Here is a 115,343-nt window from a genome sequence, read left to right on the forward strand (position 1 = left end):
CGATGTCCTGGCGGCCGGACAGGAGGGCGGTGAGCCCGGCCCGTACGACCGGGTTGTCGTCCGCAACCACGACGCGGAGCGGAGCCTGCTGAGGAGCCGTGGCAGCCGCGAAGAGGTTCCGGGGATCCTGCGGTGCTGCGGGGGCCGCAGGAGGAGACGGCTGCTGCTGCGGAAGTGACGGCGGGACGTGGGGATACGGCGGCTGCGCCGGACTGTGCGACTGCCGGTTCTGCACCGTGTGCCCTCCTCTCGGTGAGGGGCGGAAATCGACGGGGGACTAGCGGGCTGCCGACCGGTCGGTGCGGCCGGGCACCGGAGGGCCCACTGCAACAGGCGTTGGGCCCAGAGCCGCGAGTGGGAACTCCAGGCGCACCTCCGTGCCCTCCTCCGCGCTCCCCTTGCCGATGCGGATCCGGGCACCGATCCGTGCCGCCCGCTCCACCATCCCGACCAGACCGAAGTGCCCGCTCCGCTTGAGCTCCTCCAAGGTCGTGCCGGGAGGCAGGCCGCGGCCGTCGTCGCGGATACTGATCCGCAGGGCTCCTTTGACCACCCCCACGGATACGTCCACCTTCGAGGGGCCGGCATGACGGTGGGCGTTCTCCATCGCCTCGGACACGATGGTCAGAAGGTGCCGCGCAACGGCGTGGGGAACCACGGGGACGGCCGCGTTACCGACCGGGCGGCACGAGGCGCTCAGCCCGGACCGGTGTGCGAAGTCGGCGACGCGGGCGGAGAGCTCGACGGTGACATCCACGCCGCCGTCCAGGCCCGATTCGCGCCTCAGGTCCGACAGCAGTTCCCGGGACTCCGCCGCCGCTCGCCGCGCCGAGCGGCTCACCAGCTCGGCCTGCTCCTTGAGCCGCTTCGGGTCCATGCGGTCGGCGGAGTGGGCCAGTCCGTCGGCCGCGAGCGCGAGCCCGTGCAGGGTCTTGGCGACCGAGTCGTGCATCTCCCGGGCCAGGCGGGCGCGTTCGCTCTGCACGGCCTCGGTGACGGCGAGCCGGGATCGGGTGTCGGTCAGGGCTTTACTGGCTGCGCCGAAGCGCAGGACCAAGCGCCGCAACGTTACGCCGACCGCGCCCGCGAGGATGCACACCCCGGGCAGCAGTGCGGCTCCGTCCATGCTCAGCTCGACGCGGCGGTCTCCCACGTAGGCGAGACCGACGATCAGCAGCGTGAGCGACGCGAAGATGCCCGCCCCTCGCCAGCCGTATACGAGCCCGGCGAGCAGAGGGGTGCAGATGGTCACGTAGGCCAGCGGGCTCTCCGGCGTCGCGGTGAAGAGCATGAGTGCGCCGAAGACGGTGTCCAGGCCGAGCAGCGCCGGGTGCTTGAGCAGCAGCGGGCCGAAGCGCTCCCAGTCGCGGATCAGGATGTACGAGCCCATGAAGGTGAAGAGGATCGCGGAGCCGACCAGCCAGGTAGGCCAGCCGCGTCGCACTCCGTACAAGGAGAAAGGGGCTGCCAGCGCAATCATTGCCAACCGGAAGCCGAAGACCTGTCTGCACAGCGCCTGCAGTGCGGACAGCTGAATCCTGAGTGCCGGCTCGTTGGACGCGAGCTCCTCGGGCTCGGAGGCGCCGCCGGAGACGATCGCGGCCGATGGTCGCGGGCGCGAGTGGTACGCCGTGGTCACTTTCCCCCTACCCCAGCAAGCCCGAGCCGAAGAACATGCCCGTGCCGATGAGGATCATCGTGGCAGGGACCATGATCATCGTGACGATGGTGGTGGCCTTGGGCACGGCCTTGGCAGCCTTGCGCCGTGCGTTCTGTGCGTCCGCGCGCCGCATGTCGTTGGCGATGGCCATCAGCGTGTCGACGATCGGCGAGCCGAGCTCCTCGCCCTGCTGCAGCGCGGTGACGAACATCGCGACCTGCTCGGAGTCGTTGCGCTTGCGCAGCTCGTCGAAGGCCTGGCGGCGGCTGACGCCCATGTCCATCTGGCGCAGGGTGATACGGAGCTCGTCGGACCACGGGCCCTCGTACTTCTCGGCCGTACGGTCGAGGGCCTGCCGGAAGCCGAGGCCCGCAGAGACGACGACGGCGAGGACGTCGAGGAAGTCCGGAAGCGTGCGCTCGATGGCCTCCTTGCGGGCGCGGACGGCCGACCAGAGGCCGACCTCCACCCACACGGCACCGAAGGCGAACATCACGATCGCCAGCAACACCTTCCCCCCGGCCAGCATGACCAGTCCGCCGATCCCGCCCGTGACGCCGTAGACGAACCGCCGTGCGGCGTACCGGTCGATGGTGAGGCCGCCGGGGTTGCCCGCCATGTCGATGCGGCGGCGGGTCTTGTTCACCCGCTCGGGCCCCATCATGCGCAGCACCATGGGCGCGTAGCGCATGCCCAGGCGGTCGATGAGGGAGCCGGCGGCGTTGGTCCGGGTGGCGCCGACCTCCAGGGCTACGGCGAGGTCCGCGGGCAGCTTGGCGTCGGCGCGGTAGAGCCGGAGGCCGTAGAAGATCCCGACGATGGAGAGGGCGAAGACGAGTGCGAGCAGGAGTCCCATGGTGCAGCTTCTCTCAGATCTCTCAGGTCTCTCAGACGTCGATCTTGCCGAGGCGGCGGACGAGGAAGAACCCCAGCCCGTAGAGGCCGATGGACACGATCATGGCGCCCTGCCCGATCACCGAACCAGTGATTTTGTCCAGGGCGCCCGGCCAGATGCGGTCCATTATGAGCAGGGCGCCGAGCCCCATGCCGGGGACGATGTACGCCGTCGCGGTGACCTGCGAGAGCTGGGTGCGCACCTCGCGGCGGGTCTCCTTCCGCTCCTCCAGGGTGACGGTGAGGCTGCGCAGCGAGCTGACGACCGTACCGCCCGCCTTGTTGGAGAGGACGAGGGTCGTGACGAGGACGACCAGTTCCCGGGACGGCAGCCGCTTGGCGAGTTCGTCCAGCGCGTCGTCGAGGGTGTGGCCGACGGCCAGCTGATCGGCGACCCTGGCCAGCTCGTCGCCGGCCGGGCTTTCGAGCTCTTCGGCGGCCATGGCGAGGGCGGTGCGCAGGGCGAGTCCGGCCTGGGTGGCGTTGGCGACGACGCGGGAGAGCTCGGGCAGCTGGTTGATGAACCTCTCGTTGCGCTTCTGCCGCTGCCAGTTGAGGTAGGCGAACGCTCCCCAGAGTCCGGCGATCGCCGCGATGGGGCCGAAGAACGGGGCCAGAAGCATGCCGGCGATCACCCACATGCCGACGGTGGCGCCGATCATGCCGACGAAGAACTGCCCGGGCGTGATGCGCAGCCCCGTGGCGGCGAGCCGCAGCTCGATCTTCTTGCCGAACGAGGTCTTGCGGATCCGGCGGTCGATGCCGCGGAAGGCCGGGCGCCGGCCGCCGGTCCGTACCTCCGGGCCCTGCTGGGTGAGCCGGTCGACCAGCGCCTCGCGCTGGGCCCTGCCCGTCGCGTACACGTGCACGCCTACGATCGCGAGCACGCAGCACAGCAGCGTGGCGCCGATCGCCAAGAGCACAAACTTGTCCATGTCCGTTGGCAGACTTCCTACTTGGCTTCTCGCGCGGCGAGCTGATCGTCGGACTCGGCCACCCCGAAGGCGGGCGGGACGGGCTCGTTCTTGAGGTAGAGCCGGTCGGCCACCCGGCGCGGCAGCGGGAAGTAGGCGAAATCGCCGTACACGACGCCGTCCGCGGACATCGGCCGGGCGGTGAACCGGCTCACCGTGACGAGCTTGTAGTCCTCCCGGCCGCGGGAGTCGAGGATGGCCACCTCGCTGATCTTCCTCGAACCGTCGGCATTGCGGCTCAGCTGGACGATGACGTCCACGGCACTGTTGATCTGGTCCTTCAGCGCCGCGAACGGAATCTCGACCTCGGACATCGAGGCCAGCGTCTGCAGACGCATCAGGGCGTCCTCGGCGTTGTTGGCGTGGACGGTGGCCAGGGAGCCGTCGTGGCCGGTGGACATCGCCTGGAGCATGTCCAGCGTCTCGCCGCCGCGGACCTCACCGACGATGATGCGGTCGGGCCGCATGCGGAGTGAGTTGCGGACCAGGTCGCGAATGGTGATCTGGCCCTTGCCCTCGACGTTCGGAGGCCGGGACTCCAGAGTGATGACGTGGTTCTGCTGGAGCCTGAGCTCCGCCGAGTCCTCGATGGTGATGATGCGCTCGTTCTCCGGGATGAGCCCGGAGAGGGCGTTGAGCAGGGTCGTCTTCCCGGAACCGGTGGCCCCCGAGACGATGACGTTGAACTTGGCGCGGACCAGCGCGGAGAGCAGCGCCAGCATCTGCTCGTCCAGGGAGCCCAGACCGATCATCTCGCGCAGGGTGTAGGCGCGGGGGAACCGGCGGATGGTCAGCGTCGCGCCCGACAGGGCAAGCGGCGGGATGATCACGTTGACGCGTTCGCCGGAGGGCAGACGGGCGTCGACCATCGGGTTGGACTCGTCCACGCGGCGGTTGACCGTGGAGACGATGCGCTCGATGGTCTGCATCAGCTGCTCGCCCGAGGCGAAGCGGAGCGGCAGCTGCTCGACGCGGCCCGCGCGCTCCACGAAGATCTGGTCCGGCCCGTTCACCATGATCTCGGTGATGGAGGCGTCCTCGAGGAGCGGCTCCAGGATGCCCAGGCCCAGCGCCTCGTCCACCACGCGGCGGATGAGCTGCGAGCGCTCGTGCGTGGAGAGAACAGGTCCCTCCCGGCTGATGATGTGGCCGAGGACGCGCTCCAGCCGGGCCCTGCGCTCGGCGGTCGCGAGCGAGGACATCTCCGCGAGGTCGATCTCCTCGAGCAGCTTGGCGCGGTAGACCGCGACGAGATGGTTCTCCTCGTGCTGCGTGCCGCCTGCCTCGGGTGCGTTGATGCGCGCCCTCAGGCTCATATTCGGGGCTCCTTCTGTCTCGTGCCCGGCTGAGGGCGGATCATGGGCGGGTCGAGGCGGATCACGGGCGCGCCAAGTCGCGGGGCATCGTGACGGTCTTGGTGGTGCTGCCCAGGCCGAACCCGATGATCGACGGAATGGACACTTCGGCGGACACGGTGGCCTCGTCGACTCCGATCCGGCAACGGATCTCGGTCCTCTTCGCCACCCAGCCGCTGATCGCGGCCTCGCCCGCCCGCCGGCACCCGTTCTCCATGCCGGAGCGGCCGGCCGTACGCGCTGCGGCGCGCGCCGCCGTACCCGCCTGCTCCATCGCGTACATCGCGATGCCCGTCTGGATCACGGCCAGCCCGATCAGGATCAGCACCGGAAGCATGCCGATGAACTCGACCGCCGCCTGTCCCCGGTCACCGCGACCGGCGCGTTTCGCCATGCCTCATCCCTCCTTCGCCACGGCCGCCCTGCCCCTGATCGGGACGGGGAAGCTCGCGAGGCCCGGGAAGAGCACGGGTACCTCCAGCTCGACCTCGGCCTCGTAGAGGCTGTTGCCGTGGGCGTCGCCGCACCGGATGTCGGCCGAGTCCTGCCAGGAGGCACCGAGGCTGTTCCTCGCTCCGTTCCGGCAGGCCGCCTCGCGTGCCCCTTCGGCCGCCGTGGCTCCCTTGTGGGCCCCCTGGTCGGCCGCGTGCCCCGCCTGCGTGTACGTGTAGCCGGCCAGCACGCACTCCCAGAGCAGGAGCAGCACCAGGAGGATCAGCGGCAGGATGCCCAGGAACTCGACCGAGACCTGTCCCCGGTCACCGTGGTCACCGCTCGCGGGGTCGCGCAGCCGCGCCGGCCGGGTCCTCATCGTCCGGTCCCGTCCGGCTCGCCGGGCGGGGAGTCCGGAGATATGCCGCCGCCGTCGGCACCGTCCCCGGGGTGCCCGTCTCCGCGCCGCCGGCGGAAGCCCACGGCCCCCCGGTCGCTGCGGTACCTCGCGCGCCCCTTCCTGCCGGCCGCGTGCTGTGCGGCGCTGCGCACCAGACCCAGCTCGCCAGCCAGACCCCACATGGCCTGCTTGACCACGCTCCGGCTGTCGAGGTCCTGCATCCGGCCCGCGTCCACCACGGGCTGCAGGTCCTTGAAGTGGGCGGGGACGGCGGTACGGGCGATCCGGGTGCCGACGATGCGCTCGATCAGCGGCGGCTGGATCTCGGTGTTGCGTACGGCGCGGTTGACGACGGTGATGGTCTCCTCCGCCTTGCGGACCTGGAGCCGCTCCCACATCCGCACCATGCGCCTGGCCGCTCGTACGGCGACGACGTCCGGAGTGACGACGAGTGCGGCGACGTCCGCGACCTCGATGGCAGCGGTGTTCGCGCCGGTCATCTGGGAGCCGCAGTCGATGACGACGACCTGGTACCGGCCACGGAGCGCGCTGACGAGCTGACGGGCCGTCCGCTCGCTGACCTCCTCGGCGCGCTCCCCGTCACCCGGGGCGAGCAGCAGGCCCATGCCGGTCTCGTGGTTGAAGACGACGTCCTGGAGGACGCGCGGCGTGATGTCGTGGATGTCGGCGAGGTCGGCGACGGACCGCCGGAACTGCACGTCGAGGTACGAGGCGAGGTCCCCGTTCTGCAGGTCCAAGTCCACCAGGGCGACGCTCCGGCCGGCGGCCCTGGCGGCGAGCGCCATCTGGATGCTGATGACCGACGTCCCCACGCCGCCCTTGGCGCCGGAGACCGTGACGACCGTGCCGCCGGGGCCGCTGGGGGCGCCGACCTCGGCGGTCAGGTGCTTGCGCACGCCGACGGCCCAGTTGCCCGTCGCCCGGACCCGCGCCACGAGCTCGTCGTACGACAGGGGCAGGCCGACCAGGCCGCGCGCGCCCGCGTCCATGGCGGCGGAGATCAGCGCGGGGCTGGTGTCCGCCGTGATCAGGATGACCCCGACCGCCGGGAACCGCAGCGCCACCTCGCGCACGAGCTCCAGCGCGGGAACCGGACCGATCCGCTCGTGGACGAGGACGACCTCGGGAAGGTCGGCCATCGACTCGTGGGCGAGCTGCGTGAGGGTGTCGATGAGCTGGGTGGAGTTGGCCGCCGGCTGGGCGGGGTCGGTGTCCGGCAGCTGGTTCAGCAACGCCGTCACCGAGCGGGCGGCGTCCGCGTCACCGACGGCCGGGAGGATTCTTGTGGCCATCCGTTACCTCACTTGTCGCCGTTCAGGGTGTAGTCCCGCTGGTTCGGCGGGATGGTCGTGTCGCTGCCCGGCGCGACGAGCGCGAGGCGGACGTGGGAGGCGAAGGACTCGGCGTAGGCGATGCGCTGGGCGTCGAGGGTTTCCAGCGCGAAGGTGATCGGCACGGCCGAGCCGCCGGACTGCGACTCGCCCTGCTTCGGGGCCAGCGGGGTGAGCTTGCCGACGTCGATCACCTTGGCGTTGGTGACAATGACCTTGGAACGGGGCTGGGCGGCGCTTTCCGCACCGTCACCCTTGCCGGTCGCAGACGCGAACGTCGCGTAGATGTTCACGGTGGCACCGGGGGTGATCTTGCCGGCGACGCCCGTCACGGCGTCGATCATGATCGCGATCTCCTGCTGCCCAGGCTTGAGCGCGGGCCGGTCGGCGATCATGTCGGACTGCAGGAGAGAGCCCGCCTTGAGCGGATTGACCGCTATCTTGCCCGTGACCTCGTCCAGATTGGTCACCGCCGTGCTGGGCAGCCACCGCTTGGGGAGCGAGACCTGCTTGAAGTCTCCGGCCTCCAGTGCCCGGTACGCGGGGACGTCCGCCGCCAGCTCGTACGCCGTGACCTCGGGCCCCACCTTGGAGTCGACGTCGTTGATCACCGAGAGAACACCGATGAATGCGGCGAAGGCGCACACAACGGAAAGGAGGAGCAGCATGATGCCGCGGCGCTGGCGTGAGTTCATGGTTGCGGACTACCTCGTTCAAGGGTGGATTCGGTGAGCAGCGGTGCGGGACGCGCTGGGCCTTGCTCAGTACTCGCTTCGTGCTCGGGAGAAGTGCCGCGAGTGCGCGCCACCTCGGCCGCGCGGCGGCGTGCGGCCGGGAGGTGCCCTCTGCGGGTCACTCGGCGGACTGCCCCTGCAGTCCGGCTTCGGGACTAACGACGCCGCTGCGCGACTGTTGGTTCGCATGAGGCGAGAGGGACGCGGAGCAGAACACGCACCGCTCGCCGATGAGCTCCAGTCCGCACCAGGGGCAGGGCTGCCGCTTGACGGAGGCGACGAGCTGGGCGAGCACCGAAGTATCCCCGATCGCCGCGACGAACTCGACCAGTTTGCCCGTCCCCCACCAGCGGAGGGACTCCTGGGGCAACTCCGCCTGGTGGAGGCTCTGGACGGCCCAGGCGGGCGCGAGGGTCGAGGTGACCCAGTCCGAGGCGATCCGTCCCTGAGCCACGGTCAGGTAGGTGCCGAACTGGGGGCCGGCGAGGGCGGCGGCACCGTCGGTGCCGATTTTGATCAGCTGCGGCGTGGGGCTCGCCAGGACGCCGAACTGCGAACCCGGGAGCCAGGACTTCGCATGGGACTTGAGCCCGACAGGTACGTGGTCGAGCTTGGCCACGGAGTTCAGCAGGGCGCCGGCGTACAGGTAGTGGGAGAACAACAGCGCCGCCGAGCCGACGACGCCCGCACCGAAGTCGAAGACGGAGATCTGACGCAGCTGCCGCGCGAGCACGGCCAGCGCCAAGGGCGGCAGATCCACACGTACCAGTGCGATCCTGCCGTTCTCCAGAACCGAACGGACCGTCTGGAGCCTTCGCTCGTGCGGCACGGCGAGGGACGAAGGGTAGAGCACGACCACATGACCGCACTGCTCCACCAGCGCCTGCATGCCGGCGAGAGCGTCGTCCAGTGACTGCTCGCCCGGAGGCTGGAGCACCGCTGCGGACGGCGTCCGCCCGTCCAGCGGCGCCAGTACCAGGTCAGCGCTGGTAACTGCTATCGCGGTCGCCACGTCTGATTCCCTGTCCCCTCCGGACGCCCCGTGCTGCAGGCGACCGCAAATCATTCTCCCCCGTACAACTGCAGCAGCACTTTATCCGCGTCATGGGAGTCCGGAGAACACCATCCCGCTCCCGTGGCAGGGCACTTGGAGAGCCTCAATTAGGGGCAAAAGGGGGCATAGTTCCTCCGTTTTCGGGGGCGCGGCGCGGTCCGGCTGCGCCGCTGGAGCCGAAATCAGCTGAACGCCGCCGGGAGGAATGCAATCCAGAGGGAGCCTGTGACCAGCAGGCCAAAGGCGGGGAGGAGGATGGGCGCGAGGTCTTCCCTGCTTGCGATCGTGGCCGTGCGCTCCGGGTTGGCGGGGTGGTAGTGGGCGACCGTGCGGTAGCCGCGCTGGATGCCTTGCGACACGTCCTCGGAAAACCGGATGCGCCGACCGTCGGCGGCGTCGAACTCGAAGACGTGGTGATAGCTGGTGTCCTCCCGTCCCGAGGACACCTGCACCTCCACGCACTCCGCCTCGGCCTTGAGGCCGTACCGCATCACCTTGAAGACCGTCAGCAGCCGGTGCAGGAAGTACGCCGGCAGCGCCCCCAGGCCGATCAGCCCGGCCGCCGTGATCACCGTCAAGGTCTGCCCCCGTCGCCAAACGAACTTTGGGCCCGGCGTGGGTCCGTGGGCCCATGACCAGGCAGTCCGTGCAGGCTAGCGTGGGCTGGAAGTGATCAAGAATAGAGGGCGCGCGGGCATGGGCGGCACAGGTGGCAGATTTGACACAGGAGGGGTAAATCGCCCGTACGGCGCACCGGATCCACGGCGTACCGGCCCCTTTTTCCCTCTGATCCGTTCGTGGGCCGTGGGCTTTCTCATGCTCTACGGCGTCGGCTACGCACTCGAATTCACCCGACTCGGCGCGCTCCTGACGGATGAGCGGTTGTCCTCTCTGGCATGGCGGCTCATGCTCGTCTGGGCCCCCAACCTCCTCTGCAACACCCTGGCCGGGTGGGTAGCGGCCCGCATCCTTCCCGCAGTATGCAGGGGTTCTTTGCCGCTCACCCTGTTCGCCGCCCTGGGGGCACCCGTACTGGCCTGCGCCGAAATCCTCTTCTCCGGGTGGGGCTTCTGGAGCGCCGAAGCGGTCGGCGTGATTGCGGGAACGGCGATTGCCGGTGGTGGCATAGGAGCCGTCACGGTCTTCCTCGGCGGTGGACGTGGGAGCCACGTCCACTACAACTGGGGCGACTCCGGAGCAACAGCCGTGGAATACATCGGCATGCTTGCGGTGGTTGTGGCGATCATGGTTGCTCTGGCCGCTACGACTCTCGGGAAATCCATTGCGGACGAGATCAAGGCGAAGATCTGCCAGGCCTTCGGAGGATCCTGCTCTACGGGTGCGACGGGCGAAGTCGCTGCGAAGCAGCGCAATAATGATGCTGCCTGGGAGCCGGGTCTGTGCAACACCTTGAATGTCTCGGACGTCGGGGGGCACGAGGTGAAGCTCGGCTGGTTTAAGATCGGCAGTGAGTACGGATTCCAGAAGCAGGACTTCGCCAAGAAGGTGAAGGGCGAGGACGGGAAGTACAAGACTGTCCCGAGGTTCCGCATCACCTTTTCCGAGGCCGGTAAGGTCGGCGCGGGATGGAAGCCCAGATTCGGCATGGAAGCCGGGAAGTTCGACGAGCAGCCGGCCAAGCTGGAGCTCGAGGGCGGCATCAAAGTGACCAGCGGTGACACGTTTGAATTCGGCTCCGCCAAGGAGCGGGATGACTTCATGGGGAAGTTGAACGAGTACGCGGCCGCCAAGGGGCATGCCATGGGCGGGTCGGCGCACGAGTCTCCTGCCGCGAGCAGTGCCGCCCTCAAACGCTTTCTCAAGGTGAAGCGCGAGATCAGTGAGGTCGTTGACGGTAAGAAGATCTCCTACGGCACGGTCGCCGTGGAGGGTTCCGCGAGTGGAGCTCTTGAGTTTTCCCCTGACGAGGCCAAGAAGTTCTCGGGGAAGCTGGGCAAAAAACTGAAGGTTTCGCCTTCTGTGACCGTCACCCACGACAGCATCAACAACCTTGTGGGAAAGACCTACTCCTACGAGCTCGAGGATGCTGAAAGTGCCGAGCTGGGCGGTGTGGGGCTCGGCATGAAGGGCGAGAAGGGCGGCAAGAAGGCGGCAACGATAACGGTCAATCGGGCCCCTGACGGCACGCTCATGTCCATCATCATCACTCACACCAGCCAGACCAAGGGCAGCAGCAAGGCGAGCGGCGATGCCAGCAAGTCGGGTGAAGAGGATCCCGACACCAAGAAGAAGCCGAAGGGCAAGGGCGGCGCGAGCAAGTCGGACGAGGCTACCCAGGCCCATGTGGTCACAAATATGATCAAGTTTGATGATCACTCGACCGACCCGGTTCTGCAGGCGATCACGAAGAGGGATCGCAAAATCGCGAATGACTGGCTGAGTGGCAAGCGCGGCGGCAAGCTGCATCCCATCGATTCCATCTTTTCCAGCGAAGCGCCGACCAGTCAGCCGAAGGATGAGGGTACTTTCGAGTACCTGATATACAAAAAGGGCGTCTCGAGTAAAGCCGACTACGCCGGCGTGACCAATGCCGCCGAATTCGGTTTTGATGTGAACCTCGCCATAGGGGATTTCGGGTACAAGGCCACGTTCTCCAAGGAGGTCCAGCGGATCGGTGATGCCGAGTTCCTCGGCGCCCCGCGGGAGGACGGCACGCGCAACTATGTACCCTTCGGCCTCTGCGCCAAGTGAACGAGTGAGCCGGACGAGAGCGAGTTGCCATGGTCATCACCACGCCACCGAAGCCGTACACCCGTCGTGCGGTCGTCACGATGGGGGCGACCGCCCTCGCCGGCAGCATGCTCACCGGATGCAGCGGCGAGAGCAGCCCGAAGACGCCGGAAGGCTGGGGGACCTTGGACGCCCGGCAGGTGAAGGTGTCCTACCCGGAGGGGTGGAAGCCCGTTCCTCCGGGGCGGGAGGGAAAGAAGAACACCACCAGTGCGACGCTGAGCAAGGATGGCGCTGTCGTCGGTTGGATCGCCGTCCGGCCTTCGTTCATGGCGGCCGGTGACCTCGAACTGGCTGTGGGGGGTGCCACAGCCACCTACGTGCTGGGCGGCGAGTTCAAGAAGTCCAAGGACATCAGGCCGGGTGGCGTCGAGGCCCGCCGTATCGACTACAACCCCCAAGCCTCGAACGGCCTGGACCACTCCCCTCCCGAAGGAACCACCGTCGACGGTACCGATGTTGTCGGCATGGATGCTGAGGACAGGCCGTTCCTGGTGCGCATCATCAGGAAGCAAGGGGCCGTCTCTCCCTCTGACATCGACAAGATCGTCGAGTCCGTCAGGGTGACCGGCTGACCGGCTGACCGTCGGGGCCGGGGGTTCCGAATGGGCCCCAGGGCCCAAGACCCCGGCCCCGTAAGGGCATTAGCGTCCCTCGTGTCGTGATCACGCGAGGGAGGGGCGCGAGGCATGGACGGGGCTGGTGTCAACTGGGGGCGCAGGGCGGCGAATCGTTTCCACGGCGATCCGCCTGAGCCCCGGTTCGGGGTTCTCTTCTCGCTGATGCGGTCCTGGGCCGCCGGCCTCGTGGTGACGTTGGGCGCCGGATACCTGCTGGGCGTCCTCGCCCTGGACGCGCTCGCGACGCCGGAGCGGCTGGAGTCGTTCGGCTGGCGCATGGCGCTGCTCCACGTTCCGGGCGCGGTGGTCATCACCCTGGCCGGGCTGGCCGCGGCGCGGTTGCACAAGGAGCCGTACCGCCACTCGCTCCCGCTCCACCTCCTCGCCGCGCTCGCCGTTCCGGCTGCGGTCACGCTGAGGAACCTGTTCGGCAGCTGGGACATCGTCGTCGCCGAAGGCGTGTGGACGGCGGCGGCTTCCTTGGTCTTCGGCGCCGTGTGCGCCTTGCTCCTGGACCGGTTGTGGGAAGGACGAGGCGAAGGCCGGTCCCGTCACCCCTGGGACGACCTCGGGCAGACGGCCGTGGACTACATCGGCATGCTGGTGGTCGTCGTCGCGGTGATCGCCGGGCTGCTGGCCACCGGGGCCGGCCGGTCGATCGGCGGGCAGATCAAGGAGAAGCTCTGCCGGGCGTTCGGGGGCAGCTGCGGGGGAGACGGGCAGTCGCAGGCGGACGGCAAGAAGGACGCCGATTTCGAGCCTCCGCTGTGCAACATCACCACCGTGTCCGATACCGCGGGCAGCGAAGCCAAGATCGCCTGGTTCAAGTGGGGGAACGAGTACGGCTTCCAGCAGCAGGTCTTCCAGGCGAAGACCGACGTCAACGGGGACGGCAAGGTCGACGGCAAGGACCAGAAGGTCTATCTGACCTTCACCGACGCCGCCTCGGTCGGCGCCGCGGGGGAGTGGAAGCCGGGTCTCAAGGTCGGCAAGCTGGGCACCGACAAGGTCGAGCTGGGCGCCGGCGTCAAGGTCACCAACGGTGATACGTGGGCCTTCGACAGCCCCGAGCAGGCCGAGAAGTTCCGCAAGGACATCGAGGTGATGAAGACCTGGGAGACCACCACGAAGTACGGCGGAATGGGCGGCGGCAACCCGTACGCGGCGTACAAGTACGCCAAGGAGCGGGAGAAGATCGAGAAGAAGCTCGGGGACCGGCACATCGGCTACGGCAAGATCGGCCTGGAGGGCACGGCCGAAGCCGGCCTGAAGATCTCCGCTGCGGACGAGAAGAAGCTCTCCGCTCAGCTGGGCGGAAAGTTCAAGTTCTCGCCCGAGGTCACCTTCACGAACAACGACATCAACGGGACCAAGGCCTACACGTACTCCGCGGGCATGGAGTACGGCGGTAAGACGGGTGTCGAAGCCGGTGGCCTCAGCGGCTCGTCCGAAGGGACGGTCGCCCGCACCGGGACCATGACCGTCACCCGGGACAAGAAGACCGGGAAGCTCACCCGCATCGACATGACCCAGACGATCGACAGGAAGGGCAACGACGGCGGCAAGGCGAGCGGCTCCAAGGACAACGGGAAGGACGGGGACGACAAGAAGGGCGGCGGCGCCAAGGCCGGCGGCAGCTCCAAGACGAGCGACGTCGACCTCGTCACCAACTCGATCGTCTTCGCCGAGGGGGACAAGGGGGACGCCGACCGGGCCACCGCAGAGAAGTGGCTGGACGGATCCGGGGACAACACCGCGCCGTTCACCTACATGTTCGGCGACCACGCGCCGACGAGCCGGCCCGGCGACGACGACCGCTTCGGCCAGCTCCTCTTCGACAAGGGCATGTCCAGCAAGATGCACTACACCGGCGAATCGAGCGCCGCGGAGTACGGCTTCGACCTGACGCTCGGACTCAGCCTGGGCTTCAAGGTGTCCACGGAACACAGCGATCAGAAGCTGGACGAAGCCAAGTTCCTCGGTGCGCCTGCGGACGGGAAGCGTGGATACGTACCGTACAGCTACTGCGCGAAGTGACCAGTGGGGCGTGGCGTGGCCGATGGGGTTGGGAGATGGGAAGGGAATGGACGTGAAGCGTGTGCTGCGCACCCTCAAGGGCGTCGGGGCCGGGGCGTTGGCGGCGGTGCTGATCGCCGGCTGCGGGAGCGAGAAGGAGGCGGGCTCCTCCGCCGCCGAAGGGTGGAAGTCGCTGGACGCCCAGCGGCTCACCGTCTCCTACCCGCCGGGATTCACCGAGCTCAGCGCTGCCGACCGGGGGTCTCACACCGCGGCCGCGGCCACCCTCACGGAGGGGGCCAAGACGGTCGGAAAGGTCGGTGTGCAGATCAACTTCACCACGGCCACGTCGGCCGAGATGGCGGCCATCGGAGCCGAGGCCAGCGTTCAACTCGGGTCGACCCTCGGCGGACAGAAGAAGATCGACGTCCGGGGGACCGATGACGCCCGGCGCGTCGATTACGAATTCACGTCCACCGGCCAGCAGAACACGCCCTCCAAGGGGACCCGGATGACCGGTGTGGACATCGTCGGCATGGACAAGAAGGACGAGGCCTTCCTGGTGCGGATCAATGCCGTGAAGGGGAAGCTGTCCGAGGACGACATCGGCAAGATCGTCGAATCGGTTCGAGTGACCGGCTGACCGGCTGACCGGCTGACCGGGTTCCGTCACCCATGCTCCGTTGGGCCCCCGGGCCCATGACTCCGCCCCCACCCGGTCCGTAGGGTCGTGACGTGCATCTGTCTGTCATCCTTCTCGCTGCCGTCTTCGGTGCCCTGAGCGGATTCCTGGTCCCCCGTGCCGCCTACCGGTTCGCCGTGGAGCCCGAAGAGCCGTGGCGGGCGGCGTGCCCGGCCGGGCACGCGATCACCGGTGTGGCGGGAGGATGGCTCGGCCCCGCGCGCTGCGCTGCACCAGCCACTGCACCGGCCACTGCACCGGGCACCGGACCGGGCACAGAACCGGAGGCGCCCGAGCGTTGCCCCGCCTACGGGCCCGCAGCCGTCGCGGCGCCCCTGATCTGCGCGCTGGTGTGCGCTGCCCTCGCGGCGGCGGTCGGGCCGCGGCCGGAGCTGGTGGTGTGGCTGCTGCTCGCGCCGTTCGCGGCCGTCCTGACCGTGGTCGACGCCACCGTGCACCGCTTGCCGGACATCCTGACGCTCCCCTTGGCGGGCGCAGCCTTGGTGCTGCTCGGTGCGGCGAGCCTCGCCCCCGGCCACGGCGGCTCGTGGACCGGGGCCGTCACCGGTGCGCTCGCCCTCGCCGGCGTGTACTTCGTCCTCTTCCTGATCCACCCCAACGGCATGGGCTTCGGAGACGTGAAGCTGGCGCTAGTCGTGGGCGCCACCTTGGGCTGGTACGGCTGGGCCGTGCTGTTCGTCGGGTTCTTCCTGGGCATCTCGCTGGGAGCGGCCTACGGCATCGGGCTGATGGTGCTGAGGCGCGCCGGCCGGAAGTCGGCCATGCCCTTCGGGCCGTTCATGCTGATCGGCGCCTTCCTCGGGATGCTCCTGGGGGCTGCGAGCGTTTCTGCCTGAGGCCGGGGAACGCAGCCATGCGGAATGCCTGCGCGGATGACACCGGCACGTGCAGGATGGGGCCGGGCCGAATTCGCGATGCCGGGGAGGCGTGTGATGCGGTACCGGCGCAGGCACAGGACTGCCCTCGCGACCGCGGCGGCGCTCTGTGTGCTTCCGCTCGGGCAGGGAAGGCCGGCAGGAGCTGCTGAGGCCGGCAGTTGGTCGGCCTACAGACCGGCAGCGAGCGCGAAGGAGGTCAGCGGCTCCGCGTCCGCCGCGCAAGGGCCGCTGCTGCGACCGGGTACGTACACGGACGTGATCGGCCCCGGCGAGAAGAAGTTCTACGCCGTGGACCTGGACGCGAGATCGGATGCCTACGTCTCGGTGGTCGGGGCGCCCGCACCCGGCGCTGCCGTCAGTCCCGAGGACGGCATCCACGTGGCGCTGCGGCAGGAGGACGGGCGGGAATGCGACTTCGGCGAAGCGAAGTTCCGCGACGCGGACAGCGGCCGTCCCCTGGCCGACTACGCGGTCCGCAGAGCCGGGCCGGATTCGGGCGGGTGCGGGCACGCGGGCCGGTACCAGGTGGTCGTGGAGCGGACCGGGCGGACCGGTGACACCTATCCGACCGAGATCAAGTACATGACGGAACCGGGGCTCAAGGAAGGGACCCTGGCCGTCACGTCCGGGACCGGCAAGTGGAGCCCGACCTCGTTGTCGGTCACGGGCAGGAGCCCGGGACGGGTCGCCGGCGGCACGGGCTTCAACGACGCCCCGGGCGTGGGCAACGGCGTCTGGAAGGACGACCTGCTCCCGGGGCAGACCCGCTTCTACCGGATCCCCGTCTCCTGGGGCCAGCGGCTCTCCGTGGTCGCGGACGTTCCCAAGGCCTTCGCGCCCCCGGGCTTCCACGCCCCCGGCGGCGTACGGGTCGGGCTCAACAATCCGGCGCGAGGTTACGTGGGGGAGTCCGTCGAGGACTACCGGGGCATGCCGAAGTCGGTGTCGCTGAGCACCGCTCCGGTCGCGTACGAAAACCGCCTCCGCGGGCGGTCGGACGCGGCGAACGCGATGCGCGTCGCCGGCTGGTACTACCTGCAGGTGGGGTTGCACCCGAAGGTCGGCGAAGTCGTGAGCCACCCGGTGCCGGTCACCTTGCGCATCGCGGTCGACGGGACGCCCAGGGCCGCACCTGCCTACGACGGCGACGCCGTGGCAGCAGGCTTCGGCGTCACCGCCGACCCCGAAGCCGTGGCCGATGACGGCAGCACGGGACGGGGCGCCCTGCGCGTCATCGGTTATGCAGGCGTTTCCACCGGGAGCGCATTGCTGTGCTGGCTCGGCGGGTGGTGGCTGATCGCACGGCAGCCGGTCCGGCGGTCCCCCGCCCGGTTCCGCGTCCGGACCGGCGGCCTCATGCCTCGACGGTGACCCGCCCCCCGGCCCGCAGGCCCCACCGCTCCATCGCCCCCGCCTCCGCCTCCAGCACGTGCCTGGAGCGCAGGCGGGGGGCGCCGAGACGGCCGGGTTTCATCGTGCGGACCGCCAGGATCCGGAAGTGGCGGTCCAGGTATGCGACGTCGATGGCGAACCGCATGCGGAAGGTGTGGACGCTGCCGGCCGGCGTCAGCAGGACGGCGCCGTCGATGCCGTCCCGGCCGAGGAGTCCGCGGGTGCGTGCCCGGTACGAGGCGGCGATCTCCAGGGGGATCGGTTCGGCGGCGGTCGTGCTGTCGGCGATGCGCAGTGTCGCCCGGCCGTCCTGCCAGCGGCCCATGTGCTGTCCTTCCGTCGGCTTCGTGTTCGAGCGTTGTATCACTCCGCCGGTTGCGGCGTCCGCTCCGCGTTGTCCACAGGGGTCGCCGGACGGGCGGAGATGCGCTGTTCTTGGTGGGTGAAGGCAGATCACCTGCGCCTGCGCGAACTTGCCGTCGCGCAAGGCGGATTCGTGCTGACCTCCCAGGCCGTGGCCGCCGGGCTGTCCCGTGGCGCAGCGGCCCGGTCGCTGCGCCGTGCGGGCTGGACGCGGTTGCACGCCGGGGCCTGGGCGGAGCCCGGCCGGGAGGCCGATCTGAGGCTGCGGTTACGGGCCCTGCAGCTGAACCGCCCGGAGCTGGTCGTGAGCCACAGCTCGGCCGCCGCCGCGCACGGCCTTGTGCTCATACGGCCGTGCAGGCCCGAGTTCACCTCCCGCGTGGGGCGCAGGCGCGCGGTGGACGCCGTCGTCCACCGCCTCCCGCTGGCGGAGACCGAGGTGACGGTGGTCTCCGGCGTCCGGGTCACCACGGCCGTACGGACCCTGTCCGATCTGCTGCGGGCACTGCCCGCCGACGAGGCCGTCATCGCCGCCGACTCGGCACTCGCCAACGGCCTGGTGCGCCGTGACGACGTCGCGCGGGCCCTCGAAGCGGCGCCGCGCCGCCCGCGCACCCGGGCGGCGCGGCAGGCGCTGGCGCTCACCGACCCGGCCAGCGGCTCCCCGGCCGAGTCCAAGGCCCGCCTGGAGATGGGCCGGGCGGGGCTGCACCCGGAGTCGCAGGCCGGGATCACGACGGCGCGCGGGCGTACGGTCCGGCTGGACTTCCTCTTCCGGGCGGCAGGGCTCGGCATCGAGATCGAGGGGTTCGCCTGGCACGGCACGAGAGCCGCCCACCAGAACGACACCATGCGCTTCAACGAGCTCGCCGGCTGTCCGGAGGTCCGCCGCGTCCTCCGTTTCACGCGGGACGACGTCTTCTACCGGCCCCGGCTCATGATCCGCACCATCAGGCGGGCCCTCGACGACCTCCGCTCCTGAGCAACTATTGGAACGGGTGATCCAAAACTGCTACGGTTCCCGTCATGGCCCGACCGAGGAAGTTCGACGAGGAGCGGGCGGTCGACGCCGCGCTGGAGGCGTTCTGGACCGCCGGGTACGAGGCGACCTCGACCCAGGATCTGTGCGATGCCACCGGCCTGGGCCGGAGCAGCATCTACAACACCTTCAAGAGCAAGCACGACCTCTTCCGGCGGGCCCTGCTCCGTTATATGGAGCGCAAGAACGGGAACATCGACGCGGTGCTGGAGAGTGCGATGCCCGCGCGGGAGAAGATCCGGGCGCTCCTCGGCGTCATCGTCGAGGAGGAGGGGCTCCATGCGGAGGACCGGCGCGGCTGTCTGGTCGTCAACACCTGTATCGAGCTGGGGTCCAGGGATCCCGAGGTGGCCGGCGTGCTGGAGCGTGACTACCGGCGGCGGTTCGAGGCACTGAAGGCCGCCATCGAGGCCGGGCAGCGGGACGGAGACATCGACCGTGCCAAGGACGCCGGCGCCCTCGCGCACTTCGTGATCGCGGCCATCGGCGGCATGCGCGTCTCCGCCCGGGCCGGTGTCGGGCGGCAGGCGCTCGAAGGGATCATGCGGACCACGGTCGACGCCCTTTGACGGGGTGTCCGCCTCCTGGGGTGCGGCTCGGTCCCTGCTGCTTTCTTCTCTCCTCTTCTCTCCCTACCTTCCTCTCGTCTTCTCTCTTCTCTTCGCGTGCCTTGATTTTGTACTGATCAATCCAAAACCTTCGCCCCACCAAGAACCAAGGAGCACCCCACCATGCCCCGCGCCGTCTACCTGCTAGCCCTGGGCATCTTCGCGATGGTGACCAGCGAATTCGTCGTCGCCGGACTGATGCCGCAGATGGCCGACGGGCTGGGAGTCACCGTTCCGGAGATCGGCTACCTCATCACCGCCTTCGCGGTCGCCATGGCCGCCGGCGGGCCGTTCCTGACCGTCGCCGTGATGCGGCTGCGGCCCAGGGCCGCCCTGCTGACGCTGTTCGCCGTCTTCCTCGCCGGCAACGTCCTGGCCGCCACCGCCACCACGTACGGCGCGATGCTGGCCGCGCGGATCGTCACGGGCGTCGCCGCGCAGGCCTTCTTCGGCGTCTCGCTGTCCCTGTGCGCCCGGCTCACCCGTCCGGAGGTACGCGGCCGCGCCATCGCCGTCGCCATGAACGGCCTGATGCTCGGCACCCTGCTGGGCCTGCCGCTGTCCACCCTCGTCGGCGAGCACTTCGGGTGGCGCGCCGCCTTCTGGGCCATCTCCGCCCTCGCCCTGTTCGCCGCGCTCTGCACCGCCCTCGGCATCCCCGACCTGGACCGCCCCGCCGAGGGCGGCGACCTCCGCCGGGAGCTGGCCGTCTTCAAGCGCCGCAAGCTCTGGCTCGCGCTGCTGACCAGCACCTTCGTCATCGGGGCGACGTTCTCGGCCTTCAGCTACTTCAACCCCGTCCTCACCGAGGTCACCGGCTTCTCCGCCGGCTCCGTCCCCCTGCTGCTCATCGCCTACGGCGCCGCCACCGTCGTCGGCAACTGGGTCGTCGGGCGCCTCGCGGACCGGTACCCCGTCCGCGTCCTGCTCTGCGGCCTCGTCCTCAACGCGGTCTTCCTCGCCGGCTTCGCCCTGACCGCGCACCTGCCCGTCCCCACGGTGGCCTTCCTGCTGGGCGTCGGCCTCGTCGGCGTCACCATGAACCCGGCGATGGTCACCCGCGTCCAGCGCGCCGGCAACGCCGGCCCGCTGGTCAACTCCATCCACTCCTCGTTCATCACCCTCGGGATCATCATCGGCTCGTCGGTCGGCGGGCTGGCCATCGACGCCTACGGCCTGCGCTCCCCGCTGTGGCTCGGCGCCGCCATGGCCGTCGTCGGGGTCCTCACCCTCGTTCCCGATCTTCCGCGGCGGGGCCTCACCCGTCCGGCGGAAGGTGCCGCCGAACGGACCGCCGACGCGCCCGGCCCCGTCGCGGCGTCAAGGCGGCCGTGATTTTTCCGGACGTTATCGAAGTGTTCCCAAGCGCCGGCCGGAGCTGTCCGCCGAATGGCTGGTTCTACGCTGTAGGCCCAGTGCTGACAGGCCCCTCGGGCCCCCGAACGCACCGGCCCCAACTACTTGTTCAAGATCAAAAAGGTCACCCAGTGTCAGCATCCCGCGCGCCGTCACCCCTGTCGGTGCAACGAGCACGGCCTCAGACCGGTTAAGGTGGAAACCCCCCCTCGGGCCGGTCCGTATCCCCCCCACGGACCGGCCCGTTTTCTTTCCCTCTTGTCACCCACGGTGACGATGCGTGCGTCCCGGGCCGGTCCGCCCCGGGGTCAGCCGCGCCGGGCCCAGATGTTGACGCCTTCGGTGCTTACCGCGAGGGAATCGATCTCCGCCAGTTCCTCATCGGTCAGCTTCGGCGACCCTAGAGCGGCCACATTGGCCTCCAGCTGGCCGACGCTCGACGCGCCGATCAGCGCCGAGGTCATCCGCGGATCGCGCAGCACCCAGCTGAGCGCCAGCTGGGCGAGCGTCTGCCCGCGCCGCCCGGCGATCGCGTTCAGGCCGCGCAGCCGGCCCACCACGTCCTCGGTCAGCAGCCCCGGGTCCAGCGACTTGCCCTGCGACGCGCGCGAGCCCTCCGGGACGCCGTGCAGGTACTTGTCGGTGAGCAGGCCCTGCGCGAGCGGCGCGAAGGCGATGCAGCCCATGCCCTCCGCCTCCAGGGTGTCGAGCAGGCCGTCGTCCTCCGTCCACCGGTTGATCATCGAGTAGGACGGCTGGTGGATCAGCGCCGGCACGCCCATCGCGCGCAGCAGCCGGGCCGCCTCGGCGGTCTGCTCCGCGCTGTACGAGGACACGCCCGCGTAGAGCGCCTTGCCCTGCTGAACGGCGGACGCGAGCGCGCCCATCGTCTCCTCCAGCGGGGTTTCCGGGTCGAACCGGTGCGAATAGAAGATGTCGACATGGTCGACGCCCATCCGGCGCAGCGACGCGTCGAGCGAGGACAGCAGGTATTTCCGCGAGCCCCACTCGCCGTACGGCCCGGGGTGCATGAGATACCCGGCCTTCGTGGAGATCAGGATCTCGTCGCGGTACGGCCGGAAGTCCTGTGCGAAGATCTTGCCGAAGTTCAGCTCGGCGGAGCCGGGCGGCGGGCCGTAGTTGTTGGCCAGGTCGAAGTGCGTGACACCGAGGTCGAAGGCACGGCGCAGAATGGCGCGCTGCGACTCCAGGCTGCGGTCGTCACCGAAGTTGTGCCACAGTCCGAGGGAGATGGCGGGCAGCTTCAGCCCGCTGCGGCCCGTTCGCCGGTACTCCATGGCGTCGTAGCGGGAATCGGCCGCACGATAGTGAGCGGAATGTGTGGAATCGGTCATGTGCATCTGACTATCACGGTCTTGTGACAGACCGAGTTGGGTTCCCGTGACACGCGGGCAGTAATGTGGCGCCCTCGGGGCGACCGCCGTGGCTTGGAGGGGCTGGAAACGTGAAGTTGCGCGACCTGGTGTACAGGCTCTACGCACGCCGGGTGGAAGGCCGCCTCGACCATGCGCAGGTGCCCAAGCACATCGGCGTCATCCTCGACGGCAACCGCCGCTGGGCGCGGGCCGACGGCCGCACGACCGAGCAGGGTCACCAGGCGGGCGCCGACAAGATCTCCGAGCTGCTCGGCTGGTGCGCCGAGACGGACGTCGAGGTCGTCACCCTCTGGATGCTCTCCACCGACAACCTCGACCGCCCGGCCGTGGAGCTCAACCCGCTGCTCGGCATCATCGAGAACACGGTGCGCGGCCTCGCCGCGGACGGCCGCTGGCGCGTGCACCACGTCGGCACGATGGACCTGCTGCCCGCCCGGACGCAGTCGGTGCTGAAGGAGGCCGAGCAGGACACGCTCGGCACCAGCGGAATACTGGTCAACGTGGCCGTCGGCTACGGCGGCCGGCAGGAGATCGCGGACGCGGTGCGCTCGCTGGTCCTCGAAGCCGCGGAGAACGGCACGTCCTTCGAGGAACTGGCCGAGACGGTCGACGTCGAGCACATCACCAAGCACCTCTACACGCGCGGCCAGCCCGATCCGGATCTCATCATCCGCACCAGCGGTGAACAGCGGCTGTCCGGCTTCATGCTCTGGCAGAGCGCGCACTCGGAGTATTACTTCTGCGAAGTCTTCTGGCCGGCTTTCCGGAAGGTCGACTTCCTGCGCGCATTGCGGGATTATGCGGCGCGTCACCGGCGGTACGGTTCCTGAGGCGTTTGCGCTGCGAATGGATCCGGCTGGGGGTGCGGGGGTTATCCCCCGCAAGGCGCTGTGCGGCGCGCCACCGGCGGTACGGTTCCCTGAGGCCCCGCGGCCGTAACTCCCTCTGCCACCGGTACGGCTCCTGACGGACCGGTGGCTCACCACGCCACCGCATATGCCGTTGCATGGTCAAGCGGTCCAGCGGGAATATCCCCTGCAGGCCGACGGTCTGTCCTAAGACCGTCGCTCTGCCAGCGGGCGGCATGGGGCCGCCCGCCCGGGAGGCCCTTTGCACACGGACGACGACCGTGCGGACCGAGCGGCCCTGTCAGGCCGCGCGGCCGCCCGCGGAGGGCCGCAGCCGGGCCCTCGAAGGGCTCCGATCCCGGCCCATTCCCCGGCGACGCCGTCGCGCCCCGACCTCCCCGAGGGGGTTCGTCCACCCGTGGTGACCAGCAAGAAGCGCCGTGAGAACGACCGGCGCACCTACGTCCTCGACACCAGCGTCCTGCTGGCCGACCCAGGCGCCATGTCCCGCTTCGAGGAGCACGAGGTCGTGCTGCCCGTGGTGGTGGTCACGGAGTTGGAGGCCAAGAGGCACCACCCCGAGCTCGGTTACTTCGCGCGGCAGGCGCTGCGTCTGCTGGACGCGTACCGGGTGCAATTCGGCCGACTGGATTCCCCGATTCCGATCGGTGAACTGGGAGGGACGCTCAGGGTCGAGCTCAACCACTCGGATACGGGCATACTGCCCGCCGGTTTCCGCCTCGGTGACAACGACTCGCGCATCCTCGCGGTCGCCCGCAACCTCCAGGCCGAGGGGTACGACGTCACGGTCGTCTCCAAGGACCTGCCGCTGCGGATCAAGGCGTCGGCCGTCGGCCTGCTGGCCGAGGAGTACCGCGCGGAGCTCGCGATCACCGACTCCGGGTGGACCGGGATGGCGGAGCTCACCGTCACCGCCGAGCAGGTGGACGAGCTCTTCGCCGCCGAGGCCGTCCACATCCCGGAGGCCGTGGAACTGCCCGTGCACACCGGTCTGGTGCTGCAGTCCGAGCGGGGCAAGGCGCTCGGCCGGGTCGCGGCCGACGGCTCGGTGCGGCTGGTGCGCGGCGACCGCGAGGCGTTCGGCATCCACGGCCGCAGCGCCGAGCAGCGCGTCGCGCTCGACCTGCTGCTCGATCCCGAGATCGGGATCGTGTCGATGGGCGGCCGGGCCGGCACAGGCAAGTCCGCGCTGGCGCTGTGCGCGGGGCTGGAGGCCGTCCTGGAGCGGCAGCAGCACCGCAAGGTGATGGTCTTCCGGCCGCTGTACGCGGTCGGCGGGCAGGAGTTGGGGTATCTGCCGGGCAGCGAGGCGGAGAAGATGAGCCCCTGGGCCCAGGCCGTCTTCGACACCCTCTCGGCGGTGACGAGTTCCGAGGTGATCGAGGAGGTCACCGGGCGCGGCATGCTGGAGGTGCTGCCGCTCACCCACATCCGCGGCCGGTCACTGCACGACGCCTTCGTGATCGTGGACGAGGCACAGTCGCTCGAGCGGAACGTCCTGCTGACCGTCCTCTCCCGCATCGGCGCCAATTCGCGCGTCGTGCTCACGCACGACGTGGCGCAGCGCGACAACCTCCGTGTGGGGCGGTACGACGGCGTGGTCGCCGTGGTCGAGAAGCTGAAGGGGCATCCGCTCTTCTCGCACGTCACGCTCACGCGTTCGGAGCGTTCGCCGATTGCGGCGCTGGTGACCGAAATGCTGGAGGAAGGCCGGATCTGATGCGGCTCGCCGGATAGGGCTCGTCCGTTACGGAGAGGAGACGGCGGGCCCATCCCGTCCGGCCCATCCGGCGCTTCCCCGAAGGGCGTTACCCGAAGGCCTTCCCTGAAGGCCGTTGCTCGGTGGCGCGCGGCAAAGTCAAGGAGCTTAGCCGCGCGCCGCTGTTGTGCGTCGGGCTTTCCGGAAACGCCCAGGCATAAACGAGGTGTGACCTTTCCCACGTAACCCGGAATTGCCTCCGGGCAACCCGGTCGGGCAGAGTCTGGGTCCTGTCAGGCCCCGCATACGGCACTTCGTCCCCTCCTCGGGGCGGTGCAGAGCAGATCCAGAACTGAACAGCGTCGCCGTATGCCGCCCGAGCGTCACGCGGACCTCCCTTGCGGGAGGCCCCACGGGCCCGTGCCTTCTGTGACCGATTACGGAGGCCAGCGCCAGGGGCACGATCGCGCTCGCGAGGTCACCCATGCGGGCGTTGCTGGAAGGAAAACGTGTGAGCCGGATTTCGGTCCGGGGATTCGCCGTGGCATCCGCCACCGCGGTCACCACCGTCGGCGCCGTCGTGGGTGTCGCTGCAGGCCATGACCAGGGTACGAACGACCGGGTCGAGGCGACCGCAGCGGACACGACGCTCCTCGCGGACATCCCCGCAGGACAGAACGTCCGGGCACAGGCCGCTTCCCTGACCCAGCAGGCGGACACGCAGTCCGAGGCGGCCGAGAGCGCGGCCAAGAAGGACGCCGAGGAGGCCGCGCGCAAGCAGGCCGCCGAGGACGCCACCGCGAAGAAGGAAGCCGCGGACGAGGCCGCCAAGAAGAAGGAGGCCGAGGAGAAGGCCAAGGAGCGCGAGAAGGAGGAGAAGGAGCAGGTCAGCAGCCGCTCTGCGACTCGCGACGCCTCGTCCTTCCCCGCCAAGAGCTCCTACTCCGTCGCCGAGGTCAAGGCGATGGCCCGCTCCATGGTCCCCGGCGACCAGTTCCAGTGCTTCAGCAACATCGTGAACAACGAGAGCACCTGGGACTACACGGCGGAGAACCCCTCCTCCGGCGCGTACGGCCTGGTGCAGTCGCTCCCCGGCTCCAAGATGGCCTCCGCCGGCGCCGACTGGCGGACCAACCCCGCCACCCAGATCAAGTGGGGCCTCGGCTACATGAACGAGCGCTACGGCAGCCCCTGCGGCGCCTGGTCGTTCTGGCAGGCCAACCAGTGGTACTAGGGCGCACCGGCCGCGCCTAGCGCCGGTCACTTCCCCGCCCTCGCAAGCCCCCGGTCCTCACCAGGCCGGGGGCTTGGCTGTCTTCCCGCGTCACCCGTCAGGGGTAACGTTCACCCTGGCCACGGGGGAGTGGGGGTAGAGGAAGAGAAATGTCCAGATTGCCACGATGGGTCGGTGGCGTGGGAGCGGGTCTGACCCGTCTCGCCCGGCGACTCGAGGAGCGCACGGCCGAGGTGGAGGGCGCGGCACCGGCCGCCGACGCCACCGGTGCCGCCGGCGCGCCCGAGTCCGGCCGCGCCGCCGACCCTGCACGCGCCTCCTTGCCGATACGTTCCGGCTCCGCCGGTGACTCCACGGGCTCCACGGACTCCGCGGGCTCCGGCGCCTCTGCCGGTTCCGCCGGTTCCGCCCCGGAGCATCCGGGGTCCGCAGCCGGAGCCGCACCCGCGCCCGCCGCAGGCGACCCCGCACCCGAGCACGTACCGCCGCCGCCCGGGTACGCACCCGCGGTCCCGGCGCGCCCCGACCCCGTGGCCGCCGTGCCCTGGGGCGTGCGGGTCGCGGCCGAGGTCGCCTGGCGGCTGCTGATCCTGGCGGGCACCCTCTGGGTGCTGATGCGCGTGATCAGCTCGGTCCGCCTGGTGGTGCTGTCCTTCGTCGCCGGCCTGCTGATCACCGCGCTGCTGCAGCCCACCGTCGCCTGGCTCAAGCGCCGCGGCGTGCCGCGAGGGCTCGCCACGGCCATGACCTTCATCTCCGGCTTCGTCGTCATGGGCCTGGTCGGCTGGTTCGTGGTGTGGCAGGTGACGGACAACCTCGACGACCTGTCGGGACAGGTGCAGCAGGGCATCAAGGACCTGAAGCACTGGCTGCTCACCAGCCCGTTCCACGTCACCGAGAACCAGATCAACAACATCGCCGACAACCTCAGCACGGCCATCGGCGCCAACACCAAGGACATCACCACCGCCGGCATCGAGGGCGTCCAGGTGATCCTGGAGGTGCTGACCGGCATCCTGCTGGCGATGTTCAGCACGCTCTTCCTGCTCTACGACGGGCCGCGGATCTGGGAGTGGCTGCTGAAGCTGTTCCCGGCGGCGGCGCGCGAGGGCGTGGCGGGCGCGGGCCCGCGCGCGTGGGCGACGCTGACCGCCTATGTGCGGGGCACGGTGATAGTGGCCCTGATCGATGCGATCTTCATCGGCATAGGGCTGTTCTTCCTCAAGGTGCCGCTCGCGGTGCCGCTGGCCGTCTTCATCTTCCTGTTCGCCTTCATCCCGCTGGTCGGTGCCGTGGTCTCCGGCGCGCTCGCGGTGGTCGTGGCGCTGGTGACGAAGGACGTCTTCACGGCCCTGATGGTGCTGACCGTGGTGCTCGCGGTGCAGCAGATCGAGGGCCATGTGCTGCAGCCGTTCATCCTCGGCCGCGCCGTGCGCGTCCACCCGCTCGCGGTCGTGCTCTCGGTGGCCGCGGGCTCCCTGGTCGCCGGCATCGGCGGCGCGGTGGTCGCGGTTCCGCTGGCCGCGGTGACCAATACGGTCGTCGGCTATCTGCGGGCCTACGCCAAGGACAAGGCCCTGGCCACGGCGCCACCGGACGAACCCGTCCCCGGCGGACCCGTTCCGGACGGCCCCCGCCCGGACGGGGCCCCATCGGGACCGTCCAGCTGAACACATACGTGTGGGCCCCGGCCGTAACGGCCGGGGCCCACACGCATCTGAGGAGGAGAGCAGATCAGGCGTTGTCCGCCAGGACCTTCTCGGCGTCCAGGGTGGCGCCGACGGCCTGGAGGACCGCGGCGATCTTGAACGCTTCCTGGATCGTCTCGCGCGAGACGCCCGCCTTGCGGAGGACCTGCTCGTGCGAGTCGAGGCACAGGCCGCAGCCGTTGATGGCCGAGACGGCCAGCGACCACAGCTCGAAGTCGACCTTCTCCACGCCCGGGTTGCCGATGACGTTCATCCGCAGGCCCGCACGCAGGTTGCCGTACTCCGGGTCCGACAGCAGGTGCCGGGTGCGGTAGTAGACGTTGTTCATCGCCATGATGGCGGCGGCCGACTTGGCGGCCGTGTACGCCTCGGGCGACAGGTTGGCCTTGGCGACCGGCTCCAGCTCGCGCAGCACGATCGGCGAGCGGGTCGCGATCGCGCAGGAGAGGACGGTGCCCCACAGCTGCTGCTGCGGCAGGTCGGAGTTGCCGATGACCGAGCCGAGGTTCAGCTTCAGGTCCTTGGCGTAGTCCGGTATGGCGGACTTCAGCTCATCGAGCGCCATGGGAGATCAGCTCACTCGCCCGCGAGGAGCTTGACCGCGTCGAGGGTCTCCTCGCCCTTGGACCAGTTGCAGGGGCACAGCTCGTCCGTCTGCAGGGCGTCGAGGACCCGCAGGACCTCCTTGGGGTTACGGCCGACGGAGCCGGCGGTCACCATGACGAACTGGATCTCGTTGTTCGGGTCCACGATGAAGACGGCGCGCTGGGCGTAGCCGTCCTCGCCCTCGACGCCGCAGGCCTGCATCAGCTCGTGCTTGGCGTCGGCCAGCATCGGGAAGGGCAGGTCGCGGAGGTCCTTGTGGTCCTTGCGCCAGGCGTGGTGGACGAACTCGGAGTCGCCGGAGACGCCGAGGATCTGGGCGTCACGGTCGGCGAACTCGTCGTTCAGCTGGCCGAACGCGGCGATCTCGGTCGGGCAGACGAAGGTGAAGTCCTTGGGCCAGAAGAAGACGACCTTCCACTTGCCCTCGTGGGTCTTGTTGTCGATCTGCGCGAAAGCCTTGTCCGCGTCGAGGTCCACACAAGCGGTCAGGTCGAACTCGGGGAACTTGTCACCGACAGTGAGCACGCGCTCTCCTTGCAGCGAGCGGGAAGCTCCCGTGACAGGAGTTTCCCTCGGGGTTGGACATGAGCAACCCTGCCACAGGAGCCATTGATAACGGAAATAGCTAGACTGGGAGATGTTGATCGGAGGTACTTATCAGTCATGTCGTCTGCACCGCACGCACCACAGGCGCCGGCCGTGCCGGCCGTGTCGTCCATAGCCCCGGGGTCGCGCCCCCGCCAGCCCAGCCTCGCCCAGCTGCGGGCCTTCGTCGCCGTCGCGGAGCACCTGCACTTCCGTGATGCCGCCACCGCGCTCGGGATGAGCCAGCCCGCGCTCTCGGGCGCCGTCTCCGCGCTGGAGGACATCCTCGACGTCCAGCTCCTCGAGCGTACGACGAGAAAGGTGCTGCTCAGTCCCGCGGGGGAGCGGCTCGCCGCCCGGGCCCGCACGGTCCTCGACGCCGTCGCCGCCCTGATGGAGGAGGCCGACGCGGCCCGCGCGCCCTTCACCGGCGTCCTGCGCCTCGGGGTGATCCCGACCGTCGCGCCCTACCTCCTGCCCACGGTCCTGCGCCTGGTCCACGACTCCTACCCCGACCTGGACCTGCAGGTCCACGAGGAGCAGACGTCCTCGCTGCTCGACGGGCTCACCCAGGGACGGCTGGACCTGCTGCTGCTCGCCGTGCCGCTCGGCGCGCCCGGCGTCAGCGAAATCCCCCTCTTCGACGAGGACTTCGTCCTGGTCACCCCGCGCGACCACTGGCTGTCCGGGCGCGGCGACATCCCGCGGGAGGCCCTGCGCGAGCTGGAGCTGCTCCTCCTGGACGAGGGCCACTGCCTGCGCGACCAGGCGCTGGACATCTGCCGGGAGGCCGGCCGGACGACCGGCGCGGCGGTGACCACCAGCGCGGCCGGCCTGTCCACGCTCGTCCAGCTGGTGGGCGGCGGCATGGGCGTCACCCTGCTGCCGCGCACGGCCCTGCGCGTCGAGACCGAGCGCAACGAACAGCTCTCCACCGGGCACTTCGCCGACCCGGTGCCCTCGCGCAGGATCGCCCTGGCGATGCGCACCGGGGCGGCGCGGCAGGGGGAGTTCGAGCAGTTCGCGGCGGCCCTGCGGACCGCGATGCGGAAGCTGCCCGTACGGATCGTCAACGGGTGACCGGGTGCGGGCCGGACCGGGTGCGGGCCGGCCCCGTACGCCCCTGACCGACCGCCACAGTCCGTACGTCCCGGTCACCCGCCCCCGGTCACCGCTGATCACCCGCGCCCGTCACTCCGTCCGTATGCTCTCCGGCCGTGTCAGGCGCCACAGGGTGGGCAGTGCCAGCAGCGTCACCGCGACGATCACGGCTGCGCCGGCGCCGGCCAGCGGGACGAACGCGAACCAGTCCCGTACCCGCTCGTGGACCAGCGCCAGCATCAGCCGGCCCAGTCCCAGGCCGCCCGCCGTCGCCAGCACGAGGCCCACGGCGACGGGGATCGCCGTCTGCCACAGCACCGACCAGGCGAGCGTCGACCGGTCCGTCCCGCAGGCGACCAGCACGGACAGCGCCCGCCTCCGCTCGCGCAGCTGTTCCACCGTGGCGACGAGGAGGCTCAGCCCGACGAGGACGAGGACGCCGACCCCACCGGTCGTCAGTCCCGCCTCGACGGCCGCGAAGTGGTCCTCCTTCACGACGCCGCCCATGCGCCACACCCGCATGCCGGGGTCGATGGCGGCGGCGGTGTTGCGGAACCGCTCGATGGCGTCGTCGCGGTCGCCGGGGTCGACCCGTGCCAGCACGGTGGTGCGGGCGTCCGGGATCGCCCGGGCGTCGATGGCCGACGGCGTGGCCAGGATGCCGAAGGTGTCCGATCCGGCGGGGGCGGTCCGGGTCTCCACGACGCGCGCGGTCCGTGGCACCGTCCACCGGTAGGCGGGCGTGCCCTTGGCCCTCGCCTCCTCGAAACCGTCCATGTCCAGCACGGTGCCGGGAGGGAACCGCCCGGCCGTGTTGACGTCGCCGTCCTTCTCCTGCGCCACGAACACGTCGCCGTCGCGGCAGGAGTCCAGCTTCGCCATGCGGCTCAAGGTGGCGCAGTCGGCCACGTGCACCGTGGTGACGTTGCGCTCCGGGCCCGAGCCGCTGGAGGCGTACTGCTCCACGAAGGCGACGGTGTCGCGGACGCCCGGCGTGGCCCGGAACGCCTCGGTGTACGCGCGGAGTTCGTCCGGCGTGCCCGGGCGGTAGGCGGCCTGCACCTGGGAGTGGCTCGCGACCGTCCCCGGGGGGCCCTCGTAGTCGCCCCGCATGCCGGAGACCATCATCTGGACGGCGACGGCCCCGGCCACCGCCACGGTGATGCCCGCGACCGCCCGCGCGGCCGGACCGCTGTCCGCCTGCAGCCGCCGCGTGGCCAGCTGCCAGGCCGGAGGACCGCCTCGCAGCCGGGCCACGCACACCTCGACCAGCCACGGCAGGATCACGGCGACCCCGGTGAGCAGCAGCGCGGCACCGGCGGACGCCAGGACCGGCTGCCCGGAGCCGAGGACCAGGTCGCCGCGCGTCCCCAGCACGCCGGGCGCCAGCAGGGCCAGACCCGCGGCCGGGATCAGCAGCCGCCACCACAGCCGGCGGCGCCGGACCGGGGCGTCGCGGACGACCCCCAGCGGTTCGGCCGCGACGCCGCGCAGCGCGAACAGCGTCACGGCGACGGCCAGGGCGGGCACGGCGACGGCGATCAGCGCGGCCAGGACCGGGGCGGGGGTGACGTCCGCGGGGAAGACGCCGACCTCGCGGATCACGACGTGCGGGGCGAAGCCGCGCACGAAGAGGAAGATCCCCGCCCCTGCCAGCAGGCCGAGCAGGGCGCCGCACAACGCCTCGCCGGCCGCGATCCGCCGGGTGGACCCGATGCCGGCGCCGACGAGCCGCAGCGCCGCCAGCCGCCGCTCGCGCCCCTCGCCGCCGAAGCGGACGGCCGTGCCGATGAGGACCGCGACCGGGAGCAGCAGCACGACGCACACCATGGCCGCCAGGACGACGATGCGCGGGTCCACGGGGGCGTCCTGGCTGCTGCCGAAGGAGTCGATGTGGACGACGCCGCCGCCCTGCGCGATCCGGTCGCTGCCCAGGTAGTAGAAGAGCTCGTCGGGGCCTATGAGCCCCGCGTCGCCGATGGTGCCCACGGTCCGGTGGCGGAACCGCTCGCCCAGCAGCTTCCCCTCGTCGGAGGCGAGGAGCCGGCCGAGGGCGGGGGAGACGACCATCTCGCCGGGGCCGGGGAGCGCGGTGACGCCGGGCGGCACCGGGGCCCCGGGGCCCTCGGGGCGCAGGATCGCGCCGTCGACGAGCCGGTCGCGGAAGTCCGTGGACGCCCGCTGGTAGAGGAGCGTTCCCGTGCCCTTGCCCGGCTGGTCGTCCGGCGGGATGTCCGCCCCCGCCGGGAAGATGCTGCGGGCCGTGGTGCGCTGGTCGCGCTCGTCCAGCAGCTGCGGCACGGACGCGGCGATCGCCAGGACGGCCACGCCGAGGCCGACGGCCAGTGCGGTGAGGGCGGCGCGCAGCAGGCCCTCGCGGCCGCCGGTGACGGTGAAGCGCGCGCCCATGAGCAGGTCGCGGAGCCAGGCGGCGGGGCCGGACGGCCCGGCGGGGTGGTCCGCGGGGCCGTGGCCGGGGCGCGGGGCCCGGCCCCCGGGCCCGCTCTCGTCGTCGCGTGCGGTCATGACAGCCTCGCCCCCGCCATGTCACGCGCCCGTCCGTCGCGCACGACGACCTCGCGGTCGGAGTACGCGGCGACGCGCGCCTCGTGGGTGACCAGGACGACGGCGGCCCGGGTGTCCCGGGCGGCCTCGGTCAGCAGTTCCATCACACGCTCTCCGTTGAGGGAGTCCAGGGCGCCGGTCGGCTCGTCCGCGAAGATCACGCGCGGGGTCGTGACCAGCGCCCGGGCGACGGCGACGCGCTGGCCCTGGCCGCCGGAGACCTCGCCGGGCCGCTTGCCGCGCACGTCGGCGACCTCCAGCCGTTCCATCCACCGCATGGCCTGCTGCTCGGCCTCCTTGCGCCGGATGCCGCCCAGCCGCAGCGGCAGCGCCACGTTCTCCACGCACGTCAGCTCCGGCACCAGCTGGCCGAATTGGAAGACGAAGCCGAACTCGCCGCGCCGCAGGGTGCTGCGCTCGGCGTCGGAGAGCTCCGAGAGCTTGCGCGCGCCGTAGCGGACGGTGCCCGCGTCCGGGCGAATGATTCCGGCCAGGCAGTGCAGCAGAGTCGACTTTCCGGAGCCCGAGGGGCCCATGACGGCGACGATCTCGCCCGGGTGGACGGAGAAGTCCGCGCCGTCCAGTGCGGTCGTGGGCCCGTACGCCTTGCGCAGTCCGGTCGCGGCGAGCAGGGAGCCCGACGGCGTCATGAGCGCACCACCCCGGCGAGCTGGTCGAGCCGGGCAGCGGTCATTTCCAGCCAGCGCAGGTCGGCTTCCAGATGGAAGAGGGCGTGGTCGCAGATCAGCTGGTCGGCGAGGTCGCCGCCGGTCTTGCGCCGGGTGAGCTCGCGCATCAGCCGCAGGTGCTCGGCGCGCTGGGCGTCCAGCAGGTCGGCGGCGTCCCGTCCGGTCAGCAGGGCCACGACGACCTTGGTGTAGAGGACGGACTGGAGGTAGGGCTCGGGCTTCTCGGGCCGGGCGAGCCAGTGCGCCACGTCCGTGACGCCGGCGTCGGTGATCGCGTAGCGCTTGCGCTCGGGGCCGTCGCCTTGCTCGACCCCGTCGACCTCCACCAGGCCGTTCTTCAGCAGCCGCGACATGGTCGCGTAGACCTGGCCGTAGTGGAGCGGGCGGTCGTGGCCGAAGCGGGCGTCGAAGGCGCGCTTGAGGTCGTAGCCGTGGCGCGGGCCGGACTCCAGGAGCGCGAGCAGGGTGTGTCCGATTGACATGCTCCGGACTGTACATCGTGTGTATACACATGGCGTATAGGTGGCTGAAAATCGCCTACGACTGGCCGGTGAATGGTCCCTGCAGTTATTGCCTTCCCATCCCGACGGCCCCTCGTACGCCCGCTGTTCGGGCTGCCGGATCGGATCCGGAATCGGAGCCCTGTACGGTTTCCCGCACTGCGCCGCGCCCGGTTCCCGCCAGCCGGGGTGCTGTATGTCACGTGGTCCAAAGCCTTGATCAATGGGCGTTTGGTGACAGTTGCGGTGTTAGCTTCATGAGCTGGGTTGGGGGCGGAAAGACTGGAGCTACGGGAGAGATGGGCCGAGCGGAAGCGCGACGGGCGCAGAAGAGCACCCGCACAGCAAAGGGCAAGAAGCCCAAGAAGGCCGGGAAAACCGGTATACGCCGCTTCTTCACCTGGAAGAAGCTGCTCGCTTATTTCGTGGTGCTGGTCGCTCTCGGGGCGGGTGCCTGCGTGGCGCTCTACATGTATGTGGACGTCCCCAAGGGCAACAGTCAGGCCAAGCTGCAGAGCAACGTCTTCAAGGACGCCGACGGCAAGATCATCGCGCGTAGCGGTGACGTCAACCGCCAGGAAGTGTCCATCGACAAGATTCCGGTCGATGTCCGGCGTGCCGTCGTCGCCGCCGAGAACAAGAACTTCTACACGGACCCCGGCGTCGACATCAAGGGCACCGCGCGCGGCATCCTCAACACCGTGATGGGCCGCGGCAAGCAGGGCGGCTCCACCATCACCCAGCAGTACGTCAAGAACTACTACCTGGACCAGCGCCAGACCGTCACCCGCAAGGTGAAGGAACTGGTCATCTCCCTCAAGGTGCAGAAGGAGAAGTCCAAGGACGAGATCCTTGAGGGCTACCTGAACACCAGCTTCTACGGCCGCGGCGCCTACGGCATCCAGGCCGCCTCCCGCGCGTACTACAACAAGGACGTCGACAAGCTCAGCCTGGAGGAAGGCGCCTACCTCGCCGCGCTGCTCCAGGCCCCCAGCCAGTACGACTGGACGGTGGCCACCCCCGCGGGCAAGGAGAACGCCAAGGCCCGCTGGAACTACGTCCTGGACAAGATGGTCGAGCAGAAGTGGCTCGACAAGGACAAGCGCGCCACCATGCAGTTCAAGGAGCCCGGCAAGCCCCCGGCCGCCAAGGGCCTCACCGGCCAGAACGGCTACCTGATCGAGGCCGCCAAGGCCGAGATGCGCAAGAAGCTGGCCAAGGACGGCCGCCCCGAGAGCGACCTCGACGCCGGCGGCTGGACGATCACCCTCAGCGTCGACAACAAGAAGCAGAAGGCCCTGGAGAAGGCCGTCAAGGACAAGCTCCTCGACGACCTCGACCCCAAGGCCCGCGCGGTCGACAAGAACGTCCAGGTCGGCGCCGCCTCCGTCGACCCGAAGACCGGCAAGGTCGTCGCCCTCTACGGCGGCACCGACGCCCTCCAGCACTGGACGAACAACGCCACCCGCGAGGACTACCAGGTCGCCTCGACCTTCAAGCCGATGATCTTCGCCTCGGCGCTGGAGAACAAGTCCACCACCCAGGACAAGGTGCGCATCAACGCCGGCACCCTCTACGACTCCACCACCGAGCGCCCGGTCACCGGCACGACCGAGCACTTCGCCCCGGAGAACGAGGACGGCTACTCGCACGGCATGATCCCCGTGCAGAAGGCCATGAACGACTCGGTCAACTCCGTCTTCGCGCAGATGGCCATCGACGTCGGCCTGCCCGAGGTCAAGAAGACCGCCGTCGAGATGGGCATGAACGGCAAGGTCCGCGACTTCGTGGAGAAGCCCGCCATGTCGCTGGGCTCCATGGGCAACAGCCCGCTGCACATGGCCGGCGTCTACGCGACCCTCGCCCACCACGGCAAGAAGGTCACGCCCTCGATCATCAAGTCGGCCTCCCAGAACGGCAAGGAGCTGTCGCTCGACAACCCGATCGGCGGCGACGCCATCTCGCGGAACACCGCCGACGGCGTCACCACCGTCCTCAAGGGCGTGGTCGACGACGGTACGGCCTCCGTCGTGCAGAGCGTCGGCCGCCAGGTCGCGGGCAAGACCGGCACCTCCGACGACAACAAGTCCGCCTGGTTCACCGGCTACACCCCCGACCTGGTCACCGCCGTCGGCCTGTTCGGCGAGGGCGAGGGCGGCAAGCAGGTCACCCTCAAGGGCACCGGCGGCAACGGCCGCGTCAACGGTGGTACGTACCCGGCCCGCATCTGGGCCGCCTACACCGCCAACGCGCTGCAGGGCTCGGACGCCGAGGAGTTCGACCTTGAGACGAACATGAGCACGACGGTCCCGGTCATCCCCGGCCCGCCCGCCTCGTCCAGCCCCTCCGCGCCCGCGTCGCACAGCCCGTCGCCGTCGCCCTCGCGGCCCTCGCAGTCGCCGTCGGCCTCGTCCTCGCGGACCCCGTCCCACGGCACGTCCTCGCCGCCGCCGTCCTCGCGGCCGCCGGTCCCGCCGGTCTCGCCCAGCGGCAAGCCGTCGAGCGCGCCGCCCAGCAGCGGCACCGGCGGGCTCCAGCCCAACGGAAGCCGCGAACCGATCCGCGACTGACCCCCGGTCAGATCCCCGCCCCGGCCGTCGTCACCCTCTGTGTAGGGTGAGCGGCCGGGGTTTTCGCTGTCCCGGCTTCATCGGGATCGTTCGGGGGGACATCGGCGTGGCCGTGCTGCAACCGCTGCGGGAGACGACGCCACGGCGGATCGGTCCCTACGACCTCCTCGCCCGGCTCGGCTCCGGCGGCATGGGCGAGGTCCACCTCGCGCGCGGCCCCGAAGGCACCGTCGCGCTCAAGACCGTCCGCGCCGCGCTCGCCGGCGAACCCGGCTTCCGGGCCCGCTTCCGGCGCGAGATCGCCGTCGCGCGGTCCGTCGACAGCCCCTACGTCGCCCGGCTGACCGGCGGCGACGCCGACGCCGACCCGCCGTGGCTCGCCACCGAGTACGTGCCCGGGCCCACGCTCGCCGAGGCCGTCCGGCTCGCCGGGCCCCTCCCGCCCGCGACCGTACGGGCCCTGGGCGCCCACCTCGTCCGGGCGCTCCACGCCGTCCACGCCGCGCCCGCCCTCCACCGCGACCTCAAGCCCGGCAACGTCCTGCTCGGCGCCGACGGGCCCCGGCTCATCGACTTCGGCGTCGCCCGCGCGCCCGACGCCACCACCCTGACCGGCACCGGGCTGATGGTCGGCACGCCCGGCTTCATGTCCCCCGAGCACCTGGCGGGCGGCCGGCACGTCGTCGCCGCCTCCGACGTCTTCTGCCTCGCCTCCGTGCTCTGCTACGCCGCGACCGGCGAGGACCCCTTCGGCGACGGGCCGCTCGCCGCGGTCCTCCACCGCGTCTCCCAGGCGAAGACCGACCTGTCGGCCGTCCCCGCCCCCCTGCGGGACGTCCTCGCGGACTGCCTCCACGTGGACCCGGCGGCCCGCCCGGGCACCGAGACCCTGATGGAACGCTTCGGCGCCCCGCACACGGGCGCCTTCGGCTGGCCGGCCCCGGTACGGGAACGCATCGCCCGGGGCCGCTCGGAAGCGGACTCTGCGGCGCAGGGCTCGCCGGTGACTACCTTCCGCTGCGATGACGGGCAGCCGGCCGGGGACGGTTCGGCACCGCCGGGTGGCGTCGTGGGGGCTGAGCGCCGTGGCGGCGGACTCGGAGTGGCGGGGCCTGGCCCTGCCGGGTCGGGGGCCGATGGCGCTGCTGGTTCTGCCGTGCCCGGGGCGTCGGCGGCGGCTTTCCTCCGCCGCGACGGTGATCAGCTTGCTACGGCCTTTTCGGCGGTGCCGGGCCTGCCTGAGGGTGGTTCGGCACCGCCGGTCGCCGTCGTGGGGGCTGAGCGCCATGGCGGCGGACTTGGAGTGGCGGGGCCCGGGGGACCGGTTCCGGGCGTGTCTGCGTACGTGCATGAGCTGCCGACGATGGGCGCACCTCAGCCCGCCTCGTCGCCCGCCCCGAGCCGGGGCCGTTCGCCCCTCACGCTCGGGCTCGCCGCGTTCGCGGCCCTCGTCGTGGGGGCCGCGGGCGTCTTCGGAGTCCACCAACTCACCCGGCCCGGCGGGGACGACCGCCCCGCGGATGCCGCCGCCGCGAAGGACAAGCCTGCGCAGGGCGGCGGCCCCGACGGGGTCGACGAGGCGGGCGGGCCCGACGGCGCGGGCAGCCTTCCCGGGCGGGCCACCGCCCGCCCCGCGGGCTGGCACGCGTGGTCCGGCCGGTTGTCCAAGGGCCCGCTCGGCTGCGCCGCCGACGGCATCGCCCTCGTCTGTCAGCTCCTGGACGGCTCCTACGAGGCCGTCGGCGCCAAGGACGGCAAGCAGTTGTGGCGGTACGACCCCGTGGAGGGCCCCGAGGCCGGGACCTCCGCCTCGATCAGCCCGACCGGCCTGGTCATCGTCCCGGGCGGCGGCCTGCCGCCCGCCGTGCGGGCCGGGACGGCCGTCGTCGCGGCCGGGGGCCGGATCCAGGCCCGCGACGCGGCGAGCGGCAAGGTGCACTGGGAGAAACGATTCGACGCCGAGCCCGGCACCATGAGCTTCAAGGGCAAGCCCCTCGTCGTGGGCGGCCGCGCCTTCGTGGGCGTCTCCACCACCGGCCAGGGCTACGACCTCCTCGCCTATGACCTTTCCGACGGCCGTGAACTGTGGCGCAAGCGCCTCGCCAGCGCCCGGCTCGCCCGCGCCTTCCAGCAGGACTTCTCGCCGGTGGCCGCGAAGGACGGCGTCGTGTACGCGCGTTCCGAGCGGGACGTGAGCGCCTACGACGCCGCCACCGGTGCCGAGCGCGGCGAGACCGAGCCCGTCGGGCGCGGCTGCGAGGAGATCCTCGTCCAGGGCGGCTCGGTGCTGTGCGGCGAGCACACGAGTGACCGCGACGGCGGTCGCCTGACGCTGCACCGGTTCGACGCGTGGAGCCTCGCCGCGGGCGAGGACGTACCGTTGGCGGACGCCACCGCCCGGCGCGACCTGCGGATCACGTCCGCCGACGACAAGGTGGTCGTGGGGGTGGACCACAGAGCCTCGCGCGTGGTCGTCGTCGACCGTACCGGCCGCACGCCCGAGCTGGTCCGTACGGTCCCGAAGTCCGACGCCCCGTTCCCCCGGACCCTGGCGTCCGCGCCGCTGATCGTCGGTGACCGGCTGCTGTTCGCGACCAACACCGCCCTCGTCCGGGCACCGCTGGACGCAGGGCAGGGCCGGACGACGCCCGTCGAGGGCGCCCCCGGTGACCGCCCGGAGCCCGACTACGACAAGAAGAACGGCGTCGACCTCACCAAGTCCGTGCGGCCGCCCGTCGCCCTTCCCGCCGGCGGCGTCGTCCACATCGTCTACGACCAGGGCGTCGTCCGCTCGGTCGAGCTGCCGCACTAGGGGAACACGTGCCGGAACCACTCGCCGGGCCGCCGCGCACCGCCGGCCCGTACCGTCTGCTGGGCGCGCTCGGCTCGGGCGGCATGGGCGAGGTGTACCTCGCGCGCCGCACGGGCGCGGCGGCCGCCGGGCTCGTCGCGGTCAAGACGGTCCGTCAGGACCTCGACCTGACGCCCGAGTTCCGGACCCGCTTCCGCCGGGAGATCGACTCCGCGCGGGCCGTCCGCAGCCCGTACGCGGCCGCTCTCGTGGACGGCGACGCCGAGGCCGCCCTGCCATGGCTCGCGACCGAGTACGTGGCGGGCCCCTCGCTGGCTGAGGCGGTGGCCCGTACGGGCCCGCTGCCCGCCGAGGCCGTGCGCGCGCTGGGCGCCGCCCTCGCGCGGGCCCTGGCCGACGTGCACGCCGCCCGCGTCCTGCACCGCGACCTCAAGCCGGGCAACGTGCTGCTCGCGGCGGACGGGCCCCGGCTCATCGACTTCGGCATCGCCCAGGCCTTCGACGCCACCGCCCTGACGACGGCCGGTCTCGTCGTCGGCACGCCGGGCTTCATGGCGCCCGAGCACCTGGAGGGCAGCCGCGCGGTGGTCGCCGCGACCGACGTCTTCTGTCTCGGCGCCGTGCTGTGCTTCGCCGCGACGGGCCGCGGCCCGTTCGACGACCAGGAGCTCGCCGCCGTCGTCTACCGCATCTCGCGCGCCGACGCCGACCCGGCCACGCTCGCGGCCCTGCCCGGCGGCCTGCGCGAGACCGTCACCGCCTGCCTCGCCCTGGACCCGGCCGACCGCCCCGCTCCGCAGGACCTGGTCGCGCGGCTGGCCGGTCCGCCCTGCGTCTGGCCGGACGGGGTGCGGGCGCTGCTCGCCGAGCACGAGGAGGCCGCCCGCCGGTGCGAGGCGGCCGCGGAGGCGGCCGTACCCGCCGCACCGCAGCGGCCCGTGCGCCCGCCGCTCGTCCCGCACGCCCCCACGCAGCTGGGCAACGCATCCGGCGTGCCCATGCAGCCCGTGCAGCCCGCGCCGCCCGCCCCGCGCCGCTCGCGCCGTAAGGCCGTGCTCGCGGGCGCAGTGGCCTTCCTGGCCGCCGCGGCGATCGGCGTGGCCGTGGCCCTCCCGCAGTTCACCAAGGGGACGGACGGCAAGGACTCCGGGGCGGAGGCCGTCTCCGCCGCCTCTCCGGGCGCCGCGCCCGCCCGCGTGGTCCCGCCCTACGGCAACGGCGCGCACAACGGCGAGTTCGGCCGGGCCGCCCGGGAGCGGTCCACCCGGCCGGCCGGCTGGTCGCCGTGGAACGCCAAGCTGCCCGGGGGAGCGGGTGTGTGCGTGCTCGCCGGGGAGACGCTGGTGTGCGGCGGCCCGCAGGGCGGCGCGACGGCCCTGCGGGCGGCGACGGGCAGGACGCTGTGGTCGGTGCCCGCCCTGGGGAAGGTGCCGGGCGCCCGGGTGGACACGCCCGCAGTCGCCGGCGGCACCGTCTACGTACCCGGCAGCGGCGGCGTCACCGCCGTCGACCTCGCGACCGGCAAGGAACAGTGGGTGCTGAAGGCTCCCTCCGGCACGTTCCTCAACGGCATGGAGGTGTCCGGCGGCATCCTCTACGTGGTGTGGTTCGCGGCGGAGGACGAGAGCGGGGCCCGCATCGCGGCCCACCGCGCGGACACCGGCCACGAGCGGCTGTGGCAGACCACGGCCGGGGACGTGAACGGCCACCCGCTCGTGCACGACGGAAGGCTGTACCTGTCGTCCGCGTCCACCGTCCACGCCTTCGACATCCGCAGCGGCAAGGAGGCCGCACGCCGCCCCGGCCTCATGTGCGGGTTCCTCCTCGCCCACAAGGACGCGCTGTTCTGCGCCCTGGCCCTGCACCAAGGGGTGACGGTCCTGGACGCGCGCACGCTGGAGCAGCGCAAGGTCATCGCCCCGGGCACCACGGTGGCCGCCGCCCCCGTGGTCGGGGACCGGAACGTCCTGGTCGTCCAGGGCGAGCGCGAGCTCGCCGGTTACGACGCCGGTTCCGGCGAGCAGCTGTGGGCCGATCCCGTCCAGGACGGCCGGCCGCTGCTCACCGGAGACCGCGCGCTGATCGTCACGGTCGACAGGGTCTACGCCTACGGACTGGACCGAGGGGGACAGCAGGGCGACGGCAAGTCCTACAGCGGGCACCCGTGGTCCTCCAGCGGTGCGAGCATCCCGCCGCACGCCCTGGCCGCCGGGCAGGTCGTCTTCCTCGCCTACCGCGACGGCACCGTCCTCTCCGGCTACGCCCCGTAGGGGATCCCGCTCAGCCGCCGTTGACCTTGGTGGCGATGCGGTCGCCGACCTCCTTGTCGATGTTGCGCCAGTACTGCAGGGCCCGCTCCCGGACCGCCTTGCTCACGCCGTTGCCCACGTGACCGGCGACGTTGGAGACGAGGCGGTCGCGGGCGGCTTCGTCGAGGACCTGGCGGACCATCGTGCCCGCCTGGCCCCAGTCGTCGTCCTCGCGGTGCAGCTTGTACGCCTCGCGGACCATCTCGCCCGCCGCCCGCCAGCCGGCGACGTCCCCGAAGCGCCCGGTGTCGGCGGCCGGGCCGCCGTAGGAGTTGGGTGCGTAGGGGCGGGCCACGCGGCTGGGCTCGTAGCGCATGGGGCCGTCCTTGGCGTAGGAGCGGACGTCCGCGCGGGGGTGGTTGGGCGGCAGCTGGGCGTAGTTGGGGCCGATGCGGTAGCGGTGGGTGTCCGGGTAGGAGAAGAGCCGGCCCAGCAGCATCTTGTCGGGCGACGGGCCGATGCCGGGCACCAGGTTCGACGGCTCGAAGGCGGCCTGCTCGATGTGGACGAAGAAGTCGTCGGGGTTGCGGTCGAGCGTCATCCGGCCGACCTCGATCAGCGGGTGGTCGCCGTGGGGCCACACCTTGGTGAGGTCGAAGGGGTTGAAGCGGTAGTCCGGGGCGTCGTCGAACGGCATGACCTGCACGTACATCGTCCAGGACGGGGCGTCGCCGCCCTTGACGGCGTCGAAGAGGTCGCGCCGGTGGAAGTCGGTGTCCTCGCTCGCCATCCGGTCGGCTTCCGCCTGGGTGAACCACTCGATGCCCTGGTCGGTCTTGATGTGGTACTTGATCCAGAACTTCTCGCCGCCCCGGTTGACCCACATGTAGGTGTGCGAGCCGTAGCCGTTCATGTGGCGCCAGGTGCGCGGGACGCCGCGGTCGCCCATCAGCCACGTGACCATGTGGGCGGACTCGGGCGACAGGGTCCAGAAGTCCCACTGCATGTCGTTGTCGCGCAGGCCGTTGTCGGTGCGGCGCTTCTGGGAGCGGATGAAGTCCTGGAACTTGATCGGGTCGCGGACGAAGAAGACCGGGGTGTTGTTGCCGACGAGGTCGTAGTTGCCGTGGTCCGTGTAGAACTTCAGGGCGAAGCCGCGCGGGTCGCGCCAGGTGTCGGGGCTGCCCTGCTCGCCCGCCACCGTGGAGAAGCGGGCCAGCATCTCCGTGCTGCGACCGGGCTGGAAGAGATCCGCCTTGGTGAACTGGCTGACGTCGTTGGTCACGCGGAAGGTGCCGTACGCGCCACCGCCCTTGGCGTGGACCACCCGCTCGGGGACCCGCTCCCGGTTGAACTGGGCCATCTTCTCGATCAGATAGTGGTCCTGGAGAAGGATGGGTCCGGAGTCGCCGATGGTGAGCGAGTGTTCGTCGCTCTCGATGGGGATGCCGGCGTTGTTGGTGGTGTACGGGGTCTGCTGCGCCGAGTCGGTCATGGGACGCCTCCCGGTACGGGGATGGTGAGGGCGCGCGGCAGTGCCCGCCCTCCAACTCGCCAGTGAACTCCGCCGACGACGTGTCGGCAACCGGTGTCTGGACACTGTCCAGAATTTCACCGCGTACGGGCGTCCTCGTGTTCGAGCCCGGCCGGAGCGGGTACGGGAGGGCGCCGCCCGGCGCGGCTCACCGGGCGCGGGGCGGCAGCGCCAGCTCGAACCACACCACCTTCCCCGTGCTCAGCCGGGTCGCACCCCACCGCCTGGCCAGCCGGTTGACCAGGTACAGCCCGCGGCCGCCCTCGTCCGAGGGCCGGGCCTGGCGCAGCCGCGGCAGCTGGGGAACGTCGTCGCCCACCTCGCAGCGCAGCACGTCCGTGCGCAGCAGGCGCAGCGTGATCGGCCGCTCCGCGTACCGCACGGCATTGGTGATCACCTCGCTGACCAGCAGCTCCACGGAGTCCGTGAGCTCCTCCAGGCCCCAGCGGGTCAGGGCGCGGCGGGCCAGCCGGCGCGCCTGACGGGCCGTCTGCGGGCGCGGGTCGAGGAACCAGTAGGCCACGTCGCTGGGCGCGATGCCCTCGAAGCGGGCGGCGAGCAGGGCGATGTCGTCGTCCCGGTCGCCCGGGCCGAGCATGCCGAGCACCTCGTCGCACAGGGGCTCCAGCGGCGGCGGGTTCGGGCCGGTCAGCCGGGCGGTCTCGATCAGCCGCTCGCGCAGCTGTTCTATGCCCGTCCAGACGTCCCTGATCCGCGACTCCACCAGGCCGTCGGTGTACAGCAGCAGCGTCGCCCCGGCGGGCGCGTCCAGCTCCACCGCCTCGAAGTCGACCCCGCCCACGCCGATCGGCGCGCCCGGCGGGACGCGCAGGACCTCCGCGCGGCCGCCGCGGTGCAGCAGTATCGGCGGCGGATGGCCCGCGTTGGCGATCACGATGCGGTGCGCGACCGGGTCGTACACCGCGTACATGCACGTGGCCATGCGGTCCGAGCCGAGGCGCTGGGCCTGCTCGTCCAGATGGTGCAGCACCTCGGCCGGGGGCAGGTCCAGGCCCGCCAGGGTCTGCGCGGTCGTGCGCAGCTGGCCCATGATCGCGGCCGAGGTCATGGAGTGGCCCATGACGTCGCCGACGACCAGGGCCACCCGGTTGCCCGGCAGCGGGATCGCGTCGTACCAGTCGCCGCCCACCCGGGCGGTCTCGGCGGCCGGCAGGTAGCGGCTGGCGAGCCGGACGCCCGTCGGCTGGGGGAGGGAGTCGGGCAGCATCGTGCGCTGCAGCTCGTCCGCGATGTACACCTCGCGGCCGTAGAGCACGGCCTTGTCCACGCCCAGGGCGGTGTGCGTCGCCAGCTGCGCGGCCACGAGCAGGTCGTCGTTCTCGAACGCGGCCCGGTCCGGGCGGCGGACGAACACCGCGGCGCCGATCACCCGGCGCCGCCCCCGCAGCGGCGCCAGGATCGTCCGGTGCCGGTCCGGGACCGGACGGTCGTCGCCCAGCAGCTCGGGAAGGGCCGCCCGCGCGGCGGAGGAGTCCCCGAAGACCGGTCTGACACCCCGCAGCACCTCCGCGAGCGGCCCCCCTATGCGCACCTCGCAGCGCTCGGCGGCGCAGCCGGCGAGATCGGGGACGGGCTCGGGGCGCTCGGCCGCGAAGTCCGGGCCGTCGCCCTCGCCCATGCCGCGCACGTGCTCGGGCAGCTGGTCGGTGCGGCGCAGCCGCAGCACGACGGGGCCCACGGGCCGCTCGTCGCCGACCGGCAGCGGGTCGCGCAGGTAGACGAGGATGGCGTCGGCGAACGTCGGCACGGTGGCCCGGCACAGGCCGAGCACGATCTCGTCCAGGTCGATGCCCCGGGCGATCCGTCGCGTGGCGGCCCCCACGAACCGCAGCCGCTCGCCGCCGGTGGTGCCGGCCGCGGTGACCCCGGGCCCGGCCGGAGCAGGGTGGATGCCGGCCTCGGCGGCCGGGCCGCCTGCCGCGGTGGCCTGCGCATCGCCGGAGCCCTCCGGCCCGGCCGGGCGACCGGCGGGTGCGGTGGCCGGGGCACCGTCGCCGCCGTTCGCGGGCCCGGTCGTTCCTTCCGGCTGCGGGGCGTCTGCGGCGGGCTTCCGGGCATCGTTGTCAGCGGCCACGGAGGGAGCACGCTCGGCCGTGGCGGCGGCGGGCAGCGCGGCGGAGGCCGCGCCGGACGCACGGCTACGGGAGCGGCCGCCGCGAGGGCCCGCGGCCGGGACTCCACCGGCCTGGGACCGGGCGGACCGGGACCCGTCGGCCCGCCGCGATCGCGCGGTGCGGGACCCGTCGGCCCGGGATTCCTCGGCGGGGGACCCGTCGGCCCGCGACCGGGTGGAGCGGGACCCGGCGGCCCGGGGCTCCTCGGCCGGGGACCCGGTGGTCGGGGAGGCCGGGGCCGGGGACCGGGTGGCCCTGGGCTGTGCGGCCTCGGGCCCCGTGGGCGCAGGCGCCGGACCGGGTGCCGCCGGGGTGCCCCGGGCCGGGAGGCCCTCCGGCTCCGGGTGGGAGCTCGCGCGTTCCCGCGCGCGGGAAGGGGCGTCCGCCGCCGGGCGCGTCCCCGCGTGCGCGTCGTCGCGCCGCTGGGGCGGCACGCCCTGGGGCCCCGGCTCGGGGACCGGCCGGGGACGTCCCGGTTCCGGTTCCGGGGCAGAGGCAGCGGCGGGCGCGGCGGCCTGCCGCACCGCGGCGATCCGCTGGCTTCCGTGGGAGTCGGTGTGCTCCGTCACGCGTGGGGTTCCATCCGTCGGGGCCGTGCGCCCGCTCGCGCGGGTGCACCGTGGGTCAGGCGCGTCGCAGATTGAGGAAGAGCTGGATCTCGGGTGGTACGTCCGTACTCGCCGGGGCGTACGCCAGCGAGTTCTCCCCGGCGACTTCGAAACCCGCTTCGCGCACGACCTGGCGCAGTTCGTCCCGCAGGTATCCGGATACCCGGATCGTGTTGCCCAGGAACGGGATCGCGTAGTCGTCCACGTCGGCCTCGACCATCGACAGGGCGAGCAACCCCCCGGGTCTCAGCAGCCCGTGGAGCATCCGCAGGGCGTGCGGGATCTCCGTGCGGGGCAGCATCAGCAGCGAGAAGAACGCGGTGACGCCGTCGAAGGCGCCCAGCCGGCCGTCCCGCAGGTCCGCCAGGTCCGCCAGGTGGAAGTCGGCCTTGGGGACGCTCTCCCGGGCCAGCTCCAGCATGCCGGCGGAAAGGTCGACGCCCACGACGTGGTGGCCCGCGTCGGCCAGCTGCAGGGCGGTGGGCAGACCGGTGCCGCAGCCGACGTCGAGGACGCGGGAGCCGGGCGGCAGGGCGGCCGCGAGCCAGGCGCCCGCGCCGAGCTGGCCCTCCTTGTGCGGGAAGGCCTCGTCGTAGCGGTGGCCTATCGCGTCGAACGCCTCGGCCTGACCGCTGCGGTCCAGCCCCGAACGGGCGTAACCGTCGTAGTCCCGCTGGTTCTCGTCACCGCTCACGGCGCCCGCCCTCTCTGTGACCGTAATTCCGTGAACAAGCGTCACATGCCGTGCTCTGCTCGTGCCGTGCTGCTGTGCAGTATCGCGGAGGCCGATCCTACGATTGCCCGGAGGGCCGACGCCAAGCGGTTGCCGGTTCTCTCCGGGGTTCCGTCATGGCTCATGCCCGGATCCGGGCCGGAGAACGGTCCCAGTCGTCCGGAAGAGCGGGTACGGGCCACGCCGGATCCGGCCGCCAGGCCTCCCACCCGGCCGCGAACGGCGCGCCCCAGGACTCGATCCGCTCCACCGCGTCCCGCCCGGCCGCCCGCACCCGCTCGGCCTGCCCGGCGGACATCAGGCCCGCCTGCTGCGCCTGCGCGAACTCGTCCTCGTCCTTCCACTGCCAGCTGCGGTCCGGATAGACGGCGATGTCGAGGAAGTGGTCCTCGGAGTCCACGCCGCCCGCCCAGCGGGCCAGCGGCTCCTCGAGGTTCACGTACCAGTTCTTGAACCGCCAGTCACGGTCCCAGAACAGCCAGACCGACCACGGCTCGCCGGGCCGGGCGAGCTTCAGCACGCCCGTGCCGGACCACGGGGAGACGCCCGTGGTGCGGGGCTTGGTGTAGCGGGTGGCGAGCGGCTCCTGGTGGACCGGGGTGCCGTCGGCGAGCAGCGGGCGCACGCAGGCCGTACCCGGCGCGACCCAGACCGCGAGAAGGTCGGCCGTGTCCTGCACGACGGTGACGGGACGGCAGATGTGCACGCGGTCCGTGGCATTGCCGCGGTAGCGCCAGAGGATCTGGTCCCCGGGCGCCCAGGAAGGCGTGCCGGCCGTGTTCGTGGAGTCCACCGTGTCCGCGTCCGCTGTCATGCGGAGATCCTAGGCGCGGGGGGTGTCCGTGCGCCGTGATGTGTGACGCACGGAGCCGGTTGCCGGCGGGCGGGGACGCCCGTCCCCGCCCGCCGGCAACCGGCCAGGCCCCTACGGGCGCTGTCAGGAGGGGCGCGTCATGCGCAGGACGTCGAGGGCTTCGTCGAGCTGTTCCAGGGTGAGGAGCCCTCGTTCCACGTAGCCGCCGTCGAGAACGGTCTCACGGATCGTCTTCCGCTCCGCGAGCGACTTCTTCGCCACCTTTGCCGCCTCCTCGTACCCGATGTAGCGGTTGAGGGGCGTGACGACCGACGGGGAGGACTCGGCGTACTCGCGGGCGCGGTCCACGTTGGCCGTGATGCCGTCGACCGTGCGGTCGGCCAGCAGCCGGGAGGCGTTGGCGAGCAGCCGCACCGACTCCAGGACGTTCTTCGCCATCACCGGGAGCATCACGTTGAGCTCGAAGTTCCCGGCGGCGCCCGCGGCCGCGACCGTCGCGTCGTTGCCGGTGACCTGGGCGGTCACCATCAGGACGGCCTCGCAGATGACCGGGTTGACCTTGCCCGGCATGATCGAGGAGCCCGGCTGCAGGTCCGGCAGGTTGATCTCGGCCAGCCCGGCCCGCGGGCCGGAACCCATCCAGCGCAGGTCGTTCGCGATCTTGGTGAGGCCGACGGCGACGGTGCGCAGCTGGCCGCTGGTCTCCACCAGGCCGTCGCGCGCGCCCTGCGCCTCGAAGTGGTCGCGGGCCTCCGTCAGCGGCAGCCCCGTGGCGCGGGCGACCTCGGCGATGACGGCCGCCGAGAAGCCGGGCGGGGTGTTGATGCCGGTGCCCACGGCCGTGCCGCCCAGGGGAAGTTCGGCCAGGCGTGGCAGCGAGGCCCGCAGCCGCTCGACGCCGTAGCGGACCTGCGCCGCGTACCCGCCGAACTCCTGGCCGAGCGTCACCGGGGTGGCGTCCATCAGGTGCGTGCGGCCGGACTTGACGACCTCGGCGAACTCCCCGGCCTTGCGCTCCAGGGACGCCGCGAGGTGCTCGAGCGCGGGCACCAGGTCGCGGGTGACGGCGGCCGTCGCCGCGATGTGGATGCTGGACGGGAAGACGTCGTTGGAGCTCTGCGACGCGTTCACATGGTCGTTGGGGTGCACCGGGCGGCCCAGGCGCTCGCTCGCCAGGGTGGCGACGACCTCGTTCGTGTTCATGTTGGAGGACGTGCCGGAGCCCGTCTGGAAGACGTCCACGGGGAAGTGGTCGTCCCAGCGGCCCTCGGCGACCTCCCCGGCCGCCGCCTCGATCGCCTCCGCGACGTCCTTGTCCACCACGCCCAGCTCGGCGTTGACCTTGGCCGCGGCGGCCTTGATCCGGGCCAGCGCCTCGATGTGCGCCCGCTCCAGCCGCTGCCCGCTGATGGGGAAGTTCTCCACCGCGCGCTGGGTCTGCGCCCGCCACTTGGCATCCGCCGGGACCCGGACCTCACCCATCGAGTCGTGCTCGATCCGGTACTGCTCACCATCGGTCATCGTCACTACCTCCTGACACACCAAGCGTTTGTCCGGTTCACGGTGTTCCCAAAAAGCACTACCGCCTAGTAAATACCGCGGGTAACAACTGAAATCGGGGAGGCACCATGACACGCAGACCCACCCTGCGCTGTTCACTCGCCGCCGTCGCCGCGTTCGCCGCGGCGCTCGGCGGCCTCGCTGTCACCGCACCCGCCGCCCACGCGGCCCCCGCGCCGCACGCACCCGCCGCCGCGACGCCCCTGTCGCCCGAACTGGAGAAGATCCGCGCCGCCGAAGCGGTCAAGCTCTACGGGGACGCCGCCCAGCGCCCCATGGAGCAGCGCAAGAGCTCGCTCCTCTCGCTCGGCGACAGCGAGATCTCCGGCGAAGGCGTCGGCACCTACGAACCGGGCACCAACGGCCCCGCCAACTGGTGCCACCGCTCGCCCGACGCCGCCATCCACCGCACCACGATCCCCGCCGACGTCACCTACAACGTCGCCTGCTCCGGTGCCTCCACCGCCAACATCCGCATCGGCGGCAGCAAGCAGTACGCCGACGAGCTCGTCCAGAGCGACAGCCTCGCCGTCAAGGCCCGCAACACCCGCGTGAAGATGGTCCTGCTCGTCGCCGGCGCCAACGACGACCTGCAGTTCGGGCCCGTCATGACCGACTGCGTCACCCGCTACCTGACCCTCCAGGGCACCTGCGAGCCCAAGTACGCCCCCGGCTGGCAGGCCCGCGTCGACGGACTCGTCCCCAAGGTCGAGCAGACCGTGCGGGACCTGCGCACCGTGATGAAGGACGCCGGCTACGCCGACGGCGACTACAAGCTCGTCCTCATGGGCTACCCGAGCCCCATCGGCCCCGACTTCGAGGACAACCCCTCCTTCCCCGGCAAGCTCCCCGGTGGCTGCGTCGGCCACACCTCCGACGCCGCCTGGGGCCGCAATCACGCCGTGCCGGCCTTCGAGCGCGGCATGCGGAAGGCCGCGCGCGACACGGGCGCGGTCTACCTCGACAACTCGCGCCTCTTCCACGGGCACGAGGTGTGCATGGAGGACGCCTGGGCGCGCGGCCTCTACGTCGACCTGGCCAACCCCTTCCCGCCCAACGAGAACTCCGTGCGGCAGTCCTTCCACCCCAACGCCCGGGGCCACGGCGCGTTCGCGTCCTGCCTGAGCCAGGCCTACCAGGCCGGCTACCGCGAGGCCGGCTGCGCCGACCCGGCGAGCACGGGGAAGCCCGTACTGCGCGAGGGCGCCTGGGACGACGTCTTCCGGCCGCTGAAGAACGGGGCCACCGGCACCTGCGTCGACGCGTACGGGGCGAGCAGCCGCAACGGGACCACGGTCGGCGGATGGGACTGCTCGGGCAGCCGCAACCAGGAGTGGGGCTACGACGCCGCGACCAAGGCGCTGCGGACGGCTCTTTCGCACGACCGGTGCGTGGACGTTCCCGGGGGGAAGTACGCGGCGGGCACGGCCGTGGTGCTGTGGAACTGCCATGGCGGGGCGAACCAGCAGTTCGTACGGGACGGGGCGACGCTGCGGCCTGCGGCGGCGGGCGGGCTCTGCCTGACGCTGGGGGCGGCCAAGGACCCCGTGCGGCTGCAGGCGTGTGACGGGTCGAGGTCACAGCGGTTCGCTTAGCCCCTGACCCGCCCTTTCACCGTTTCCTTCAGGGGCTCCGCCCCCGAACCCCCGGCCCTCAAACGCCGGGCGGGCTGAAATCAGTCCGCCCGGCGTACGGGTCTACTGCTGACGGACCGGGATGCTCGTGAACGTCGGTGCCGGCGCCGGGTCCACGAAGAAGTCGTTGCCCTTGTCGTCCACGACGATGAACGCCGGGAAGTCCTCGACCTCGATCTTCCAGACGGCCTCCATGCCCAGCTCCTCGTACTCCAGGACCTCCACCTTCTTGATGCAGTCCTGTGCGAGGCGGGCCGCCGGGCCGCCGATCGAGCCGAGGTAGAAGCCGCCGTGGCTGCCGCACGCGTCGGTGACCTGCTTGCTGCGGTTGCCCTTGGCGAGCATCACCTTGGAGCCGCCGGCGGCCTGGAACTGCTCGACGTAGGAATCCATGCGGCCGGCCGTCGTCGGGCCGAAGGAGCCGGAGGCGTAGCCCTCGGGGGTCTTGGCCGGGCCGGCGTAGTAGACCGGGTGGTCCTTGAGGTACTGGGGCATCTCCTCGCCCGCGTCCAGCCGCTCCTTGATCTTCGCATGTGCGATGTCGCGGGCCACGACGAGCGGTCCGGTCAGCGAGAGGCGGGTCTTGACGGGGAACTTGGTCAGCTCGGCGAGGATCTCGTCCATGGGCCGGTTGAGGTCGATGCGGACGACGTCGCCCTCCGACTCCAGGTGCTCGTCGGTGGTCTCCGGGAGGAAGCGCGCCGGGTCGGTCTCCAGCTGCTCCAGGAAGACGCCCTCGGGCGTGATCTTCGCGAGCGCCTGGCGGTCGGCGGAGCAGGAGACGGCGATGGCCACCGGGCAGGACGCGCCGTGGCGCGGGAGGCGGACGACGCGCACGTCGTGGCAGAAGTACTTGCCGCCGAACTGGGCGCCGATGCCGATCTTCTGCGTGAGCTCGAAGACCTTCTCCTCCAGCTCCTTGTCGCGGAAGCCGTGGCCGAGCGGGGAGCCCTCCTCCGGCAGCTCGTCGAGGTAGTGCGCGGAGGCGTACTTGGCGGTCTTGAGCGCGTACTCGGCGGAGGTGCCGCCGACGACGATCGCCAGGTGGTACGGCGGGCAGGCGGCCGTGCCGAGCGAGCGGATCTTCTCCTCCAGGAACTTCATCATGCTCGTCTCGTTGAGCACGGCCTTCGTCTCCTGGAAGAGGAAGGACTTGTTGGCCGAGCCGCCGCCCTTGGCCATGAAGAGGAACTTGTAGGCGCCGCCGTCGGTCGCGTACAGCTCGATCTGCGCGGGCAGGTTGGAGCCGGTGTTCTTCTCGTCCCACATGGTCAGCGGGGCCATCTGCGAGTAGCGCAGGTTGAGCTCGGTGTAGGCGTCGAAGATGCCGTGCGAGAGGGCCTTCTCGTCGCCGCCCTCGGTCAGCACGTTCTGGCCGCGCTTGCCCATGACGATCGCCGTGCCGGTGTCCTGGCACATCGGGAGCACGCCGGCGGCCGCGATGTTGGCGTTCTTCAGCAGGTCCAGGGCGACGAAGCGGTCGTTGGGGGAGGCCTCGGGGTCGTCGAGGATCTTCCGCAGCTGCGCGAGGTGGGCCGGGCGCAGGTAGTGCGAGATGTCGTGCATCGCCTCGGCGGCCAGCTTGCGCAGCGCCTCCGGCTCGACCTTGAGGAAGGTGCGGCCGTCGGCCTCGAAGGTCGACACGCCCTCGGAGGTGACCAGGCGGTACGGAGTGTTGTCCTCGCCCAGGGGCAGGAGGTCCGTATAGGCGAACTCAGAGGCAGACATTGCGGCGGATTCCTCACTCGGCAGGCAGCGGTGGCTGGCGTCCTCGACAGCGCGTACCAGCCTAGGGCGCGCACGGGGGAGTGGTCTTGTGAGGTAAGGCTCACCCACTCCGACCAGCGGGAATCCCCGGGACGGCCCCGCCCTCTATCGCGATCTATCGCGTTGTGGCTACCCTGCTTGCCGTGGAAGAGCCATCGTCGCCCTCGTTCGAGAAGAGCCCCCGGCAGGGCCGGCCCCCCGTGCCGGAGCCCGGGCTGCGCGCCTCCGACGCCGACCGCGACCGGACAGCCGAGGTCCTGCGCGACGCCCTGGGCGACGGCCGGATCACCGCGGAGGAGCACGCCGAGCGGCTCGGCATCGTCTACCGGGCCAGGACCCTGGGCGAGCTGGAAGCGCCGGTCCGTGACCTGCCGGTGGACGGCCGGGCCCGGCCGCAGGCCCCCGCGCGCCCGCACGCGGCCCCGGCGCGCACCGCCGGCGCGGGCCCCGCCGAGAACCTCGTCGCCGTCTTCGGCGCCGCGAGCCGCAAGGGGCGCTGGCGGGTGAGCCGGAGGACGAACGCCTTCGCGCTCTTCGGCACCGTGGAGATCGATCTGACCGAGGCGTTCTTCGAGCAGCGGGAGATCGTCGTCAACGCGACCTCGTTCTTCGGCAGCGTCGACATCACGGTCCCGGAGAACGTCACCCTGCGCTCCACGGGCACCGGAATATTCGGCGGTTTTGACGTCAGGACCGTGGAAGCGCCCGACCCCGACGCACCGGTCGTCTCCGTCACCGGCTTCGCGGTCTTCGGTGGTGTGGACGCCGAACCGAAGCGCGGCAAGCGGCTCAAGAACCTTCGCGCGGGCCGCTGATGGCGGGCCGCGCGCCCTACCGCCGTGAACTTACTGCGGGTTACCGCGTTCCGTTCATGGCAACGGTGTGAATAAGCACGCGCACAGCGGGTAAAGCTTGGTGCATCGTCTCTCGTACGGCTGCCGGTGCGAATGGCCGTGCGCAGTGGAGGCGGGCAAGGGTGACTCAACCGGCCAAGCAAAAGCCGTCGTCAGGAGTAGACCGTGCTGCTACCGCATCAGCCCCTGCAGGAAGCCGCCGTACCGTCCCCGCGGATTCCGTCCGCGCGGGATCAGGCCGGCCCCTGGCATTCGGAGGCGGTGTGCCGCCGGGATGAAGCCGGGCTCTTCTTCGCACCATCCAAGGAACCGACGGCTGCCCGTCTGTCGCGCGAAGAGGCCGCCAAGCGCGTCTGCGCCCGTTGCCCGGTGATGGTCGAGTGCCGCGAGCACGCCTTGCTGCAGCCGGAGCCCTACGGGGTGTGGGGCGGTCTCACCGCCGCCGAGCGCAGGGTCGTGCTGGCCCGCCGGCGGCGGCGCGAGGCCGAGCTTGCGCGCACGACGCGCGTCGCCGCCGCGGGCTGAGCACACGGGACGGCCCGGGTCCGCCCGGGCGCCCTTGCGTCCCCGGTCTCCGGACGGGCTGTCCGCGCCGTGTCCTCACATGCCGGACGGGCTCGAGTTCGGCCGAGCCCAGCCGAATCTCAGCCCGTCCGGCGTCTGAGGACAAGCGCGCCCGCAGGGCACTCAGCTGGGGCGCTCGAAGTCCACCGTGCTGTACGCGCGCAGCTTCGACAGCCGGTGCGTGGAGTCGATCTGCCGGATCGTGCCCGACTTGGAGCGCATGACCAGCGACTGCGTGGTCGCCGTCTCCGCGCGGTAGCGGACGCCGCGCAGCAGCTCGCCGTCGGTGATGCCGGTGGCCACGAAGAACACGTTCTCGCCGCTGACCAGGTCGTTCGTGTGCAGGACACGGTCGAGGTCGTGGCCCGCGTCGAGGGCGCGCTGCCGCTCCTCGGCGTCCTTGGGCCACAGCTTGGCCTGGATGGTGCCGCCGAGGCACTTCATCGCGCAGGCCGCGATGATGCCCTCCGGCGTGCCGCCGATGCCCAGCAGCAGGTCCACGCCGGTGCCCTCGCGGGCGGCCATGATGGCGCCGGCCACGTCGCCGTCGGAGATGAACTTGATCCGGGCGCCGGCCTCGCGGATCTCCTTGACGAGCCCGTCGTGACGGGGGCGGTCCAGGACGACGACCGTGACGTCCTCGGGGGAGGAGTGCTTGGCCTTGGCGATGCGGCGGATGTTGACGGCGACGGGGGCGTCGATGTCGACGAAGTCGGCGGCCTCCGGGCCGGTGACCAGCTTGTCCATGTAGAACACCGCGGACGGGTCGAACATGGTGCCGCGGTCGGCGACGGCCATCACGGAGACGGCGTTGGCCATGCCCTTGGCGGTGAGGGTCGTGCCGTCCACCGGGTCGACGGCCACGTCGCACTCGGCGCCGGTTCCGTCGCCCACGCGCTCGCCGTTGTAGAGCATGGGGGCGTTGTCCTTCTCCCCCTCGCCGATGACGACGACACCGTTCATGGACACGGTGCCGATCAGGGCGCGCATGGCCTTGACCGCGGCGCCGTCCGCGCCGTTCTTGTCACCCCGGCCGACCCAGCGGCCCGAAGCCATGGCGCCGGCCTCGGTGACCCGGACCAGCTCCAGGGCGAGGTTGCGGTCGGGGGCCTCGGGGCTGACCTCGAGCTGGGACGGCAGATGATGCTCGGTCATCGGAGCGCACCTTTCTGTACGGCGACGGCCGTGGGACCCCTCTCCCCCGAAAGGGGCAGAAGGTGAGGGTGCTGATGACTTTATCTGTTTACTGCGAGAGTGAGCAGAGGGCCCCACGCATGAGCAGCGTCAAGGTCTCCCGGACGGGGCGCGGACCGGGCTCCGGCGCGCCCCCGGGGCCGCCGTCAAGATCTCACAGGTCATAGGGGACGATGGGGGCGTGGCAGGTAGGAATCCCAAGGCGCAGACCGTGCGCAACATGGTGCTCGCAATGGCGGTGATCATTCCCGTCGCTTTTGTCAGCTACGTGTTCATCCCGCACGACGAGGGCAAGGCCGGTGAGGCGGTGCCCACCGTCGACTACCGCGTCGAGCTCGACACGGCGCGGCGCGCCGCGCCGTACCCCGTCGCGGCCCCGGCCGGGCTGGACAAGGACTGGCGCGCCACCTCCGTCTCGTACCGGGCGGGCGGGACGGGCGGCAAGGAGGGCTCGGTCTGGCACCTGGGCTTCCTCGACCCGGACACGCAGTACGTGGCCGTCGAGCAGAGCGACGGCCCGGCCGGCGCCTTCATCGACGGTGCGAGTCAGCGCGCGGTGAAGACGGGCAGGACGCAGAGCGTGGGCGGCGCCACGTGGCGGCACTACGAGGGCGAGAAGTACAACGCGCTCGTGCGCGAGGAGCGCGGGGTGACCACGGTGGTCACCGGTACCGCGTCCGCGGAGCGGCTCGCGGAAATGGCCGCCGCGCTCAAGTCCAAGAAGGGCTGAGGGAGCGCGACGGCCGGTGCTGCTGCGGGGACGGTCCGGGACCGTCCCCGCTGTTCAGGCTGTCCGGACGGTTCAGACCGTCGTGACGACCTGCTCGTAGGGCAGGCGCGGCGAGCGGGGGTACGAGGCGCCCTCGCCCGGCTTGCCGATGTTGACGATCATCAGCGGGGTGTGGTCGCCGTCCAGGAACTCCTTCTGGACGCCCGCGAAGTCGAAGCCCGTCATCGGGCCGGCGGCCAGGCCCGCCGCGCGGATGCCGAGGATGAAGTAGCCGGCCTGCAGCGAGCCGTTGAGCGCGGCGGACTGCTCGCGGACCGGGCGCTCGGCGAAGAAGACGTCCTTGGCCTGCGGGAAGTGCGGGAACAGCTCCGGCAGCTCCTCGTGGAACTCGTTGTCCGTGGCGAGGATCGCGACGAGCGGGGCGGTGCGGGTCTTCTCGCGGTTGCCCTCGGCCATGAGGGGCGCGAGGCGCTCGCGGGCCTCCTCGGAGCGGATCAGCACGATGCGCAGGGGCGACTGGTTGAACGCCGTCGGGGCGTACTTGACCAGGTCGTAGACGGCCTGGATCTGCTCGTCGGTCACCGGCTCGCCGGAGAAGGTGTTGGCGGTGTGCGCCTCACGGAAGAGCAGGTCCTGGGCGGCGGCGTCGAGGGCGAGGGACATGGGGAGTGCACCTTCTTGCGTACGGAAGATCCCGGGGGGAGGGCTTACGGGATCCACTGTACGACAAGTAGATGAAACTTCAACTAAAGGGGTGGGGATGTGGTGGGGTTCACCCGTCCTCGCTGACGTATTGCCTGGTCAGAAGGCGTAGGCAGGCGTCAGGGCGCCTCTTCGGCGTCCTCCGCGGCACCCTTCGCCGCCCCGGCCTCCTCCTCGGAGGCCAGCGCCGCGTCCAGCCGCGCCCGCGCGCCCTCCAGCCAGCGCCGGCACACCTTCGACAGCTCCTCGCCGCGCTCCCACAGGGCCAGCGACTCCTCCAGCGTCGTGCCGCCCGCCTCCAGGCGGCGCACGACCTCGATCAGCTCGTCGCGAGCCTGCTCGTACCCCAGCGCATCCGTTGTCGTCGCCATGGCCACCAGCCTATGCGGGGGGTACGACAGCGGACCCCGCAACGGGCCGCACCGTGAACTCGCCCTCCGCGACCCGGGCCCGCAGCTCCTCCTCCGCCGTCACCTCCGCGGCGTCCCGCACCACCGAGCCGTCGGCGTGCTGCAGCACGGCGTAGCCCCGGCGCAGCGTCGCCGCCGGGGACAGCGCGACCACGCGCGCGTGCGTGTGCGACAGCTCCGAGTCCGCGCGGTCCAGCAGGTGGCCGAGCGTGCGGCGCGCCCGGGCGGTCAGCGCGTCGATCCGGTCCTCGCGCTCCTCCACCATCCGCTGCGGGTGCTGCATGCACGGGCGGGCCCGCACCGACGCCAGCCCGCGCTCCTCGCGGTCCAGGTGCGCGGTGACGCAGCGCAGGGCGCGCTCGCGCAGCTGCCGGACCCGGACCAGCTCCTCGCCGACGTCGGGCACCACGCGCTTCGCCGCGTCCGTCGGCGTGGACGCGCGCAGGTCCGCGACCAGGTCCAGCAGGGGGGAGTCGGGCTCGTGGCCGATCGCGGAGACCACCGGCGTGCGGCAGGCGGCCACGGTCCGCACCAGGCGCTCGTCGGAGAACGGCAGCAGGTCCTCGACGCTGCCGCCGCCCCGGGCCACGATGATCACGTCCACGCCGGGGGCCTTGTCGAGCTCCTCGACGGCCTCGATGACGCGCGGCACCGCGTGCACGCCCTGCACGGGCACGTTGCGGATCTCGAAGCGGACGGCGGGCCAGCGGTGCCGTGCGTTCTCCAGGACGTCCCGCTCGGCGGCCGAGGCGCGGCCGCAGACCAGGCCGATCAGCTGCGGCAGGAACGGCAGCGGCCGCTTGCGCTCAGCCGCGAACAGCCCCTCCGCCGCCAGCGACTTCTTCAGCTGCTCCAGCCGCGCCAGCAGCTCCCCGACGCCCACCGGCCGGATCTCCGCCGCCCGCAGCGAGAGCTGACCGCGCGGGGCGTACCACTCGGGCTTGGCGTGCACGACGACGCGCGCGCCCTCCGAGACGATGTCGGCGACCTTGTCGAAGACCGCGCGGTAGCAGGTGACGGACAGCGAGATGTCGTGCGCCGGATCGCGCAGCGTCAGGAAGACGACACCGGCACCCGGGCGGCGGGAGAGCTGGGTGATCTGCCCCTCGACCCACACCGCGCCGAGACGGTCGATCCAGCCGCCGATGAGCCGGGACACCTGCCCCACCGGGATCGGGGCGTCGGGGGACGTGTTGAGGGCCATGGAGTGAGCGTAGTGGGCTCTCACCGGCCGGGGGCCAGGCACGTACGGTCACGCCCTACGGGCATTCCGCCGGACCTTCGCCGCCGCGGCGAGTGACCACCGCGGTGCAACCCGGCGGTGCCGTACCGCGCCGCAGGGTGGCTGTACCGCGCCTCGCCGCACCGTTCCTACGCCGGACCCCCGCGGAACGCCTCCGCCCCCAGTACCCCCAGCCCCGCCGCCAGCCACACCGCGCCCACGGCCTGCGCCGTGGCCGACGCCTCGACGATCACCGCGATCACCACGGCCAGCCCCAGCAGGGGCATCACCACGTGCCGTACGGGCCGCAGCTCGCGGCCCCGCCTGCGGACCGCGAACCAGCCGATCACCGACAGGTGCAGCAGCGCGAAGGCCACCAGCGCACCCACGTTCACCACCGACACCAGGCGGTCCAGGCCGTCGTCGCGCCGCGCCGCCCACACCGCCGCCACGAGGTTGACCACCGCCGCGCCCAGCAACGCGATCCGGGGCACGCCCGAGGCCGGGTCCACCTTCGACAGCAGGCCCGGCAGCCTCCTGTCCCGTGCCATCGCGAACAGCAGCCGCCCCGCCGCGGCCTGCCCCGCCAGCGCCGCGAACGCCGCCCCGACGGCCTTGCTGACCGCCACCAGGTCGTGCAGCCACGTGCCCGTCGCCGAGTCCACCGTGTCGTAGAACGCCGCGCCCTGCGCGGCCGGGTCCGCCGCCAGCTCCGCCGCCGACATCGGGGCGAGCAGCGCCGCCAGGTACGTCTGGACCATGAACAGCACGCCCGCCACCGCCAGGCACGTCATCACCGCCCGGGCGACGCGCTCCGAGCCCCCTGCGGCCTCCTCCGCGAACGCCGCGATCGCGTCGAAGCCCAGGTACGACAGCACCGCCACGGACACCGCGGCGACCACCGCGCCCATGGCGAAGTCGCCCTCCCCGGTCAGCGGCGACAGCCAGCCGCGCCGGGCCCCGTGCTCCGCGAGGGCGAACACCGCGCACGCCACGAAGACCAGCAGGACCGCGATCTCCATGGCGAGCACCAGGAAGCCGACGACGGCGGCCGTCCGCACGCCCGCCAGGTTCAGGGCGGTCGTCACCACGACCGCGACGGCCGTCCACACCCACTGCGACACCGACGGCACCAGCGCGTGCAGGGCGATCCCCGAGAAGAGGTAGGCCACCGCGGGGATCAGGAGGTAGTCCAGCAGCGCCATCCAGCCCGCGATGAACCCAGGGCCCTCGCCGAGCCCCACGCGCGCGTACGTGTAGACCGAGCCGGCCTGCGGGGCGACGCGCACCATCTGCGCGTACGAGAAGGCGGTGAAGGCCATCGCGACGGTCGCGACGACGTAGACGAGCGCCACCGCCCCGCGCGACTTCGCGTCCAGCGTGCCGAAGATGCCCACCGGCGCCATGGGGGCGATGAACAGCATCCCGTAGACGATCAGGTCCCGGAAGGTGAGGGTGCGGTGAAGCTTTCCGTCGGTGCTGCCGGGTGCTGGGGTCACGGGTGCGGTCATGGGCTGCCCCTGGAGGTGACGGAATCGCGGCTTCCGTCATCGTGCCCCACCCGGCCGCCCGCCGCCGGTCGGCACCGCGGGCCCTTACGATGGACGGCATGACTGCACCCACCGCCCGCAAGGTCCTCCTCGCCGCCCCCCGTGGCTACTGCGCGGGTGTGGACCGCGCCGTGATCGCCGTCGAGAAGGCCCTGGAGCAGTACGGCGCCCCCGTCTACGTGCGTCATGAGATCGTCCACAACAAGTACGTGGTGAAGACCCTGGAGAAGAAGGGCGCGATCTTCGTCGACGAGACGGAGGAGGTGCCCGAGGGCAACATCGTCATCTTCTCCGCGCACGGCGTCGCCCCGGTCGTCCACGAGGAGGCCCGGCGCGGCAAGCTCGCCACCATCGACGCCACCTGCCCGCTGGTCACCAAGGTCCACAAGGAAGCCGTCCGCTTCGCCAAGGACGACTACGACATCCTCCTCATCGGCCACGAGGGCCACGAGGAGGTCATCGGCACCAGCGGCGAGGCGCCCGACCACATCACCCTGGTCGACGGCCCCGGCGACGTGGCGAACGTCGAGGTCCGCGACCCGGACAAGGTCGTCTGGCTCTCCCAGACCACGCTCTCGGTCGACGAGACCATGGAGACGGTCGACGCCCTCAAGGGCCGCTTCCCCAACCTCCTCTCGCCGCCGAGCGACGACATCTGCTACGCCACGCAGAACCGGCAGATCGCGGTCAAGCAGATGGGCGCCGACGCCGATCTGGTGATCGTCGTCGGCTCGAAGAACTCCTCCAACTCCGTCCGCCTGGTCGAGGTCGCCCTGGGCGCCGGCGCCAAGGACGCCCACCTGGTGGACTACGCCGACGAGATCGACGAGGCGTGGCTGGAAGGCGTCGGCACGGTCGGCGTGACCTCGGGCGCCTCCGTCCCGGAGATCCTCGTCGAGGGCGTCCTGGACTGGCTGGCCGAGCGCGGCTACGGCGACGTCGAGACGATCACCTCCGCCCGGGAGAGCATCACCTTCTCCCTGCCGAAGGAGCTCCGCCGCGACCTGCGCTCGGAGGCCGCGGGGCTGGTCGGCGGCGACTCCGCCTGAGGACCCCCGGACCGCGCAGGAACCCTGCATTCATGGCCGCCACGCCGTAGCGTGGTGGCCATGAACGTATTCGGCGTGGACATCGGCGGATCGGGCATCAAGGGCGCTCCGGTCGACGTGCTGCGGGGCGAGCTCACCCAGGAGCGCTTCAAGGTGCTCACTCCGCAACCGGCGACCCCGGACGCCGTCGCGGACTCCGTGCGGCAGGTCGTGGAGCACTTCGGCGCGCCCACCGGGCCGGTCGGGGCCACGTTCCCCGGCGTGGTCGTCGGCGGTACGACGCGTACGGCCGCCAATGTCGACAAGGGCTGGATCGGCCGGGACGCCGCGGGGCTGCTCGGCGAGCGGCTGGGCGCGCCGGTGACCGTGCTGAACGACGCCGACGCCGCCGGCCTGGCCGAAATGCACTTCGGGGCGGGCCGCGGCCGGCTCGGCACCGTCATCGTGCTCACCTTCGGCACGGGCATCGGCAGCGCGGTCTTCACCGACGGCAAGCTCGTCGCCAACACCGAGCTGGGCCACCTGGAGCTGCAGGGCCACGACGCGGAGACCCGCGCCTCGACCCGGGCCAAGGAGGAGGAGGGCCTGAAGTGGAACCACTGGGCCCGGCGCGTGGAGCGCTACCTGGCCCACGTGGAGATGCTGTTCTCGCCCGAGCTGTTCGTCATCGGCGGCGGCGTGAGCCGCAAGGCGGCCAAGTTCCTGCCGCTGATCGAGGGCGTCAGCGCCGAGATCGTGCCTGCGGAGCTGGAGAACAACGCGGGGATCGTTGGGGCCGCGATGGCTGCTGCCGCTGCGACCGGCGCAGCCGTGCCCGTCTCCGCCGCCTGATCAGCACGATCCTGCGCGCCAGCGCGATCAGGGCGGTCAGCAGGGTGCCCGCGTAGAGCCAGCCCGCGTTCAGCGACAGCAGCGTGACCAGGCCCATGACCTTGGCGCCCGCACCGTCGCCCCCGCCGGCCAGGGGCACGGCGCCCACGGCGAAGGCGATGGGGGCGGTGACGGGCGCGGTGATCAGGTCGGCCGGCCGCACCCACAGCGCGCACACGGTGCCCGCGAGCAGGAAGAAGAGCCCGTAGAAGGCAGAGGAGCCGCCCGCCAGGGAGTCCAGCCAGCCGATGCCGAGCATCCACGCGGTGGTGAGCACGCCGCTGCCGAGGCCGGTCAGCCGGGGCGCGGGCAGCCGCCCCAGGGCCCGCAGCTGCTGCGTGGACGGCCCGCTGCGGGGCCGGCGGACGGCGGCGGCCGGGCCCTGCCCCACGGGGGCCGCGGGCCGCGGCACGGGAGGGACGCGGCGGGCCTTGCCCTGGGGCGTGCGCGTGCTGGGTTGCTCCACCCGACCAAACTAGGTCGACAAGCGGGAGGAATCCGGCGTTGGACACGCGGTTTGAGCCACCTTGGCCGTACGTTCGACTGATAGTCCGTACGGGCCCGCCGGACGAGTGGACCCGTAGACTGGATGACCGGCCCGGCAGTGGGCCATGACCGGCCCGCCAGTGGGCCGCGGACCCTTTGGAACCTACGGGAAGTCGCCACGTGTCGCTCACGATCGGAATCGTCGGTCTGCCCAATGTCGGCAAGTCGACCCTGTTCAACGCCCTGACCAAGAACGACGTGCTGGCGGCCAACTACCCGTTCGCCACCATCGAGCCCAACGTGGGCGTCGTCGGCGTCCCCGACGCCCGGCTGCAGAAGCTGGCCGAGATCTTCGGCTCGCAGAAGATCCTCCCCGCCACGGTCGACTTCGTCGACATCGCGGGCATCGTCCGCGGCGCCTCCGAGGGCGAGGGCCTGGGCAACAAGTTCCTCGCGAACATCCGTGAGTCCGACGCGATCTGCCAGGTCATCCGCGCCTTCAAGGACGAGAATGTCGTCCACGTCGACGGCAAGGTCTCGCCCAAGGACGACATCGAGACGATCAACACCGAGCTGATCCTGGCCGACCTGCAGTCGGTCGAGAAGGCCGTTCCGCGCCTGACCAAGGAGTCGCGCCTCCAGAAGGAGAAGGTCGCCGTCCTCGCCGCCGTCGAGGAGGCGAAGGCGATCCTGGAGTCGGGCCAGACCCTGTTCTCCGCGGGCATCACCAAGGGCACCGAGCGCGGTGACCTGCTGCACGAGCTGCACCTGCTCACCACCAAGCCCTTCCTCTACGTCTTCAACGTGGACGAGGACGAGCTGGTCGACGAGGACTTCAAGAACGAGCAGCGCGCGCTGGTCGCCCCGGCCGAGGCCATCTTCCTCAACGCCAAGATCGAGTCCGAGCTCATCGAGCTGGACGACGAGGAGGCGCTGGAGCTGCTGCAGTCCATGGGCCAGGACGAGCCCGGTCTCGCCACCCTGGGCCGCGTCGGCTTCGACACCCTGGGCCTGCAGACCTACCTCACCGCCGGTCCCAAGGAGACCCGCGCCTGGACGATCAAGAAGGGCGCCACGGCCCCCGAGGCGGCCGGTGTCATCCACACCGACTTCCAGAAGGGCTTCATCAAGGCCGAGGTCATCTCCTTCGAGGACCTGGTCGCGGCCGGCTCCGTGGCCGACGCCCGCGCGGCCGGCAAGGCCCGCATGGAGGGCAAGGAGTACGTGATGGCGGACGGCGACGTGGTGGAGTTCCGCTTCAACGTCTGACGACCGTGCAGGAAGGGCCGGGCTCTGCGGAGCCCGGCCCTTCTGCGTTCAGCTGCTCCGAGGTGGTGTGAGCTTGTCCAGGTCGAGGCTGACCTCGAAGGGCACCGGGCGCCGGAGCGAGCCCCGGAAGATGCCGGCGGGCGCGTAGGCGCGGGTCGGCTCGTCGAGCTCGTAGACGTGGACGACGGGTGCGCCGTGCTCGTCCTCGATGCACCAGTAGTGGGGGATGCCGGCCTCGGCGTACTTGCGGAGCTTCACCGTGCGGTCGCGGTGGGCGGACTCGGGGGAGACGACCTCGATGACGAGTTGTACCTCGTCGGGGGCGAACCAGGTCCGGTCACCGTTGAAGTCGGCCGTCGTGACCAGCAGGTCCGGCTCAGGCCGGTTGCGCTGATCGAGCTTGATGGTCATTTCGCGGCCGACTCTGGTGTCCGCGGGTGCCTGTTCCATCAGGGCGACGGTGAGCATGGTGACGAGGTGGCCGTGCCACCACCTCTGCGGCGACAGCCTGAAGACAAGCGCTCCATCGATCAGCTCGGTGTGACGCGGTGCCTCGGGGAGGCGGTCCAGGTCCTCCGCGAACCAGCCTTCCAAACGCGGTGGGCGCATCCAGTCGGGCAGTGCGGTCATGGCTTCACGGTAGCGGCCCGCGTCTCGGGCCGGAGGGGCCGCCGACCCCCGGCCGGAGGAATTCCGGCGATTCGCTGTTCATGGCCGGCCGGTCTTTTGGTAGCCGGCCATGAGCGACATCGAAGGGGCCCCCGTCCGTCCGGCGGGTCAGGAGCGGGAAGGGGCTCCGGCCAGGACCTCCACCCTGCCCGTGTCGAGGGAGTAGTAGGCGGCGACCACGGCGAGGGCGCGTTTGCGGACGAGGGGGGCCAGGTCGCGGTTGGAGCGGAGGTCGGCTGCGGTCAGGCGGACCTGGGCGCGGGCCATGCTTTCGACCGGGTCGGAGCCGCCCTCGCGGACCGCCCGCTCGTACGCCGGCCGCAGTGCCCTTGCGATGGCCTGCAGGTTGCCGGGCAGCGGCTTGTGGTCGCGGAAGGACTTGTAGGCCGCCTCGACGGCGCCGCAGCGCTGGTGCCCGAGGACCACGATCAGCGGGGTGCCGCTCGTCATGGGCCCGTACTCCACGGAACCGGTGACCACCGGGCCGACCGCCTGCCCGCCCGTGCGCATCACGTACAGGTCGCCCAGCCCGGTGTCGAAGAGGAGCTCGGGCGGGACGCGGGAGTCGATGCACGACAGGACCGACCCGAAGGGCTCCTGCGCCTGGGCGACGAACTCGCGCCGGTCCGGATCCCGGTCGGGGTGGTGGAGGTGCCCGCTCACCCAGCGCCTGTTGCCGTCCATCAGCCGCGCGAAGGCCGCGGCGGGCGTGACCGGCCGTACCTCGTGCGCCAGGCCGGCCGCCGCCCACGGGGCGTCGCTCCTCGCCGAGCACCCCGTGAGCGCGATCGCGCCGACCGCGAGCCCGCCGGCGAGCAGGGCTCTGCGGTCCGGGTGTTCCGCTCTGTCCATCGGTTGTTCCCCTCGGTGTGTCGCGGCGCTTCCGTTACGCCGCTGACCAGGGCGATTGTTCGGCGCCGCGGGGGAGCGGGGCGGCAGGCGCAAGCGCGTGCGGGCCGCTTTGCCCACCAACGGACCAGCGGGAACCGGCCAGGGCGGCGGCGGACCCGCCGTCACTCTCTTCCGTAACGGAGCGTGTTTGCGGCGCGTGGGCTGGGTATGCATCGCCCGGTGCATATTTGCGGATGTGCCGGGGGTGGTTCTCACCGCACGTGTGGGTGCTACTGCCAACTAAGCGTCCCTGAGCTGCAATTCACTACATCTAGTGAATCAATGGCCTTGAGTTGCGGACAGCAACCGAGGGTTGCCAAGCTGTTGCGGACTGTCAACCTGTTGGGAGTGGCCGTGGCCTTCGGTGACCAGCCCGCGTACCTTCGAGTGGCCGGCGATCTGCGTCAGAAGATCGTCGCCGGTGAGTTGCCGCCGCATACCCGGCTGCCGTCCCAGGCGCGCATCCGCGAGCAGTACGGCGTCTCGGACACCGTGGCCCTGGAGGCCCGCAAGGTGCTGATGGCGGAGGGCCTGGTGGAGGGCCGGTCCGGTTCCGGCACCTATGTGCGCGAGCAGCCCGTTCCGCGCACCCTCGTCCGCACGGGGTACCGCCCCGCCGGCGAGTCGACGCCCTTCCGCCAGGAGCAGGCGGACAGCCGGGTCAAGGGCACCTGGGAGTCGCGCAGCGAGCAGGTCCTGGCCGACGCCGCCGTGGCCCGCCGCCTGCGCATCGCCAAGGGCGACCGCACCATGCGCACCGACTACGTCTTCCGGGCGCAGGGCGAGCCCGTCATGCTCTCCACCTCCTGGGAGCCCCTGTCCGTCACCGGGCGGACGCCGGTGATGCTCCCCGAGGAGGGGCCGCTGGCGGGCCGCGGCGTGGTCGAGCGGATGGCCGCCATCGACCTCGTCGTGGACAACGTCGCGGAGGAGGTCGGCGCCCGGCCCGGGCTCGCGGAGGAGGTCCTGGCGCTCGGTGGCGTCCCCGGCCACTGCGTCGTGGTCGTCACGCGTACGTACTTCGCGGGGGGCTGCCCGGTGGAGACGGCCGAGATCGTCGTCCTGGCCGACCGCTACCGCGTCGCATACCACCTTCCGGTGAAGTGACCATGACGTGAAGACGGCGCCGGGGTGAACTGCCTGCACCGGTGCCGTCTTCGGCGTGTCCGGGCCCCGCCGAGCGCTCTTTACTCGCGGGTAAGTAGTGCACGATTTGTCCCATTATGACCCGATGTAATCGGGTCATTTTTTGTGTTGCAAAACTCACATACGCCCAGGTCAGGGGCGTTTCGCGGAATCCGGTCGTCCAAAACGCTCGTACGATGGCGCGGTTTGTGTCCTGCGTGGGGGAGTAGAGAGAAAAGGAGATCCGGAGCTTGAGTACCGAACAGGGTTCCCACTCGAATTACCGCCGGACCCTGGGCACGACGGCCCTGACGGCCGTCGGTCTCGGGTCGATCATCGGCTCCGGCTGGCTTTTCGGCGCCGAGCGTGCCGCCGTACTGGCCGGCCCGGCTGCCATCTTCGCCTGGGTCATCGGCGCCATCGTGGCGCTGACCATCGCCCTCACCTACACCGAGCTCGGCTCGATGTTCCCCAAGGCCGGCGGCATGGTGCGCTACGGCCAGTACTCGCACGGCTCGCTGGCCGGGTACATGGCCGCGTGGGCGAACTGGATCGCCATCGTCTCGGTGATCCCGGGTGAGGCGACCGCCTCGATCCAGTACATGAGCTCGTGGGACTTCGGCTGGGCCAAGAACCTCTTCGACGGCAAGGAGCTCACGGGCACCGGCATCGCGCTCGCGAGCGTGCTGCTGGTCTTCTACTTCTTCCTGAACTGGTTCGCGATCACCCTGTTCGCCAAGACGAACAACGCGATCACCGTGTTCAAGGTCGTCGTGCCCGCGCTCACCGCCGGCGCGCTGATCTTCGCGCACTTCGACACCAGCAACGTCACGGACCACGGCGGCTTCGCCCCGAACGGCTGGAGCGCCGTCTTCAGCGCCGTCGCCGTCGCGGGCATCGTCTGGGCCTTCAACGGCTTCCAGTCGCCGCTCAACATGGCCGCCGAGGCCCGCAACCCCGGCAAGTCGCTGCCGAAGGCCGTCATCGGCTCCATCCTGATCGCCCTGGTGATCTACCTGGCCCTGCAGGTCGCCTTCCTGATGGCCGTCCCCGCGGCGGACCTCTCCGGCGGCTGGAACTCCCTGGCCTACAAGTCCCCGCTCGCCGACCTGTCCGTGGCCTGGGGCCTGAACTGGCTCGCGCTGCTGCTCTACGCGGACGCCTTCGTCTCGCCCTCCGGCACCGGCATGATCTACGCGGCCACCACCTCCCGCATGATCAACGGCGTCCAGGAGAACGGCCACCTGCCGAAGATCTTCGGCAAGGTCGACCCCAAGACCGGTGTGCCCAAGCCGGCCCTGCTGCTCAACCTGGCGATCTCCTTCGTCTTCCTCGCCGTCTTCCGCGGCTGGGGCTCGATCGCCGAGATCGTCGGTGTCGCCACCGTCATCTCGTACATCACCGGCCCCGTCGCCGTGATGTCGCTGCGCCGCATCGCGCCCGGCATGAAGCGCCCGGTCAAGCTCAAGGCCATGCCGGTCATCGCGCCCATCGCGATGATCTTCGGCTCCCTGGTCATGTACTGGGCCCGCTGGCCGCTGACCGGCAAGGTCATCTTCATCATGGCCATCGGTCTGCCGATCTGGGCCTGGTACGAGCTGCGCAAGCCGTGGGCCGAGCTCAAGCCGCACCTGAAGGCCGGCGCCTGGATGGTCGCCTACCTGCTCGTCATGGCCTTCGTCTCGTGGGCCGGCGGCACCGAGTTCGGCGGCCAGGGCTACCTGGCCCAGGGCTGGGACATCGTCGTCGTCGCCCTGATCGCGCTCGCGTTCTACTTCTGGGGCGTCCGCAGCGCCTGGCGCAACCCGACCCTCGTCGAGACCGAGAAGGAGATGGCCGCCGCCGAGGCCGCCGAGGCCGCCGAGGCCTCCGACGACCCGGAGGAGCGCTCCGAGCCCTCCATGGCGAAGTCGTAGTCCGGTAGATCTCCAGTGCCGCGCAGGGGCGGCCGAGGGCCCGCGAGGGTCTTCGGCCGCCCCTTCTCGCATCCGTGCCCCGGGCGCCGGTGGCCGAATGCGTGCCTCTTCGTAAAAAACCGTATCCGCTGCGTAAAGGTCGGGCGTACGCTCGGGCATATGCGTACTGCGGTTTCTCCGGGAATGGCCAAGGGGCGTGCGCGGGCGCTCACCGCGGCGGAAGGGCAGGGGCGATGACAGACAGCGGACCGGTCCTGCCATGGCTGGTGATCCGCCAGGACGAGAACGGCAACCGCTACCGCGTGGGGCGGTACGCCACGCGGACCGAGGCCGAGAAGGTCGTCGGCCGGCTGGACGGCGACGGCGGCCGTCGCCGGCTCTACATAGTCGAACGGGTGGGGCGGGCAGCGTCGTAACGGGCCCGGGGGCCGTCCGCTCGGCCCACGGACATGCCGCCCGGCTGCGACGGAGGGTTCCTGCGGCACCGGGACGCACCGGGCCCGTAGGTCACGGCCGTCCGCACGGCCCGTACGCTGAGGGCCCATGACGACCGTACGCGTAGTGGTGGGCGCAGCCCTGTTCGACGGAGGGCGCCTGCTCGCCGCGAGGCGGAGCGCTCCGCCCGAGCTCGCCGGCCGCTGGGAGCTGCCCGGCGGCAAGCTGGAGCCCGGCGAGAGCGCCGAGCAGGCGCTCGTCCGGGAGCTGCGCGAGGAGCTCGGCGTGGAGGCCGAGCCGCTGGAGCGCGTCGCGGGCGAGTGGCCGCTGCGCCCGCCGTACGTGCTGCACGTCTGGACGGCCAGGCTGCTCGCGGGCGAGGCCCGCCCCCTCCAGGACCACGACGAGCTGCGCTGGCTCGCCCCCGACGAGCTGGACGAGGTCGACTGGCTCGACCAGGACCGCCCCGCCGTGGCGCTCGCCGCGGGGCTGCTGCGGCGCGCGGCGCCGTGAGCGGGCCCTTCCGCGCCCGCCCCCCGCGCGCACGGACGAGCCGCGCGCAGCCGGCTACGCCATCTGCCGCACGTGCGGCGACCTCGGACCGCAGAAGAAGATAGTCGGCCCCTCATACCGGGTATGTGCTGATTATTCACCCCGAACCGGGTAAACCCGGCGGGGCCGCAGCGGTCTGGGAAGTGGTCGGCGTGAACGACAGCGCGGGGACCTTGGCGTCGACACCCGGCTTTGCCGAATGGAGCTTCCCTGCCGAGCCCGGCGCCGTCCGCAAGGCGCGCACCCTCGTCCGCGACACCCTGCAGGACTGGGGCATGGAAGGCGTCACCGACGTGACGGTGCTGCTGGTCAGCGAGCTCGTCACCAACTCCCTGAGATACGCGAGCGGACCGATCGGAGTACGGATGTACTCCCACGCGGGCCCCACCCTTCTGGTGGAGGTCTCCGACCCCCTCCCCGACCCGCCCCGCGAGCGCGTGGCCGACCCCGACGACGAGGGCGGACGCGGGCTGCAGCTCGTGGCATGCGCCTCCCGCCGCTGGGGAACGCGACGGGGGAACACGGGCAAGACCGTGTGGTTCGAACTGAGCCTGCCCGGCCACTGACCGGGGAAAGGACTCGTAGCGGGTTGAGACCGTGCTGTGATCGTGAAGTCCGTGTTCCGAAGGCCCCCTGTGCTGGATACTCGGCCTTCTGATGCCGGTGCGAGCACATGAGCCGGAGGGGACGGGCACGTGAGCGAAAAGCCAGCGGGTGCGGCGGGTGGTACGGCGCAGGGATCGCGCGCCACGGAGATGTGGCAGAACAACCCGCCCGGATCCCTCTACGACTACATCCGCGTCGCCTCCTTCTCCCTCGGGCCCGACGGGCGGATCGAGCAGTGGAGCGAGCGCGCGGCCGAGCTCTTCGGAATAGCGGCACGGCACGCCGTCGGCAAGGACCCGCTGGAGGTGCTGGCCCCGGCCGACGGGCACGGCCGCCCGCACCCGTCCGCCCCCTTCCTCGGCGAGGGCGGCCTCGACGGGCGCGAGTGGACGGGCCTGATCCCGTATCAGCGCGGCGGCCGGCAGCCCGGAGCGGTCGGCGGGCCGGGGGCCGGTGACGGAGCGTCCGCCGCCGGCAGGACCGCCGCCGAGCAGTCCGGGCTCGCCGAGATCTACGTGATGCCCACGCAGAACGAGCGCGGGGAGCGCGCCGCGCTCTGCGTCGCCGTGGACGTCCGGGCCCTGCGCGGAATAGAGACCGACATCGCGGCCTCCGAAGCCGTTTTCGGCCAATCTCCCCTGGGATTCTTCTTCTTCGGCACCGACCTCACGCTGCTGCGCGTCAACGAGAGCTTCGCTCAGGCCTTCGGCCGGCCCGCCGACTGGCACCGCGGCCGCACCCCGCACGACTTCCTGCCCCGCGGCGAGGCCGAGCGGCTCACCGCCGCCCTGCGCCAAGTCCTCGACACCGGAAAGCCGGTGTCGGACATCCAGCTCGTCGGGCCCGTGCCCGGGCACAGCGAACGCCGCCGCTGGTCGGTCTCGCTCTACCGGCTGCACAGCGGCAGCGGGCGGCCCATCGGCGTCGCCGCGCTCGCCACCGACGTCACCCGGCGCCGCCGCGCCGAGCGCGAAGCCGCCGGCGTCCGCCGCAACCTGGCCCTGCTCAACGAGGCCGGGGCCCGCATCGGCAACTCCCTGGACCTGGAGACCACCGCCCGCGAACTGCTGGACGTCGCCGTCCCCCAGTTCTGCGACCTCGCCTCCGTGGACCTCTACCAGGGCCTGCTCGCCGGCGACGAGGCCCCGCCCGGGCTCGCCGACGGCAGCGCCGAGCTGCGCCGCGTCGCCTACGCCAGCGCGGTCTCCGGCGCGCCCCTGGCCGGCGGCGAGAAGCCCGTCCAGGTCGGCGAGGTGCACCGCTACCCCTTCCACTCGCCGTGCGCCGCCGCGCTGCGCACCGCGCAGGTGCAGTTCATCCCGCGCCGGGAGGGCGAGGACGGCCCCGAGCTCGGCGCCGTCGTGCAGTCCACGCTCGCCGTGCCGATGGTCGCCCGCGACACCGTGGTGGGGCTCGCGCAGTTCTCCCGCACTAAGGGCAGCGAGCCCTTCGGCGAACGCGACACCGCCCTCGCAGTCGAGCTGGCCGCCCGCGCCGCCGTCTGCATCGACAACGCCCGCCTGTACCGGCGCGAACACGAGCGCGCCGTCATCCTCCAGCGCAGCCTCCTGCCCCCCGGCGACCCCGAGGCCGCCGGCCTGGAGATCGCCTGCCGCTACCTGCCCGCCAACGCGGCCACCGAGGTCGGCGGCGACTGGTTCGACGTCATCGAACTGCCCGGGCACCGCACCGCCCTCGTCGTCGGCGACGTCATGGGCCGCGGCCTGCGCGCGGCCGTCGCCATGGGCGAGCTGCGCACGGCCGTCCGCACCCTGGCCATGCTCGACCTCGAACCCGCCGAGGTGCTCTCCGCCCTCGACGAGATCGCCCACGGGCTCGGCCGCCCTGGCGGCAAGCAGTCCTCCACCCGCGGCGTACGGGGCGGGGTGCGCGCCGCCGACCTCTCCGAGGTCTACCTCGCCACCTGCGTCTACGCCGTCTACGACCCCGTCACCCGGCGCTGCACCATCGCCAACGCCGGCCACCTGCCGCCCGTCCTGGTCAAGGCCGGACTCCCCGCCGAGCTGCTCGACGTCCCGCCCGGCATGCCGCTCGGCGTCGGCGGCGAGCTCTTCGAGGAAACCGTCGTCGACCTGCCCGACGGCGCGCTGCTCGCCCTCTACACCGACGGCCTCGTCGAATCCCGCGAGCACGCCCTGGACGAGGGCCTGGAGGCCTTCCAGGATGCCCTCACCGGCCCCGCCCGCCCCCTCGAAGAGGTCTGCGAGCACGTCCTCGGCGCGCTCGACACTCACCACGGCGAGGACGACATCGCCCTCCTCATGGCCCGCCTGCGCGGCCTGCCGGCCGAGCACGTCGGCGACTGGACGCTGCCCGCCGAACCCCGCTCGGTCGCCCGCGCCCGCGAACTCGCCCGCGAACAGCTCCCCCTGTGGGGCCTGGAAAGCCTCGTCGACACGACCGAGCTGCTGGTCAGCGAGCTCGTCACCAACGCCCTCCGCTACGGCGAGGGCGAGATCCGGCTCCGGCTCCTCCTGGACCGCACCCTGGTGTGCGAGGTCTGGGACGGCGGCCTGGTCCAGCCCCGGCGCCGGCGCGCCCGCGACACCGACGAGGGCGGCCGCGGCCTGCAGCTCGTCGGCCTGCTGAGCGCGGCCTGGGGCAGCCGCCGCACCCCCCACGGCAAGACGGTCTGGTTCGAGCTCGCCCTGCCGGACGGGGAGTTCCCGGCACCGGACGCGGTGGAGGCGTTGATGAGTCTGTACTGAGGCGGGGCCGGGGTCCGGGGGTCAAGCCCCGCCGCCGAGCGGGAGGCTGGCCCAGATGCGGGTCCCCTCGGTGGTCGACCCGGGCTTGCTGATGCCCCAGGTCCCCCGGCACTCGTGCACGACGGCGGCGAGCAGTAGCAGGGTGCGCTTGCGGCAGGCGGTGCAGTGGGCGGCCTGGCGGGTGTCGGAGTGGGCGTGGTGGGCGTCCCAGTTGACGATCCTGAGCGCGCCCTCCTGCCAGCGCAGGGAGTGGTAGAGGTCCTGCCCGGGCGCGAACCGTGTCGCGCAGGCGACGAGCTCTCCGGCCACGGAGAGGGCGGGCTCTTCGATCGCGGTGAGCCCGTGGGTACGCAGGACGCTGCGGACGGTCGCCCGGACGACGGCGGCGGACCGGGGATCACCGGGAACGGTGAAGCTGTACGCGAGGGCGGAGGGGTCGGCGGAGCGGGGGATGTAGGCGGGGCGGTGGGTTGAGGCGAGGGTGGAGGGAATGGGCGGGGTGGGGGTGATGAGGGGGCAGAGGGGGCGGTCGGGTCCGGTGGAGGGCATGCGGGGGCTCCTGGGAGGGGTGTGAGGTGTGGGTCCTGCGGTGCGGCGCTGAGCCGGTGGCCTGTCTCCCTGACGCGGGCACGCCCCTCCCAGGGCAGGAGGGCGCGGGCATGCTCGCGCGATGCGCTTCCGGCTGGAACGCCGTTGCGTGTGCGGTGCGGTACCGACTGTAGGGCAGAGTGGAGTACGTGTACTACGGTCTCGCGGGGTCATCACCCTTCAGTGGACCTGGCGATCGCGACGCGGGCAGACTGCTCCCGACGTCGGCAAGTCCGGAGCAGGGAGAACGCATGCCTCCTAGGAGCACGCCAACAGCGCGTCAGAAGCGGCTCGGCACCGAGCTGCGGAAGATGCGCATCGCCGCGGGAATGACCACTGAGTTCGCGGCCGGTCTGCTGGGCGTGCCCCGCACGAACGTGCCGAACATGGAATCGGGGCGATCAGGCATCAGCGCCGACCGGGTACGCGCCCTGGCCAGCAACTACGGCTGCACCGACACGGAGTTGATCGAGGCGCTGGCCTCGATGGCAGCGGAGCGCGGGAAGGGTTGGTGGGAGTCCTATCGTGGGGCGTTGCCCGCCGCGTTTCTGGATATCGCGGAGATGGAATGGCATGCCACCCGGCTGCGGATCGCATTGACCGTGCACCTTCCCGGACTGCTCCAGATCGAAGACCACGCTCGTGCGCTGTTCGAGCATGTTGTGCCGCGCCTTCCCGAGGCCGAGATCGAAGCCCGGGTAGCCCACCGCATGGACAGGGCGCAAGTCCTCGACAAAGCGAAGCCGCCCCAGGTCGACGTGATCGTCCATGAAGCGGCGCTGCGCATGGAGTTCGGCGGCCGAAAGGTGTCGCGCCTGCAGCTCGCTCACCTCCTCGACGCAAGCCGCCGCGACAACGTGACGCTGCGGGTCATCCCGTTCCGAAGCGGCGGCTTCCCCGGAGCTGGTCACTCGGTCATCTACGCCGAGGCCCTGGTTCCTCAACTCGACGTGGCCGAACTCGACTGCTCTCACGGTCCGGATTTCCTCGATTCGGAGATGCAGCTCAGGAAGTACCGTACCCAGCTGGAGCAGTTGGAGGCGGTGACGCTCGCACCAGAGCCGTCACGCGACTTCATCCGCGATATCGTCCACCAGCTCTAGGGAACGCCGTATGCCAATGATTACTTGGGAAGAGGCCTTCTGCGGTGAGGGGGCGAATTGCTTCCGTGTCGGCACCGACGCCGCCGGGAACGCCTACATAGCCGTATCCGGGGCCGAGGATCACTATGTCACCGACACCCGCGACGCCCTGCGTGCACTGATCCGCGACATCAAGGCGGGCAAGGCCGACCACCTGCTCTGACGGGCTCGGCTCTCGGGTCGGGTTGCGGGTGGTGGGGGCGGGCGTCAAGACAGGCTGGCAGCGGCCAGTTATCCGCCGCCAGGGCCACCACCCGCCGTCGTTCCGGGCCAGGTCGGGGGCCTGTGAGGCTCGGGGGCACTGCTGGGGCTACAGATACCTGCAGGTGCCAGCCTGGGGCATTCATCCACCGTCCTACGGGCCAGGCCGGTTGATTTCTGGGCTCCAACGGGCCCCGCCCCCCCAACCCGCAGCCGGATGAGCAACCACCCACCGTCCCGCGCTGAGCCGAGTGCCCAACTCCTCCCCCTGCTGCCAGCCTGTTCTGACCCGCGCCCCGACGGCGCGGCTCCTATTCAAAGGGAGGCACCCATGCGCCACGTCAACTGGGAAGACCCGTTCTGCGGCGACGGGAACGCATGTTTCCGCATAGGCACCGACGCCGAAGGCAACGCCTACATCGCCGTCAGCGGCGCCGAGGACCACCCCATCACCGACACCCGCGACGCCCTGCGCGCGCTCATCCGTGACATCAAGGCCGGGAAGGCCGATCACCTGCTCTGACGTGGCCCCACCCAGGGGCCGTCCACCCGACCCCTCACCTCCGGAACCCGATGTCCTGGTACCGCGGCGCCCCCAGCCCGAACGCGCCCGCGTTGACGACCGTCTTGCGGGCGCCCACCAGCTGGGGGCGCTGGTATAGGGGGATCGAGCCCGCCAGGGCCCAGATGCGGGCGTCCGCGCGGCCGGCGAGGTCGCGGGAGGCTTCCGCGTCGAGTTCGGTGGAGGCCTGGTCGAAGAGCTGGTCGATGCGGTCGGTGCCGACCCGGGTGTAGTTCTGCTCCACCACCAGGGAGCCGTCCGCGGCGGGCTGCGGCTTGGCGAAGAGCGGGCGGGCGTCGGTCGCGGGGAAGGCGGTGGCGGGCCAGGAGTAGAGGGCGAGGTCGTAGCTGCCGGCGGCGATGTGGTCCTTGAAGAAGCCGACGTCCCCGACCTTGGTCATCTCGGTGGCGATGCCGACCGCGTCGAGCCGCCGGGCGATGTGGTCGGCGACGGACCGCAGGGACTCGGTCCCGGCGCTCACCGGCACGACGAAGCGGAGGGTGAGCTTCTTGCCGTTCTTCATGCGGACCGGGGCCGCGGCCGCCTTGCCGCCGCCGTCGCGGGCGGTGCGCTTGTCGTCGGGCCAGGAGCCGTCGTCGCCGCCGTTCTCGAGGTCACCCCCGTCCTCGGAGTCGTCGGCGCCGTCCTCCGTCCCGTCCTCGTCCTCGTCGGCGGGGTCGGGCCCGGCCTGGGGGCCGGGCCGCAGTTCGACGGTCCTGCCGGGCGTACCGGAGCGGTCGTCGGCTCCGTCCGCCCCCGCCGCCGTCCTGCGGCCGTCGGCGCGGCCCTGCTCCCAGCCGGCGTCCGCGAGGAGGGCCTGGGCGGCCTTGGGGTCGGGGCCGCCGATGGCGTCGCTGTTGTCCTCGTAGCCCTCCTGCCCGGCGAGGAAGAGGTGGCTGCCGAGCGGCTCGGTGGGCAGGCCCAGCGGTCCCAGGACGGATTTGGCGAGGGCCCGGCGGTCGATGGCGCGGGCGACGGCCCGGCGGACGCGCTCGTCGGCGAGCGGGCCGCTCGCGCCGTTGAGGGCGAGCTGGGTGTACCCGGGCTCCAGGGATTTGCGGACGACGACGCCGCGCAGGGCGGGGGAGCGCGGGGCCGCGGCGGCAGGCGGCTTATCGCCCTTGTCCTGCTTCGCGGGCTTGTTCGCGTCCGTGATGCGGCGGGCGTCGGCGGCGCTGACGTCGGCGAGGTCGAGCTTGCCGGCCGCCAGCGCCTCGGCCCGCTCGGCGCGCGGCACCGTCCGCAGCACGAGCCGGTCCAACTTGGCCGGGTCGCCCCACCACTTGGGGTCGCGGGCGAGGGTGAGGGTGCCCTGCTGTTTGTCACGCCCGGCGATCCGGAAGGGCCCGGCGGAGAGCGCGAGTTCGTTGCGGGCGCCGTCGTTGAAGCCGTCCGCGCTGCTCATGACGGCCTTCGGGTAGAGCGGGGTGAACAGGGCGGGCCAGTCGGCGCAGCTGCGGGCGAAGGTGACCTTGACCTCCTGGTCGTCGGCACCCCGCTCGACCCGGTCGATGCGGTCGTAGCCGGCGTTGCGGGCCGTCCAGTAGGCGCTGTCCTTGCCGCGCAGGGCCTTCCACTGGGCCTCGAAGTCGGCGGCGGTGAGGGCCTTGCCGTCGCTCCAGACGGCCTTCGGGTTGAGCTTGTAGACGACGACCTGGTGGGGCTCGCGCTGGACGACCTCGGCCGAGCGCAGGTAGTCGGCGTTGCGCTGCGGGCGGCCGCGCCCGTCGGTGGTGAACAGGGCGGGCAGGACGGCCGCGGCGACCCGCTGCGTGGTGGCGTCGGCGTCCGTCTGGAAGGTGTTGAGGGTGCTGGGCAGGGTGTCGACCGCCCAGGTGAGGGTGCCGCCGTCGGCGACCTTGGCCCGCGGCGCGACCGCGATGTCCTGCGGGGTGACGACGCCGTCGCCGTCCTGGTCGAGGCCGCAGCCGGTGAGCAGGATCCCGGCGGAGAGCAGGACGGCACCGCGCCGCGTACGGGACCGGAGCGCCCGGATGGACGGCACGGGCCGGAGGGATCGCCCGGGCCGGGAAGGCCCCACGCGCCGCAGAGATCGGTTAAAGGCCATGGGTGGTGCCACCTCCGCCGGACTCGGTCGCCGGGCTCCTTCGGCGTAATGCGCCGTTGATCGCATCTACTGCTCACCACTGAATGCGACAGTCGGTCCGGCTGCGCGCCGACACGGCGCCGCCCGGGTGTACGCCACCCGCGTGGACGAACGATTCCGCAGCCCCCGCCCACGGGTGGACGCACCATGAACGAACGTTTCTGCAGCGTCCCGGCGCGCGCCGCACCCGTTCCGGCGAAGGCGCGATCGCTATCTTCCCCCGGAGGGGTGTGACGCGCGACACTCTCAGTCGCATCACCGTCGCCACCCGCAACCGCCGACAGCGGAAGTGAGGGTCAGACATGTCCCTGCAAGACGAAGTGACCGCGGTCCAGCGCTGCCTGGACGATCTCGGCCGGGCGCTCGCACGGCTGGAGAAGCACCTGGGCAGCCAGGACCTCGAACTGCGCCGGGTGCGCACGGACGCCGCCCACCTGCGCGAGAGCGTCACCCTTCTGCGCGACGTCCACCCCGCGGAGCGGCCGCGCCCCGAGCCGGTGCCGATCCCCGACGCCCCGTACGACGCGTCCTTGTGGAAGGGCGCGGACGAGGAGGGGCTCGGCGCCCGGGACCGGCACGCTCCCTGACGGGGCCGGGCAGCGCGGCAGCAACCGACCCACCCCCTTCCGCTCCTCCCCGGAGTCCCTCTTGGCCACTGGTACCGACCCCCGATCCGCGACCTCCGCCGGGGTGCCCGCCCAAGGCGGGGTCCATCACCCCTCGCGCGCCACGATCCCCGCCCGCCACCTGCGCGCCGACCGCTGGTGGCTGCAGCCCGCCGCCACCGCGGCCGGCCTGTTCGCCTTCGTCGTCTACTCGACCTGGCGGGCCTTCGCGGGCGACGACTACTACGCGGCGCCCTACGTCTCCCCGTTCTACTCGCCCTGCATCGCGGAGAACTGCGTCCCGATGAAGGACGGCGCGGACTGGGAGGTCTTCGGCTCCTGGTGGAGCCTGTCGCCGGCCCTGCTGATCCTGATCTTCCCGCTCGGCTTCCGGCTGACCTGCTACTACTACCGCAAGGCGTACTACCGCGGCTTCTGGGCCTCGCCCCCGGCCTGCGCCGTCGCCGAGCCGCACCGCAAGTACTCCGGCGAGACGCGCTTCCCGCTGGTCCTGCAGAACATCCACCGCTACTTCTTCTACTTCGCGGTGATCGTCGCGGGCATCCTCACCTACGACGCGGTGCTCGGCTTCCGCAATCCGCGGGGCGAGTGGGGTCACATGGGCCTCGGCACCCTCGTCCTTCTCGCCAACATCGTTCTGATCTGGGCGTACACCCTCTCCTGCCACTCGTGCCGGCACATCGTCGGCGGCCGGATCCGCACCTTCTCCAAGCACCCCGTGCGCTATCGCATGTGGGGCTGGGTCAGCGCGCTCAACGCCCGCCACATGCAGCTCGCCTGGGCCTCGCTGATCAGCGTGGCGGTCGCCGACTTCTACGTCTACCTGGTGGCCAGTGGCGTCTTCGACGACCCGCGCTTCTTCTAGGCGGCCCGGCGGACGATCCGGTCTGCAACGGCACACGTTCACGTTCACAGCACAAGGGAGAGGTGCTTTCTGATGTCGCGTACGGCCCGACAAGCCTGGGACGTCGTCGTGGTCGGTGCCGGGGGCGCCGGGCTGCGCGCCGCCATCGAGGCCCGTGAGCGGGGCATGCGCTGTGCCGTGATCTGCAAGTCGCTCTTCGGCAAGGCCCACACCGTGATGGCGGAGGGCGGCATCGCCGCCAGCATGGGCAACGTCAACGAGGGCGACAACTGGCAGGTCCACTTCCGCGACACCCTGCGCGGCGGCAAATTCCTCAATCACTGGCGGATGGCCGAGCTGCACGCCCGCGAGGCCCCCGACCGGGTCTGGGAGCTGGAGACCTGGGGCGCCGTCTTCGACCGCACCCGGGACGGGAGGATCTCGCAGCGGAACTTCGGCGGCCACGAGTACCCGCGGCTGGCGCACGTCGGCGACCGCACGGGCCTGGAGCTGATCCGCACCCTCCAGCAGAAGATCGTCTCGCTGCAGCAGGAGGACCACCGCGAGTTCGGCGACTACGAGGCCCGGCTGAAGGTCTTCCAGGAGTGCACGGTCACGCGCCTGCTCAAGGACGGCGACCGCATCGCGGGCGTCTTCGGCTACGACCGCGAGTCCGGCCGGTTCTTCGCCATGGAGTCGCCGGCCGTCGTGCTGGCGACCGGCGGGATCGGCAAGTCGTTCAAGGTGACGTCCAACTCCTGGGAGTACACCGGCGACGGGCACGCGCTCGCGCTGCTCGCCGGGGCGTCCCTGATCAACATGGAGTTCGTGCAGTTCCACCCGACCGGCATGGTCTGGCCGCCGTCCGTCAAGGGCATCCTCGTCACCGAGTCCGTCCGCGGCGACGGCGGGGTGCTGCGCAACAGCGACGGCAAGCGGTTCATGTTCGACTACGTCCCGGACGTCTTCAAGGAGAAGTACGCCGAGTCCGAGGCCGAGGGCGACCGCTGGTACCAGGACCCCGACAACAACCGCCGCCCGCCCGAGCTGCTCCCGCGCGACGAGGTGGCGCGCGCCATCAACTCCGAGGTCAAGGCGGGCCGCGGCTCCCCGCACGGGGGCGTCTTCCTCGACGTCTCCACCCGGCTGCCCGCCGAGGACATCAAGCGCAAACTGCCCTCCATGCACCACCAGTTCAAGGAGCTGGCGGACGTCGACATCACGGCGGAGCCGATGGAGGTCGGCCCCACCTGCCACTACGTGATGGGCGGGGTGGACGTCGACCCCGACACGGCGGCGGCGGTGGGCGTGCCCGGCCTGTTCGCCGCGGGCGAGGTCGCGGGCGGGATGCACGGCTCCAACCGGCTGGGCGGCAACTCCCTCTCCGACCTGCTGGTCTTCGGCCGCCGGGCGGGCCTGTACGCGGCCGAGCACGCCGCCTCCTTCCCCGGCGCCGGCCGGCCCGTGGTCTCCGACGCCGACATCGAGGCGGCGGAGGCGGAGGCCCTGCGCCCGTTCAGCGCGGAGGGCGAGGACCCGGCGGCCCCCCAGGGGCCGGCCGAGAACCCGTACGCCCTGCACCAGGAGCTCCAGCAGGCCATGAACGACCTGGTCGGCATCATCCGCAAGGGCCCGGAGATGGAGGAGGCGCTGCGCTGGCTGACCGAGCTGCGGGCCCGCTCCCGGCGGGCCGGCGTGGAGGGCCACCGCCAGTTCAACCCCGGCTGGCACCTCGCGCTCGACCTGCGGAACATGCTGCTGGTCAGCGAGTGCGTGGCCCGGGCGGCGCTGGAGCGCACCGAGAGCCGCGGCGGCCACACCCGCGACGACCACCCGGCGATGGACCGGCGGTGGCGCCGGCTGAACCTCGTGTGCCGGCTGAACGGGGACAGCACGGAGCCGGGCGCGGATCCGCTGCTGGGCCGGGTGCGCCTGGAGCGGCGCGCCATGCCGCCCATCCGTGACGACCTGCTCGCGCTCTTCGACAAGGAGGAGCTGGTGAAGTACCTGACGGACGAGGAGCTGACCTCTTGAGTTACGAGGCCCACTTCAAGGTGTGGCGGGGCGACGCGGACGGCGGCTCCCTCGTCGACTACACCGTGACCGTCAACGAGGGCGAGGTCGTCCTCGACATCATCCACCGGCTCCAGGCCACCGAGGCCGCCGATCTCGCCGTGCGGTGGAACTGCAAGGCGGGCAAGTGCGGCTCGTGCAGCGCGGAGATCAACGGGCGGCCGCGGCTGATGTGCATGACGCGGATGTCGCTGCTCGACCCGGACGAGCCCGTCGTGGTCACCCCGATGCGGGCGTTCCCCGTGGTGCGGGACCTGGTGACGGACGTGTCCTTCAATTACGCCAAGGCGCGCGAGGTCCCCTCGTTCGTCCCGCCGGCCGGGCTCGGGCCCGGGGAGTACCGGATGCAGCAGGAGGACGTGGAGCGCTCCCAGGAGTTCCGCAAGTGCATCGAGTGCTTCCTGTGCCAGAACACCTGCCACGTGGTGCGTGATCACGAGGAGAACAAGCCGGTCTTCGCCGGCCCCCGCTTCCTGATGCGCGTCGCCGAGCTGGACATGCACCCGCTGGACGGGGCCGCCGATGCGGGCCTGGACCGCAAGCGCTCCGCGCAGGAGGAGCACGGGCTCGGCTACTGCAACATCACCAAGTGCTGCACGGAGGTCTGTCCCGAGCACATCAAGATCACCGACAATGCGCTGATCCCGCTGAAGGAGCGTGCCGTCGACCGGAAGTACGACCCGCTGGTCTGGCTCGGGAGCAGGATCCGCCGCCGGGTGTGACCCCCGCTCGCCCGGTGCGGCCCGCCCGCGGGGCGTGAGCCGGGCGCACGCGGGAGCGTGTGCACGCTCCGTATTCAGCCCCTTGCTCCCAGTAGCGGAACGGGCATTGCCGCCATACGCTCCCAAGTGTGACGCGGCTTTCGAGGCGGTACGGGAAGGGGGCGCCGGGACGGGCCGTCGCCGGCGCCCTCCTCGTGCTGTGCGCCCTGCTGCTCCCGGCCCCCGCCACCCGCGCCGACACCCCCCTCGACCTGGACGCCGGCGGCCGCATCACCGACACCGTCGGCGCCCTCGGCCGGCGCCGCGCACAGGTGACGACCGCGATCGAACGGCTGCGCACCACCCAGCGCGTCCAGCTCTACGTCACCTACGTCCGCGACTTCTCCGGCCGCTCGGCGCGCGCCTGGGCGGACGCCACCGCCGACCGCAACGGCCTCGGCGAGCACGAGGTCCTGCTCGCCGTCGCCACCCACGGCCAGCAGTACGCCGTCTCCGCCGACAAGCGCTCCGGCTTCCGCGCCGACCAGCTCAAGGCCGTCGCCGACACCGCCATCGCGCCCGCCGTCGCCCAGCACGACTGGGCCGGGGCGGCCATCGGAGCCGCCGACGGCTACCGGGCCGTCCTCCGGGGCGAACCGGTGCGTCCGCCCGCCATCTCCCCCGGCAGCAAGGACCCCGGCGGCGAAGGCCTCGTCCCCGGGCACCGCAGGGTCTGGCTCCCCGTCGCCATGGGCGCCGGGCTGTGCCTCCTGGGGCTGTACCTGTGCGCCCGGCGAACCTCCCGAAGACGCCGCGCGGAGCAGGAGCAGCCGTACGCCCCGGCGACCGTCACCCCGCCCGGCCTCGCCCGCCTCGCGCAGCCGCTGACGCCGCTGCCCGAACTCGACGCGGAGGCCGTCCGCGCCCTCGTCGGGACGGACGACGCGGTCCGTACCAGCGCCGAGGAACTCCTCTTCGCCGCCGCCCAGTTGGGCGAGGAGGCCGCCCGGCCGTTCGCCGAGGCCGTGGCCTACGCCAAGGAGGAGCTCGCCGACGCCTTCCGGCTGCGGCAGGCCCTCGACGACGCGCCCTACGAGGACGAGGACATCCGCCGCCGGACCCTGGACGAGATCTGCTCGCACTGCACCAGCGCGAACCGGCGCCTGGACGCCGAGTCCGAGTCCTTCGACCGGCTGCGCGGCCTCAGAGCCAACGCGGCCGGCATCCTGGCCCGCGCCGAGGCCGACGCGCAGTCCCTCTCCCCCCGCGTCGCCACCGCCGAGGCCGCCCTCGCCGCCCTCGCCGGGCACTGCACCGCGGCCGCCCTGGCCGCCGTGGCCCGCCACCCGGGAGAGGCCCGAGACCGGCTGTCCTTCGCCACGGCCGCCCTCACCGAGGCCCGGCGCGCCCTCGCGGCCGACGACTCCGACGGCGCGGCGATCTCCCTGCGCGCCGGCGAGGCCGCCCTGTCCCAGGCCCGCGTCCTGACCCTCGCCGCCCTGCGCCGCGCCCACGAGCTGACCGGCGCCACCAGACGGCTCCCCGCCGCCCTCGCGGAGGCCGAGGCGCGCGCCCCGCGCGGCAGCCCCCAGGCACGCGCCCTCGCCTGCGCCCGCCGCGAGGTCGAGAGCGGGCGGTACGACCCGCGGGCCGTGCTGCGGCACGTGGAGGAGACGGCGGCGGCCCTGGACGCCGGGCACGAGGACCGGGCGCGGGCCCGGGCCGGGCGGGCCCTGCGCCGGGTCCGGGGCGAGGTGGCCGCCGCCCGCGACTTCGTCACCACCCACCGGGGCGCGATCGGCTGCCGGGCCCGCACCCGCCTCGCCGAGGCCGAACGCCACCTGGCCCTCGCCCGCACCGCCGGCGACCTGCGCACCGTCCGCTCGGAGACGGGCCACGCGGACTCCCTCGCCCGCCAGGCCCGCGCCCTGGCCGAACACGACGTGGGCACCTACGGCACCCGCTACGACCCCGGCACCCCGCCCCCCGCCCGGGCCCTGGGCGGCGCCCTCCTGGGCGGCATCGTCCTGGCAGGCCTCCTCCCGGCGACGTTCGGCGGCGGAGCGACCCGCGGCCGCCTGGCCGCCGGCTGAGTCGGTACGGGCTTCTGCGCCCGGTCGTTCCGCCGGACCCTCACCGCCGGGGTTTCCCGCCGTGGCGGCGGTCTTCTTCCCGGCGAGCGCCGGTGCCCTTCTCCGCCGCAACGGCGATCGGATTCCCCGTCGGGGGTTGCGCGCCGTCGCGGCGGGACCTCCTTGCCCGGGCCGGTTGCAGCCCCCTGCGCTGCGAATAAGGGGGCGAAACCCCAGGTCAGAGGCCCCGCCCGAAGCCTGGGGCGGCCGAAGGCGGCGCGGGCCCGTACCATGGAAGTGGCCGCGGCGTGATCTGCCCGGCGGGCGCGCGTGCCGGACCGTACGCGCCGCCATCCACGATTCCGGGAGAAGCGCCGCAAGTATGCCCACCCGCCACGACATTCGTAACGTCGCCATCGTCGCCCACGTCGACCACGGCAAGACGACCATCGTCGACGCCATGCTCAAGCAGGCCGGCGCCTTCGCCGCGCACCAGCTCGAGTCCGTCGACGACCGCGTCATGGACTCGAACGACCTGGAGCGTGAGAAGGGCATCACGATCCTCGCCAAGAACACGGCGGTGAAGTACCACCCCAAGGACGGCGGCGAGCCGATCACCATCAACATCATCGACACCCCCGGCCACGCCGACTTCGGTGGCGAGGTCGAGCGCGGCCTGTCGATGGTGGACGCGGTCGTCCTCCTCGTCGACGCCTCCGAGGGCCCGCTGCCGCAGACCCGCTTCGTGCTCCGCAAGGCGCTCCAGCAGCGGAAGCCGGTCATCCTCTGCATCAACAAGACGGACCGCCCGGACTCCCGCATCGACGAGGTCGTCAACGAGACCTACGACCTCTTCCTCGACCTGGACGCGGACGAGGACCAGATCGAGTTCCCGATCGTCTACGCCTGCGGCCGTGACGGCATCGCGTCGCTGACCAAGCCGGAGGACGGCACCGTCCCCGCGGACAGCACCAACCTGGAGCCGTTCTTCTCCACGATCCTGGAGCACGTCCCGGCCCCGGCGTACGAGGAGGACGCGCCGCTCCAGGCCCACGTCACCAACCTCGACGCCGACAACTTCCTCGGCCGCATCGCGCTGCTCCGCGTCGAGCAGGGCGAGCTGCGCAAGGGCCAGTCGGTCGCGTGGATCAAGCGCGACGGCTCGATCTCCAACGTCCGCATCACCGAGCTGATGATGACCGAGGCGCTCACCCGCAAGCCCGCCGAGGTCGCCGGCCCCGGTGACATCTGCGCGGTCGCCGGTATCCCGGACATCATGATCGGCGAGACCCTGGCCGACACGGAGAACCCGGTCGCGCTGCCCCTGATCACGGTCGACGAGCCCGCGATCTCCATGACCATCGGTACCAACACCTCGCCGCTGGTCGGCCGTGGCGGCACGGGCAAGGGCGCGGACGCCAAGTCCGCCGTCAAGGACCGCAAGGTCACCGCCCGCCAGGTCAAGGACCGTCTGGACCGCGAGCTGGTCGGTAACGTCTCGCTGCGCGTCCTGGACACCGAGCGCCCCGACGCCTGGGAGGTGCAGGGCCGCGGTGAGCTGGCGCTGGCCATCCTGGTCGAGCAGATGCGCCGCGAGGGCTTCGAGATGACCATCGGCAAGCCCCAGGTCGTCACCAAGGAGGTCGACGGCAAGGTCCACGAGCCCGTCGAGCGCCTGACGGTCGACGTTCCCGAGGAGCACATGGGTGCCGTCACCCAGCTCATGGGTACCCGCAAGGGCCGCATGGACAACATGTCGAACCACGGCTCCGGCTGGGTCCGCATGGAGTTCGTCGTCCCGTCCCGCGGTCTGATCGGCTTCCGCACGGAGTTCCTGACGAACACCCGCGGCACCGGTATCGCCCACTCGATCCACGAGGGCCACGAGCCGTGGTTCGGCGAGCTGAAGACCCGTAACAACGGCTCCCTGGTCGCCGACCGCGCCGGTGCCGTCACCGCCTTCGCGATGACGAACCTCCAGGAGCGCGGCGTGCTCTTCACCGACCCGGGCACCGAGGTGTACGAGGGCATGATCGTCGGCGAGAACTCCCGCGCCGACGACATGGACGTCAACATCACCAAGGAGAAGAAGCTCACCAACATGCGCTCCTCCTCCGCCGACTCCTTCGAGGCGATCGTCCCGCCGCGCAAGCTGTCGCTGGAGCAGTCCCTGGAGTTCTGCCGCGACGACGAGTGCGTCGAGGTCACCCCGGAGGCGGTCCGCATCCGCAAGGTCGTCCTGGACCAGAAGGAGCGCGGCCGCACGGCTTCCCGCGCCAAGCGCTGAATTTCCTGACGCTCCGACAGGAGCGTCGGTACCGAGAGGCCCGGTCCCGCCACAGTTCACTGTGGCGGGACCGGGCCTCCGGCGTTTCCGAGTGACTCGGAATCAGACAGTCCATATTGATGCACCGCTGCAAAGGTTGTCCGAATACCGGCCGGTCGACGCCGGAAGTTGTGTTAACAGTCCGTTTCGCGGGTGTCTGTCTGTGCTGGCTTTGTCCGGTTTTCGAACCGCTGAGGGTGCTCGATGTGACCAAAGCGAGACCCTTTAAGTGTGGTTTACAAGGCGGACGTACTTAATAGTTGGGTTCATTGAGCTCGGGTCAATGGGTCACGCGCTGTGGGGAGCGCCGACTCACGAGCACACTCGAGGTGCCGGTTCCGTCTCCGCTGTCAGGGGTGTCAGCGTGGGGCCGGCGCCTCTCTCGTAGTGAAAAGTGGACTCTTGAGGAGGCATACCCATGCGCGGTGCCAAGAGCGCCAAGTGGGTCGTCGGCGCGATAGTCGTGGCCATGGCGGCGACTGCTTGTGGTGGCAGTGACAGCAAGGACAGCGGCGGAAAGGGAGCGGTCTTCCGTCTCGGTATCACCGAGCCGAAGTCGATCGACCCGGTCAACGCCCAGGAGTCCGAGGGCACGCTGGTGGCCCGTCAGCTGTTCGTGGGTCTCTACGACGTGAACGTCGACGGCACCCTCAACGCGAAGCTGGCGGAGTCCGCGAAGCCGAACGACGCCGGTGACGAGTGGACCTTCCAGATCAAGAAGGACACCAAGTTCTCCAACGGCGAGGCCGTGAACGCCGAGGCGTTCATCCGCGGCTGGACCCGCGTCACCGCCAAGGCGTCCGCCTCCGACGTGGCCTACCACATGAACGGCATCGCCGGCTACAAGGAGCTCAACGGCGGTTCGAGCGACAAGTTCTCCGGCCTGACCGCCGAGGGTGACTACACCCTCAAGGTCAAGCTCTCCGCACCGGACTTCGAGTTCGACAAGAAGACCGCCCACCCGGCCTTCAGCCCGGTCCCGAAGGTCGCCGGCGCCGGTGACAACAAGTCGTTCAACGACGCCCCCATCGGCAACGGCCCCTTCAAGATGTCCGGTTCGTGGGAGCACAACAAGAAGATCACCCTCGTCCGCAACGACGACTACGGTCTGGCCAAGGCCAAGCTGGACAAGGTCGAGCTGTCGATCCTCAACCCGGCCAACGGCGTGACCCTGGAGTACAAGGGCTTCGAGTCGGGCCAGTTCGACTGGGCCCGTATGCCGGTGCCGCAGATGCCGGGCGCCAAGGCCAAGTACGACCCCCAGGGCCAGTGGCTCAAGGCTGACGTCAGCGGCGTCAACTACATCTCCCCGTTCAACGAGTCGGGTCCGATGAAGTCGGCCGACGCCCGTAAGGCCATCTCCTACGCGATCGACCGCGCGGAGATCGCCAAGGGTGTCTTCCAGGGTCTCCAGGAGCCGGCCACCGCCCTGCTGCCCCCGTCCTTCAAGGACGTCTACAAGGCCGACGTGTGCACCTCCTGCGTCAAGCAGGACAAGGGCAAGGCCAAGGAGTACGCGGAGAAGGCCGGCCTCAAGCCGGGCGACACCCTGGACTTCGGCTACAACACCGGTGCCGGGCACGAGGAGTGGGTCCAGGCCGTCGCCAAGCAGGTCGAGGACGTGCTCGGCCTGAAGGTCAAGCTCAACGGTCTGCCCTTCAAGGAGGCCCTGGCGCGGCAGCAGGACAAGGGCACCATCGGCATCTGGCGTCAGGCGTGGACCGCCGACTACCCGACCGCCGACAACTTCTTCTCGCCCCTGCTGTCCACCAGCGGCATCAACCCGGACGCCAACGGCAAGGCGCTGGGCGACAACCGCGGCCGCTACAGCAACCCGAAGTTCGACGAGCTGCTGGTGAAGGCCCGTCAGACCAAGGACGCGGCCGAGCGCGCCAAGATCTACAACGAGGCCGAGAAGCTGGCCATCGACGAGGACCAGGGCGTCATCCCGACCTGGAAGCGCACCCAGTACCGCCTGGTGAACAGCAAGAAGTTCTCCAACATCAAGCTGGACTTCTTCGAGGACCCGAACCTCGCCGAGATCGGCGTCAAGTAACCATCACCCTCCAGCCAGTCCCGTGAAGACCGTGGAGCCCCGAGCAACGACTTGAGGCTCCACGGCCTTCGCCTCCGCATGTCCCGGCCCGCGCGGCCGGGCCGTGCGCGGCCGCCTCCCCACCCTTCCCGTACCGGGAGGCGACGGCGAACGCCCCACGGCGGCAGTAAGTCAAGGAGACATCGTGGGCAAATATGTGATCCGGCGGATCGGGCAGATGGTGATCGTCCTCTTCGGTGCGACCCTCATCCTCTTCGCCTGCCTGTTCGTCCTTCCCGGAGACCCGGTCGGCTCGCTCGGTGGCGACAAGGCGCGTGACCCCGCCGTCGTCGAGCAACTGCGCGAGCGCTACGGCCTGGACAAGCCCCTTGCCGTGCAGTACGGCAACTATGTGACCAATCTGGTCAAGGGCGACCTCGGCGAGGACTACACCCAGCGGCGCCAGGTGACCGAGGTGCTCGGCCCCAAGCTGGGCAACACCGCCAAGCTGGCCGTGGCGGCGATCCTCATCGACGTGGTGCTCGGCGTCCTCGCGGGCCTGGTGGCGGCCCTGTTCAGATATTCGTTCTGGGATGTACTGGTCACACTTCTCACGACCTTGGCCATCGGCTTCCCCAGCTTCGTCATCGGCATGATCCTGCAGAGCCAGTTCGCCGTGAACCTCGGCTGGTTCCCGCTGATTTCGGACGGGTCGTTCAACTCGATGATCATGCCGGCGTTCACGCTGGCCATCATCGACGCGGCGCTCGTGGCCCGGCTGATGCGCGGCACCATGCTCGAGGTGCTGCGCGCGGACTACGTCAAGACGGCCATCGCCAAGGGCCTTCCGCGCCGCACGGTGCTCCTCAAGCACGTCATGCGCAACTCGATCATCCCCGTGGTCACCTACATCGGCATCTCCTTCGGCGGCCTGCTCGGCGGTGCGCTCATCACCGAGGCGATCTTCAACTGGGACGGCATGGGCTACGCGCTGGTCACCGCGATCCAGCAGGGGAACAACCCGATCATCGTCGGCGTGGTCACCTACGGCGTCGCCGTCTTCGTCCTGCTCAACCTGCTGGTCGATCTGCTGTACGCGGTGCTCGACCCGCGGATCCGCCTCAGCTGACCGCCAGGTCATACCCCGTTCTAGGAGTCACCCATGACTGAGCTCACCAAGAGCGACCAGGGGCCGGGCGCCGCGACCGCACAGACCGCCGCCGCGAACAACACCGCCGAGCCCGCACCGGCCCGCATCACCCAGTGGGGCGAGATCCGCCACCGCTTCATGGCCAACAAGCTCGCCGTGGTCGGCCTCGGCCTGGTCGTCCTGCTCTTCATCGTCGCCGCCGCGGCGCCCCTGATCGCGACCCACGACCCGTACGCACAGAACCTCACCAACACGCTGGCAGAGCCCAGCGGGGACCACTGGTTCGGCACCGACGCCCTGGGCCGCGACCAGTTCTCCCGCATCATCTACGGCAGCCGCATCGCCGTCATCGTCGGTCTGGCCTCGATCTTCCTGGCCTGTGTGATCGGCTGCATCCTCGGCGCCCTGTCCGGATACTTCGGCAAGGCCGTCGACAGCGTCATCATGCGCACCGCCGACGTCTTCTTCGCGTTCCCGCTGCTCATCGGCGCGATCGTGATCATCCTGGTGATGGGCCGCGGCGTGCTGCCCGTCATCATCTCGCTGGCCGTCTTCAGCTGGGCCACGGTCGCCCGCCTGCTGCGCTCCAGCATCCTGTCCGTGCGCGAGATGGACTACGTGACGGCGGCGAAGGCGCTGGGTGCGAGCACCACCCGCATCATCCTGCGGCACATCATGCCCAACTCCATCGCGGCCGTGATGTCGTACGTGTCCTTCAGCGTCGGCACCGCCGTCGTGGCCGAGGCCTCGCTGTCCTTCCTCGGCATCGGCGTGAGCCCCGAGGTGCCGGAGTGGGGCAACATGATCTCCGCCGGAAAGGACTCCCTCGGCGTCAGCGACTTCCTGTGGGTGTACCCCAGTTCCGCGATCGTGCTGACGGTGCTCGGATTTGTCTTTGTCGGCGACGGGCTGCGCGACGCCCTCGACCCGAAGCTGCGTTGAGGAGAACGTCCCGATGACCACGACCGAAAAGAACTCCGGGGCACCCGGCGCCGCGCCGCAGGGCGGCAAGGACGCCAAGGACGCCAAGAAGTCCGCGCCCCTGCTCGAAGTGCGCGACCTGCACGTCGAGTTCAAGACCCGCGACGGCGTCGCCAAGGCCGTCAACGGTGTCAGCTACAGCGTCGACGCCGGCGAGACCCTCGCCGTCCTCGGCGAGTCGGGCTCCGGCAAGTCCGTCACCGCCCAGGCCATCATGGGCATCCTGGACTCGCCCCCCGGCCGCGTGTCCGGCGGTGAGATCCTCTTCCACGGCCAGGACATCCTGAAGCTGCCGGAGAGCGAGCGGCGCAAGCTGCGCGGCCCGAAGATGGCGATGATCTTCCAGGACGCGCTGTCCGCCCTCAACCCCGTCTTCTCCGTCGGCAACCAGCTCGGCGAGATGTTCCGGGTGCACCAGGGCATGTCGAAGAAGGACGCCAAGGCCAAGGCGATCGAGCTGATGGACCGGGTGCGCATCCCGGCCGCCAAGCAGCGCGTGGGCGACTACCCGCACCAGTTCTCGGGCGGTATGCGCCAGCGCATCATGATCGCGATGGCGATGGCCCTGGAACCCGACCTGATCATCGCCGACGAGCCGACCACGGCCCTCGACGTGACGGTCCAGGCCCAGGTCATGGACCTGCTCGCGGAGCTGCAGCGCGAGTACAACATGGGCCTGATCCTGATCACCCACGACCTGGGTGTGGTGGCGGACGTCGCCGACAAGATCGCCGTGATGTACGCGGGCCGCATCGTGGAGACCGCGCCCGTGCACGAGCTCTACAAGCGCCCCGCCCACCCGTACACCCGCGGCCTGCTGGACTCGATCCCGCGCCTGGACCACAAGGGCCAGGAGCTGTACGCGATCAAGGGCCTGCCGCCCAACCTCCTGCGGATCCCCACCGGCTGCGCCTTCAACCCGCGCTGCCCCAAGGCCCAGGACGTCTGCAGGGAGGACATCCCCGCCCTGCACCCGGTGGCGGAGCAGGACGGCACCGAGCTCGACGGCCGCGGCAGCGCGTGCCACTTCTGGAAGGAGACGATCCATGGCTGACATGACCAAGCAGGCCGGGAAGGCCGGTCAGCGGGAGCCGATCCTCCAGGTCCGCAACCTCGTCAAGCACTTCCCGCTGACGCAGGGGCTGCTGTTCAAGAAGCAGGTCGGTGCGGTCAAGGCCGTCGACGGGATCTCCTTCGACCTCTACGAGGGCGAGACGCTGGGCATCGTCGGGGAGTCCGGCTGCGGCAAGTCCACGGTCGCCAAGCTGCTGATGACGCTGGAGACGGCCACCTCCGGCGAGGTCTTCTACAAGGGCCAGGACATCACCAAGCTGTCCGGGCGCGCGCTGAAGGCGGTCCGGCGCAACATCCAGATGGTGTTCCAGGACCCGTACACCTCGCTCAACCCGCGGATGACGGTCGGCGACATCATCGGCGAGCCCTTCGAGATCCACCCCGAGGTGGCGCCCAAGGGCGACCGGCGCAAGCGGGTCCAGGAGCTGCTCGACGTCGTCGGCCTCAACCCCGAGTACGTCAACCGCTACCCGCACCAGTTCTCCGGCGGTCAGCGCCAGCGCATCGGCATCGCCCGCGGCCTGGCGCTCAACCCCGAGATCATCATCTGCGACGAGCCCGTCTCGGCGCTGGACGTCTCGGTGCAGGCGCAGGTCATCAACCTGATGGAGCGGCTCCAGGACGAGTTCAACCTCTCCTACCTCTTCATCGCGCACGACCTGTCCATCGTCCGGCACATCTCCGACCGCGTCGGCGTGATGTACCTGGGCAAGATGGCGGAGATCGGCACGGACGCCGAGATCTACGAGCACCCGACGCACCCGTACACGCAGGCGCTGCTGTCGGCCGTCCCCGTGCCGGACCCCGAGGCCCGCGAGGGGCGCGAGCGCATCATCCTCACCGGTGACGTGCCCTCCCCGGCCAACCCGCCGTCCGGCTGCCGCTTCCGCACCCGCTGCTGGAAGGCGGAGGACAAGTGCGCCGAGGAGCTGCCGCTCCTCGCCGTGCCGAAGCTCTACGAGGGCAAGGACACCCCGGCGGCACACGAGTCGGCGTGCCACTTCGCCGAGGTGAAGCAGGTGGTCGGCGCCGCGTAGGTGCCGGTCGTACGACGGAAAGGGCTCTCCCGGGGCGCGCTGGTCGCGCCGGGGGAGCCCTTTCGTGTGGTTCGGCCGGGGAAAGCCGCCAAGAGGCGCATCGCACCACCGAATGGGGTGTTATCTGGGCCTAAGTGACACTTGGGATCTGGAGGAGGCACTCGATGCGTGGAGCCACGCGCGCCCGGTGGGCCGTCTGTGCACTCTCGGCGGCGCTGGTCGCCGCGGCGGCCGGGTGCGGCGGCAGCGGCAGCGGGGCCGGGGTCGTCCGCTCCTCCTGGGGCGATCCGCAGAACCAGCTGGAGCCGGCCAACACCAACGAGGTCCAGGGCGGCAAGGTGCTCGCCATGATCTTCCGCGGGCTCAAGCGCTACGACCCCCGCAGCGGCGCCGCCGAGAACATGCTGGCCGAGCAGATCGAGACCGCCGACCAGCAGAACTTCACCATCACCCTCAAGGACGGCTGGACCTTCTCCAACGGCGAGAAGGTCACCTCGAAGTCCTTCGTGGACGCCTGGAACTACGCGGCCCTCGTCGACAACAAGCAGAAGAACGCCTCCTTCTTCGAGTACGTCGACGGCTACGACAAGGTCCACCCGTCGAGCGGGTCCGCCACCGCCAGGACCCTCTCCGGGCTCGTCGTCAAGGACGACCGGACCTTCACGGTCAAGCTGAGCACCAAGTTCTCCACGTGGCCCGACACCCTCGGCTACGCCGCCTACGCCCCGCTGCCCCGGGCCTTCTTCGACGACCACGCGGCCTGGCTGAAGAAGCCCGTCGGCAACGGCCCGTACACCGTCGACTCCTACGCCAAGGGCTCGGCGATGAAGCTCACCAAGTGGGAGGGCTACCCGGGCGACGACAAGGCGCGCAACAGCGGCGTGGAGCTGCGCGTCTACACCGACAACAACACCGCGTACACCGACCTGCAGGCCGGCAACCTCGACCTGGTCGACGACATCCCCAGCGCCCAGCTCAAGAACGTGAAGAACGACCTGGGTGACCGCTACATCAACCAGCCCGCCGGCATCATCCAGACCCTCGTCTTCCCCATGTACGACGCGAACTGGACGAAGAGCGGCATGGAGAAGGTCCGCCGCGGGCTGTCCATGGCGATCAACCGCGAGCAGATCACCGACCAGATCTACCACAAGACCCGCACCCCGGCGACGGACTGGACCTCACCGGCCCTCGGCGGCCAGGGCGGCTACAAGGCCGGGCTGTGCGGGGACGCCTGCACGTTCGACGCCGCCGCCGCGAAGCAGCTCATCCAGGACGGCGGGGGACTGCCCGGCGGCCGGATCACCCTCACCTCGAACGTCGACACCGGTTCGCACCGGGTGTGGCTGGACGCCGTCTGCAACAGCATCAACAACGCCCTCGGCAACGACAACGCCTGCGTCGTCAACCCGGTCGGCACGTTCGCGGACTTCCGCAACCAGATCTCCGAGCACCGCCTCAGCAACCCCTTCCGCTCCGGCTGGCAGATGGACTACCCGCTGATCCAGAACTTCCTCCAGCCGCTCTACTACACGGACGCCTCCTCCAACTACGGGAAGTTCAGCGACCCGGAGTTCGACCGGCTCGTGGACGAGGCCAACGCCGAGCGCTCCCAGGACGCGGCCAACACCAAGTTCCACGACGCGGAGCGGATCCTCGCCCGGGTGATGCCCGCCATCCCGCTCTGGTACCAGAACGGCAGCGCCGGCTACTCCGAGCGGATCTCCGACGTCACGCTCAACCCGTTCAGCGTTCCGGTCTACGAGCAGATCAAGGTGGGCTGACGTCCCATGGGACGGTACGTGGTCCGGCGGCTGCTCCAGATGGTCCCGGTGTTCATCGGCAGCACGTTCCTGATCTTCTTCATGGTCTACGCCCTGGGCGACCCCGTGGCCGCCCTCTTCGGCGACAAGGCGCCCGACCCCGCGACCGCCGCCCGCATCCGCCAGGAGCTCTACCTCGACGAGCCCCTGTGGAAGCAGTACGCGCACTACATGGGCCAGATCCTCTCGGGCGACTTCGGAACGGCCTTCAACGGCCAGCCGGTCACCGAGCTGATGGCCGACGCCTTCCCCGTCACCCTCCGGCTCACGCTCGTGGCGATCCTCTTCGAGATCGTCATCGGCATCACCCTCGGCGTCCTCAGCGGCCTGCGGCGCGGCCGCTCCGCCGACACCACCGTGCTCCTGCTGACCCTGATCGTCGTCTCCATCCCGACCTTCGTCAGCGGCTACGTGCTGCAGTACCTCTTCGGGGTCAAATGGGGGATCGTCTCGCCGTCCGTGTCCCCCGAGGCGCCCTTCGACGAGCTGCTGCTGCCCGGCATCGTCCTCGCCCTGACCTCCCTCGCCTACGTCACCCGCCTCTCGCGCACCTCCATCGCCGAGAACTCCCGCGCCGACTACGTCCGCACGGCCGTCGCCAAGGGCCTGCCGCGCCGCCGCGTCGTCACCCGGCACCTGCTGCGCAACTCCCTCATCCCCGTCGTCACCTTCATCGGCACCGACATCGGCGCGCTGATGGGCGGGGCCATCGTCACCGAGCGGATCTTCAACATCCACGGCGTCGGCTTCCAGCTCTACCAGGGCATCCTGCGGCAGAACTCGCCCACCGTCGTCGGCTTCGTGACCATCCTCGTCATCGTCTTCCTGCTGGCGAACCTGTTCGTCGACCTCCTCTACGCCGTGCTCGACCCGAGGATCCGCTATGCCTGAACCCGAGCCGAAGGAGCCCGGGAGCCTCGCCCCGGACGAGGCCGTCACCCCCGGGGGCGGCGGGGCGATGTCCCTGGCCACGACCGATGCGGAGACCCTGGAGGACGGCCCGCTCCCCGGCGCCCCCACGAGCGGCAAGGCCCGCAGCCTGTGGTCCGACGCCTGGCACGACCTGCGGCGCAACCCCGTCTTCCTGGTCTCCGCGCTGATCATCGTCTTCCTCGTGCTGATCGCCCTGTGGCCCGGGCTGATCGCGAGCGGGAACCCCCTCCAGTGCGACCTCGCCAAGGCCCAGGAGGGCTCCCAGCCCGGCCACCCCTTCGGCTTCGACACCCAGGGCTGCGACGTCTACACCCGCACGGTCCACGGCGCCCGCGCCTCCATCACCGTCGGCATCTGCGCCACCGCCGGCGCCGCCCTGCTCGGCAGCGTGCTCGGCGGGCTCGCCGGCTTCTTCGGGGGCTGGTGGGACGCGCTGCTCTCCCGGATCGCCGACGTCTTCTTCGGCATCCCCATCATCCTGGGCGGCCTGGTCTTCCTCTCGGTGGTCACCAGCGGCTCGCTGTGGCCCGTCGTCGGCTTCATCGTGCTGCTCGGCTGGCCGCAGATCTCCCGCATCGCCCGCGGCTCCGTCGTCACCGCCAAGCAGCACGACTACGTCCAGGCGGCGCGGGCCCTCGGGGCGGGCAGTTCGCGCCTGCTGCTGCGGCACATCGCGCCGAACGCCGTCGCCCCCGTCATCGTCGTCGCGACCATCGCCCTCGGCACGTACATCGCCCTGGAGGCCACGCTGTCCTTCCTGGGCGTCGGCCTCAAACCGCCCACCGTGTCCTGGGGCATCGACATCTCCAACGCCTCCACCCAGATCCGCAACGCCCCCCACATGCTGCTGTGGCCCGCGGGCGCACTGAGCATCACGGTGCTGGCGTTCATCATGCTCGGCGACGCGGTCCGCGACGCCCTCGACCCCAAACTGCGCTGAGGAGCGGGCGGATGACACAGCCCACCGGAAAGGCGGACACCGCCGTACCCCTGCTGGACGTGCGCGACCTGCACGTGGAGTTCCGGACCCGGGACGGCGTCGCCAAGGCCGTCAACGGCGTCAGCTACAGCGTCCGCGCCGGGGAGACGCTCGCCGTGCTGGGGGAGTCCGGCTCGGGCAAGTCGGTGACCGCGCAGGCCGTCATGGGCATCCTCGACTCCCCGCCCGGCCACGTCACCGGCGGCGAGGTCCTCTTCCGCGGCCAGGACCTGCTCACGATGGGCGGGGAGGCCCGGCGCCGGATCCGCGGCTCCAAGCTGTCGATGATCTTCCAGGACGCGCTCTCGGCCCTCAACCCCGTGATGAGCGTGGGCGCCCAGCTCGGCGAGATGTTCTCCGTCCACGACGGCATGACCCGCAAGGACTCCCGGGACAAGGCCGTCCAGCTGATGGAACGCGTGCGCATCCCCGCCGCGGCCGAACGCGCCGGCGACTACCCGCACCAGTTCTCCGGCGGCATGCGCCAGCGCATCATGATCGCCATGGCGCTGGCGCTGGAGCCGGACCTCGTCATCGCCGACGAACCCACCACCGCCCTCGACGTCACCGTCCAGGCCCAGGTCATGGACCTGCTCGCGGAGCTGCAGCGCGAGTACAACATGGGCCTGATCCTCATCACCCACGACCTGGGCGTGGTCGCGGACGTCGCCGACAGGATCGCCGTGATGTACGCCGGGCGGATCGTCGAGACCGCCCCCGTCCACCAGCTGTACGCCGCGCCCGCCCACCCGTACACCGCCGGCCTGCTCGGCTCCATCCCGCGCCTGGATCACAAGGGCAAGGAGCTCTACGCCATCAAGGGCCTGCCGCCCAGCCTCACCGACATCCCCGCCGGCTGCCCGTTCAACCCGCGCTGCCCGCGTGCCCAGGCCGTCTGCCGCACCGACCGGCCGCCGCTCTTCGACGTCGCCCCCGGGCGCGCCAGCGCCTGCCACTTCTGGAAGGAGACCCTCGAAGATGCCGGGTAACGGCGAGGCCATTCTGGAGGTGCGGGACCTGGTCAAGCACTACCCGCTCACCCGGGGCATCCTCTTCAAGAAGCAGATCGGGGCCGTGCACGCCGTCGACGGCGTCTCCTTCGACCTGCGGCGCGGCGAGACGCTGGGGATCGTGGGCGAGTCCGGCTGCGGCAAGTCCACCGTCGCGAAGCTCCTCGTGCACCTGGAGCGCCCCACGTCCGGGCGGATCCTCTACAAGGGCGAGGACATCACGAGGCTGTCCGGACGCGCGCTGAAGGCCGTCCGGCGCAACATCCAGATGGTCTTCCAGGACCCGTACACCTCGCTCAACCCGCGGATGACCGTCGGCGACATCATCGGCGAGCCCTACGACATCCACCCCGAGGTGGCGCCCAAGGGCGACCGGCGCAAGAGGGTGCAGGAGCTGCTCGACGTCGTCGGCCTCAACCCCGAGTACATCAACCGCTATCCGCACCAGTTCTCCGGCGGCCAGCGCCAGCGCATCGGCATCGCGCGGGGGCTCGCCCTGCGGCCCGAGGTGATCGTCGCCGACGAGCCCGTCTCGGCGCTGGACGTCTCCGTCCAGGCCCAGGTCGTCAACCTCCTGGAACGGCTGCAGGCCGAGTTCGACCTGGCGTACGTCTTCATCGCCCACGACCTGTCGGTGGTCCGGCACATCTCGGACCGGGTCGCGGTGATGTACCTCGGGCGGTTCGCCGAAGCGGGCACGGACACCCAGATCTACGAGCACGCCACGCACCCGTACACGCAGGCCCTGCTGTCGGCCGTGCCCGTCCCGGACCCGCGGGCGCGGGAGGGCCGCGAGCGCATCATCCTCACCGGGGACGTGCCCTCGCCGGCCCACCCGCCGTCGGGGTGCCGGTTCCGCACGCGGTGCTGGAAGGCCCAGGAGAAGTGCGCGCGGGTCGTACCGCCGCTGGAGATCCCGGACTGGTTCCTGGAGGGCGCCGGCCCGGAGGCGCACGCGTCGGCGTGCCACTACGCGGAGGAACGCGTGTCGCCGGCCGACGACCTCTGAGTGCCCGCGCCCCGTCAGGCCCCGGGCGGCGCCACCGTCGTGGGCGGCTCCGGGAAGTGGCACGCCGACAGGTGCCCGTCCCCGGAGCCGTCCGCGCGGGCGAGCTCCGGGTCCTCCGCCGCGCAGCGCTCCCGCGCCTTCCAGCAGCGCGTGCGGAAGCGGCAGCCCGACGGCGGGGCGACCGGGGAAGGGACGTCCCCGGTGAGGCGGATCCTTTCGCGCCGCGCCGTACCCTCCGCGTCCGCCGCCTCCGGCACCGCCGACAGCAGCGCGTGCGTGTACGGGTGGCGCGGCCGCCGGTAGATGTCGTCGCGGGAGCCCGTCTCCACGATCCTGCCCAGGTACATCACGGCGACGCGCTGCGAGAAGTGCCGCACCACGGCCAGGTCGTGGGCGATGAACAGGAAGGCGATCCCCAGCTCCCGCTGCAGCGACTGCAGCAGGTTGACGACCTGCGCCTGGATGGAGACGTCGAGCGCCGAGACGGGCTCGTCGGCGACGACGATCTTCGGGTCCAGGGCGAGGGCCCGGGCCACTCCGATCCGCTGCCGCTGCCCGCCGGAGAACTCGTGCGGGAAGCGGTTGTAGTGCTCGGGGCTGAGCCCCACGGTCTCCAGGAGCTCGCGCACGCGCGCCTCGCGCCCGCCCGGCGGCTCGATGCCGTGGATCTCCAGCGGCCCGGAGACGATCCGGCCGACCGTCTGCCGCGGGTTCAGCGACGCGTACGGGTCCTGGAAGATCATCTGGATCTCGGAGCGGACGGGGGCGAGCTGCCTGCGCCCGGCGTGGGTGATGTCGCGGCCCCGGTAGCGGATCCGCCCGGCCGTCGGCTCCAGCAGCCGGGTGAGCAGCCGCCCGGTGGTCGACTTGCCGCAGCCGGACTCGCCGACCAGGCCGAAGCTCTCCCCGGCGCGCACGGTCAGGTCGATGCCGTCGACGGCCTGCACGGCGCCGACGGTCCGCCGGACGGGGAATCCGCCGCGCACCGGGAAGTGCTTGGTGAGGTTCTCGGCGACGAGCAGCGGCTCGCCGACCCGGAGGCTCTTCTCGTCCATGGTCGCTGCTCCTCAGCCGAGCCGGGGTCGGATCTGCTCCGCGTACACGCTGCGCTGCCGCTCCTCCCCGAGGTGGCAGGCCGCCCCCCGGCCGGGCGGCAGGGACGGTTGCTCCGTGCGGCAGCGGTCCTCCGCCACGTCGGCGGCGTACGCGCAGCGCGGGTGGAAGGGACAGCCGGGCGGTGGGGCCAGCAGGCTGGGCGGGGTGCCGGGGATGGGGGTGAGCGGCTGCCCTACGTCGGAGGAGAGCCGGGGCATGGAGCCCAGCAGGCCCCAGGTGTACGGGTGCCGGGGCGCCCGCAGCACCTCCCGCACGGGCCCCTGTTCGACGGCCCGCCCGGCGTACATCACCAGCAGGTCGTCCACGGTGCCGGCGACGACGCCCAGGTCGTGGGTGACGAGGACGATGGCCGCGCCGGTCTGCTGCTGGAGCTCCTTGAGCAGGTCGAGGATCTGGGCCTGCACGGTGACGTCGAGCGCGGTCGTCGGCTCGTCGGCGATGAGCAGCTCGGGGTCGCAGACCAGCGCCATCGCGATCATCGCGCGCTGCCGCATCCCGCCGGAGAACTGGTGGGGGTAGTCGTCCACGCGCAGCGCCGGATCGGTGATGCCGACCCGGCGCAGCATCTCGACCGCCCGCAGCCGGGCCTCCCGCCGGGAGGCGCCGGTGTGCTTGCGGTACGGCTCGGCGATCTGCCGGCCGACGGTGTAGTAGGGGGAGAGGGCGGTGAGCGAGTCCTGGAAGACCATCGCCACCTTGTTCCCGCGCAGCTTCTCCAGGACGGACTCCGGCGCCCCGGTCAGCTCCTGCCCGTCGAGCCGGACCTCGCCGCGGATCTCGGTGGTGCGCGGGTCGTGCAGCCCGAGCACGGCGAGGTTGGTGACGGACTTCCCGGAGCCGGACTCGCCGACGATGCCGAGCGTGCGGCCGCGCTCCAGGGTGAAGGACAGGCCGTCGACGGCCCGTACGGTGCCGTCCTCGGTGGCGAAGCGCACGTACAGGTCGCGCACGGAGAGGAAGGGGGTCAACTGCGGTCTCCTGACGGCTAGGCGAGCCGCACGCGCGGGTCGATGACGGCGTAGGCGGCGTCCACCACGATGTTGGCGACGACGATCGCCGTGCAGCCGACGAGCATCACCGCCATCAGGGTCGGCAGGTCGGTCTCGCTCACCGAGGACACCGCGAGCCGGCCCAGGCCGTGCAGGCTGAAGGTGAACTCGGTGATGATCGCGCCGCCGAAGAGCGACCCGAGGTCGATGCCGAAGATGGTGACGATGGGCGCGAGGGCGCCCCGCCAGGCGTAGTGGAAGAAGACGGCGCGCCGGCCCAGCCCCTTGGCGCGGGCCGCGCGCACGTGGTCCTCGCCGAGCTGCTCGATCATCTGGGAGCGCGTCATCCGGCTGTAGTTGGCGATGAAGATGATGGACAGCACCAGCCAGGGGATGAGCATGCCGGTGAACCACTTCACCGGGTCCTCGGTGATGGGGTGGTAGGCCGGGTTGTCCATCCAGTGCAGCCCGCTGACGAGCACGGCCAGGGCGATGACGCCGACGAAGTAGATCTGCAGGGCGTTGCCGACGAGGGACAGGGAGCTGAAGAACTTGTCGATCCAGGTCCCGCGGAAGGCGGCGGCGATCATGCCGATGCCGACGCCGACGACGAGGAAGACGGCGGCCCCGCCGAGCGTGATGGACAGGGTCGTGGGGAAGCGGTCCACGATGGTGCCCCACACCGGCTGCTGGTTGGAGAACGAGTAGCCGAAGCAGGGCGCCGGGCAGTGGCCGACGGTGAAGTCGCGGCCGGTGAAGATGCCCGCCATGTAGTGCCAGTACTGCACGGGCACCGGCTCGTCCAGACCGAGGTTCTTGTTGATCAGGGCGATGGCGTCCGGGGTGCAGTTCTTGCCGCAGGACATCAGGGCCGGCTGGGAGGGCAGTGCGAAGAACAGGGCGAAGGTGATCGCGCTGATCAGCACGATGATGACGAGGGCGCCGAGCGAGCGGCGCGCGAGGAAGCGCAGCATGGTCCGCCGTCCGGGGGAGCGTTACTTGACGTAGACGCCGGTCGGGTCGACGGTTCCGTAGACCGGCTGGTAGCGGACTCCGCCCAGGTTCGAGCCCCACAGGGAGAACTGGGTGTTGTAGAAGGTCGGCACGCCGGGCACGTCCTCGGTGAGGATCTTGTCGGCGAGCTTCTGCCACTCGGGCGCGGCCTTCTTCACGTCGGCGATCGCGTTGATCCGGTCGATCTCCTTGTTGACGGCGGCGTTGTCGAGGTGTCCGTAGTTCTGGGAGCCGTCGGCGATCTGCCGGCCGTCGAAGAGGGGCGGCACGACGGTCGAGGCGACGGGCCAGTCCGCGCCCCACGAGGTGCGGTAGATGTCGAACTTGTTCTTCACCTCGGCGATCGCGGTCCGCCAGGTGTTGGCGTCGATCTCCTTCTTCTGCACCTTGAAGCCCGCGCGTTCCAGGGCCTGGGTGACGACCACGGAGACCTTCTGCTGGATGTCGGTGTTGGCGTAGGCGTAGACGATCTCCTGGCCCTCCTTGCCGGCCGCCTTGAGCAGCTCGCGGGCCTTCTCCGGGTCGCCGGCCGGCTTGTCCTTCTTCCCGAACGGGTCGGTCGGCCGGTAGCCGTCCATGGCGGGGGAGAGGAGGTTGGTGGCGACCACCCCGGCGGTCGCGCCACCCACCTGCTGGAGGATCTGCCCGTTGGGCATCGCGTACGCGAGCGCCTTGCGGACGCCTACGTCCTTGAGCCGGTCCATGTTGAAGCTGATGTAGTCCACGTACGGCTGGATCTCCACGAACCGGCGCGCCTTGGTGTCGGCCTGGCCGAGGACCTTCTCGGTCATCTCCGGGGCGACGGCGTTGGAGAACGACAGGGTGTTCTTGTCGCCGCCCTGGTCGGCGAGGTAGCGCCGCGTGGAGTCCGCGTACTGGTGGCCGAAGCTGATCTCGAACCGGTCGGCGTACTGGTGCCGGATCGGGTCCGTCTTCGCGTCCCAGTGCTCGTTGCGCACGAGCGTCAGCGACTTGCCGACCTTGTAGTCGCCGACCTTGTAGGGGCCGGAGGCGAAGGGGGCGTTGTCGTACTTGCGCTGGGTGTCCTTCTCCGCCTTGACGGCGCCGATGTTCGGCATGGCGGTGGCGAAGGGGGTGTCGGCGTGCGGCTGACGGAAGTGGAAGACGATCGTCTTGTCGTCCGGGGTGTCCAGCACGGACGCGGGCAGGTGCGCGCCCTTGTACGGGCCGTCGGGCAGCGCCTTGCGGAAGGCCGTGCCGTCGCCGGAGAGCCACTGCGGGATGTACTGCGGGCCGTCCGTCTCGAAGGCGGCGTAGAGCCGTTCGATGCTCCAGCGCACGTCCTTGGAGGTGATCGGCGAGCCGTCCTCGAACTTCAGCCCGTCCTTGAGGGTGAACTTCCAGGTCTTCCCGCCGTCGGAGGAGGTGCCCGCGTCGGTCGCCAGATCGCCGACGATCTTCACCTTGCCCTTGTCGTCCACCTTGTACGAGGTGAGCGTGCGGTTGTAGAGCATCTGGTTGGCGAGCATGTCGTTGTAGTAGATCTGCCCGGGGTCGAGGTGGACGAAGGCGTCGCGCTGCAGGACGCCGACCGTTCCGCCCTTCTTCGCGCCGGGGACCTCCGGGGCCGGACCGGCGGAGTCCTCCTTGGTGCCGATCGAGTAGTTGGCGGAGGCGTTCTTGTCCGTGCCGGGCCCCGCGCTCTTGTCACCCCCGCCCCCGCCGCCTCCGCTGCTGCACGCGGAGAGCACGAGGGCGCCGGAGGCCAGGGCGGCCGCCGCGGCCGCGAGCCGGCCTCTGGACCGGAGGGGTCCCGTGGTGGGCTTCGTCGTGGGCGTCATGGGTCGATGCACCTGCCTGTCCGTCGTCGGCGGTTCCTGTGTGCACGTCCTCAGCGTCCGGTCCGCGGGTCGAAGGCGTCCCGGACCGAGTCCCCGAGCAGGTTGAAGGCGACCACGAAAACGATCATCGCGAGGCCGGGGAAGAAGATGTAGGTGATGTCGCTCTCGTAGTAGTGGGCGCCGTTGGCGAACATCCGGCCCCAGTCCGGCGTGGGCTCCACGATGCCGACGCCGATGAAGGACAGCCCGGCCTCGATGGTCACGAAGCTGGGCAGCATCAGCGTCGACTGCACCAGGATGGGCGTCCAGAGGTTGGGCAGCAGCTCCTTGGTGATGATCCGCCAGGGCGACGCACCGGTGACCCGCGCCGCCTCGACGAACTCCCGTTCCCGCAGGCTCAGCACCTGCCCGCGCAGCAGCCGCGCCAGCCCCATCCAGCCCAGCACCCACAGCACCAGAATCAGCGTCAGCACGCGCAGATAGGTCGGGGTCTCCTTCTCCGGGCTCACGAAGAGCGCGTAGACGACCGGCGTGAAGGCGATGAACGACAGCTGGCTCGGGAAGGCCAGCAGCAAGTCGATGAAACGGCCGAGCAGATAATCGGTCCGGCCGCCCAGATATCCGGCCGTCACCCCGATGAGCACGCCGGTCAGCACGCACAGGACCGTGGCGGCCGCGGCGATGAGCAAGGACGTACGGATTCCGTAGACCAGCTGGGTCAGGACGTCCCGGCCGAGGGTGGGTTCGATGCCGAACCAGAAGCTCCCCGAAATCCCCCCGTTGGGCTTCACCGGATAGCCGAACTCGTTGAGCAGGCCAGGCTCGTTCAGCCCGTAGGTCTCCGTCGGATTCCTGCCGTAGAGCTTCGAGATCAGCGGCGCCGCCAGCGCGACGAGGAAGAAGAACGTCACCACGTAGGCGGAGACGACACCCGGACGGTCGCGTTTGAAGCGCCGCCGCATCAGCTGTCCGGGTGATCTGCCGACCGGTTCCGGATGCGCCACCGGGGCCGGGGAGGAACTCGTCATCGCGTAATCCCCCGCACTGTCGTCGTCGAACCCACCGCGGACGCACGGAGCGCGCAGTGGGTTGAGCGGACTTTCGCAACGGATTCACGGCGCAGTCAAGGGGGCTGCCGACCAAGAGGGGGCGGGCGGCGCTTCTTGAGCGAACGTTGAGCGGATCGACGACGTATCGACGACGCGGCGTGCTTGACGCGGCGTGCCGGGCCGGGTGCCGGGCACGCCGCGCGCGCAGCCCCCGCGGGCGCGGGAGCGAAGGGTCAGGCCGTGCGTCGGGCCATGCCCAGGGACTTCTTCAGGAAGTCGACTTGGAGCAGCAGGAGGTTCTCCGCGACCTGCTCCTGCGGGGTCATGTGCGTCACGCCGGACAGCGGCAGCACCTCGTGCGGCCGGCCCGCCGCCAGCAGCGCCGAGGACAGCCGCAGGGTGTGCGCCGCGACCACGTTGTCGTCCGCCAGCCCGTGGACGATCATCAGCGGCCGGACCGGCCCGGCCGCCTCCGCCAGCCCGTCGTCGGTGACCAGCGAGTTGTGGGCGTACACCTTCGGCTTCTCGTCCGGGAGGCCGAGGTAGCGCTCGGTGTAGTGCGTGTCGTACAGCCGCCAGTCGGTCACCGGGGCGCCCGCGACGGCCGCGTGGAAGACGTCCGGGCGGCGCAGCACGGCGAGCGCCGCGAGGTAGCCGCCGTAGGACCAGCCGCGGATGCCCACCCGGCCCAGGTCCAGGGGGAAGTCCGCGGCCAGCGCCTGCAGGGCCTCGACCTGGTCGTCCAGGGTGACGCCGGCGAAGTCCTCGTGGATCGCCTTCTCCCAGGCGGGGGAGCGGTGCGGGGTGCCCCGGCCGTCGGCGACCACCACGGCGAAGCCCTGGTCGGCGAACCACTGCGAGGTCAGGTGGGCGTTGTGCCCGGCGACCACGCGCGGGCCGTGCGGACCGCCGTAGGGGTCCATGAGGACCGGAAGCGGCCCGTCGCCCTCCGTGTAGCCCGTCGGAAGGAGTACGGCGCACGGGATCCGGCGCGCGCCCGCCTCGGTGAGCCGTGCGCGCGAGGTGAGCACCGGCGCTTCGGCATACGAGGTCACGCCGGTCGCCTCCGCGCCGTCGCGCAGGACCCGGAAGGTGGCCCCGGCGCGCTCCGGTACCGCGGACACCAGGACGGTGACCGCCCCCGAGCGCACGGCCGAGTGCCAGCCGCGCTCCTGCGAGACGCGCTCCACGCCCTGCTCACTCACCCGGTAGACGTGCGTCTCCCCGGTCCCGGGCTCCTCCGCGCCGGCCCCGGCGGATGCGGAGACCAGCACGTCGTCGTCGCCGATGTCGAGCACGGCCCGCAGGTGCAGCCCGCTTCCGGTCAGCGTGCGGTCGCCGACCACCAGGGCCCGGGAGCCGTCCTCGTCGGAGATGCGCACCAGGCGCCCGTCGGGTGACCAGGCGGGAACACCGGGGAACAATTCAAGCCACTTTGCGTCCTGCTCTTCGTGGAGCACGCTCGTGGCGCCCGTCCCGGTGTCCACGGTGAGATACGCCTGGTGGCGCTGGTCGCGGCTCTGCACCAGCAGCAGCGGGGGCCCGCCCGCCGACCAGTGCACGCGCGCGAGGTACGGGTGGCGCTCGCGGTCCCACCGGACGTCCGTGCGGGTCCCGTCCAGGCCCAGCAGCGAGAGCGTCACCTCGGCGTTCGGCGTGCCCGCCGCCGGGTAGCCCACCTCCGCGGGCCGGCTGCCGGGGTTGGCCGGGTCGGCGATCCACCAGCGCTGCACGGGGGCGTCGTCCACCCGCGCGGCCAGCAGGGACTCCCCGTCCGGGGCCCACCAGAAGCCGCGGTGGCGGTCCATCTCCTCGGCCGCCACGAACTCCGCGAGCCCCCAGGTCACCGTGGGCCCGTCCGGCTCGGCCAGGGCCCGGTCCGCACCCGCGCCGGAGGCCTCGCCCGGCGCCGGCTCCACGTCCACCACGCGCAGCGCGCCGCCCGCGACATAGGCGACCCGGCGGCCGTCGGGGGAGGGGCGCGGGTCGGCGACCGGACCGGGAACGGGCAGTTCACGGGCGGTGCCGCCGCGCAGCTCCGCCACGAACAGCCGGCCCGACAGGGGGAACGCCGCCAACTCCGCCGCGCTGTCCACGGCGTAGCCGACGACGCCCGCCGAACCCTCGCGCAGCCGTTCGCGCCGGGCCTTCTCCTCGGCCGACAGCTCCTCTCCCGCCCCGGCCAGCAGGACGGCCGGGTCGGCGGCGGGGAACTCCCCTCCCGTGGCGGGGTCGAGGACCCACAACACGCCCGAGCGGTCGGTGCCGGAACGCGAGCGGATGAAGACGACACGCGAGCCGTCGGGTGACACGGTGAACGAGCGCGGCGCGCCGAGCGAGAAGCGCTGCGTACGGGCGTACTGTCGCGGGAACGAGACTTGTCCGGTCATGCCGCCGAGCCTACGGCGAGGCGGCGAGAATCCGCCGTGCGCCCCGGAATTGCCCCCATGCACCCAGTGCTGGGTCACGCTCTGGAAAGTTATGATCACGGACGCATAGCCGATGAGTTTCGCGTGACAACCGCTCCACCCCGTTCGGCCTGCCCGTTCGGCGTTTCGTCGTTTTTGTACGTCGCTTGTCCGTCGTGTGTCATCCGTCCAACCGCGCGTTTACTGGAGGTGAACCGCCGTGGCACTCTCGATTTCGGCGGTGGTGCTGCTGGCGATCGTCGTCTTCATGCTGTGCCGGAAGTCAGGGCTGAAGGCCGGTCACGCAGCGGTCTGTGTCCTGCTGGGCTTCTATCTGGCGAGCTCGTCCCTCGGGCCGACGATCCACCAGGTGACCAAGAGCGCCACCGACGTGATCAGCAACATCAAGTTCTGAGGGCGTCCGCCACGGGTCCGCGGGCGGGGGTCCGCCGGGCCCGCAGGACTCGTAGGCTGGTCCCATGACCGACAGCTCCTTCCTGCCGGGCCGCCGGCTCCTCCTGGTGCACGCGCACCCGGACGACGAATCCATCAACAATGGCGCGACCATGGCCAAGTACGCGGCCGAAGGGGCCCACGTCACGCTCGTGACCTGCACGCTCGGCGAGGAGGGCGAGGTGATCCCGGCCGATCTGGCCCACCTCGCCGCCGACCGGGAGGACGCCCTCGGGCCGTTCCGCGCCGGCGAGCTCTCGGCCGCCATGAAGGAGCTCGGCGTCACCGACCACCGCCTCCTCGGCGGCGCCGGGCGCTACCGGGACTCGGGAATGATGGGCGCGCCGCAGAACGACCACCCCGAGTGCTTCTGGCGGGCGGACGTGGACGAGGCCGCCGCATCCCTCGTTGAGGTGATTCGCGAGGTCCGTCCGCAGGTGCTCGTCACCTACGACCCGAACGGCGGCTACGGCCACCCGGACCACATCCAGGCGCACCGGGTCGCGATGCGCGCCGCGGAGCTCGCCGGCGAGCCGGCCTTCCGGCGCGACCTCGGCGACCCCCACGAGATCGCGAAGGTCTACTGGAACTGCGTGCCGCTGTCCGTCGTGGAGGAGGGCTTCGCCCGGCTGCGCGCCGCGGGCCGCGAGATCCCCTTCCCGGGCATCGCCTCCCCGGCCGACGTGCCGGGCGTCGTCCCCGACGACGAGGTGACGGCCGCGATCGCGACCGCCGGTCACGCGGAGGCCAAGGCCGCGGCGATGCGTGCCCATGCCACCCAGATCGCCGTGGACGGCCCGTTCTTCGCGCTCTCCAACGACCTGGGCCAGCCGATCCTCGCCGACGAGTACTACAAGCTGGTCCGCGGCCGGGCCGCGGGCCCCCGCGAGGACGACCTGTTCGCCGGGGTGGACGCGTGAACGGGATGACCGCCCCCCTGAGCGCCGGGCGCATCGCCGCGTTCGCCGGCCTCTTCGTCCTCGGCGCCGCGACCGGCTTCGCCGGAGCGCTCACCCAGGGCGGCTGGTTCCCCGGCGGCCTGTCGCTGGCCCTGCTCGCCGTCGCGGGCCTCAGCTACGGCGCGGTGACCGCGACCGGCACCCGCGCCGGCGGTGCGGTGGCGGGCGGCGGCTGGCTCCTCGCGGTGCTCCTGATGACCTCGTCCCGCCCCGAGGGCGACTTCTTCTTCGGCGCCGGAATCGGCGCGTACGTCTTCCTGCTGGGCGGGATGGCGCTGGCTGTGATGTGCGCCACTGTCCCGAAACTGCCGCAACCGGACGGACCTTCGGTCCGACTTGGCAAGTGACGTGACGATTTCTGCCTGAGTGTCGTTCGGCTCCCTAGCAGGTCATCCGGTATCTGCCGGACTTGTCCCGTGACGGGCCGACGGCGCGCGGCCACGCAGCGCGCTCCCGCCCGCCGGTGCGAACCGGCGGTCGTCAAGTGCGTGTGCGCGGTGCCCAGTATGGTGGTGCGCGCCGCCGAGCCGCCCGAGCGAGGTCATGACGGGCGGCGGAGCTAACCGGGAGAACCTGCTTTGAGCCGTGAATCTGACAGTTCGTCCTCCGGGCCCCAGGGGCGCGGTGGCGCCGCCTACCCGTCCGGGACCCCTCCGTACGGCAGTGAGGAGCAGGCCCGCGCGGCCGCGGCCTCCAGGCCCGAAGAGCCCAAGACCGAGACCACGCTGACGACGCGGATCCGTATCAACATCCCGGGATCGCGGCCCATCCCGCCGGTCATCATGCGCACCCCCGTCGACGGCGAGGCCGCGCCCGCGAGCGCGCCCGCCAAGCCGGCCGCGCCGGCCGGCGGCGGCGCCCCGGCGGGCGAGCGCAAGGCCGAACTGCCGCGCCGCCCCGCCCCCACGACGCCTCCCGGCCGCAAGCCGCAGGACCGCTCCGGCGACAAGGAGCAGGGCGCCAAGGGCGAGAAGGCCAGCGACTGGTTCGCCCCGCGCAAGTCCGGCGGCCCCGCCCCCTCGGGGAGCGCGGCGGCCCGCCGGTCCGCGGCCCAGGGCGGCGCTCCCGGTGCGGGCGCGCCGCAGGGCGGTGCGCCGGCCTCCGGTGCCCCGCAGCACTCCGGTCCGCGCAACGCCCCGCAGGCTCCTGCCGCCGCGGGCCCGGCCATGGGCCCGGTCGCGGGCGGTACGTCGTGGCCCGGCGACGCGCAGACGACCGGTTCGGCGCCCCAGCCGCCCGCCCCGGGCAACGGTTGGCAGCGCGACACCACGATGGGCGGCACCCCCCAGGCGGGCGCGGCGCAGCGGCGCGGTGCGCAGGACGACTGGCCCGGCGGTTCCTCGGCCACGGGTGCGACGTCGTGGGACGCAGGCGTGAACCCGGGCGCGAACCCGGGTATGAACGCAGGCATGAACGACATTCCGGGCGCCGGTGTGCCCGGTGGTGCGGGCGTGCCCGGCGGTGCGGGCGTGCCCGGCGGTGCGGCCGGTGGTGGCAGGGCGCAGCGGCGCGGTGCGCAGGACGACTGGCCGGGCGGCCCGTCGGCCTCCCCCGCTCCCGCCGCACCCGTGGACGACTGGCCGGCCGGCCCCTCCACCACGGCCTCCACGCCGTGGCCGGGTGACCCGCAGACGACCGGTTCGATGCCGCAGCCGCCCGCCCCGGGCGCCGGCAACGGCGCGCCCTGGCCCGACGACCCGGTGAACACCGGCCCCATGGGCATCATGCAGGCCCCGGGCACGCCGCCGAGCACCAGCACGCAGTGGACCGAGCCGGAGAGCACGCAGCAGTTCCCCGCGCCCGCCATGGGCCAGGGCACCGCGGCGCCGTTCGCCCCCGCCGGAGGCGGCATCGGGCGTACGGACACCCCGCACGAGGGCGTGCCCCGCGTGCCCGCGCCGCCCGTCGGCGCGCAGTCCGCTGCAGGCGCCCCGCCGGCGGCTCCCGGCAAGGCACCCCAGGCGCCCAAGGGCGGCAAGGGAGCCAAGGGCAAGGGCGGCAGGAAGGGCGGCCCCCAGGCCCCCGCGGCCGGCGCCCAGGCCGGTGGCGCGACGCTCGTCAGCGGTGTGCCCGCCGTGCCGCCGCCCGGCCCGGGCGGCGCCGCGCAGCCCAGGAAGCCCGTGGACAGCGGTGCGCCGCGCATCGCCGTGCCCAAGCCCAAGGTGCCGGGCCCCGGCGCCGGACCGGCCGTCCCGCCGCCCCCGGCCAAGGGCGCGGCTCCCAAGGGTGCGGCTCCCAAGGGCGCCGCGAAGAGCGCGCCCGCGAAGTCCAAGCCGAAGAAGAAGGGCCGCTCCAAGCTCGTGCTGCTGGGCGGCGCGGTCGTCGGCCTGGCCGGTGTCGCCTACGGCGCCGGGCTGCTGCTCGACCACGCGGACGTGCCGAACGGCACCACCGTGCTCGGGGTGAACATCGGCGGCTCCTCCAAGGAGCAGGCCGTCCAGAAGCTCGACTCCGCGCTCGGCGACCGGGCGACGAAGCCGCTGAAGGTCTCCATCGGCGGCAAGGAGGCGGAGCTCAAGCCGTCCGTGGCGGGTCTGTCCATCGACACCCAGGCCACGGTGCGCGCGGCGGCCGGGCGGGACTACAACCCGCTGACCGTCATCCCCTCGCTCATCGGCGGCACCCGCAAGGCCGAGCCCGTGATCGTCGCCGACGAGGAGAAGATCGCGGACGCGCTCAAGACGCTCGCGGGCGAGTCGGGCGCGGCCAAGGACGGCACGATCAAGTTCGAGCCGGGCAAGGCCGTGCCGGTCTACGGCAAGCCGTACGAGGGCATCGACGGCGACAAGGGCGTCGACGCCGTCGCCAAGGCGTACAAGGACCGTGCCGCCACGGGCCAGGAGGCCACGGTGACGCTGCCGAGCGCGAGCCAGCAGCCGAAGGTGAGCAACGCCGAGGTCGACCGGATGATGAAGGAGTTCGCGAAGCCCGCGATGTCCGGTCTGGTCACGGTGCGCACGGACGCGGTGCACAGCATCCAGTTCGGCCCGGAGCGCTCGCTGCCGCAGATCCTCTCCGTCAAGGAGATCAACGGCAAGCTCGTCGAGAACTACGACCTCGAAGCGCTCAAGGAGCTGTACGGCACCAAGTTCAAGGGCGTCCTCATCCAGCGCGGCAACGGCAGCAAGACGGAGGTCACTCCGCAGGACGTGGTCGGTGCGCTGCGCAAGGCGCTCATGGGCAAGACGCCCGCCGAGCGGATCGGGACCATCCCGCTCGGCTGACGGCCCGCCCGTCCGGCCGGCCGACAGGCCGTGCGAGCCCCCGCGCCCCCGTGGCGCGGGGGCTCGCTCCCGTCGGGGCACCCATGACATCTGTCATCGCCAGGACCGTACGGCTGACACTGCCGCGGACCCCCGCCGGCGGGACAGGATGGTGGACATGACCACCACAGCAGTCACGTACACGGGGGACGGGCGCCGCACCGGCGCTCCCGTGGTCAGTTTCGAGAACGTCAGCAAAAGCTACGGCGCGGTGCGTGCCGTAGCCGATCTGGACCTGCAGCTGTACCCGGGCGAGACCGTCGCCCTGCTCGGCCCCAACGGCGCCGGCAAGTCCTCCACCCTCGACCTCCTCCTCGGCCTGAGGAACCCCGACGCGGGCCGGGTCGAGCTCTTCGGCACCAGCCCGCAGCAGGCCGTCGCCCAGGGCAAGGTCGGCGCGATGCTGCAGTCCGGCGGCCTGATGGAGGACGTGACCGTCCGCGAGATCGTGAAGCTCGGCTGTGATCTGCACCCCCGTCGCCACCCCGTCGACCAGGTGCTCGCCGCCGCCGATCTCACCGAGATAGCCGACCGCCAGGTCAACAAGCTCTCCGGCGGCCAGGAGCAGCGGGTGCGGTTCGCGCTCGCGACGGCCGGCGCCAACGAGCTCATCGTGCTGGACGAGCCCACGACCGGCATGGACGTCTCCGCCCGCCAGGCGTTCTGGGGCGTCATGCGCCAGCAGGCCCAGGCCGGGCGCGCCATCCTCTTCGCCACGCACTACCTCGAAGAGGCCGACGCCATCGCCGACCGCGTGATCGTGCTGCACCGCGGGCGGGTCCTCGCGGACGGCTCGGCCGCCGAGATCAAGGCGAAGGCCGGGGCCCGCCGCATCGTCTTCGACCTGGACGGGCACATCGGCGAAGCCGCCCTGCGCGAGCTGCCGTTCCTGTCCTCCCTGGAGATATCCGGCCGCACGGTGCGCATCCAGTCGCACGACGCGGACGCCACGGTCCACGCCGTCTACGGGCTCGGCCTCTACCCGCGCAACCTGGAGGTCGCGGGGCTCGGCCTGGAGCAGGCCTTCATCGCCATCACCGACGCTGCCACAGCCGAGGAGGCGGCCCTGTGCTGATCTCCTCGGGGGACGACCCCCGGACCCCCGGCCGCAACCACAGCCCCACCGCAGTGCTCGGATCCGTTTCGCGAGGCGCAGTCTGATGAACACCCTGATCAAGCTCGAGATCGCGCGCACCCTGCGCAACAAGAAGTTCATGTTCTTCTCGGTGATCTACCCCGCCGCCCTCTATCTGATGATCGCGGGCGGCGCGAGCACCACCGAGATCGTCGGGGGCACCGGGCTGACCCTGCCGCTGCTGATGATGGTCTCCATGGCCTCCTTCGGCGCGATCACCGCCGTCCTCGTGGGCAACAGCGAGCGGATCGCCAAGGAGCGCGAGAAGGGCTGGGTGCGCCAGCTGCGCCTGACCGCCCTGCCCGGCCGCGGCTACGTGACGGCGAAGGTCGCCTCCGCCGCCGTGGTCTCGCTCCCCTCGATCCTGGTGGTCTTCCTGGTCGCCGTGCTCGTCAAGGACGTCCGGATGGGCGCCGCCTGGCAGTGGTTCGCGCTCGTCGGCGCGATCTGGGCGGGCAGCATCGTCTTCGCCGCGCTCGGCGTGGCCGTCGGCTACCTCGCCACGGGCGACGCCGTCCGCCCCATTACGATGATCATCTACTTCGCGCTGTCGATGCTCGGCGGCCTGTGGATGCCGACCACCACCTTCCCCACGTGGCTGCAGAAGGTCGCGGAGTGGACGCCCACCTACGCGTACGCAGGTCTCGGCCGGTCGATCGAGCAGGCGAACGCCCCCGAGGCCAAGCACGTGGCGCTCCTCGCGGTCTACCTCGTGCTGTTCGCCGGCATGGCAGCCTGGCTGTACCGCAAGGACACCCGCAAGTCCTGAGCGGACGCCGGAAGACCAGGAAGACAGGCAGGACATGGCAGCACGACCGCGGCGCCGGAACCCATGGCGAGCCGCCATGGAGGTCCATGACGACCCGTCGTACACCATCGGCATCGGCATGGAGCCCGACAACCGCCGCCAGGTGATCATCAAGCTCATCTGGATCGCCATCTGGTTCGCCTACATGGCGGCCCCCGTCGAGGACGTCCTCGGCGACCACCACACCCTGACCGGCGACGTCTTCGGCGGCTGCGGCCTCGCGGTCTTCGTCGCCGGCTACCTCGCCCTGGTCTTCCGTCACACGTCCCGTCCCCTGGAGCGCGCCCGCGTGCTCGGCGCGCTCGCCGCGCTGCTGACCGTCGCGGTCGTGCTGTCCCTCACACTCGGGGGCGCCTGGCTCGTCCTCTTCGTCTACGTCTGCGTCGCCTCCGGCGCGGTCCTGCCGACGAAGCTGTCCCGCATCATGATTCCGCTGGTCACGGGGGTACTGGCGGGACTCGGTGCGATGACGCCGGGCGCCCCCGAATACCTGGCCGCCCTCGTCGTCCCGGCGCTGCTCGGCGGCTTCGCGATGGTGGGGGTGCGTCAGATGGCGATGACGACCCGCGCGCTGCGCGAGGCGCGCGCCACGGTCGCCCACCTCGCCGCCAACGAGGAGCGGCTGCGCCTCGCCCGCGACCTGCACGACCTCCTCGGGCACTCCCTGTCCCTCATCACGCTCAAGAGCGAGCTGGCCGGGCGGATGCTCCCGGACCGGCCCGAGCAGGCGGCCCGGCAGGTCGCCGACATCGAACGGGTCAGCCGCCAGGCCCTGGTGGACGTCCGGGAGGCGGTGAGCGGCTTCCGCCGCCCCACGCTGGAGGCCGAGCTGGCCGGTGCCCGGACGGCCCTGGCCGCGGCCGGCATCGCCGCCGACCTCGCCCGCGCCGCCACCGACCATCCCGACCTGCCGCCCGACGAGGAGGGCGCGCTGGCCTGGGCGCTGCGGGAGGCGGTGACCAACGTGGTGCGGCACAGCGCCGCACAGCGCTGCGAGATCACGCTGACCGAGGAGGGCGACGAGCTCTGCCTGACCGTCGGCGACAACGGCCGCGGCCCCCAGGGCGGCCCTCCGGGCAACGGCCTGACGGGCCTGTCCGAGCGGCTCCACCTCGCCGACGGCCGCCTGGAGACCGGCCCGGGCCCGCGAGGCGGCTTCCGCCTGCGCGCATTCGTCCCTCTCTCGCGCAGCCTCGCCCCGGAGCGGCCTACGCTGTCGTCGTGACAGACCAGCACCACCTTGCCGATCCGGCCGGCCGACGCATCATCAGAGTCCTCCTCGCGGAGGACCAGTCCATGGTCAGGGAGGCGCTGGCGGCGCTGCTCGGGCTCGAGGACGACATCGAGGTCGTCGCCCAGGTCGCCCGGGGCGACGAAGTCCTCGACGCCGCCCGCGCCCACGACCTGGACGTGGTCCTGCTCGACATCGAGATGCCCGGGATGACGGGGCTCGACGCGGCCGCCCTGGTCCGCCGCGAGCTGCCGGCCCTCAAGGTCGTGATCCTCACGACGTTCGGGCGCCCGGGCTACATGCGCCGGGCCATGGAGTCCGGCGCGGAGGCCTTCCTCGTCAAGGACGCGCCCGCGGCCCAGCTCGCGGACGCCCTGCGCAGGGTGCTGCGCGGCGAGCGCGTCATCGACCCCACCCTCGCGGCGGCGGCCCTCGCGGAGGGCGCCAATCCGCTGACCGACCGCGAGCGGGCGGTGCTGCGGGCCTCCGCCGACGGGTCGACCAACGCGGAGCTGGCCAGAGCGTTGCACCTGTCGAACGGGACCGTCCGCAACTACCTCTCGACGGCCATCCAGAAGACGGGCGCCCGCAACCGCGCCGAGGCGGTGCGGATCGCGCGGGACAAGGGCTGGCTGTGACGGCCGGGCGGACGGCGGCGGGCGCCGCGCCCGGCGCCCGTCAGTTGAGCATCGCCCGGGCCGCCCGGGCCTGCCGGCGCACCGTCTCCGCGACCGTCGGCTCCAGCGCGTCGATGACCTCCGCGTACTCCTCCATCTCGTGCGCGCCCGCCACGAAGTCGCCGCGCTCCACGAGCAGCTCGGCGCGCTCGTAGCGGAGCCTGGCCGGGTGGCTGGGCAGCAGCAGGGACAGCTCGACGGCCCACAGCTGGACGTCGCTGCGCTCGGGGCGGGCCGCGGCCCAGGCACGGATGTTGTTCAGCACCCGCAGCACGATCTCCACCGGCTCCGCGGGGGAGAACACCGAGGGGGCGAGCGGGGTGCCCGTCGCGCCCGCGACCAGCAGCCCCGCCTCCTCCTCGGACAGGATCCGGCCGCCGTCGAAGGGGTCGGCCAGGGCGTGCCCGCCGAGGGGGTCGCCGAAGCCGACGACGAAGTGACCCGGCAGCGCCACCCCGTACACCGGCGCCCCGGCCCGCCGCGCGACCTCCATCCACACGACGGACAGCAGGATCGGCAGCCCGCGCCGCCGCCGGAGCACCTCGGTCAGCAGCGAGGACTCCAGGCGCCGGTAGTCGGCCGGGGAGCCGTGGAAGCCGCACCGCTCGCCCAGGAGCTCCGCGAGCGCCTCCGCCCACCGGCGGGGGGCGGCCTGCCGGCCCAGCGCGGGGAGCAGCCCGGCGAGCCGGTCCAGCTCTATCTGCGCGGCGTCGATCGCCTCCTCGCCCGGCTCCGGGTCGGCCTCCGCGGCGATCAGCAGGCACAGCAGCGCGAGGTCGGGCCGCTCCTCGCGCGCCGCCTCCGCGAACCGCTGCCGTCCGGTGGTGTCGTTCATGGTGCCTCCGCCTCCCGCCTTCCATGGTGCGCGCCGGTCGCGCCGACTGTGCATTCCGCCGGACTCCCGCCACGGCGAGGGTCCGGCGGAGCAGACGATCACCGTAATCGGCGCTAAGGGCGCTCCGCGCAGCGATAGTGGTACGCGTGGTGCGTCGTGAAGCCCATCTCGTCGTAGAGCGCCGTCGCCGCGCCGTTGTCCGTCTCCACCTGCAGGTACGCCGCCGAGGCGCCCTCGCTCAGCGCCTGCTCGGCGAGGCGCGCCATGACCTGCGTGGCCAGCCCGCGCCTGCGGTGCTCCGGGCTGACGGCCACCGCCGAGAAGCCCGCCCACCGGCCGTCCACCACGCACCGCCCGACGGCCACCGGGCCCTCGTCCGGCGCCCCGGGGACCGTCGCGAACCACACCGAGGGCCCGCCGCCCAGCACGGCGAGGGCGTCCTCGGTGCCGCCGTCCGTGCGCCCGTAGGCGCGCAGCCACGCCTCGTCGGGGGTGCGCGAGAGCTGCACGTGCTCCGTGGCCGCCCCCGTATCCGCTATCGGCGCCAGCGCCGCCGT

General features: G+C 71.4%; 99 protein-coding genes (2 of these 99 running past the window's edge). 57 read left to right on the top strand and 42 right to left on the bottom strand.

Going from position 1 to position 115,343, the window contains the following annotated elements; all coding sequences use genetic code 11:
* The 11 genes from AS857_RS28210 to AS857_RS28260 form a co-directional block, all read right to left on the bottom strand.
* On the bottom strand, positions 1–235 hold the start of the coding sequence (locus tag AS857_RS28210) for a response regulator transcription factor (protein WP_058046006.1). The gene continues 653 nt to the left of window position 1, outside the view; 235 of the gene's 888 nt are visible here — the first part of the coding sequence; it begins with the start codon at positions 233–235; its stop codon lies off the left edge, out of view.
* 42 nt (positions 236–277) lie between these two features.
* Positions 278–1,639, bottom strand: a complete 1,362-nt coding sequence (locus AS857_RS28215; protein ID WP_420823974.1) for a sensor histidine kinase — start codon at positions 1,637–1,639, stop codon at positions 278–280.
* A gap of 7 nt (positions 1,640–1,646) precedes the next feature.
* The gene (locus AS857_RS28220) at positions 1,647–2,516 is read right to left on the bottom strand and encodes a DUF5936 domain-containing protein (RefSeq protein WP_058046007.1); all 870 of its coding nucleotides are present in this window, start codon (positions 2,514–2,516) and stop codon (positions 1,647–1,649) included.
* A gap of 31 nt (positions 2,517–2,547) precedes the next feature.
* Positions 2,548–3,489, bottom strand: coding sequence for a type II secretion system F family protein (locus AS857_RS28225; protein WP_058046008.1), 942 nt, complete (start codon positions 3,487–3,489; stop codon positions 2,548–2,550).
* A gap of 17 nt (positions 3,490–3,506) precedes the next feature.
* A complete protein-coding gene (locus tag AS857_RS28230; protein ID WP_058046009.1) occupies positions 3,507–4,844 on the bottom strand; it encodes a TadA family conjugal transfer-associated ATPase in 1,338 nt (445 codons plus the stop codon).
* A gap of 61 nt (positions 4,845–4,905) precedes the next feature.
* The gene (locus AS857_RS28235) at positions 4,906–5,277 is read right to left on the bottom strand and encodes a TadE/TadG family type IV pilus assembly protein (RefSeq protein ID WP_058046010.1); all 372 of its coding nucleotides are present in this window, start codon (positions 5,275–5,277) and stop codon (positions 4,906–4,908) included.
* Positions 5,278–5,280: 3 nt separating this feature from the next.
* The gene (locus tag AS857_RS28240; protein ID WP_058046011.1) at positions 5,281–5,694 is read right to left on the bottom strand and encodes a TadE/TadG family type IV pilus assembly protein; all 414 of its coding nucleotides are present in this window, start codon (positions 5,692–5,694) and stop codon (positions 5,281–5,283) included.
* Positions 5,691–7,028 (bottom strand): CpaE/TadZ family protein, encoded by a 1,338-nt coding sequence (locus AS857_RS28245; protein WP_079110689.1) that lies wholly within the window; start codon positions 7,026–7,028, stop codon positions 5,691–5,693. Before AS857_RS28245 ends, AS857_RS28240 begins: the two co-directional genes overlap by 4 nt.
* Positions 7,029–7,036: 8 nt before the next feature.
* The gene (cpaB, locus tag AS857_RS28250; protein WP_058046012.1) at positions 7,037–7,762 is read right to left on the bottom strand and encodes a Flp pilus assembly protein CpaB; all 726 of its coding nucleotides are present in this window, start codon (positions 7,760–7,762) and stop codon (positions 7,037–7,039) included.
* Positions 7,763–7,919: 157 nt separating this feature from the next.
* Positions 7,920–8,813: a zinc ribbon domain-containing protein gene (locus AS857_RS28255; RefSeq protein ID WP_058046013.1), complete on the bottom strand. Its 894-nt coding sequence runs from the start codon at positions 8,811–8,813 to the stop codon at positions 7,920–7,922.
* A 224-nt stretch (positions 8,814–9,037) separates the two neighbouring features.
* Positions 9,038–9,427, bottom strand: coding sequence for a DUF3592 domain-containing protein (locus AS857_RS28260; RefSeq protein WP_245700714.1), 390 nt, complete (start codon positions 9,425–9,427; stop codon positions 9,038–9,040).
* Between the two features lie 232 nt (positions 9,428–9,659).
* Here AS857_RS28260 and AS857_RS28265 point away from each other — a divergent pair, with 232 nt between their 5' ends.
* The 6 genes from AS857_RS28265 (at position 9,660) to AS857_RS28290 (ending at position 17,194) form a co-directional block, all read left to right on the top strand.
* Positions 9,660–11,567, top strand: a complete 1,908-nt coding sequence (locus AS857_RS28265; RefSeq protein ID WP_058046015.1) for a Flp family type IVb pilin — start codon at positions 9,660–9,662, stop codon at positions 11,565–11,567.
* 29 nt (positions 11,568–11,596) lie between these two features.
* On the top strand, positions 11,597–12,181 hold the full coding sequence (locus AS857_RS28270; protein WP_058046016.1) for a hypothetical protein: 585 nt from the start codon (positions 11,597–11,599) through the stop codon (positions 12,179–12,181).
* 114 nt (positions 12,182–12,295) lie between these two features.
* On the top strand, positions 12,296–14,263 hold the full coding sequence (locus tag AS857_RS28275; protein ID WP_107105671.1) for a hypothetical protein: 1,968 nt from the start codon (positions 12,296–12,298) through the stop codon (positions 14,261–14,263).
* Between the two features lie 46 nt (positions 14,264–14,309).
* Complete coding sequence (locus AS857_RS28280) at positions 14,310–14,885, top strand: hypothetical protein (protein ID WP_058046017.1); 576 nt, start codon at positions 14,310–14,312, stop codon at positions 14,883–14,885.
* Positions 14,886–14,977: 92 nt separating this feature from the next.
* Positions 14,978–15,781, top strand: a complete 804-nt coding sequence (locus AS857_RS28285; RefSeq protein ID WP_058046018.1) for a prepilin peptidase — start codon at positions 14,978–14,980, stop codon at positions 15,779–15,781.
* 297 nt (positions 15,782–16,078) lie between these two features.
* Complete coding sequence (locus tag AS857_RS28290) at positions 16,079–17,194, top strand: hypothetical protein (RefSeq protein ID WP_058046019.1); 1,116 nt, start codon at positions 16,079–16,081, stop codon at positions 17,192–17,194.
* On the opposite strand, the gene AS857_RS28295 is transcribed toward AS857_RS28290, so the two are convergent.
* Positions 17,178–17,540, bottom strand: coding sequence for a DUF192 domain-containing protein (locus AS857_RS28295; RefSeq protein WP_058046020.1), 363 nt, complete (start codon positions 17,538–17,540; stop codon positions 17,178–17,180). The genes AS857_RS28290 and AS857_RS28295 overlap by 17 nt on opposite strands.
* Positions 17,541–17,657: 117 nt before the next feature.
* Between AS857_RS28295 and AS857_RS28300 the strand changes: the two genes are divergently transcribed.
* From AS857_RS28300 to AS857_RS28310, 3 genes are all read left to right on the top strand, one after another.
* The gene (locus AS857_RS28300; protein WP_245700561.1) at positions 17,658–18,560 is read left to right on the top strand and encodes an endonuclease domain-containing protein; all 903 of its coding nucleotides are present in this window, start codon (positions 17,658–17,660) and stop codon (positions 18,558–18,560) included.
* A 44-nt stretch (positions 18,561–18,604) separates the two neighbouring features.
* Complete coding sequence (locus AS857_RS28305) at positions 18,605–19,186, top strand: TetR/AcrR family transcriptional regulator (protein ID WP_058046021.1); 582 nt, start codon at positions 18,605–18,607, stop codon at positions 19,184–19,186.
* Between the two features lie 162 nt (positions 19,187–19,348).
* A complete protein-coding gene (locus AS857_RS28310) occupies positions 19,349–20,560 on the top strand; it encodes an MFS transporter (RefSeq protein ID WP_058046022.1) in 1,212 nt (403 codons plus the stop codon).
* Positions 20,561–20,889: 329 nt separating this feature from the next.
* On the opposite strand, the gene mgrA is transcribed toward AS857_RS28310, so the two are convergent.
* Positions 20,890–21,936 carry an L-glyceraldehyde 3-phosphate reductase gene (gene mgrA, locus AS857_RS28315; protein ID WP_058047125.1) on the bottom strand — a complete coding sequence of 349 codons (1,047 nt, stop codon included), beginning with the start codon at positions 21,934–21,936 and terminating at the stop codon, positions 20,890–20,892.
* A gap of 110 nt (positions 21,937–22,046) precedes the next feature.
* Here mgrA and AS857_RS28320 point away from each other — a divergent pair, with 110 nt between their 5' ends.
* The 4 genes from AS857_RS28320 to AS857_RS28335 all read left to right on the top strand — a co-directional run bounded on the left by AS857_RS28320 (position 22,047) and on the right by AS857_RS28335 (position 27,450).
* On the top strand, positions 22,047–22,808 hold the full coding sequence (locus tag AS857_RS28320) for an isoprenyl transferase (RefSeq protein WP_058046023.1): 762 nt from the start codon (positions 22,047–22,049) through the stop codon (positions 22,806–22,808).
* 436 nt (positions 22,809–23,244) lie between these two features.
* Complete coding sequence (locus tag AS857_RS28325; RefSeq protein ID WP_058046024.1) at positions 23,245–24,567, top strand: PhoH family protein; 1,323 nt, start codon at positions 23,245–23,247, stop codon at positions 24,565–24,567.
* A gap of 490 nt (positions 24,568–25,057) precedes the next feature.
* Complete coding sequence (locus AS857_RS28330) at positions 25,058–25,780, top strand: aggregation-promoting factor C-terminal-like domain-containing protein (protein ID WP_058046025.1); 723 nt, start codon at positions 25,058–25,060, stop codon at positions 25,778–25,780.
* Positions 25,781–25,929: 149 nt separating this feature from the next.
* Positions 25,930–27,450, top strand: a complete 1,521-nt coding sequence (locus AS857_RS28335; protein ID WP_058046026.1) for an AI-2E family transporter — start codon at positions 25,930–25,932, stop codon at positions 27,448–27,450.
* A 64-nt stretch (positions 27,451–27,514) separates the two neighbouring features.
* Here the strand turns inward: AS857_RS28335 and AS857_RS28340 are convergent, their stop codons facing one another.
* Positions 27,515–28,054, bottom strand: a complete 540-nt coding sequence (locus AS857_RS28340) for an alkyl hydroperoxide reductase (RefSeq protein WP_058046027.1) — start codon at positions 28,052–28,054, stop codon at positions 27,515–27,517.
* An 11-nt stretch (positions 28,055–28,065) separates the two neighbouring features.
* Complete coding sequence (locus AS857_RS28345; protein ID WP_030367520.1) at positions 28,066–28,620, bottom strand: peroxiredoxin; 555 nt, start codon at positions 28,618–28,620, stop codon at positions 28,066–28,068.
* A 138-nt stretch (positions 28,621–28,758) separates the two neighbouring features.
* Between AS857_RS28345 and AS857_RS28350 the strand changes: the two genes are divergently transcribed.
* A complete protein-coding gene (locus AS857_RS28350) occupies positions 28,759–29,760 on the top strand; it encodes a LysR substrate-binding domain-containing protein (protein ID WP_079110690.1) in 1,002 nt (333 codons plus the stop codon).
* A gap of 111 nt (positions 29,761–29,871) precedes the next feature.
* On the opposite strand, the gene AS857_RS28355 is transcribed toward AS857_RS28350, so the two are convergent.
* Genes AS857_RS28355 through AS857_RS28365 form a run of 3 tightly spaced genes read right to left on the bottom strand, consistent with a single transcriptional unit; the run spans position 29,872 to position 33,517 of the window.
* The gene (locus tag AS857_RS28355; RefSeq protein ID WP_058046028.1) at positions 29,872–32,307 is read right to left on the bottom strand and encodes an FtsX-like permease family protein; all 2,436 of its coding nucleotides are present in this window, start codon (positions 32,305–32,307) and stop codon (positions 29,872–29,874) included.
* Positions 32,304–32,996, bottom strand: a complete 693-nt coding sequence (locus AS857_RS28360) for an ABC transporter ATP-binding protein (RefSeq protein WP_058046029.1) — start codon at positions 32,994–32,996, stop codon at positions 32,304–32,306. The genes AS857_RS28355 and AS857_RS28360 overlap by 4 nt, the downstream gene beginning before the upstream one ends.
* Positions 32,993–33,517 (bottom strand): PadR family transcriptional regulator, encoded by a 525-nt coding sequence (locus AS857_RS28365; RefSeq protein WP_058046030.1) that lies wholly within the window; start codon positions 33,515–33,517, stop codon positions 32,993–32,995. The genes AS857_RS28360 and AS857_RS28365 overlap by 4 nt, the downstream gene beginning before the upstream one ends.
* Positions 33,518–33,834: 317 nt before the next feature.
* Here AS857_RS28365 and AS857_RS28370 point away from each other — a divergent pair, with 317 nt between their 5' ends.
* The 3 genes from AS857_RS28370 to AS857_RS42135 all read left to right on the top strand — a co-directional run bounded on the left by AS857_RS28370 (position 33,835) and on the right by AS857_RS42135 (position 41,187).
* On the top strand, positions 33,835–36,105 hold the full coding sequence (locus AS857_RS28370; RefSeq protein ID WP_058046031.1) for a transglycosylase domain-containing protein: 2,271 nt from the start codon (positions 33,835–33,837) through the stop codon (positions 36,103–36,105).
* A gap of 106 nt (positions 36,106–36,211) precedes the next feature.
* On the top strand, positions 36,212–38,917 hold the full coding sequence (locus AS857_RS40130) for a protein kinase domain-containing protein (RefSeq protein ID WP_058046032.1): 2,706 nt from the start codon (positions 36,212–36,214) through the stop codon (positions 38,915–38,917).
* 8 nt (positions 38,918–38,925) lie between these two features.
* Complete coding sequence (locus AS857_RS42135; protein WP_058046033.1) at positions 38,926–41,187, top strand: protein kinase domain-containing protein; 2,262 nt, start codon at positions 38,926–38,928, stop codon at positions 41,185–41,187.
* A 10-nt stretch (positions 41,188–41,197) separates the two neighbouring features.
* Here the strand turns inward: AS857_RS42135 and AS857_RS28385 are convergent, their stop codons facing one another.
* From AS857_RS28385 to AS857_RS28405, 5 genes are all read right to left on the bottom strand, one after another.
* Positions 41,198–42,661, bottom strand: coding sequence for a catalase (locus tag AS857_RS28385; RefSeq protein WP_058046034.1), 1,464 nt, complete (start codon positions 42,659–42,661; stop codon positions 41,198–41,200).
* 187 nt (positions 42,662–42,848) lie between these two features.
* Positions 42,849–44,795 carry an ATP-binding SpoIIE family protein phosphatase gene (locus AS857_RS28390; RefSeq protein WP_245700563.1) on the bottom strand — a complete coding sequence of 649 codons (1,947 nt, stop codon included), beginning with the start codon at positions 44,793–44,795 and terminating at the stop codon, positions 42,849–42,851.
* Positions 44,796–45,459: 664 nt separating this feature from the next.
* Positions 45,460–46,137 (bottom strand): class I SAM-dependent DNA methyltransferase, encoded by a 678-nt coding sequence (locus AS857_RS28395; protein WP_058046036.1) that lies wholly within the window; start codon positions 46,135–46,137, stop codon positions 45,460–45,462.
* A 160-nt stretch (positions 46,138–46,297) separates the two neighbouring features.
* On the bottom strand, positions 46,298–46,990 hold the full coding sequence (gene fomD / locus AS857_RS28400; RefSeq protein ID WP_058046037.1) for a cytidylyl-2-hydroxypropylphosphonate hydrolase: 693 nt from the start codon (positions 46,988–46,990) through the stop codon (positions 46,298–46,300).
* A gap of 123 nt (positions 46,991–47,113) precedes the next feature.
* The gene (locus AS857_RS28405; protein WP_058046038.1) at positions 47,114–48,511 is read right to left on the bottom strand and encodes a class II fumarate hydratase; all 1,398 of its coding nucleotides are present in this window, start codon (positions 48,509–48,511) and stop codon (positions 47,114–47,116) included.
* A gap of 107 nt (positions 48,512–48,618) precedes the next feature.
* Between AS857_RS28405 and AS857_RS28410 the strand changes: the two genes are divergently transcribed.
* Positions 48,619–50,145, top strand: a complete 1,527-nt coding sequence (locus tag AS857_RS28410; protein WP_058046039.1) for a ricin-type beta-trefoil lectin domain protein — start codon at positions 48,619–48,621, stop codon at positions 50,143–50,145.
* A gap of 102 nt (positions 50,146–50,247) precedes the next feature.
* Here the strand turns inward: AS857_RS28410 and AS857_RS28415 are convergent, their stop codons facing one another.
* Positions 50,248–51,912, bottom strand: a complete 1,665-nt coding sequence (locus AS857_RS28415; RefSeq protein ID WP_058046040.1) for a fumarate hydratase — start codon at positions 51,910–51,912, stop codon at positions 50,248–50,250.
* Between the two features lie 173 nt (positions 51,913–52,085).
* Between AS857_RS28415 and AS857_RS28420 the strand changes: the two genes are divergently transcribed.
* Together AS857_RS28420 and AS857_RS28425 are read left to right on the top strand one after the other, a co-directional pair.
* Positions 52,086–52,766, top strand: a complete 681-nt coding sequence (locus tag AS857_RS28420) for a DUF1707 SHOCT-like domain-containing protein (protein ID WP_079110859.1) — start codon at positions 52,086–52,088, stop codon at positions 52,764–52,766.
* A 204-nt stretch (positions 52,767–52,970) separates the two neighbouring features.
* The gene (locus AS857_RS28425) at positions 52,971–53,330 is read left to right on the top strand and encodes a WhiB family transcriptional regulator (protein WP_058046041.1); all 360 of its coding nucleotides are present in this window, start codon (positions 52,971–52,973) and stop codon (positions 53,328–53,330) included.
* A gap of 162 nt (positions 53,331–53,492) precedes the next feature.
* Here AS857_RS28425 and glpX read toward each other — a convergent pair whose 3' ends face one another.
* Positions 53,493–54,524 (bottom strand): class II fructose-bisphosphatase, encoded by a 1,032-nt coding sequence (gene glpX / locus AS857_RS28430; protein WP_058046042.1) that lies wholly within the window; start codon positions 54,522–54,524, stop codon positions 53,493–53,495.
* Positions 54,525–54,744: 220 nt separating this feature from the next.
* Here glpX and AS857_RS28435 point away from each other — a divergent pair, with 220 nt between their 5' ends.
* A complete protein-coding gene (locus AS857_RS28435; RefSeq protein WP_058046043.1) occupies positions 54,745–55,293 on the top strand; it encodes a DUF4245 domain-containing protein in 549 nt (182 codons plus the stop codon).
* Positions 55,294–55,365: 72 nt separating this feature from the next.
* On the opposite strand, the gene AS857_RS28440 is transcribed toward AS857_RS28435, so the two are convergent.
* The 4 genes from AS857_RS28440 to AS857_RS28455 form a co-directional block, all read right to left on the bottom strand.
* Positions 55,366–55,956, bottom strand: coding sequence for a malonic semialdehyde reductase (locus AS857_RS28440; protein ID WP_058046044.1), 591 nt, complete (start codon positions 55,954–55,956; stop codon positions 55,366–55,368).
* 158 nt (positions 55,957–56,114) lie between these two features.
* Positions 56,115–56,366 (bottom strand): exodeoxyribonuclease VII small subunit, encoded by a 252-nt coding sequence (locus AS857_RS28445; protein ID WP_058046045.1) that lies wholly within the window; start codon positions 56,364–56,366, stop codon positions 56,115–56,117.
* A gap of 10 nt (positions 56,367–56,376) precedes the next feature.
* The gene (xseA, locus tag AS857_RS28450; RefSeq protein ID WP_058046046.1) at positions 56,377–57,609 is read right to left on the bottom strand and encodes an exodeoxyribonuclease VII large subunit; all 1,233 of its coding nucleotides are present in this window, start codon (positions 57,607–57,609) and stop codon (positions 56,377–56,379) included.
* A gap of 167 nt (positions 57,610–57,776) precedes the next feature.
* Positions 57,777–59,138 (bottom strand): APC family permease, encoded by a 1,362-nt coding sequence (locus AS857_RS28455; protein WP_058046047.1) that lies wholly within the window; start codon positions 59,136–59,138, stop codon positions 57,777–57,779.
* A gap of 98 nt (positions 59,139–59,236) precedes the next feature.
* On the opposite strand from AS857_RS28455, the gene AS857_RS28460 reads away from it, so the two are divergent.
* Together AS857_RS28460 and ppgK are read left to right on the top strand one after the other, a co-directional pair.
* Positions 59,237–60,226 carry a 4-hydroxy-3-methylbut-2-enyl diphosphate reductase gene (locus tag AS857_RS28460; RefSeq protein WP_058046048.1) on the top strand — a complete coding sequence of 330 codons (990 nt, stop codon included), beginning with the start codon at positions 59,237–59,239 and terminating at the stop codon, positions 60,224–60,226.
* A gap of 60 nt (positions 60,227–60,286) precedes the next feature.
* The gene (ppgK, locus tag AS857_RS28465) at positions 60,287–61,057 is read left to right on the top strand and encodes a polyphosphate--glucose phosphotransferase (protein WP_058047128.1); all 771 of its coding nucleotides are present in this window, start codon (positions 60,287–60,289) and stop codon (positions 61,055–61,057) included.
* Here ppgK and AS857_RS39245 read toward each other — a convergent pair.
* The gene (locus tag AS857_RS39245) at positions 60,948–61,562 is read right to left on the bottom strand and encodes a DUF6542 domain-containing protein (RefSeq protein WP_173864814.1); all 615 of its coding nucleotides are present in this window, start codon (positions 61,560–61,562) and stop codon (positions 60,948–60,950) included. The two genes, ppgK and AS857_RS39245, sit on opposite strands and share 110 nt — an antisense overlap.
* A gap of 200 nt (positions 61,563–61,762) precedes the next feature.
* On the opposite strand from AS857_RS39245, the gene ychF reads away from it, so the two are divergent.
* On the top strand, positions 61,763–62,851 hold the full coding sequence (gene ychF, locus AS857_RS28470) for a redox-regulated ATPase YchF (protein WP_058046049.1): 1,089 nt from the start codon (positions 61,763–61,765) through the stop codon (positions 62,849–62,851).
* Between the two features lie 48 nt (positions 62,852–62,899).
* On the opposite strand, the gene AS857_RS28475 is transcribed toward ychF, so the two are convergent.
* Complete coding sequence (locus AS857_RS28475) at positions 62,900–63,481, bottom strand: Uma2 family endonuclease (protein WP_058046050.1); 582 nt, start codon at positions 63,479–63,481, stop codon at positions 62,900–62,902.
* A 147-nt stretch (positions 63,482–63,628) separates the two neighbouring features.
* Complete coding sequence (locus tag AS857_RS28480; RefSeq protein ID WP_173864815.1) at positions 63,629–64,372, bottom strand: carbonic anhydrase; 744 nt, start codon at positions 64,370–64,372, stop codon at positions 63,629–63,631.
* Between the two features lie 393 nt (positions 64,373–64,765).
* Here AS857_RS28480 and AS857_RS28485 point away from each other — a divergent pair, with 393 nt between their 5' ends.
* The 6 genes from AS857_RS28485 (at position 64,766) to AS857_RS28510 (ending at position 71,774) form a co-directional block, all read left to right on the top strand.
* Positions 64,766–65,518, top strand: a complete 753-nt coding sequence (locus AS857_RS28485) for a GntR family transcriptional regulator (protein WP_058047130.1) — start codon at positions 64,766–64,768, stop codon at positions 65,516–65,518.
* A 269-nt stretch (positions 65,519–65,787) separates the two neighbouring features.
* Positions 65,788–67,452 carry an APC family permease gene (locus AS857_RS28490; protein WP_058046051.1) on the top strand — a complete coding sequence of 555 codons (1,665 nt, stop codon included), beginning with the start codon at positions 65,788–65,790 and terminating at the stop codon, positions 67,450–67,452.
* A gap of 233 nt (positions 67,453–67,685) precedes the next feature.
* Complete coding sequence (locus tag AS857_RS28495) at positions 67,686–67,868, top strand: hypothetical protein (RefSeq protein WP_058046052.1); 183 nt, start codon at positions 67,686–67,688, stop codon at positions 67,866–67,868.
* A 127-nt stretch (positions 67,869–67,995) separates the two neighbouring features.
* Positions 67,996–68,400, top strand: a complete 405-nt coding sequence (locus AS857_RS28500; RefSeq protein ID WP_058046053.1) for a (deoxy)nucleoside triphosphate pyrophosphohydrolase — start codon at positions 67,996–67,998, stop codon at positions 68,398–68,400.
* A gap of 182 nt (positions 68,401–68,582) precedes the next feature.
* The gene (locus AS857_RS28505) at positions 68,583–69,005 is read left to right on the top strand and encodes an ATP-binding protein (RefSeq protein WP_058046054.1); all 423 of its coding nucleotides are present in this window, start codon (positions 68,583–68,585) and stop codon (positions 69,003–69,005) included.
* Positions 69,006–69,194: 189 nt separating this feature from the next.
* Positions 69,195–71,774, top strand: coding sequence for a SpoIIE family protein phosphatase (locus tag AS857_RS28510; protein ID WP_063278439.1), 2,580 nt, complete (start codon positions 69,195–69,197; stop codon positions 71,772–71,774).
* 21 nt (positions 71,775–71,795) lie between these two features.
* On the opposite strand, the gene AS857_RS28515 is transcribed toward AS857_RS28510, so the two are convergent.
* Complete coding sequence (locus tag AS857_RS28515; RefSeq protein WP_058046056.1) at positions 71,796–72,323, bottom strand: hypothetical protein; 528 nt, start codon at positions 72,321–72,323, stop codon at positions 71,796–71,798.
* A 290-nt stretch (positions 72,324–72,613) separates the two neighbouring features.
* On the opposite strand from AS857_RS28515, the gene AS857_RS28520 reads away from it, so the two are divergent.
* The 3 genes from AS857_RS28520 to AS857_RS28530 all read left to right on the top strand — a co-directional run bounded on the left by AS857_RS28520 (position 72,614) and on the right by AS857_RS28530 (position 74,228).
* On the top strand, positions 72,614–73,465 hold the full coding sequence (locus tag AS857_RS28520) for a helix-turn-helix domain-containing protein (RefSeq protein ID WP_058046057.1): 852 nt from the start codon (positions 72,614–72,616) through the stop codon (positions 73,463–73,465).
* A 10-nt stretch (positions 73,466–73,475) separates the two neighbouring features.
* The gene (locus AS857_RS28525; protein ID WP_058046058.1) at positions 73,476–73,667 is read left to right on the top strand and encodes a hypothetical protein; all 192 of its coding nucleotides are present in this window, start codon (positions 73,476–73,478) and stop codon (positions 73,665–73,667) included.
* Between the two features lie 369 nt (positions 73,668–74,036).
* Positions 74,037–74,228 (top strand): hypothetical protein, encoded by a 192-nt coding sequence (locus AS857_RS28530; RefSeq protein WP_058046059.1) that lies wholly within the window; start codon positions 74,037–74,039, stop codon positions 74,226–74,228.
* Between the two features lie 34 nt (positions 74,229–74,262).
* Here AS857_RS28530 and AS857_RS28535 read toward each other — a convergent pair whose 3' ends face one another.
* Positions 74,263–76,335: an ABC transporter substrate-binding protein gene (locus AS857_RS28535; RefSeq protein WP_079110692.1), complete on the bottom strand. Its 2,073-nt coding sequence runs from the start codon at positions 76,333–76,335 to the stop codon at positions 74,263–74,265.
* A gap of 341 nt (positions 76,336–76,676) precedes the next feature.
* Here AS857_RS28535 and AS857_RS28540 point away from each other — a divergent pair, with 341 nt between their 5' ends.
* The 16 genes from AS857_RS28540 to AS857_RS28615 all read left to right on the top strand — a co-directional run bounded on the left by AS857_RS28540 (position 76,677) and on the right by AS857_RS28615 (position 97,047).
* A complete protein-coding gene (locus AS857_RS28540) occupies positions 76,677–76,961 on the top strand; it encodes a hypothetical protein (RefSeq protein WP_058046061.1) in 285 nt (94 codons plus the stop codon).
* 61 nt (positions 76,962–77,022) lie between these two features.
* Positions 77,023–77,865 carry a hypothetical protein gene (locus tag AS857_RS28545; protein ID WP_058046062.1) on the top strand — a complete coding sequence of 281 codons (843 nt, stop codon included), beginning with the start codon at positions 77,023–77,025 and terminating at the stop codon, positions 77,863–77,865.
* 72 nt (positions 77,866–77,937) lie between these two features.
* Positions 77,938–79,878 carry a fumarate reductase/succinate dehydrogenase flavoprotein subunit gene (locus AS857_RS28550; RefSeq protein WP_058046063.1) on the top strand — a complete coding sequence of 647 codons (1,941 nt, stop codon included), beginning with the start codon at positions 77,938–77,940 and terminating at the stop codon, positions 79,876–79,878.
* Positions 79,875–80,639, top strand: a complete 765-nt coding sequence (locus tag AS857_RS28555; RefSeq protein ID WP_058046064.1) for a succinate dehydrogenase/fumarate reductase iron-sulfur subunit — start codon at positions 79,875–79,877, stop codon at positions 80,637–80,639. The genes AS857_RS28550 and AS857_RS28555 overlap by 4 nt, the downstream gene beginning before the upstream one ends.
* Positions 80,640–80,767: 128 nt before the next feature.
* Positions 80,768–82,711 carry a TPM domain-containing protein gene (locus AS857_RS42005; protein ID WP_058046065.1) on the top strand — a complete coding sequence of 648 codons (1,944 nt, stop codon included), beginning with the start codon at positions 80,768–80,770 and terminating at the stop codon, positions 82,709–82,711.
* Positions 82,712–83,072: 361 nt separating this feature from the next.
* The gene (gene typA, locus AS857_RS28565) at positions 83,073–84,977 is read left to right on the top strand and encodes a translational GTPase TypA (RefSeq protein WP_058046066.1); all 1,905 of its coding nucleotides are present in this window, start codon (positions 83,073–83,075) and stop codon (positions 84,975–84,977) included.
* Between the two features lie 457 nt (positions 84,978–85,434).
* Positions 85,435–87,072 (top strand): peptide ABC transporter substrate-binding protein, encoded by a 1,638-nt coding sequence (locus tag AS857_RS28570; RefSeq protein WP_058046067.1) that lies wholly within the window; start codon positions 85,435–85,437, stop codon positions 87,070–87,072.
* 184 nt (positions 87,073–87,256) lie between these two features.
* Positions 87,257–88,180, top strand: coding sequence for an ABC transporter permease (locus tag AS857_RS28575; protein WP_058046068.1), 924 nt, complete (start codon positions 87,257–87,259; stop codon positions 88,178–88,180).
* Between the two features lie 33 nt (positions 88,181–88,213).
* The gene (locus tag AS857_RS28580) at positions 88,214–89,143 is read left to right on the top strand and encodes an ABC transporter permease (RefSeq protein ID WP_058046069.1); all 930 of its coding nucleotides are present in this window, start codon (positions 88,214–88,216) and stop codon (positions 89,141–89,143) included.
* A gap of 13 nt (positions 89,144–89,156) precedes the next feature.
* Positions 89,157–90,236 (top strand): ABC transporter ATP-binding protein, encoded by a 1,080-nt coding sequence (locus AS857_RS28585; protein WP_058046070.1) that lies wholly within the window; start codon positions 89,157–89,159, stop codon positions 90,234–90,236.
* Positions 90,229–91,293 carry an ABC transporter ATP-binding protein gene (locus AS857_RS28590; protein WP_058046071.1) on the top strand — a complete coding sequence of 355 codons (1,065 nt, stop codon included), beginning with the start codon at positions 90,229–90,231 and terminating at the stop codon, positions 91,291–91,293. The genes AS857_RS28585 and AS857_RS28590 overlap by 8 nt, the downstream gene beginning before the upstream one ends.
* A gap of 164 nt (positions 91,294–91,457) precedes the next feature.
* The gene (locus tag AS857_RS28595) at positions 91,458–93,077 is read left to right on the top strand and encodes a peptide ABC transporter substrate-binding protein (RefSeq protein ID WP_058046072.1); all 1,620 of its coding nucleotides are present in this window, start codon (positions 91,458–91,460) and stop codon (positions 93,075–93,077) included.
* Between the two features lie 6 nt (positions 93,078–93,083).
* On the top strand, positions 93,084–94,007 hold the full coding sequence (locus tag AS857_RS28600) for an ABC transporter permease (RefSeq protein WP_058046073.1): 924 nt from the start codon (positions 93,084–93,086) through the stop codon (positions 94,005–94,007).
* Positions 94,000–94,989 carry an ABC transporter permease gene (locus tag AS857_RS28605; RefSeq protein WP_058046074.1) on the top strand — a complete coding sequence of 330 codons (990 nt, stop codon included), beginning with the start codon at positions 94,000–94,002 and terminating at the stop codon, positions 94,987–94,989. The genes AS857_RS28600 and AS857_RS28605 overlap by 8 nt, the downstream gene beginning before the upstream one ends.
* Positions 94,990–95,000: 11 nt before the next feature.
* Complete coding sequence (locus AS857_RS28610; protein WP_058046075.1) at positions 95,001–96,017, top strand: ABC transporter ATP-binding protein; 1,017 nt, start codon at positions 95,001–95,003, stop codon at positions 96,015–96,017.
* Positions 96,007–97,047: an ABC transporter ATP-binding protein gene (locus AS857_RS28615; RefSeq protein ID WP_058046076.1), complete on the top strand. Its 1,041-nt coding sequence runs from the start codon at positions 96,007–96,009 to the stop codon at positions 97,045–97,047. Before AS857_RS28610 ends, AS857_RS28615 begins: the two co-directional genes overlap by 11 nt.
* A gap of 14 nt (positions 97,048–97,061) precedes the next feature.
* Here AS857_RS28615 and AS857_RS28620 read toward each other — a convergent pair whose 3' ends face one another.
* The 6 genes from AS857_RS28620 to AS857_RS28645 all read right to left on the bottom strand — a co-directional run bounded on the left by AS857_RS28620 (position 97,062) and on the right by AS857_RS28645 (position 105,407).
* Positions 97,062–98,102, bottom strand: coding sequence for an ABC transporter ATP-binding protein (locus AS857_RS28620; protein WP_058046077.1), 1,041 nt, complete (start codon positions 98,100–98,102; stop codon positions 97,062–97,064).
* A 12-nt stretch (positions 98,103–98,114) separates the two neighbouring features.
* Positions 98,115–99,131, bottom strand: a complete 1,017-nt coding sequence (locus AS857_RS28625; RefSeq protein WP_058046078.1) for an ABC transporter ATP-binding protein — start codon at positions 99,129–99,131, stop codon at positions 98,115–98,117.
* Between the two features lie 17 nt (positions 99,132–99,148).
* Positions 99,149–100,126 carry an ABC transporter permease gene (locus AS857_RS28630; protein WP_058046079.1) on the bottom strand — a complete coding sequence of 326 codons (978 nt, stop codon included), beginning with the start codon at positions 100,124–100,126 and terminating at the stop codon, positions 99,149–99,151.
* A gap of 21 nt (positions 100,127–100,147) precedes the next feature.
* The gene (locus AS857_RS28635; protein WP_058046080.1) at positions 100,148–101,968 is read right to left on the bottom strand and encodes an ABC transporter substrate-binding protein; all 1,821 of its coding nucleotides are present in this window, start codon (positions 101,966–101,968) and stop codon (positions 100,148–100,150) included.
* A gap of 50 nt (positions 101,969–102,018) precedes the next feature.
* The gene (locus AS857_RS28640; RefSeq protein WP_079110693.1) at positions 102,019–102,996 is read right to left on the bottom strand and encodes an ABC transporter permease; all 978 of its coding nucleotides are present in this window, start codon (positions 102,994–102,996) and stop codon (positions 102,019–102,021) included.
* 254 nt (positions 102,997–103,250) lie between these two features.
* Positions 103,251–105,407 carry a S9 family peptidase gene (locus tag AS857_RS28645; protein ID WP_058046082.1) on the bottom strand — a complete coding sequence of 719 codons (2,157 nt, stop codon included), beginning with the start codon at positions 105,405–105,407 and terminating at the stop codon, positions 103,251–103,253.
* Between the two features lie 238 nt (positions 105,408–105,645).
* Here AS857_RS28645 and AS857_RS28650 point away from each other — a divergent pair, with 238 nt between their 5' ends.
* The 8 genes from AS857_RS28650 to AS857_RS28685 all read left to right on the top strand — a co-directional run bounded on the left by AS857_RS28650 (position 105,646) and on the right by AS857_RS28685 (position 113,912).
* On the top strand, positions 105,646–105,840 hold the full coding sequence (locus AS857_RS28650) for a hypothetical protein (RefSeq protein WP_030366139.1): 195 nt from the start codon (positions 105,646–105,648) through the stop codon (positions 105,838–105,840).
* A gap of 64 nt (positions 105,841–105,904) precedes the next feature.
* Positions 105,905–106,798, top strand: coding sequence for an N-acetyl-1-D-myo-inositol-2-amino-2-deoxy-alpha-D-glucopyranoside deacetylase (gene mshB / locus AS857_RS28655; RefSeq protein WP_058046083.1), 894 nt, complete (start codon positions 105,905–105,907; stop codon positions 106,796–106,798).
* 5 nt (positions 106,799–106,803) lie between these two features.
* On the top strand, positions 106,804–107,184 hold the full coding sequence (locus AS857_RS28660; RefSeq protein ID WP_058046084.1) for a DUF6113 family protein: 381 nt from the start codon (positions 106,804–106,806) through the stop codon (positions 107,182–107,184).
* 231 nt (positions 107,185–107,415) lie between these two features.
* Positions 107,416–110,061, top strand: a complete 2,646-nt coding sequence (locus tag AS857_RS28665; RefSeq protein ID WP_079110694.1) for a hypothetical protein — start codon at positions 107,416–107,418, stop codon at positions 110,059–110,061.
* A gap of 157 nt (positions 110,062–110,218) precedes the next feature.
* Complete coding sequence (locus AS857_RS28670; RefSeq protein ID WP_058046086.1) at positions 110,219–111,175, top strand: ABC transporter ATP-binding protein; 957 nt, start codon at positions 110,219–110,221, stop codon at positions 111,173–111,175.
* Between the two features lie 85 nt (positions 111,176–111,260).
* The gene (locus tag AS857_RS28675; RefSeq protein WP_107105675.1) at positions 111,261–112,004 is read left to right on the top strand and encodes an ABC transporter permease; all 744 of its coding nucleotides are present in this window, start codon (positions 111,261–111,263) and stop codon (positions 112,002–112,004) included.
* A 76-nt stretch (positions 112,005–112,080) separates the two neighbouring features.
* Positions 112,081–113,268, top strand: coding sequence for a histidine kinase (locus AS857_RS28680; protein ID WP_058046088.1), 1,188 nt, complete (start codon positions 112,081–112,083; stop codon positions 113,266–113,268).
* A gap of 38 nt (positions 113,269–113,306) precedes the next feature.
* Entirely contained in the window at positions 113,307–113,912 is a 606-nt protein-coding gene (locus AS857_RS28685) for a response regulator transcription factor (RefSeq protein WP_079110861.1), read from the top strand.
* A gap of 40 nt (positions 113,913–113,952) precedes the next feature.
* Here the strand turns inward: AS857_RS28685 and AS857_RS28690 are convergent, their stop codons facing one another.
* Positions 113,953–114,786 (bottom strand): transglutaminase-like and tetratricopeptide repeat-containing protein, encoded by an 834-nt coding sequence (locus AS857_RS28690; RefSeq protein ID WP_058046089.1) that lies wholly within the window; start codon positions 114,784–114,786, stop codon positions 113,953–113,955.
* A gap of 113 nt (positions 114,787–114,899) precedes the next feature.
* Positions 114,900–115,343: the final stretch of a GNAT family N-acetyltransferase gene (locus AS857_RS28695; RefSeq protein WP_079110696.1), read on the bottom strand. The gene runs 573 nt beyond the window's last position; 444 of the gene's 1,017 nt are visible here — the last part of the coding sequence; its start codon lies beyond the right edge, outside the window; its stop codon occupies positions 114,900–114,902.

The organism is Streptomyces roseifaciens, assembly GCF_001445655.1.
Classification (GTDB): domain Bacteria; phylum Actinomycetota; class Actinomycetes; order Streptomycetales; family Streptomycetaceae; genus Streptomyces; species Streptomyces aureoversilis.

Coding starts and splice junctions, on each gene's coding strand:
- AS857_RS28495 (WP_058046052.1), top strand. CDS start 67,686: ATGACAGACAGCGGACCGGTCCTGCCATGGCTGGTGATCCGCCAGGAC.
- AS857_RS28355 (WP_058046028.1), bottom strand. CDS start 32,307: ATGACCGCACGCGACGACGAGAGCGGGCCCGGGGGCCGGGCCCCGCGC.
- AS857_RS28645 (WP_058046082.1), bottom strand. CDS start 105,407: ATGACCGGACAAGTCTCGTTCCCGCGACAGTACGCCCGTACGCAGCGC.
- AS857_RS28235 (WP_058046010.1), bottom strand. CDS start 5,277: ATGGCGAAACGCGCCGGTCGCGGTGACCGGGGACAGGCGGCGGTCGAG.
- AS857_RS28515 (WP_058046056.1), bottom strand. CDS start 72,323: ATGCCCTCCACCGGACCCGACCGCCCCCTCTGCCCCCTCATCACCCCC.
- AS857_RS28670 (WP_058046086.1), top strand. CDS start 110,219: ATGACCACCACAGCAGTCACGTACACGGGGGACGGGCGCCGCACCGGC.
- AS857_RS28275 (WP_107105671.1), top strand. CDS start 12,296: ATGGACGGGGCTGGTGTCAACTGGGGGCGCAGGGCGGCGAATCGTTTC.
- AS857_RS28680 (WP_058046088.1), top strand. CDS start 112,081: ATGGAGGTCCATGACGACCCGTCGTACACCATCGGCATCGGCATGGAG.
- AS857_RS28620 (WP_058046077.1), bottom strand. CDS start 98,102: ATGGACGAGAAGAGCCTCCGGGTCGGCGAGCCGCTGCTCGTCGCCGAG.
- AS857_RS28480 (WP_173864815.1), bottom strand. CDS start 64,372: ATGGACAGAGCGGAACACCCGGACCGCAGAGCCCTGCTCGCCGGCGGG.
- AS857_RS28225 (WP_058046008.1), bottom strand. CDS start 3,489: ATGGACAAGTTTGTGCTCTTGGCGATCGGCGCCACGCTGCTGTGCTGC.
- ppgK (WP_058047128.1), top strand. CDS start 60,287: ATGAACGTATTCGGCGTGGACATCGGCGGATCGGGCATCAAGGGCGCT.
- AS857_RS28230 (WP_058046009.1), bottom strand. CDS start 4,844: ATGAGCCTGAGGGCGCGCATCAACGCACCCGAGGCAGGCGGCACGCAG.
- AS857_RS28410 (WP_058046039.1), top strand. CDS start 48,619: ATGACACGCAGACCCACCCTGCGCTGTTCACTCGCCGCCGTCGCCGCG.
- AS857_RS28510 (WP_063278439.1), top strand. CDS start 69,195: ATGTGGCAGAACAACCCGCCCGGATCCCTCTACGACTACATCCGCGTC.
- AS857_RS28240 (WP_058046011.1), bottom strand. CDS start 5,694: ATGAGGACCCGGCCGGCGCGGCTGCGCGACCCCGCGAGCGGTGACCAC.
- AS857_RS28455 (WP_058046047.1), bottom strand. CDS start 59,138: ATGACCGCACCCGTGACCCCAGCACCCGGCAGCACCGACGGAAAGCTT.
- AS857_RS28440 (WP_058046044.1), bottom strand. CDS start 55,956: ATGTCCCTCGCCCTCGACGCCGCCGCCCAGGACCTGCTCTTCCGTGAG.
- AS857_RS28370 (WP_058046031.1), top strand. CDS start 33,835: ATGGGCCGAGCGGAAGCGCGACGGGCGCAGAAGAGCACCCGCACAGCA.
- AS857_RS28595 (WP_058046072.1), top strand. CDS start 91,458: ATGCGTGGAGCCACGCGCGCCCGGTGGGCCGTCTGTGCACTCTCGGCG.
- AS857_RS28220 (WP_058046007.1), bottom strand. CDS start 2,516: ATGGGACTCCTGCTCGCACTCGTCTTCGCCCTCTCCATCGTCGGGATC.
- AS857_RS28445 (WP_058046045.1), bottom strand. CDS start 56,366: ATGGCGACGACAACGGATGCGCTGGGGTACGAGCAGGCTCGCGACGAG.
- AS857_RS28690 (WP_058046089.1), bottom strand. CDS start 114,786: ATGAACGACACCACCGGACGGCAGCGGTTCGCGGAGGCGGCGCGCGAG.
- AS857_RS28520 (WP_058046057.1), top strand. CDS start 72,614: ATGCCTCCTAGGAGCACGCCAACAGCGCGTCAGAAGCGGCTCGGCACC.
- AS857_RS28500 (WP_058046053.1), top strand. CDS start 67,996: ATGACGACCGTACGCGTAGTGGTGGGCGCAGCCCTGTTCGACGGAGGG.
- AS857_RS28540 (WP_058046061.1), top strand. CDS start 76,677: ATGTCCCTGCAAGACGAAGTGACCGCGGTCCAGCGCTGCCTGGACGAT.
- AS857_RS28270 (WP_058046016.1), top strand. CDS start 11,597: ATGGTCATCACCACGCCACCGAAGCCGTACACCCGTCGTGCGGTCGTC.
- AS857_RS28635 (WP_058046080.1), bottom strand. CDS start 101,968: ATGACGCCCACGACGAAGCCCACCACGGGACCCCTCCGGTCCAGAGGC.
- AS857_RS28550 (WP_058046063.1), top strand. CDS start 77,938: ATGTCGCGTACGGCCCGACAAGCCTGGGACGTCGTCGTGGTCGGTGCC.
- AS857_RS28340 (WP_058046027.1), bottom strand. CDS start 28,054: ATGGCGCTCGATGAGCTGAAGTCCGCCATACCGGACTACGCCAAGGAC.
- AS857_RS28245 (WP_079110689.1), bottom strand. CDS start 7,028: ATGGCCACAAGAATCCTCCCGGCCGTCGGTGACGCGGACGCCGCCCGC.
- AS857_RS28600 (WP_058046073.1), top strand. CDS start 93,084: ATGGGACGGTACGTGGTCCGGCGGCTGCTCCAGATGGTCCCGGTGTTC.
- AS857_RS28305 (WP_058046021.1), top strand. CDS start 18,605: ATGGCCCGACCGAGGAAGTTCGACGAGGAGCGGGCGGTCGACGCCGCG.
- xseA (WP_058046046.1), bottom strand. CDS start 57,609: ATGGCCCTCAACACGTCCCCCGACGCCCCGATCCCGGTGGGGCAGGTG.
- mgrA (WP_058047125.1), bottom strand. CDS start 21,936: ATGACCGATTCCACACATTCCGCTCACTATCGTGCGGCCGATTCCCGC.
- AS857_RS28675 (WP_107105675.1), top strand. CDS start 111,261: ATGAACACCCTGATCAAGCTCGAGATCGCGCGCACCCTGCGCAACAAG.
- mshB (WP_058046083.1), top strand. CDS start 105,905: ATGACCGACAGCTCCTTCCTGCCGGGCCGCCGGCTCCTCCTGGTGCAC.
- AS857_RS28415 (WP_058046040.1), bottom strand. CDS start 51,912: ATGTCTGCCTCTGAGTTCGCCTATACGGACCTCCTGCCCCTGGGCGAG.
- AS857_RS28660 (WP_058046084.1), top strand. CDS start 106,804: ATGACCGCCCCCCTGAGCGCCGGGCGCATCGCCGCGTTCGCCGGCCTC.
- AS857_RS28475 (WP_058046050.1), bottom strand. CDS start 63,481: ATGACCGCACTGCCCGACTGGATGCGCCCACCGCGTTTGGAAGGCTGG.
- fomD (WP_058046037.1), bottom strand. CDS start 46,990: ATGACAGCGGACGCGGACACGGTGGACTCCACGAACACGGCCGGCACG.
- AS857_RS28640 (WP_079110693.1), bottom strand. CDS start 102,996: ATGACGAGTTCCTCCCCGGCCCCGGTGGCGCATCCGGAACCGGTCGGC.
- typA (WP_058046066.1), top strand. CDS start 83,073: ATGCCCACCCGCCACGACATTCGTAACGTCGCCATCGTCGCCCACGTC.
- AS857_RS28580 (WP_058046069.1), top strand. CDS start 88,214: ATGACTGAGCTCACCAAGAGCGACCAGGGGCCGGGCGCCGCGACCGCA.
- AS857_RS28535 (WP_079110692.1), bottom strand. CDS start 76,335: ATGGCCTTTAACCGATCTCTGCGGCGCGTGGGGCCTTCCCGGCCCGGG.
- AS857_RS28385 (WP_058046034.1), bottom strand. CDS start 42,661: ATGACCGACTCGGCGCAGCAGACCCCGTACACCACCAACAACGCCGGC.
- AS857_RS28295 (WP_058046020.1), bottom strand. CDS start 17,540: ATGGGCCGCTGGCAGGACGGCCGGGCGACACTGCGCATCGCCGACAGC.
- AS857_RS28530 (WP_058046059.1), top strand. CDS start 74,037: ATGCGCCACGTCAACTGGGAAGACCCGTTCTGCGGCGACGGGAACGCA.
- AS857_RS28605 (WP_058046074.1), top strand. CDS start 94,000: ATGCCTGAACCCGAGCCGAAGGAGCCCGGGAGCCTCGCCCCGGACGAG.
- AS857_RS28590 (WP_058046071.1), top strand. CDS start 90,229: ATGGCTGACATGACCAAGCAGGCCGGGAAGGCCGGTCAGCGGGAGCCG.
- glpX (WP_058046042.1), bottom strand. CDS start 54,524: ATGACCGAGCATCATCTGCCGTCCCAGCTCGAGGTCAGCCCCGAGGCC.
- AS857_RS28360 (WP_058046029.1), bottom strand. CDS start 32,996: ATGACGCCGTCGGGCTCCCTGCTCGCCGCGACCGGACTGCGCAAGGCG.
- AS857_RS28280 (WP_058046017.1), top strand. CDS start 14,310: ATGGACGTGAAGCGTGTGCTGCGCACCCTCAAGGGCGTCGGGGCCGGG.
- AS857_RS28615 (WP_058046076.1), top strand. CDS start 96,007: ATGCCGGGTAACGGCGAGGCCATTCTGGAGGTGCGGGACCTGGTCAAG.
- AS857_RS28405 (WP_058046038.1), bottom strand. CDS start 48,511: ATGACCGATGGTGAGCAGTACCGGATCGAGCACGACTCGATGGGTGAG.
- AS857_RS28525 (WP_058046058.1), top strand. CDS start 73,476: ATGCCAATGATTACTTGGGAAGAGGCCTTCTGCGGTGAGGGGGCGAAT.
- AS857_RS28335 (WP_058046026.1), top strand. CDS start 25,930: ATGTCCAGATTGCCACGATGGGTCGGTGGCGTGGGAGCGGGTCTGACC.
- AS857_RS28350 (WP_079110690.1), top strand. CDS start 28,759: ATGTCGTCTGCACCGCACGCACCACAGGCGCCGGCCGTGCCGGCCGTG.
- AS857_RS28610 (WP_058046075.1), top strand. CDS start 95,001: ATGACACAGCCCACCGGAAAGGCGGACACCGCCGTACCCCTGCTGGAC.
- AS857_RS28570 (WP_058046067.1), top strand. CDS start 85,435: ATGCGCGGTGCCAAGAGCGCCAAGTGGGTCGTCGGCGCGATAGTCGTG.
- AS857_RS28585 (WP_058046070.1), top strand. CDS start 89,157: ATGACCACGACCGAAAAGAACTCCGGGGCACCCGGCGCCGCGCCGCAG.
- AS857_RS28365 (WP_058046030.1), bottom strand. CDS start 33,517: ATGTCAATCGGACACACCCTGCTCGCGCTCCTGGAGTCCGGCCCGCGC.
- AS857_RS28630 (WP_058046079.1), bottom strand. CDS start 100,126: ATGCTGCGCTTCCTCGCGCGCCGCTCGCTCGGCGCCCTCGTCATCATC.
- AS857_RS28310 (WP_058046022.1), top strand. CDS start 19,349: ATGCCCCGCGCCGTCTACCTGCTAGCCCTGGGCATCTTCGCGATGGTG.
- AS857_RS28460 (WP_058046048.1), top strand. CDS start 59,237: ATGACTGCACCCACCGCCCGCAAGGTCCTCCTCGCCGCCCCCCGTGGC.
- cpaB (WP_058046012.1), bottom strand. CDS start 7,762: ATGAACTCACGCCAGCGCCGCGGCATCATGCTGCTCCTCCTTTCCGTT.